At 73.8% G+C, this 112,671-nt stretch carries 98 protein-coding genes and 1 pseudogene (2 of these 99 cut by a window edge); 42 read left to right on the forward strand and 57 right to left on the reverse strand.

Features of this window, described 5'->3' with window-relative positions; translation table 11 throughout:
- The 7 genes from ACGF3H_RS23950 to ACGF3H_RS23980 form a co-directional block, all read right to left on the reverse strand.
- Positions 1-2,748, reverse strand: partial view of a DUF5682 family protein gene (locus tag ACGF3H_RS23950; protein ID WP_362487518.1) — the 5' portion only. It extends 831 nt beyond the left edge of the window; only the first 2,748 of its 3,579 coding nucleotides appear in the window; it begins with the start codon at positions 2,746-2,748; the stop codon falls past the left edge of the window.
- 5 nt (positions 2,749-2,753) lie between these two features.
- Positions 2,754-3,923, reverse strand: a complete 1,170-nt coding sequence (locus ACGF3H_RS23955) for an AAA family ATPase (RefSeq protein ID WP_362487516.1) — start codon at positions 3,921-3,923, stop codon at positions 2,754-2,756.
- Between the two features lie 32 nt (positions 3,924-3,955).
- Positions 3,956-9,133: a hypothetical protein gene (locus tag ACGF3H_RS23960; RefSeq protein ID WP_393816531.1), complete on the reverse strand. Its 5,178-nt coding sequence runs from the start codon at positions 9,131-9,133 to the stop codon at positions 3,956-3,958.
- Positions 9,130-9,984, reverse strand: coding sequence for a DUF4132 domain-containing protein (locus ACGF3H_RS23965; protein WP_362487510.1), 855 nt, complete (start codon positions 9,982-9,984; stop codon positions 9,130-9,132). Before ACGF3H_RS23965 ends, ACGF3H_RS23960 begins: the two co-directional genes overlap by 4 nt.
- A gap of 73 nt (positions 9,985-10,057) precedes the next feature.
- Entirely contained in the window at positions 10,058-11,152 is a 1,095-nt protein-coding gene (locus ACGF3H_RS23970) for a MerR family transcriptional regulator (protein WP_362487508.1), read from the reverse strand.
- A 454-nt stretch (positions 11,153-11,606) separates the two neighbouring features.
- The gene (locus tag ACGF3H_RS23975) at positions 11,607-12,263 is read right to left on the reverse strand and encodes a maleylpyruvate isomerase N-terminal domain-containing protein (protein WP_362487507.1); all 657 of its coding nucleotides are present in this window, start codon (positions 12,261-12,263) and stop codon (positions 11,607-11,609) included.
- A 52-nt stretch (positions 12,264-12,315) separates the two neighbouring features.
- Entirely contained in the window at positions 12,316-13,533 is a 1,218-nt protein-coding gene (locus tag ACGF3H_RS23980) for a phospholipase D-like domain-containing protein (protein WP_362487505.1), read from the reverse strand.
- A 182-nt stretch (positions 13,534-13,715) separates the two neighbouring features.
- On the opposite strand from ACGF3H_RS23980, the gene ACGF3H_RS23985 reads away from it, so the two are divergent.
- The gene (locus tag ACGF3H_RS23985) at positions 13,716-14,246 is read left to right on the forward strand and encodes an SRPBCC family protein (RefSeq protein ID WP_362487503.1); all 531 of its coding nucleotides are present in this window, start codon (positions 13,716-13,718) and stop codon (positions 14,244-14,246) included.
- A 35-nt stretch (positions 14,247-14,281) separates the two neighbouring features.
- Here ACGF3H_RS23985 and ACGF3H_RS23990 read toward each other — a convergent pair whose 3' ends face one another.
- Both ACGF3H_RS23990 and ACGF3H_RS23995 read right to left on the reverse strand, forming a co-directional pair.
- Positions 14,282-15,148, reverse strand: coding sequence for an LppX_LprAFG lipoprotein (locus ACGF3H_RS23990; protein WP_362487501.1), 867 nt, complete (start codon positions 15,146-15,148; stop codon positions 14,282-14,284).
- Positions 15,149-15,491: 343 nt separating this feature from the next.
- Complete coding sequence (locus tag ACGF3H_RS23995; RefSeq protein ID WP_362487875.1) at positions 15,492-15,929, reverse strand: MarR family transcriptional regulator; 438 nt, start codon at positions 15,927-15,929, stop codon at positions 15,492-15,494.
- A gap of 184 nt (positions 15,930-16,113) precedes the next feature.
- On the opposite strand from ACGF3H_RS23995, the gene ACGF3H_RS24000 reads away from it, so the two are divergent.
- The 4 genes from ACGF3H_RS24000 (at position 16,114) to ACGF3H_RS24015 (ending at position 19,168) form a co-directional block, all read left to right on the forward strand.
- The gene (locus ACGF3H_RS24000; RefSeq protein ID WP_362487499.1) at positions 16,114-17,286 is read left to right on the forward strand and encodes a PP2C family protein-serine/threonine phosphatase; all 1,173 of its coding nucleotides are present in this window, start codon (positions 16,114-16,116) and stop codon (positions 17,284-17,286) included.
- 129 nt (positions 17,287-17,415) lie between these two features.
- On the forward strand, positions 17,416-18,312 hold the full coding sequence (locus ACGF3H_RS24005) for an STAS domain-containing protein (RefSeq protein ID WP_362487497.1): 897 nt from the start codon (positions 17,416-17,418) through the stop codon (positions 18,310-18,312).
- Entirely contained in the window at positions 18,309-18,728 is a 420-nt protein-coding gene (locus ACGF3H_RS24010) for an STAS domain-containing protein (RefSeq protein WP_362487495.1), read from the forward strand. The genes ACGF3H_RS24005 and ACGF3H_RS24010 overlap by 4 nt, the downstream gene beginning before the upstream one ends.
- Complete coding sequence (locus tag ACGF3H_RS24015) at positions 18,728-19,168, forward strand: anti-sigma regulatory factor (RefSeq protein WP_362487873.1); 441 nt, start codon at positions 18,728-18,730, stop codon at positions 19,166-19,168. The genes ACGF3H_RS24010 and ACGF3H_RS24015 overlap by 1 nt, the downstream gene beginning before the upstream one ends.
- Before the next feature lie 58 nt (positions 19,169-19,226).
- Here the strand turns inward: ACGF3H_RS24015 and ACGF3H_RS24020 are convergent, their stop codons facing one another.
- The 3 genes from ACGF3H_RS24020 to ACGF3H_RS24030 form a co-directional block, all read right to left on the reverse strand.
- Positions 19,227-19,730: a MarR family transcriptional regulator gene (locus ACGF3H_RS24020; RefSeq protein WP_362487493.1), complete on the reverse strand. Its 504-nt coding sequence runs from the start codon at positions 19,728-19,730 to the stop codon at positions 19,227-19,229.
- Positions 19,731-19,864: 134 nt separating this feature from the next.
- Positions 19,865-20,485, reverse strand: coding sequence for a dihydrofolate reductase family protein (locus ACGF3H_RS24025; protein WP_362487491.1), 621 nt, complete (start codon positions 20,483-20,485; stop codon positions 19,865-19,867).
- Between the two features lie 52 nt (positions 20,486-20,537).
- The gene (locus ACGF3H_RS24030; RefSeq protein ID WP_362487489.1) at positions 20,538-21,014 is read right to left on the reverse strand and encodes a nuclear transport factor 2 family protein; all 477 of its coding nucleotides are present in this window, start codon (positions 21,012-21,014) and stop codon (positions 20,538-20,540) included.
- A gap of 378 nt (positions 21,015-21,392) precedes the next feature.
- Between ACGF3H_RS24030 and ACGF3H_RS24035 the strand changes: the two genes are divergently transcribed.
- Entirely contained in the window at positions 21,393-22,952 is a 1,560-nt protein-coding gene (locus ACGF3H_RS24035) for an APC family permease (protein WP_362487487.1), read from the forward strand.
- A gap of 18 nt (positions 22,953-22,970) precedes the next feature.
- Here the strand turns inward: ACGF3H_RS24035 and ACGF3H_RS24040 are convergent, their stop codons facing one another.
- The 4 genes from ACGF3H_RS24040 to ACGF3H_RS24055 form a co-directional block, all read right to left on the reverse strand.
- Positions 22,971-23,816, reverse strand: a complete 846-nt coding sequence (locus tag ACGF3H_RS24040; protein WP_362487485.1) for a CoA ester lyase — start codon at positions 23,814-23,816, stop codon at positions 22,971-22,973.
- Positions 23,813-24,685: a hypothetical protein gene (locus ACGF3H_RS24045; RefSeq protein WP_362487483.1), complete on the reverse strand. Its 873-nt coding sequence runs from the start codon at positions 24,683-24,685 to the stop codon at positions 23,813-23,815. Before ACGF3H_RS24045 ends, ACGF3H_RS24040 begins: the two co-directional genes overlap by 4 nt.
- A gap of 21 nt (positions 24,686-24,706) precedes the next feature.
- Positions 24,707-26,080: an MFS transporter gene (locus ACGF3H_RS24050; RefSeq protein ID WP_362487482.1), complete on the reverse strand. Its 1,374-nt coding sequence runs from the start codon at positions 26,078-26,080 to the stop codon at positions 24,707-24,709.
- A 119-nt stretch (positions 26,081-26,199) separates the two neighbouring features.
- Positions 26,200-27,153, reverse strand: a complete 954-nt coding sequence (locus tag ACGF3H_RS24055; protein WP_362487480.1) for a LysR substrate-binding domain-containing protein — start codon at positions 27,151-27,153, stop codon at positions 26,200-26,202.
- 132 nt (positions 27,154-27,285) lie between these two features.
- Here ACGF3H_RS24055 and ACGF3H_RS24060 point away from each other — a divergent pair, with 132 nt between their 5' ends.
- The gene (locus ACGF3H_RS24060) at positions 27,286-28,497 is read left to right on the forward strand and encodes a CaiB/BaiF CoA-transferase family protein (RefSeq protein WP_362487478.1); all 1,212 of its coding nucleotides are present in this window, start codon (positions 27,286-27,288) and stop codon (positions 28,495-28,497) included.
- A gap of 43 nt (positions 28,498-28,540) precedes the next feature.
- The gene (locus tag ACGF3H_RS24065; protein ID WP_362487476.1) at positions 28,541-29,707 is read left to right on the forward strand and encodes an acyl-CoA dehydrogenase family protein; all 1,167 of its coding nucleotides are present in this window, start codon (positions 28,541-28,543) and stop codon (positions 29,705-29,707) included.
- Between the two features lie 239 nt (positions 29,708-29,946).
- On the opposite strand, the gene adh is transcribed toward ACGF3H_RS24065, so the two are convergent.
- The 5 genes from adh to xylB all read right to left on the reverse strand — a co-directional run bounded on the left by adh (position 29,947) and on the right by xylB (position 37,259).
- Complete coding sequence (adh, locus tag ACGF3H_RS24070) at positions 29,947-31,470, reverse strand: aldehyde dehydrogenase (protein WP_362487474.1); 1,524 nt, start codon at positions 31,468-31,470, stop codon at positions 29,947-29,949.
- 131 nt (positions 31,471-31,601) lie between these two features.
- Positions 31,602-32,861: a GAF domain-containing protein gene (locus ACGF3H_RS24075; protein ID WP_362487472.1), complete on the reverse strand. Its 1,260-nt coding sequence runs from the start codon at positions 32,859-32,861 to the stop codon at positions 31,602-31,604.
- A gap of 108 nt (positions 32,862-32,969) precedes the next feature.
- Positions 32,970-33,578 (reverse strand): N-acetylmuramoyl-L-alanine amidase, encoded by a 609-nt coding sequence (locus ACGF3H_RS24080; protein ID WP_362487470.1) that lies wholly within the window; start codon positions 33,576-33,578, stop codon positions 32,970-32,972.
- 804 nt (positions 33,579-34,382) lie between these two features.
- Positions 34,383-35,594, reverse strand: a complete 1,212-nt coding sequence (locus tag ACGF3H_RS24085; RefSeq protein ID WP_362487467.1) for an ROK family transcriptional regulator — start codon at positions 35,592-35,594, stop codon at positions 34,383-34,385.
- Positions 35,595-35,813: 219 nt separating this feature from the next.
- Complete coding sequence (gene xylB, locus ACGF3H_RS24090; RefSeq protein ID WP_362487465.1) at positions 35,814-37,259, reverse strand: xylulokinase; 1,446 nt, start codon at positions 37,257-37,259, stop codon at positions 35,814-35,816.
- A 196-nt stretch (positions 37,260-37,455) separates the two neighbouring features.
- Here xylB and xylA point away from each other — a divergent pair, with 196 nt between their 5' ends.
- Complete coding sequence (xylA, locus tag ACGF3H_RS24095; protein ID WP_362487463.1) at positions 37,456-38,619, forward strand: xylose isomerase; 1,164 nt, start codon at positions 37,456-37,458, stop codon at positions 38,617-38,619.
- A 139-nt stretch (positions 38,620-38,758) separates the two neighbouring features.
- Here the strand turns inward: xylA and ACGF3H_RS24100 are convergent, their stop codons facing one another.
- Both ACGF3H_RS24100 and ACGF3H_RS24105 read right to left on the reverse strand, forming a co-directional pair.
- Positions 38,759-40,060: an SWF or SNF family helicase gene (locus tag ACGF3H_RS24100; protein ID WP_362487462.1), complete on the reverse strand. Its 1,302-nt coding sequence runs from the start codon at positions 40,058-40,060 to the stop codon at positions 38,759-38,761.
- The gene (locus tag ACGF3H_RS24105) at positions 40,057-42,981 is read right to left on the reverse strand and encodes a DEAD/DEAH box helicase (protein ID WP_362487871.1); all 2,925 of its coding nucleotides are present in this window, start codon (positions 42,979-42,981) and stop codon (positions 40,057-40,059) included. The genes ACGF3H_RS24100 and ACGF3H_RS24105 overlap by 4 nt, the downstream gene beginning before the upstream one ends.
- Positions 42,982-43,196: 215 nt before the next feature.
- Between ACGF3H_RS24105 and ACGF3H_RS24110 the strand changes: the two genes are divergently transcribed.
- Entirely contained in the window at positions 43,197-43,379 is a 183-nt protein-coding gene (locus ACGF3H_RS24110) for a hypothetical protein (protein WP_077799789.1), read from the forward strand.
- A 4-nt stretch (positions 43,380-43,383) separates the two neighbouring features.
- Here ACGF3H_RS24110 and ACGF3H_RS24115 read toward each other — a convergent pair whose 3' ends face one another.
- From ACGF3H_RS24115 to ACGF3H_RS24125, 3 genes are all read right to left on the reverse strand, one after another.
- Complete coding sequence (locus tag ACGF3H_RS24115) at positions 43,384-44,772, reverse strand: tannase/feruloyl esterase family alpha/beta hydrolase (protein WP_362487459.1); 1,389 nt, start codon at positions 44,770-44,772, stop codon at positions 43,384-43,386.
- A 145-nt stretch (positions 44,773-44,917) separates the two neighbouring features.
- A complete protein-coding gene (locus ACGF3H_RS24120; RefSeq protein ID WP_362487458.1) occupies positions 44,918-45,820 on the reverse strand; it encodes a hypothetical protein in 903 nt (300 codons plus the stop codon).
- Positions 45,821-45,959: 139 nt separating this feature from the next.
- On the reverse strand, positions 45,960-46,256 hold the full coding sequence (locus ACGF3H_RS24125) for a hypothetical protein (protein ID WP_362487457.1): 297 nt from the start codon (positions 46,254-46,256) through the stop codon (positions 45,960-45,962).
- A 99-nt stretch (positions 46,257-46,355) separates the two neighbouring features.
- On the opposite strand from ACGF3H_RS24125, the gene ACGF3H_RS24130 reads away from it, so the two are divergent.
- Entirely contained in the window at positions 46,356-47,252 is an 897-nt protein-coding gene (locus ACGF3H_RS24130) for an oxygenase MpaB family protein (RefSeq protein ID WP_362487455.1), read from the forward strand.
- On the opposite strand, the gene ACGF3H_RS24135 is transcribed toward ACGF3H_RS24130, so the two are convergent.
- A complete protein-coding gene (locus ACGF3H_RS24135) occupies positions 47,238-47,762 on the reverse strand; it encodes a PadR family transcriptional regulator (protein WP_362487453.1) in 525 nt (174 codons plus the stop codon). The genes ACGF3H_RS24130 and ACGF3H_RS24135 overlap by 15 nt on opposite strands.
- 143 nt (positions 47,763-47,905) lie before the next feature.
- Here ACGF3H_RS24135 and ACGF3H_RS24140 point away from each other — a divergent pair, with 143 nt between their 5' ends.
- On the forward strand, positions 47,906-48,661 hold the full coding sequence (locus ACGF3H_RS24140; RefSeq protein WP_362487451.1) for an alpha/beta hydrolase: 756 nt from the start codon (positions 47,906-47,908) through the stop codon (positions 48,659-48,661).
- 4 nt (positions 48,662-48,665) lie between these two features.
- Here ACGF3H_RS24140 and ACGF3H_RS24145 read toward each other — a convergent pair whose 3' ends face one another.
- Positions 48,666-49,265 (reverse strand): class I SAM-dependent methyltransferase, encoded by a 600-nt coding sequence (locus ACGF3H_RS24145; RefSeq protein WP_362487450.1) that lies wholly within the window; start codon positions 49,263-49,265, stop codon positions 48,666-48,668.
- Positions 49,266-49,417: 152 nt separating this feature from the next.
- Here ACGF3H_RS24145 and ACGF3H_RS24150 point away from each other — a divergent pair.
- From ACGF3H_RS24150 to ACGF3H_RS24180, 7 genes and pseudogenes are all read left to right on the forward strand, one after another.
- Positions 49,418-50,192 (forward strand): annotated as a pseudogene (locus ACGF3H_RS24150) (MHYT domain-containing protein).
- A gap of 67 nt (positions 50,193-50,259) precedes the next feature.
- On the forward strand, positions 50,260-52,893 hold the full coding sequence (locus tag ACGF3H_RS24155) for a nitrate- and nitrite sensing domain-containing protein (RefSeq protein WP_362487448.1): 2,634 nt from the start codon (positions 50,260-50,262) through the stop codon (positions 52,891-52,893).
- Positions 52,890-53,327: a roadblock/LC7 domain-containing protein gene (locus ACGF3H_RS24160; RefSeq protein ID WP_362487446.1), complete on the forward strand. Its 438-nt coding sequence runs from the start codon at positions 52,890-52,892 to the stop codon at positions 53,325-53,327. Before ACGF3H_RS24155 ends, ACGF3H_RS24160 begins: the two co-directional genes overlap by 4 nt.
- Positions 53,328-53,349: 22 nt before the next feature.
- Entirely contained in the window at positions 53,350-53,763 is a 414-nt protein-coding gene (locus ACGF3H_RS24165; RefSeq protein ID WP_362487444.1) for a DUF742 domain-containing protein, read from the forward strand.
- A 155-nt stretch (positions 53,764-53,918) separates the two neighbouring features.
- A complete protein-coding gene (locus ACGF3H_RS24170; protein ID WP_362487442.1) occupies positions 53,919-54,524 on the forward strand; it encodes an ATP/GTP-binding protein in 606 nt (201 codons plus the stop codon).
- Between the two features lie 195 nt (positions 54,525-54,719).
- Positions 54,720-55,133, forward strand: a complete 414-nt coding sequence (locus ACGF3H_RS24175; RefSeq protein ID WP_362487440.1) for a roadblock/LC7 domain-containing protein — start codon at positions 54,720-54,722, stop codon at positions 55,131-55,133.
- Positions 55,134-55,271: 138 nt separating this feature from the next.
- The gene (locus ACGF3H_RS24180; RefSeq protein WP_362487438.1) at positions 55,272-56,378 is read left to right on the forward strand and encodes a DUF6397 family protein; all 1,107 of its coding nucleotides are present in this window, start codon (positions 55,272-55,274) and stop codon (positions 56,376-56,378) included.
- A 1-nt stretch (position 56,379) separates the two neighbouring features.
- On the opposite strand, the gene ACGF3H_RS24185 is transcribed toward ACGF3H_RS24180, so the two are convergent.
- Both ACGF3H_RS24185 and ACGF3H_RS24190 read right to left on the reverse strand, forming a co-directional pair.
- Positions 56,380-57,246, reverse strand: a complete 867-nt coding sequence (locus ACGF3H_RS24185; protein WP_362487436.1) for an acyl-CoA thioesterase II — start codon at positions 57,244-57,246, stop codon at positions 56,380-56,382.
- A 19-nt stretch (positions 57,247-57,265) separates the two neighbouring features.
- Positions 57,266-59,779, reverse strand: a complete 2,514-nt coding sequence (locus tag ACGF3H_RS24190) for a DUF3516 domain-containing protein (protein ID WP_362487434.1) — start codon at positions 59,777-59,779, stop codon at positions 57,266-57,268.
- 157 nt (positions 59,780-59,936) lie between these two features.
- Here ACGF3H_RS24190 and ACGF3H_RS24195 point away from each other — a divergent pair, with 157 nt between their 5' ends.
- On the forward strand, positions 59,937-60,731 hold the full coding sequence (locus tag ACGF3H_RS24195; RefSeq protein WP_362487432.1) for a metal-dependent hydrolase: 795 nt from the start codon (positions 59,937-59,939) through the stop codon (positions 60,729-60,731).
- A gap of 71 nt (positions 60,732-60,802) precedes the next feature.
- Here the strand turns inward: ACGF3H_RS24195 and ACGF3H_RS24200 are convergent, their stop codons facing one another.
- From ACGF3H_RS24200 to ACGF3H_RS24215, 4 genes are all read right to left on the reverse strand, one after another.
- Positions 60,803-61,072, reverse strand: a complete 270-nt coding sequence (locus ACGF3H_RS24200) for a type B 50S ribosomal protein L31 (protein ID WP_362487430.1) — start codon at positions 61,070-61,072, stop codon at positions 60,803-60,805.
- A 63-nt stretch (positions 61,073-61,135) separates the two neighbouring features.
- Positions 61,136-61,606, reverse strand: coding sequence for a DUF5709 domain-containing protein (locus ACGF3H_RS24205; RefSeq protein ID WP_362487428.1), 471 nt, complete (start codon positions 61,604-61,606; stop codon positions 61,136-61,138).
- Positions 61,607-62,084: 478 nt separating this feature from the next.
- The gene (locus ACGF3H_RS24210) at positions 62,085-63,866 is read right to left on the reverse strand and encodes an ABC transporter ATP-binding protein (protein WP_362487426.1); all 1,782 of its coding nucleotides are present in this window, start codon (positions 63,864-63,866) and stop codon (positions 62,085-62,087) included.
- A complete protein-coding gene (locus tag ACGF3H_RS24215; RefSeq protein ID WP_362487424.1) occupies positions 63,863-65,719 on the reverse strand; it encodes an ABC transporter ATP-binding protein in 1,857 nt (618 codons plus the stop codon). Before ACGF3H_RS24215 ends, ACGF3H_RS24210 begins: the two co-directional genes overlap by 4 nt.
- Before the next feature lie 211 nt (positions 65,720-65,930).
- Between ACGF3H_RS24215 and ACGF3H_RS24220 the strand changes: the two genes are divergently transcribed.
- Positions 65,931-66,689: a hypothetical protein gene (locus ACGF3H_RS24220; RefSeq protein ID WP_362487422.1), complete on the forward strand. Its 759-nt coding sequence runs from the start codon at positions 65,931-65,933 to the stop codon at positions 66,687-66,689.
- Between the two features lie 23 nt (positions 66,690-66,712).
- Here ACGF3H_RS24220 and ACGF3H_RS24225 read toward each other — a convergent pair whose 3' ends face one another.
- The gene (locus ACGF3H_RS24225) at positions 66,713-67,174 is read right to left on the reverse strand and encodes a MarR family transcriptional regulator (RefSeq protein WP_362487420.1); all 462 of its coding nucleotides are present in this window, start codon (positions 67,172-67,174) and stop codon (positions 66,713-66,715) included.
- 125 nt (positions 67,175-67,299) lie between these two features.
- Between ACGF3H_RS24225 and ACGF3H_RS24230 the strand changes: the two genes are divergently transcribed.
- Together ACGF3H_RS24230 and mltG are read left to right on the forward strand one after the other, a co-directional pair.
- Positions 67,300-69,102 (forward strand): ABC transporter ATP-binding protein, encoded by a 1,803-nt coding sequence (locus ACGF3H_RS24230; RefSeq protein ID WP_362487418.1) that lies wholly within the window; start codon positions 67,300-67,302, stop codon positions 69,100-69,102.
- Positions 69,103-69,322: 220 nt separating this feature from the next.
- Entirely contained in the window at positions 69,323-70,081 is a 759-nt protein-coding gene (gene mltG / locus ACGF3H_RS24235) for an endolytic transglycosylase MltG (RefSeq protein WP_362487868.1), read from the forward strand.
- Between the two features lie 12 nt (positions 70,082-70,093).
- Here mltG and ACGF3H_RS24240 read toward each other — a convergent pair whose 3' ends face one another.
- Positions 70,094-71,173, reverse strand: a complete 1,080-nt coding sequence (locus ACGF3H_RS24240; protein ID WP_362487416.1) for an NAD(P)-binding domain-containing protein — start codon at positions 71,171-71,173, stop codon at positions 70,094-70,096.
- 99 nt (positions 71,174-71,272) lie between these two features.
- Between ACGF3H_RS24240 and ACGF3H_RS24245 the strand changes: the two genes are divergently transcribed.
- The gene (locus ACGF3H_RS24245; protein ID WP_362487414.1) at positions 71,273-71,695 is read left to right on the forward strand and encodes a secondary thiamine-phosphate synthase enzyme YjbQ; all 423 of its coding nucleotides are present in this window, start codon (positions 71,273-71,275) and stop codon (positions 71,693-71,695) included.
- Between the two features lie 90 nt (positions 71,696-71,785).
- Here the strand turns inward: ACGF3H_RS24245 and ACGF3H_RS24250 are convergent, their stop codons facing one another.
- From ACGF3H_RS24250 to ACGF3H_RS24270, 5 genes are all read right to left on the reverse strand, one after another.
- Positions 71,786-72,481, reverse strand: coding sequence for an alpha/beta hydrolase (locus ACGF3H_RS24250; RefSeq protein ID WP_362487411.1), 696 nt, complete (start codon positions 72,479-72,481; stop codon positions 71,786-71,788).
- Positions 72,482-72,627: 146 nt separating this feature from the next.
- Positions 72,628-74,535: an SMI1/KNR4 family protein gene (locus ACGF3H_RS24255; RefSeq protein ID WP_362487409.1), complete on the reverse strand. Its 1,908-nt coding sequence runs from the start codon at positions 74,533-74,535 to the stop codon at positions 72,628-72,630.
- A gap of 69 nt (positions 74,536-74,604) precedes the next feature.
- Positions 74,605-76,104 carry a tripartite tricarboxylate transporter permease gene (locus tag ACGF3H_RS24260; RefSeq protein WP_362487407.1) on the reverse strand — a complete coding sequence of 500 codons (1,500 nt, stop codon included), beginning with the start codon at positions 76,102-76,104 and terminating at the stop codon, positions 74,605-74,607.
- Between the two features lies 1 nt (position 76,105).
- Positions 76,106-76,642, reverse strand: coding sequence for a tripartite tricarboxylate transporter TctB family protein (locus tag ACGF3H_RS24265; RefSeq protein ID WP_362487406.1), 537 nt, complete (start codon positions 76,640-76,642; stop codon positions 76,106-76,108).
- A complete protein-coding gene (locus ACGF3H_RS24270; RefSeq protein WP_362487866.1) occupies positions 76,639-77,625 on the reverse strand; it encodes a tripartite tricarboxylate transporter substrate binding protein in 987 nt (328 codons plus the stop codon). Before ACGF3H_RS24270 ends, ACGF3H_RS24265 begins: the two co-directional genes overlap by 4 nt.
- A 387-nt stretch (positions 77,626-78,012) precedes the next feature.
- Here ACGF3H_RS24270 and ACGF3H_RS24275 point away from each other — a divergent pair, with 387 nt between their 5' ends.
- A complete protein-coding gene (locus tag ACGF3H_RS24275) occupies positions 78,013-79,710 on the forward strand; it encodes an ATP-binding protein (protein WP_362487404.1) in 1,698 nt (565 codons plus the stop codon).
- Complete coding sequence (locus ACGF3H_RS24280) at positions 79,707-80,486, forward strand: response regulator (protein ID WP_362487402.1); 780 nt, start codon at positions 79,707-79,709, stop codon at positions 80,484-80,486. The genes ACGF3H_RS24275 and ACGF3H_RS24280 overlap by 4 nt, the downstream gene beginning before the upstream one ends.
- On the opposite strand, the gene ACGF3H_RS24285 is transcribed toward ACGF3H_RS24280, so the two are convergent.
- The gene (locus ACGF3H_RS24285) at positions 80,449-81,039 is read right to left on the reverse strand and encodes a TetR/AcrR family transcriptional regulator (RefSeq protein ID WP_362487401.1); all 591 of its coding nucleotides are present in this window, start codon (positions 81,037-81,039) and stop codon (positions 80,449-80,451) included. The genes ACGF3H_RS24280 and ACGF3H_RS24285 overlap by 38 nt on opposite strands.
- A 207-nt stretch (positions 81,040-81,246) precedes the next feature.
- Here ACGF3H_RS24285 and ACGF3H_RS24290 point away from each other — a divergent pair, with 207 nt between their 5' ends.
- The 4 genes from ACGF3H_RS24290 to ACGF3H_RS24305 are packed head-to-tail and all read left to right on the forward strand — an operon-like array spanning position 81,247 to position 86,096.
- Positions 81,247-81,819, forward strand: coding sequence for a 2Fe-2S iron-sulfur cluster-binding protein (locus tag ACGF3H_RS24290; RefSeq protein ID WP_362487399.1), 573 nt, complete (start codon positions 81,247-81,249; stop codon positions 81,817-81,819).
- The gene (locus tag ACGF3H_RS24295) at positions 81,816-82,808 is read left to right on the forward strand and encodes a xanthine dehydrogenase family protein subunit M (protein WP_362487398.1); all 993 of its coding nucleotides are present in this window, start codon (positions 81,816-81,818) and stop codon (positions 82,806-82,808) included. The genes ACGF3H_RS24290 and ACGF3H_RS24295 overlap by 4 nt, the downstream gene beginning before the upstream one ends.
- A complete protein-coding gene (locus tag ACGF3H_RS24300; protein WP_362487395.1) occupies positions 82,805-84,973 on the forward strand; it encodes a xanthine dehydrogenase family protein molybdopterin-binding subunit in 2,169 nt (722 codons plus the stop codon). Before ACGF3H_RS24295 ends, ACGF3H_RS24300 begins: the two co-directional genes overlap by 4 nt.
- Complete coding sequence (locus tag ACGF3H_RS24305) at positions 84,966-86,096, forward strand: XdhC/CoxI family protein (RefSeq protein WP_362487393.1); 1,131 nt, start codon at positions 84,966-84,968, stop codon at positions 86,094-86,096. Before ACGF3H_RS24300 ends, ACGF3H_RS24305 begins: the two co-directional genes overlap by 8 nt.
- 28 nt (positions 86,097-86,124) lie before the next feature.
- Here ACGF3H_RS24305 and ACGF3H_RS24310 read toward each other — a convergent pair whose 3' ends face one another.
- The 4 genes from ACGF3H_RS24310 to ACGF3H_RS24325 all read right to left on the reverse strand — a co-directional run bounded on the left by ACGF3H_RS24310 (position 86,125) and on the right by ACGF3H_RS24325 (position 90,668).
- Positions 86,125-87,900 (reverse strand): glycoside hydrolase family 15 protein, encoded by a 1,776-nt coding sequence (locus ACGF3H_RS24310; protein ID WP_362487391.1) that lies wholly within the window; start codon positions 87,898-87,900, stop codon positions 86,125-86,127.
- A gap of 98 nt (positions 87,901-87,998) precedes the next feature.
- Positions 87,999-88,778: a polysaccharide deacetylase family protein gene (locus ACGF3H_RS24315; RefSeq protein WP_362487389.1), complete on the reverse strand. Its 780-nt coding sequence runs from the start codon at positions 88,776-88,778 to the stop codon at positions 87,999-88,001.
- A 98-nt stretch (positions 88,779-88,876) separates the two neighbouring features.
- Positions 88,877-89,800 carry a DMT family transporter gene (locus tag ACGF3H_RS24320; RefSeq protein ID WP_362487387.1) on the reverse strand — a complete coding sequence of 308 codons (924 nt, stop codon included), beginning with the start codon at positions 89,798-89,800 and terminating at the stop codon, positions 88,877-88,879.
- A gap of 16 nt (positions 89,801-89,816) precedes the next feature.
- Complete coding sequence (locus tag ACGF3H_RS24325; RefSeq protein WP_362487385.1) at positions 89,817-90,668, reverse strand: SDR family NAD(P)-dependent oxidoreductase; 852 nt, start codon at positions 90,666-90,668, stop codon at positions 89,817-89,819.
- Between the two features lie 256 nt (positions 90,669-90,924).
- Here ACGF3H_RS24325 and ACGF3H_RS24330 point away from each other — a divergent pair, with 256 nt between their 5' ends.
- The 3 genes from ACGF3H_RS24330 (at position 90,925) to ACGF3H_RS24340 (ending at position 93,105) form a co-directional block, all read left to right on the forward strand.
- Positions 90,925-91,995, forward strand: a complete 1,071-nt coding sequence (locus tag ACGF3H_RS24330) for a galactosyldiacylglycerol synthase (RefSeq protein ID WP_362487864.1) — start codon at positions 90,925-90,927, stop codon at positions 91,993-91,995.
- Positions 91,996-92,101: 106 nt separating this feature from the next.
- Positions 92,102-92,488, forward strand: a complete 387-nt coding sequence (locus tag ACGF3H_RS24335) for a DUF2267 domain-containing protein (RefSeq protein ID WP_362487383.1) — start codon at positions 92,102-92,104, stop codon at positions 92,486-92,488.
- Between the two features lie 125 nt (positions 92,489-92,613).
- Positions 92,614-93,105, forward strand: coding sequence for a DUF1360 domain-containing protein (locus ACGF3H_RS24340; protein WP_362487381.1), 492 nt, complete (start codon positions 92,614-92,616; stop codon positions 93,103-93,105).
- A 23-nt stretch (positions 93,106-93,128) separates the two neighbouring features.
- Here ACGF3H_RS24340 and ACGF3H_RS24345 read toward each other — a convergent pair whose 3' ends face one another.
- Positions 93,129-93,527: a DUF5997 family protein gene (locus ACGF3H_RS24345; RefSeq protein ID WP_362487379.1), complete on the reverse strand. Its 399-nt coding sequence runs from the start codon at positions 93,525-93,527 to the stop codon at positions 93,129-93,131.
- 58 nt (positions 93,528-93,585) lie between these two features.
- On the opposite strand from ACGF3H_RS24345, the gene ACGF3H_RS24350 reads away from it, so the two are divergent.
- Positions 93,586-94,356, forward strand: coding sequence for a LysR substrate-binding domain-containing protein (locus tag ACGF3H_RS24350; RefSeq protein WP_362487377.1), 771 nt, complete (start codon positions 93,586-93,588; stop codon positions 94,354-94,356).
- Between the two features lie 24 nt (positions 94,357-94,380).
- On the opposite strand, the gene ACGF3H_RS24355 is transcribed toward ACGF3H_RS24350, so the two are convergent.
- Together ACGF3H_RS24355 and ACGF3H_RS24360 are read right to left on the reverse strand one after the other, a co-directional pair.
- Positions 94,381-95,121 (reverse strand): DUF4142 domain-containing protein, encoded by a 741-nt coding sequence (locus ACGF3H_RS24355; RefSeq protein WP_362487375.1) that lies wholly within the window; start codon positions 95,119-95,121, stop codon positions 94,381-94,383.
- A 149-nt stretch (positions 95,122-95,270) separates the two neighbouring features.
- Entirely contained in the window at positions 95,271-95,747 is a 477-nt protein-coding gene (locus tag ACGF3H_RS24360) for an Lrp/AsnC family transcriptional regulator (protein ID WP_189231450.1), read from the reverse strand.
- Between the two features lie 206 nt (positions 95,748-95,953).
- Between ACGF3H_RS24360 and ACGF3H_RS24365 the strand changes: the two genes are divergently transcribed.
- On the forward strand, positions 95,954-97,444 hold the full coding sequence (locus ACGF3H_RS24365) for an FUSC family protein (protein WP_362487372.1): 1,491 nt from the start codon (positions 95,954-95,956) through the stop codon (positions 97,442-97,444).
- A 130-nt stretch (positions 97,445-97,574) separates the two neighbouring features.
- Positions 97,575-98,609, forward strand: coding sequence for a lactonase family protein (locus tag ACGF3H_RS24370; protein WP_362487370.1), 1,035 nt, complete (start codon positions 97,575-97,577; stop codon positions 98,607-98,609).
- Between the two features lie 93 nt (positions 98,610-98,702).
- Here ACGF3H_RS24370 and ACGF3H_RS24375 read toward each other — a convergent pair whose 3' ends face one another.
- A complete protein-coding gene (locus ACGF3H_RS24375; protein ID WP_362487369.1) occupies positions 98,703-99,626 on the reverse strand; it encodes a hypothetical protein in 924 nt (307 codons plus the stop codon).
- A 322-nt stretch (positions 99,627-99,948) separates the two neighbouring features.
- Here ACGF3H_RS24375 and ACGF3H_RS24380 point away from each other — a divergent pair, with 322 nt between their 5' ends.
- Positions 99,949-100,626, forward strand: coding sequence for a uracil-DNA glycosylase (locus ACGF3H_RS24380; RefSeq protein WP_362487367.1), 678 nt, complete (start codon positions 99,949-99,951; stop codon positions 100,624-100,626).
- A 75-nt stretch (positions 100,627-100,701) separates the two neighbouring features.
- Here ACGF3H_RS24380 and ACGF3H_RS24385 read toward each other — a convergent pair whose 3' ends face one another.
- Both ACGF3H_RS24385 and ACGF3H_RS24390 read right to left on the reverse strand, forming a co-directional pair.
- On the reverse strand, positions 100,702-101,853 hold the full coding sequence (locus ACGF3H_RS24385) for an exo-alpha-sialidase (RefSeq protein WP_362487365.1): 1,152 nt from the start codon (positions 101,851-101,853) through the stop codon (positions 100,702-100,704).
- Between the two features lie 81 nt (positions 101,854-101,934).
- On the reverse strand, positions 101,935-103,623 hold the full coding sequence (locus tag ACGF3H_RS24390) for an acyl-CoA dehydrogenase family protein (RefSeq protein ID WP_362487364.1): 1,689 nt from the start codon (positions 103,621-103,623) through the stop codon (positions 101,935-101,937).
- Positions 103,624-103,709: 86 nt separating this feature from the next.
- On the opposite strand from ACGF3H_RS24390, the gene ACGF3H_RS24395 reads away from it, so the two are divergent.
- Positions 103,710-104,441, forward strand: a complete 732-nt coding sequence (locus ACGF3H_RS24395; protein ID WP_362487862.1) for a PaaX family transcriptional regulator C-terminal domain-containing protein — start codon at positions 103,710-103,712, stop codon at positions 104,439-104,441.
- Between the two features lie 92 nt (positions 104,442-104,533).
- Here the strand turns inward: ACGF3H_RS24395 and ACGF3H_RS24400 are convergent, their stop codons facing one another.
- The gene (locus ACGF3H_RS24400; RefSeq protein ID WP_362487362.1) at positions 104,534-105,613 is read right to left on the reverse strand and encodes an NADH:flavin oxidoreductase/NADH oxidase; all 1,080 of its coding nucleotides are present in this window, start codon (positions 105,611-105,613) and stop codon (positions 104,534-104,536) included.
- A 157-nt stretch (positions 105,614-105,770) separates the two neighbouring features.
- On the opposite strand from ACGF3H_RS24400, the gene ACGF3H_RS24405 reads away from it, so the two are divergent.
- The gene (locus ACGF3H_RS24405) at positions 105,771-106,130 is read left to right on the forward strand and encodes a helix-turn-helix transcriptional regulator (protein WP_362487360.1); all 360 of its coding nucleotides are present in this window, start codon (positions 105,771-105,773) and stop codon (positions 106,128-106,130) included.
- 157 nt (positions 106,131-106,287) lie between these two features.
- Positions 106,288-106,740, forward strand: coding sequence for a DUF6214 family protein (locus ACGF3H_RS24410; protein ID WP_362487358.1), 453 nt, complete (start codon positions 106,288-106,290; stop codon positions 106,738-106,740).
- 36 nt (positions 106,741-106,776) lie between these two features.
- On the opposite strand, the gene ACGF3H_RS24415 is transcribed toward ACGF3H_RS24410, so the two are convergent.
- The gene (locus ACGF3H_RS24415; protein ID WP_362487356.1) at positions 106,777-107,433 is read right to left on the reverse strand and encodes a DUF305 domain-containing protein; all 657 of its coding nucleotides are present in this window, start codon (positions 107,431-107,433) and stop codon (positions 106,777-106,779) included.
- A gap of 212 nt (positions 107,434-107,645) precedes the next feature.
- Here ACGF3H_RS24415 and ACGF3H_RS24420 point away from each other — a divergent pair, with 212 nt between their 5' ends.
- Entirely contained in the window at positions 107,646-109,148 is a 1,503-nt protein-coding gene (locus ACGF3H_RS24420) for a hypothetical protein (protein WP_362487354.1), read from the forward strand.
- Here ACGF3H_RS24420 and ACGF3H_RS24425 read toward each other — a convergent pair.
- Both ACGF3H_RS24425 and ACGF3H_RS24430 read right to left on the reverse strand, forming a co-directional pair.
- Complete coding sequence (locus ACGF3H_RS24425) at positions 109,136-109,861, reverse strand: helix-turn-helix domain-containing protein (RefSeq protein WP_362487351.1); 726 nt, start codon at positions 109,859-109,861, stop codon at positions 109,136-109,138. The genes ACGF3H_RS24420 and ACGF3H_RS24425 overlap by 13 nt on opposite strands.
- A gap of 201 nt (positions 109,862-110,062) precedes the next feature.
- Positions 110,063-111,262, reverse strand: coding sequence for an erythromycin esterase family protein (locus tag ACGF3H_RS24430; RefSeq protein WP_362487349.1), 1,200 nt, complete (start codon positions 111,260-111,262; stop codon positions 110,063-110,065).
- A gap of 68 nt (positions 111,263-111,330) precedes the next feature.
- On the opposite strand from ACGF3H_RS24430, the gene ACGF3H_RS24435 reads away from it, so the two are divergent.
- Positions 111,331-112,062 carry a TioE family transcriptional regulator gene (locus ACGF3H_RS24435; RefSeq protein ID WP_362487347.1) on the forward strand — a complete coding sequence of 244 codons (732 nt, stop codon included), beginning with the start codon at positions 111,331-111,333 and terminating at the stop codon, positions 112,060-112,062.
- A gap of 13 nt (positions 112,063-112,075) precedes the next feature.
- Here the strand turns inward: ACGF3H_RS24435 and ACGF3H_RS24440 are convergent, their stop codons facing one another.
- A protein-coding gene (locus tag ACGF3H_RS24440; RefSeq protein ID WP_362487345.1) for an HAD-IA family hydrolase crosses the window boundary here: on the reverse strand, positions 112,076-112,671 show its 3' portion. The gene runs 94 nt beyond the window's last position; 596 of the gene's 690 nt are visible here — the last part of the coding sequence; the start codon falls outside the window, past its right edge; its stop codon occupies positions 112,076-112,078.

The following is a 112,671-nucleotide window of genomic DNA, read 5'->3' on the forward strand; positions in this document are numbered from 1 at the left end:
GTCCGGCCGGCCGGAGGCGGCCGCGGCCGCCAGGACCTCCTCGCGGATGCCCGGGCCGAACAGCGCCGCCAGGTCCTCCGACCACTCCCGCACCCCGGGGTACGGGGCCTCCCGGCCGCCGCCGTGACCGGGGCCGGTCAGGTCGCCCCGGCTGCCCTCGCCCCGGCCGCTGCCGTACAACTCGTCCAACGCCGTCGCCAGGGCGGCCGCCGACGGCGGCAGCCGGTCGGTCCGGCGGCCCAGCACGAGCCGCCAGCGGTCGGCGGGGGCCGGCCGGCGTTCCCCGGCGGCGGGCGGCGCGTCCCCGTCCGCCGCGGTCGGCCCGGGTGTGCCGGCCTCGCGGGCCGGTGGCGGGGGCAGCAGGCCGAGGGCGTCGAGGGTGGCGCGGGCCGCGAGGTCCGCGCCGGTCCACCGGGCGAGGGCGACGGGGTCCACGGTGCCCGTGTCGGCCAGGTGACGAACCGTCAGCCGCTCCTCGACGATGGACAGCAGCCGGTCCCGGGCGGCCGGGCTGAGGGCGTCGAAGCCGCCGCGCAGAGCGGGCAGACGGTCGAGGAATTCCCGGTCGGGCAGTTCGGAGACCCGGTTCAGAAGCGGTTCCAACGCCGGGGCGGCCGATTCCAGCAACGGGCCGGCGGCCGTCAGCAGCCCGGTCAGCCGTGCGGTGAGCGCGGCCCGGGACGCGGGGTCGTTCGCCGTGTCGACCCACGCGGCGACGCGCTCGCCGAGCTCCCGGGCGTCCTCGTGCCCGAGGAGCACCCGGACGGCTCCGGCGGCGCCACGCATCAGGGGCGAGCCGTCCTCGGCCAGCCGGGCCAGGGCGTCGGTCAGCCGGACGCCGCCGAGGAGGTCCGCCCGGTGGGCGAGCTCCAGCAGGGCGTGCGCGTCCGCCGGGTCCTCCGCGCCGCCCAGGCCGTCCACCTGACGCACCGCCGCGGCGGTGAGCAGCTCGGCCACCGCGGCGGCCCGGGCGGTGCGGTCCTCGTCGGGGCCGAGCCCGGCGAAGTGCCCCGCGCGCAACCGGTCCAGCAGGCCCAGACCGGTCAGCAGCTCGGACAGTGCCGCGGCGCCGGGCAGCACCTCGGCGGCCTCCGCCAGTCGCGCGTCCGTCAGCTCCGGCAGACCGCACTCCGCCGCCTGCCGCAGCCCTTCCAGCGTCTGTGCGGGCGTGGGCCCGCCCTCGTCCCGCTCCGCACGCCGGCGCTCCCGCAGCACCCCTTCGGCGGCCTGGGCGGGCGTGACACCGCGCACCCCGGCCGCGGACAGCATGGCCTCGGTCGCCGGTGTCCAGCGCACCTCCCACCGGGTGGTCAGTGCTTCGGCACCCCCCGCGCCGACGACCTCCCGCGGCTCCGCGTACGGCACCGCGCACACGGTGAGCCGGCGCAGCAGCAGGTCGCGCCGGCGGTCGAGGCCGGAACGCTGAGGGTCGAGGCGCAGATCCCGGGGCTTCGACCCGCCGGGTCCGTCGGCGGGACCCGGCAGTCCGAGTGCCGACAGCTCCGCCTCCACCGCCGGGACGAGGCCGCTGCGCGGGGCGCCCGGGGCGGGACGGCCGGCGCGCGTCCCGACGAGCACCTGTTCCATCGCCCGCGCGACGGCCCGCCCCCTGCCGTACGGCTCACCCTGGGCGAGCACCGTCTGCACCGCCTCGACCAGCTCCCCGCGGCCCGCCGCCGGCAAGCCGCGCAGTCGTGCGAGGTCCGAGGCGAACCGGGTGATCTCCCGCGCGTCGGCGGGCCCCGACGGATGCCCCAGGGCGCGCAGCCGCGCACACACCCGCACGGCGGTGGCGGTCAGTGCGTCCTCCAGCGCGCCCGGATCGCCGGCCGCGCCCAGGACCAGGTGCTGCCACTCCGGATCCCGGATGCCGGCGGGATAGCCCGACCGCTCGTCGAGGAGCGCGTAGGTGTAGGGGATGAGCGAGGTCGTCCACACCGGCCGCCCGGTCCCGGTCCCGCCTCCGGCGTCCACGGCGTCCACGGCGGCCCCGTCGTTTCCCTCCCCGGCGGGCAACGCCAGCGCCGGGGCGTGGAAGGCACCGACGACCACGGCGGCCCGCTCCCCGTGCGCGGTGGCGGCGGTCAGCCGGTCCCGCATCCACTGTTCACGGCGCAGATCCAGCTCGGGCACCCCGCCCGCGGCGGCGGCCTCCTCGCGCAGCGCCCACCCGGTCAGCAGCGCGGCCCGGCGCAGCGCCTCGGGCGCCGAGCCAGGAGCCGTCGCCTCGACCAGACGGTCCCAGAGGTCCTCGCCGGGACGGCCGGTCAGCCGGGCCCGCAGCGCATGGGTGAGACCGTGTCGGCCGGAGTCCGGCGAGGGGCTCCGGCCGTCGCTCCACGCCCGGTCGGCCAGCGGCAGGTCGCAGGCGACGACCGGGACTCCGTGCCGGACCGCCCAGCGCACGGCGGCGAGTTCGGGGGAGAAGTCGGCGAAGGGATAGAACGCCGGCCCTCCGCCCCCCTCGGCCGGCCCCCTGCCCCCCTCGGCCGGCGCCGCGGCCAGCGCGACCGGCGCCCGCGTCTCCTCGTGGCCGAGCCAGGGCAGCCACTCCTGCATCTCGGCGGGGAGCTCGACCAGCACGACCTCCGGAGCCGCACCGTCCAACAGCGCGGGCACGGCCGCGGCCAGGGACGGCGCGTGGTGCCGTACACCGATCAGATAGGGCGCCGCGGGGTCCGTCAGGGCGTCGGCCGCCTCGCCGGGGGACAGCAGCGGCGCCGGGGAGGAGAGCGGGAGGAGGGACATGGCTGTCAGGCCTCCAGGACCGTGCGCAGGTCCCACAGGGTGCGCCAGGTGGCCGAGCCCTGCTCCGCGCGGCGCCGCACCGGACCGTCCCAGTAGCCCCGCAGCCGGGCCGCGTCGGCCGGGTCGTCCTTGCGCACGACACCGAGGAGATGCCCGGGCAGCAGCCCCAGCACGTCGCGGTCGCCGGGGAAGTAGGCCGCGGCCAGTCCGAGCGCACCCGCGACCGACACCGCCTCCGCGGTGCTCATCACGGTGGACGGCCGCTCGACCTCCCAGCCCTCCGCCGACCGCCCCTCGCGCAGGTCACGGAACGCGGTGACCAGCGCCTCCAGTACGGCGTCGTCGACCCGGAAGGGCGCCCCGGCCCGCTCCACGGAGGCCCGCGCCTGGCTGCGGACCAGGGCCGTCTCCGCGTCGAGGTCGGGGATGGGGCCGACCGTCTCGAAGTTGAAGCGGCGCTTGAGCGCGGCGGACATCTCGGAGACGCCCTTGTCGCGCAGGTTGGCGGTGGCGATGAGGTTGAACCCCGGTGCCGCGTGCGCCAGGGCGTCGCCGGTGCCCGCCAGCTCGGGTACGGCGATGCGCCGCTCGGAGAGCAGGGAGACCAGGGAGTCCTGCACCTCCGGCAGACAGCGGGTGACCTCCTCCACCCGGGCGATCCCGCCGCGGCCCATCGCGGTCAGCACGGGCGAGGGCACGAGCGCCTGCCGGCTGGGTCCCTGGGCCAGCAGCAGCGAGTAGTTCCAGCCGTACTTCAGCTGGTCCTCGGTCGTGCCGGCCGTGCCCTGCACGACCAGGCCGCTGGTTCCGCACACGGCGGCGGACAGCAGCTCGGACAGCTTGGACTTGGCGGTGCCCGGCTCGCCCACGAGCAGCAGGCCGCGCTCCCCGGCGAGGGTGACGACACACCGCTCGACCAGCGCCCGGTCGCCGACGAACTTGCCCTCCACCTCCAGCCGGCGCGGCACGCCCTCGGGCACCTCGGCGTCGTCGGGCAGACGCAGGGCCCGGCCGTCGCTGCCCATGACGAAGGTGACGACGGCCCGGGGCGTGAGCCGCCAGGCGGGCGGGCGCGGTCCCGCGTCGTACGCGGCGAGGAAGGCCAGTTCGGTGGCGTACCGGTCCTCGGGCGGCACGATCTGACGGGTGGTGTCGGGGGACAGGGTGGTGGTCATCGACGGGTCTTCCGTTGGACTCGGGACGGTGGTCATCGGCGGCGGCCCTTCCGTGCGGGCCGGGTGACGAGTTCCTCGTAGGCGGGCGCGTCGCCGGTGCGGACGCGGTCCCAGGCGCGGGCGAACAGCTCCGGCACCGGCAGCGCCGGCACGGCTCGCTGTCCCGCGGGCACCGGGTACAGGCCCTCCTTCCACGTCTCCACCGGCAGGGCGGGGGACTTCAGGTCGCGCCAGCCGCAGGGCAGGAACAGCGAGCGCCCGGCACGCGGCCGCTTGGCCTCCACGACCAGGTCCGTCGCGGTGAGTTCGGCGCGGGCCTTCTTCAGCCGGGCCGGCCTCCAGCCGGTCCAGCGGGCCACGTTGCGGTCCGTCGGATCGGGCAGGGCGAGCAGCTGAAGGTAGAGCGCCGCCGCGTCCTCGCCCAGGCCGAGCGCCGCGGCGGCCTCGGCGACCAGCCCGGGCGCGCCGACCAGCGGGTCCTGGGCGTAGCCGACGGGTCCCTCGGGGTCCCGGCCGGCGGCGAGGACCCGGGCCGGCTCGTCGTCGAGGACGGTCCGCAGCGCCCCCAGGGCCGTCCCGCGCGCGGAACCGACGAGTCCTTCGAGCAGTCCGAAGACGGCGTCGTCCGGTCCGGTGAGCCCGGCCGGGCGGATCAGGACCGCCTCCGCGTCGCCGTGCCAGGGGCGCAGCGCGAGCGCCTCCCCGAGCCAGGTCGTGCCGTCCTCGTCCGCGCCGCCGGCGGGCACCCCGTACGCCTTGCGCAGCTCGCCCGCGGTGTATCCGCCCTTCTCGGTCCATCCGACGTTCAGGTCGAGCAGCAGCGCGGGGTCGGCCGTGCGGCGCCGCAGCGCGGCCAGGCCGTCCGGCAGGGCGGCACGCAGGGGATGGCCGTAGGGCAGGGCGTAGGCGAGGGAGAAGAGGGCCGAGACCGCGCCGGTCAGCTGGTGGCCGCCGGGCAGCGCGGCGGGGTCCTCCGCGACCAGCCGGCCCTCCTTGTCCGGCCGCTGCACGGTCGTGCGGCTGATCCACGCGGTGCGCGACGGGTTGAGCACCTCCTCGGCGTACCCGGTCGGCAGCCCGTCGAGGCAGGCGGCCATGTCCTCGGGCACGCGGACGAGGGAGCCGAGGCGCTCGGCCCACACCCGGCCCGCCGCCCGGACGTCGGGTCCGGACGTCCACAGCTCGGCCGGCTCCGCGGGCAGCAGGGCGCCGACGAGCGCCGCCCGGTCCTCCTGCGTGAGCGAGTTCAGCATGCCCCTGCCCGCGTCGAACTGACGCGGCTTCAGGCCGGTCACGGTCAGCGCGTCGGTGCCGACGTTCGCCGGGTGTCCCGCGAGCAGGACCGCGGCCTGCAGGGGGCCCACGGCCCCCCGGGTCGCCTCGGCGAGCGCGGCGGGTGCCTCGGGCTGCCACGGAGCGGCGTCCTTCTCCCGGACCAGCCGGGCGACGGCGGTGAGCCCGCCGGCCGTGAGAGCCGGGGTGTGCCGGGTCTCCCGCTCCAGGACGAAGTGGGCGACGGCCCCGAACCGGCCCGTCGGATCGTGGTCGACGGCGAGCCAGTGGACACGGTCGCGGGCGTAGTCGGTGCTCTGGCAGCCGAGGACGACGACGGTGCGGCCGTCGCGGCGCAGCACCTGCCCGACGCGCTGCCCGTCGTCGCGCGGCTCGCTCAGCACGACCTCGCGCAGGGTCCCACCGGGCGTGGTGAGGGGCCCCTCGGCGAGTGCGTCGAACAGCAGCAGCAGGGCTTCGCGCTCGGCGGCGGGCAGGGCCGGCGTGGCGGCACGGTAGGCGAGCGGGCTCAGCACGGCCAGCAGCGGCGGCCAGATCAGGCCCAAGCCGGGGACCGTGTGCTCCTCGCTGTGCCACCCGTCGCCGAGGGCGGCGAGGCGGGTGCGGTCGGGCAGCTTCACGCCGTCGGCGGGCTTCCCCGACAACACGTGGTTCACCGCGCGGATCTGACGGAGTGTGTGCCACTGGTCCCTGCCGCCGTAACCTCCCCACAGCCCGGTCAGGCCGGCGGTGACCTCACGCAGGATCTCGTCGGTGCCGTGCTCGGGCCGGTAGTCCGCGAACATGCCCTCGGACAGCCTGCGGTCCGGCTCGGGCCTCGCCACGGGCGGTGTCGCGAACGTGGTGGCCTGGTTGGCGACCTGGAGCGTCGTCCGCACCAGGCCCGCCACGCCGGTCAGCATCCGCTCGTCGGTGAGGTCGGGCAGCGACCGGGACACGGCCCGGCGCACGACGTCGTCGGCGCTCGGCACGGCGGGTGTGCCGTCGGCGTCCACCGCCGCACCCGAGCCTCCCGGGGCGCCGGGGCGCCGGGCGCCTGCCCTGCCACGTGCCGCGCCGCCCGCCGTCCCGGGGCCGTTCGCCGTCCCGGCGGCGCGGGCGGCCGCCACCTGGGCCTCGCGTTCGGCCAGCGCCTCCGCCGCCTCCCGCAGCACTTCGGCCGCACGCTCGTCGGTGAGGGAGCGCAGTACGGCCGACGCGGCCTCGTCCCGGGGACGCAGCGCGTGCCAGAACGCGACCGGCGGCACCAACTCCGTGCCCGCGGCGAACGTCCCGCCCCGCTCGTTCGCCGTGACATGGCCGAGCTCACCGCTCGCGGTGGGGTCGTCCTGCGCGAACAAGGAGATCCGCCGGTGCGTCCGAACCACCACCGGCTCGGCGCCCCCGGGCAGCCGCAGCGCGCCGAGCGGAACGAGGCGCGTCCCGCGCCGTGACGAGCGCAGCGTGACGGTGCGCCCGTCCGGCGTGCCGGTGGTCGTGCGCCATTCCCCGGCCTCGTCCTCGGCGCGCACCCAGCGGCCGACGACGGTCCCGTCGGTGCCGAACGGCGTCCCCTCCAGGCCGGGTTGGACGGGCAGGGTCTCGCACTCGTCCTGCAGCACCGTCGCCTCGTCCCGGATGCCGGAGCGCAGGAAGGCGGGCAGGGAGGCGCGTCCGTGGGTGCCCGTCTCCGGGTCGTATTCCAGCCACAGCCGTTGCCGTCCCTGCCTGCCCTGGCGCCAGAACAGGGTGCCGTCGCCGAGGACGGGGCGGCCGGCGGGCAGGACGGTGTCGCCGGCGTGCAGCGTACGGCCGCCCGTGACCCGGCCGCCGCCGGACAGCGGGATGGACGGAGCACCGGCGTCGTTGCCGTGCCAGCCGTGGACCACCTGCTCACCGGTGAGCGTGAGCACCTCGCCCGGCCGGGACGACCAGTAGCCACGCTGCTTGCCGTCGTGCCACCACACCACCAGCAGTTCACCGTCGGTGTAGCGGAACTGCGGGCGCTCCCAGCGCCTCAGCGCGACCGGCAGCCGCAGTTCGTGCTCGAGCACGATGCCGTCCGGGCCCACGACCAGTGCCTTGTTCCCGCGATTGAGGATCAGGCAGGGCCAGGCCTCGTTCACGGTGAGCGCGTTGTCGCGGTCGTTGCGTGTCTCCGCGTCGAGCAGCCGCAGCGCCTCGTCGAGCGCGGGCCAGCCCAGCTCGTCCAGGATGCCGGCCCTCAGGGTGCGCCCGAGCAGGGGAGCCGTCGCGTACGAGGCGACCCGGGCGACGGCCTCGGGGTTGACACGCGGGGCCACGGCACGGAAGGGGCTCAGCCGGTTCAGCGCGGCGCGGGCCCCGGGCAGGCCCGACGCGCCCGTGAGTTCACCGACCGCACCGTCCAGCCATTCGCGCAGCACGTCGCCGAGCACGGGGTGTCCGGCGAGGAGTTCCAGCGCCCGGGACCCGGTCCGGTCGCGGCCCACCGCGTCGACGGCGCGCAGCAGCAGGGGGCGCAGCCGCGGTTCCGCCGCGACGGCGGCCAGGTCGCGCCCACCGGGCCGGTCGGAGAGCACCCAGTCGTTCAGCCGCAGATGGACCTCGGTGCCGGGGTCCGGGAGGGCCAGGGGGATGTCCTCGGCGGCGCACAGGTCGAGCAGGTCGAGGTCGGCGCCTGCGTGCCGGCGGCCGGTGAACAGGTCGACGGGCCGTCCGTCGGCACGCAGTCGCGGCGCCATCCGGGCGACGAGGTCCAGGGTGGCCGGCGAGCGGCCGCCGACCGTGCCGCCGTGCTTGCGGTGGGCGGCCCACCGGCTCAGCCAGTCGGCCGCCTCCACCCTCTCGGCCGCGGTGACGCCGTCGGTCTCGTCACCGCCGCCGGTCTCCCCGGTGAGCAGCCGGTCGGCGCCGCACTCGGTCAGCAGCTCCAGCCAGAACTCGTCGGCTTCGGTCGTGCGGTCCAGCCCGGCCGGCATGATCTCCAGCAGGCGGGCCCGCACGCCCGGCCGCTGACCGGCGAGGACCTTCAGAGTGGTCCGGTAGGCGGTCCAGAAGGACGCGGGCGCCCGCACGGCGGCGGGCGAGGCGATCAGGTCGGCGACGAGGGCGCACTCGGCCTCGACCCGGGGCAGCCCCGCGGCCCTGATGAGGGTCCGCGCGTCCTGCGGCAGCGACGCGTACGGCGGCATGCCCGCCGCGCAGCGCTCCACGGTCAACTGCCGGAACTGGTCCCACGCGTGAGCGCCGTCGAGCCGCGCGGTGAGGTCCTTCACGTGCTGCTTCAGCGCCTTGACGGTCAGTGCGCCCGCGAAGGCGAACTCCAGGAAGACGGCCCGTTGCCGGTCCTCGTCGACGGCGAGCGCGTGCACCCGCTCGGCGTCGCGGGCCTTGCCGAAGAAGGCCGCGGCGTAGGTGGTGTTGTCGTGCTGCAGGAAGATGCGGGCGGCCTGCTCGTAGAAGGTGGGCAGGAAGTGCGGCACGGCACGGCCGAGGCGTTCGCCGAGCTCCTCGAAGCCCTCCTTGGCGGTCCCGGGGCGGGACTTGGCCTGCCGGGCGAGCCGCTCGACGTCCTTCACCAGGGCCAGCGCGTGATGCCCGTTCGCCGGGTCGTTGACCAGGGCCCAGGCCGGGAAACCGAGGGCCTCCCGCCGCACCTGCCCGACCTCGGGCGTCTCCGCCTCCCTGGTCAGTCCCAGGAAGTCCAGCGCGAGGTCCTCGGCGTCGCCGAGCGTGCCCGGCACGAGCCGGACGACACTGCGGCCGTCGAGAGCGGGGTGCGCGTAGGTGCGGACGGTGAGGGCGTCGGCGTCCTCACGGGCGGTGCTCCCCGCCGGCAGGACCGCGCCCGCCTCCAGCAGGGCGGCGGCCGTCGCGTCGTCGTACCCGGCCGCGCCGGAGCCCGGGGCGGCGGACAGGCGCCCGCCGTCGGTGTGCGTCCCGTGCGTGCCGTTCATGCCGCGCGCTCCTCGTCCTCGATGTCCCGCCCGGCGTACAGTGCCGCGGCCATGCGCATGCCCTCCGACCAGGCCACGGGCCCGATCCGGCCGAGCCTCAGCACCTGCCCGGCGGCGTCGGTCCACATCAGGGGACCGGTCTCCGTCTCCTCGTAGCCCTCGTAGTCGCCGACCCAGACCCGGGCCTCGGCACTGCGCTGCTCCTCGCGCACGGAACAGACGGCGTATCCGCCGCGCACGCGGTAGCCGAGCTGGGTGACCCGCCCGTGCAGGAAGCGCAGCTCCCTGAACGAGCCGCCCGCGTACTCCTCGACGGAGGTGGCCTCGGCGTCCAGTCCGGCAGGCCGGTGCCAGACCTCGCGGAAGAGCTGCTGCGCCCGCTGCTCGACGCCGAGTTCGACGGCGAACTCCCGCAACTCCTCCAGGTCCGCGAGGAGCACCGGGTGCGGGAGGCGGACGAGGGCGGGGGCGATGCGCACGGTGTCGCCGTCGAGGTCGACGAGGCCGAGCCCGCGCTCGGGGTCGGCGTCCCGCAGGAACCCGGCGACCTCGCCGTCCGCCCCGGTGACCACGAGGTCGCGCAGGGCGGACCGCCAGGCGGGGTCGGGCCACACCCGGGTGAGAACGTCCAGGGGCACGGGCAGCGACCGGACCATCCACCGCTCCACGTCGGTCAGGCACTGGCGTTCGTGCCGCTCCAGCCACTCGGCGAGCTGCCGCAGCCCGACCACGGCCGGTTCGTCCGCGAGCTTGGCGGGCACCGACTTCAGCCGCCGTCCGGCCGCGTTGCGGCACACCACCTTCCCGCCGTCCAGGGCGACCTCGTAGTCCCCGGCCGTCACCCACCCCATACGTGCCTCCCCGCACCGCAGTGATCAAGTGCTGGGAACTCTAGGACAGGGCACTGACAACGCCGTTCGCCGGTCAGTCCTCCAGGCGGACCGGCATCAGCAGCGAGAACGTGTCCTCGTCGTCGGTCCGGCGGATCGCGAGTGGCGCGGTGGGAGCACCGAACTCCAGGACCAGCCGGTCCCGGGCGCCGGCGGCGAGCGCGTGCAGCAGGAACGCGCGGTTCACGGCCACGCGGTCCGGGGCCTCGTCGCCGTCCCCGCAGACGGCCACCGTGCCGTCGTCCGTGACGCGCAGCACGCTGAGGCCGTGCGGAGCGCGGTGCCGCCCGTCGGCCTCGTCCGGGCGGACGGGGCCCGTCTCCACGGCCCGCCGGAAGGCCGCCACGTCGACGAGGGCCCGGCGCCCGGACGGCAGGCGGACCAGGCGCCGGTAGTCGGGGAAGTCGTCCGCGAGGCACTGGCCGGCCGCCTGCCGGCCCCCGCTGTCGAGCGTCACCCGGCCACCGTCCACCGTGAGCCGGACGGGTTCCCCGCCGGTCAGCAGCGCCCGCATCGCGTCGGCGAGCGGGACGGGCACGACGGCCTGCAGACGGGGCCCGTCGTACCCGGAGGCACCGGCGCGCGCCACGGCGAGCCGGTACCGGTCGGTGGCCACCACGCGCAGGGTGCCGTCCTCCAGCTCGAACAGGATGCCGCCGAGCACCGGCAGTCCGGGGTCGGTGCCGGCCGCGAAACGGACCGCGTCCAGCGCGGCGGCCAGCTCGGGCGCGGGGACGGAGAGGCGGACGGTGCCGGTGCGGAGCGTCGTCATGGGGTTCTCCCTGTGGTCGAGTAGGGCGCGGAGCGGGGAGAACTCGTCGCGGGCATCGGACAGCCCCTGTTCGAGGCGCCGCAGATGCGTGTCGAGGAGGGCCCGCACCAGGCCGGGGTCCGGGCCGGACCAGCCGGCCAGCACCAGCCGGATGTCGGCCAGCGGCATCCCGGTCCGCCGCAGCCGGGCCAGGACGCGGGCCTCCTCCACCTGTTCCGGCGCGTACCAGCGGTAGCCGCTGACCGGGTCCACCCGGGCGGGGACCAGCACACCGGCCCGGTCGTAGAACCGCAGGGCGCTCACGCCCAGGCCGCTGTCGCGGGCCGTCTCCCCGATGCTGCGCATCTCGCTCTCCACGCCGACGACTGTGGGCCCTCGACCAGGTCGAGGGTCAATTCCCCCTCCACACACAGAGCCCAGGCTCCCCTCTACGCGCCGAGCCCGCCTCCACGCGCCGTCCCGGTCTCCGCGCGCCGGCCCCGCCTCTGCGCGCCGAGTCCGTCTCTGCGCGCCGGCCCCGTCTCCGCGCGCCAGCCCTGTCTCCGCGCGCCGTCCCCGCCTCCGCGCGCCGTCCCCGCCTCTGCGCGCCGTCCCCGCCTCTGCGCGCCGGCCCCGTCTCTACGCGCCGGCCCCGTCTCTACGCGCCGTCCCCGCGTCTACGCGCCGTCCCCGTCTCCGCGCGCCGAGTCCGCCCCTACGCGCCGTCCCCGCGTCTACGTGCCGTCCCCGTCTCCGCGCGCCGCCCCCGTCTCCGCGTGCCGAGCCCGCTCCGCGCACCGGCCCCCCATCCGCGCGCCGCGCCCGGCCCGCGTCAGCCGAGTACGAACGGCAGCCGCGCCGCGAGGCCGCCGAGTGCGGACTCCTCCGCGCGGGTCGGCGTCCTGCGGCCGGTGCCCACGAGCAGCGCGTCCGTGTCGGTGAACGACGCCGGGAACGCGGCGCCGGTGATCTCCTCCAGCGCCGCACGGGAGTGGGCCAGGGCCCGGGCCGGCGGCCCCGCCGCGTCCGGGAGGTGCGCGACCAGGTCGAGGTGGTGCAGGGTCCACTCCAGGACGTACGCCGTGAGGTAGTCGCCGGCGGTGAGGACCTCGCCCTGGGTGCTCACCCGGGCGCCGGGGTCGGCGAGTCCGGCGGCGCGGCCCGCGGCGGAACCGACGTCGTCCAGGTGGAACGCGAGCAGCCGCGGGTCCTCGTAGGCGGCTGCCAGCCGGACGGTCAGCGCGTCGAGGGGGTCGTCACCGGCGGGAGGCCGGTCCCCGACCTTCCAGTAGGACACCGCGTCGACGGTCGGTTCCGTCCCGGCGGGGGTGGCGAGGGTGATCAGGACGTCCTGCGCGTCGATGACCAGATGGCACACGAGGTCCCGCACGAGCCAGCCGGCACAGCCCGACGGCCTCGCGAAGTCTTCGTCCGTGAGTGCGGCGACGGCGGCACGCAGCGCCGCCCAGGAGCCTGAGAAGAGATCCACGCCCGCAACGTAGTGCCGTGCCCGGAGCACGGACAAGCCGCGCCCGGAACGCCTACAGGAACCGCCGGACGGGCAGGACCGCGGCCTCCCTGACCCGCTGCAGCGCGGCGCGGCGCTTCCAGCGGCCCAGGTCGATCGCGACGCTGCGTTCGAGGTCGGCGTCGAAGTCCCGGTCCAGGCCGGCGGTGAACTCCTCGTCGAGCACGGCCAGCATGACCTCCTCGTCGTGCTCCATGGAGCGCCGGTTGAAATTGGTGGAGCCGATCAGCGAGGCCACACCGTCCACCGTGATGATCTTGGCGTGCATCATGGTCGGCTGATACTGGCGGATCGACACGCCCGCGTCGAGGAGCCGTGCGTAGTGGTACTGGCCGGCCAATTGGCAGGCCCGCTGGTCGGTGTGCGGGCCGGGCAGGAGGATCTCCACGGTCACCCCGCGCCGCGCGGTGGCGCACAGCAGGTCGATGAAGTACGTGTCGGGAGCGAAGTAGGCGGTGGCCAGGCGGAAGCGGTGCTCGGCGGAGGTGAGCATGACCCGGATCAGGGTCTGCATGTCCTGCCAGCCGAAGCTGGCCGAGCCGCGCACCACCTGGACCACGGAGGTGCCGGGCTGCTCGTGCTCGGTGAACCGGTCCCGGTCGTCGTAGAGGTCGTCGTGGCACTCGGCCCAGTTCTGGGCGAACGCCGCGGCGATGCCGTCCACGGCCGGGCCCCGCACCTTGACGTGCGTGTCGCGCCACTCGTCGGGATTGCGGGCGTCGCCGCACCACTCCTGGGCGATGCCGACACCGCCGGTGAACGCCGTGTGCTCGTCGATCACCAGAGCCTTGCGGTGGCAGCGGTGGTTCTGCTTGAACGGCGACAGCCACAGCGGTCTGCGGAACCAGGCCACCTGCACACCGGCCGTGTCCATGGTGTCGAGCAGTTCCGGCTCGATCTCCTTGGCGCCGAAGCCGTCCAGCAGCAGCCGCACCCGCACCCCGGCCCGGGCCCGTTCCGCGAGGGCGGCGGCGAAGTCGTGGGCGATACGGCCCCGCCAGTACACGAACGTCATCATGTCGACCGTGTGCCGCGCCGACCGTATCGCCGCCAGCATGGCCGGGAAGATCTCGTCGCCGTTGCGCAGTGCGGTGAGTTCGTTCCCCTCGGTGGCGGCCACGCCGATGAGCCGCTCCAGACGGCGCCGCAGACGCTGGACACCGGCCGCACCGGTGCTCTCCCGCCGCTGCGTCGTGGTCGTGCGCCCGGGCGCTGAAACCTGCTCTGGCATCGGTCCTCCACCTGCCTGTCCCGCGGCAGTCCTCGCGCTGCCGGGGCCCCGGAAGCTTAGTCCGCCTGTCCAACCTCTGGCCACGGACTCACCGAGAGTGGCCTCGGTTAGCCTGCGGGTCCAGGTTCGCCGCGGGCGCCCGTTCTCGCACGGCGGCCCCGGACGGAGACGGAGGGGACGACATGGGTGCTGCGGAGCTTCCACGGGTGCGGTGCGACGTGCGGGTCCGGGCAGCCGTGCCGCGCGTCTGGGACCTGGTGACCGACATCCACCTGCCGGCCCGGCTCAGCCCGGAGCTCCAGCGGGTGGCCTGGCTCGACGGTGCGTCGCGTCCCGCGGTCGGCGCGCGCTTCGAAGGACACAACAGCCACCGCCTGCTGGGTGAGTGGCGCACCGTCTCCCACGTGGTGCGACTGGACGAGCACCGCGTGTTCGCCTGGGCCGTACTGGACGAGGACGGCCGCTTCGGGGAGCCCGCACGCGACCCCGCGAAGGCGCTGGCCTCCTGGTGCTACGAACTCGCCGCCGACGGCGACGGCACCCGGCTGCGCCAGACGGTGGTCCTCGGACCGGGTCGCAGCGGCGTCACGCTCGCCGTCGAGCACCGGCCGGACCGCGAGGAGGAGATCATCGCCCTCCGCCTGAGGGAACTCCGTGCCGGTGTCGAGGGCACGCTGCGCGGCATCAGGGAACTCGCGGAGCGGGCCGGCTGAGAAGGGCTCCCGGCCGGCCCGGCGTACTCCGGCGGTCAGTTCCCCGTCCGGCCGCCCTGCGCGGCCTGGTCCGTCATGTCGGCCACCTGACCGGACGGCGGGGCCTCGGCGTCGACGTCCGTGCCGAAGTCGGAGAACTCCATCAGCGTGCTGACCTTCGCCTGCTGCGGCGCGCCACTGGCCCCGGGCCCGGCGGACGCGGGTGCCTCGAGCGACATGTCGATCTGCTGACGGCGGATGCGGCCCTCGTCGTCGAGCCAGATCTGCATGGGCAGCGTCGGGCCGAGCTGCTTGCCGAGCTGCGCGCCGCCGGGAAGCTTCGCGACGTCGATCGAGACCTTGTAGTGGGTGGTGTCGACGCCGTCGATCTTCTCGGTGCCGACCTCGGAGACGTCCTTGTCGGTGATCGCCTTGGCGTAGGCGGCGGACTGGGCCGGGTCGCCGATCTGCTGCGGGTCGGCGCCCTGCTGCCCCGCCACCCGCTTCAGATCGATCTTGACCCAGGGCTTGCCTCCGGCGGCCTTCGGGTCGGGGACCTTCTGGTAGAGGACCTGGTCGACCACGCGCTGCTCGACGCTCTGGCCCCCGGCGGTGATGGTCATGGTGCTGTCGCCCTCGGCCAGGTCGAGGGCGCCGCGGCCGTCGGCGGTCACCGACTTGCCGTTCGCGTCGGCCTTCACCTTGATCGTCAGCTTCGCAGTCTCGGCCTCGGCCGTCCTGTCGTAGGCGTTGCGCACGGCCTGGGTGTCCTGCTGCCGGGCTCCGGCGGAGCTGCTCGCGCTCGCCGAGGCGGTGGTCCCGCCGGCCTCCGATCCGCCGTCGTCACCGCAGCCCGTCAGGGCGACGCTCCCCATGACGATGGCCGTCGCGACCGCGCCCGCCTTCATCCCCCTGCTCCGCATGCGTGTTCCTCTCTCCTCACGGTGGCCGACCGTCCCGGTAGTGCCGTCGGCTGTCGCCGCGAGTGCCCGGCGCGGTCACGAACACGCCTGGGGGGTGGACGGTTGGCTCATTTTCGAGATCTCCGCACAACCGGTGCAGAAGATGCGCTTCAGGGGGTAGCCGGTTCACGGAAAGCTTGCCGAGCAGGATTGTTGCCGTTTGACAACAATGAGCGGGAAGCAACAGAGTGACTGTGTCGGACCGCGGGGAAGGACCTGGAATGCTCCGGTGGACGGAGACCGCTCCGTGTGCTGGTCACGAGCGCCCTCGGGCGGCGGTGACTCCGGCGCGGCGAACGGCGGTTCAGGCGGTCCGGCTGCCGGAGTCCGAGACGTCGTCCCCGTGCGTCTGCGTCGCCGCGGCGGCACAGAACGCCTCCAGGCCCTCCAGCAGGGCGACCCGCTTGGCGGCGGGCATGTCCGCCAGCACCTTCCGCAACTCCCTCTCCCTGCGGGCGCGCAGGTCGGCGAGGAACGCGTGGCCCCGGACGCTGAGGTGCAGCCGCACCTCACGCCGGTCCTCCGGACTCGTCACCCGCTCGACGAACCCCGCCGCGTGCAGCCGGTCGCACAGGCGGCTGGTGGACGGCGGAGTGGAGGCGAGGGACTCGGCGAGGGTGCGCAGGTTGATGCCGTCGTGGTGCTCGAGGATATGGAGCACGCGCAGCTGGGACGCTGACGTGGGCGCCGTGGAAGCCCGGCCCCACACGACCTCCAGCAGCTCAGCGGCCGTGGTGGTCACACGCGCGACCTCGTCGGGCTCCGGGCGGCGGCGGAAGGCAGTCACGTTCACACTCTCGCAGGCACTGGGGTGCCTGCCAGCGTACTAGGCACACGCCCTGGTCCCGGATGACTCGGGGCGACCGACGCGGCTCCGCGAGAAGAGCCCGTCCGTCGCTCGGCGAAAGATTGGTGCATCTACCGTCATGAACAGATTTGTGGCCGCTGAACGCGCTCTGCGCACAGCGGCTCCCCACGAGTTGCTCGACGCCATCCGTGCCGTACTGACCGAACAGTACGGCGCGGAGGACGTCGAGCTCTTCATGGCCGATTACGGCCTGACCGTGCTGCAGCCGGTCTCCGTGCTGCCGCACACCCTGGAGCCGGTGTCGGTGCACAACAGCCCGGCGGGCCGGGCCTTCGGCGCGCAGCAGCCGTTCTGTGAGGACACCCGGGACGGACGGGCCCGCCTGCACCTGCCGGTCAGCGTGCGCGGCGACCGGCTCGGCGTGCTGTCCGTCACCCTGCCCGACGCCGGCGCCGCTCGGCGGTGGGAGTCCGAACTCGCCGAGGTCGCCGACGTGCTGGGGCACGAGGTGGTGGTGGCCGAGCGCGACACGGACCTGTACCTGCAGGCGCGCCGCAAGGACCGGCTGACCCTGGCCGCCGAGATGCAGTGGCACCTGCTGCCCGGCCGCTCCTGCTCCCGCCCCGAGTACGACCTGGCGGCTCAACTGGAGCCCGCCTACGCCATCTTCGGTGACAACTTCGACTGGTCCGCCACCGCCGACCACCTGATGCTGTACGTGACCAACGGCATGGGCGAGGGCATAGAAGCGTCCCTGCTGACCAACCTGGCCATCAACGCCCTGCGCAACGCCCGGCGCGCCGGCATCTCCATCGCCGATCAGGCCGCTCTGGCCGACCAGGCCGTCTATGCCCACTACCAGGGTCGCTGCTACCTGTCCGTCCTCATGTTCGACTTCGACCTGGCGGCCGGCCGGGCGAGCGTCGTGGACGCGGGCTCCCCGCAGCTGCTGCGGCTGCGGGACGGCAGCGTGGAACGCGTCTCCTTCGACGCGCAGCTGCCGCTGGGGATGTTCGAGGAGACCGACTACGTGGCGCAGGAGTTCGACATCGAGCCCGGTGACCGCCTTGTCTTCGTCAGTGACGGCGTCCACGCCGTGGCGTCCCCCAAGGGAGAGGCGTACGGGGAAGCGGCGCTCGCCCGGGCCATCCACGCGACCCGGCTGCTGCCCGCCGCCGAGGTGCCGCGCTCGGTGCTGCGGGAGCTGACCGGACACCGCGGCGAGGCCGTACCGGACGACGACGCGCTGGTCGTGTGCCTGGACTGGCACGGGCGGCCGTCGGGCGGCTGACGGCCGTCGGTGCCCGGTCGTGACGATCGCGTGTAGGTCGCCATGCTCCGGAGCATTGACATTTGCCATGAGGCAATAATTGCCTCATGGCCCGGCGTCCGGCCGGCCAAGAGGCGCAGCAGGGAGACGATGCAAGTGGCGGAAGACGACAAGGTTCTCGACGTGGCGCGGGAGGTGGCCGGCTTTCTCGAACGGCGCCGGGAACAGATTGCCCAGCGGTGGGCGGACGCCGCGCTGTTCCGCACGGTTTTCACCGTCTCGAGGGACGAGGCGGTCGAGGCCTGCAAGGCCGTGGTGGACGCCCTGGCCGACGTGGCCCGTTCCGGACGGCTGGAGGATGCCGCGGCACCCGGCTTCGGTGCCGTGCGGGACCAGCTCGGCCGGATGTCCGCCTCCCGCAGCCGGGCCGGAGCCGGCCCGTCACAGATCGCCGACGAGGTCGCCGGCCTGCGCGAGCCCATCGGCGCGCTGCTGCGGGCCGAGTACGAGGACCCGTCGAGTGAGCGGGCGCACGCGGGCGTGCTGGCGCTGACGGTCCTGATGGGTACGCTCCGCATGGTGGTCGTGCAGACGACCGTGAGCGCCGGTGAGGAACTGATCGCGCGTCAGCGCGAGGAGCTGCTGGAGGTCGCCACCCCGGTCATCAAGCTGTGGGAGGGCGTCGTCGCCGTGCCGCTGATCGGCACGCTGGACAGCGCCCGCAGCCAGGTCGTCATGGAGAACCTGCTGGAAGCGATCGTCGCCGAGCGGTCCCAGTACGCCATACTCGACATCACCGGCGTCCCGACCGTCGACTCGCTCGTCGCCCAGCACTTGATGAAGACGGTCGCCGCGGCCGGTCTGATGGGAGCGGAGTGCATCGTCTCCGGGATCCGGCCCGCCATCGCCCAGACCATCGTCCACCTCGGCATCGACCTCGGCTCCGTCGTCACCCGGGCCACCCTGGCCGACGCCCTGGCCTACGCGCTCAACCGGCAGGGCATCGTCGTCCAGCCGCGTCCGGTCGCCGGAGCGAGCCCGCGGTGACCGGCCTCTTCGCCACCCCCGCCGCGCCCGTCCCGGTGCTCGCGCTGGGCGACGTCCTGCTGGTCACGCTCCAGGGGGAACTGCACGACGGGGAGGCCGAGCAACTGCAGCACGACGTCGCCCACCGCATCGCCTCCGGCCCCGCACCGGTGGGCGGCGTCGTGATCGACATCTCCGGCGTGGACATGGTCGACTCCTTCCTCGGCCGCGTCCTCGCCGAGATCGCGGCGAGCGCGCGCCTGCTGGCCACCCGTACCGTGCTGGCCGGCATGCGGCCCGCCGTCGCCATCACCCTGGTCGAGCTGGGCCTCACCCTGCCCGGCATGACGACGGCCCTCGACGTGGACAGGGCGCTGTCCCTGCTGGACCGAGCCCCTTCGCCGGCCCCACCCGCTCGCCCGGAAGAGGGTGCGTGATGCATGCCCCACTCGTCCCGACCACTCGCCTGCCCATCGGCTCGGACGTGGATCTGGGCTCGGTACGCCAGCAGGTGCGCCAGGCCGCCGCGGCCCTCGGCTTCGGCCTGGTGCAGCAGACGAAGCTGGTGACCGCGGCCAGCGAACTGGCACGGAACACCCTGGTGCACGGCGGCGGCGGGCACCTGGAGATGTCACCGCTCGAGGACGGCACCGCCCGCGGGCTGCGGCTGTCCTTCGTCGACGCCGGTCCCGGCATCCGCGACGTCGAGCAGGCCATGACCGACGGCTACACCTCCGGCGGCGGCCTGGGGCTGGGGCTGAGCGGGGCCAGGCGGCTCGTCCAGGAGTTCTCTCTCGAGAGCCGTCCCGGCCAGGGCACCACCGTCACCCTCACCGACTGGGTCACCGGGTTCCCCCCGGCCCGGACCGCGCCCTGAGGCCGCGTCCGGCGGGAACGCCCGGTCAGGACCTGCGCCCTTCGCGGCCGCCACCAGGTCAGTGCCCGGCGCTGTCCGCGCCCGGAGCGTCGCGGCCGCGTGCGGCCAGGAAACCCGGCAGGCCACGGTGCAGTGCCTCCCGGGCGGGCGAGTCCATGCCCGCGAGCACGGCGGCCAGCGCGTGCGCCCGGCGCAGCGCCACCTCGTCCAGCATCTGCCGGCCGTGGCCCGTGAGACGCAGTTGCACCTCACGCCGCTTCCGCGGATGCACCACCCGCTCCAGGAGACCGGCCGCCTCCAGCCGGTCGCACAGCCGGCTCGCGGTCGGCAGCCCCATCTCCATGCGTTCCGCCAGAGCGGTGAGGTTGAGCCCCGGCTCCGACTCCAGGACGCGCAGGGCCCGCAACTGGTGCGGGGACAAGCGCAGGCTCGCCCCCTGAGCGGCCACGGTCCACAGGTCCGTCAGTGACTCCACGGCATCGGCGATCTCCAGTGCGAGAGCCACGGGATCCGCACCCGGCCCGCTCGCCGAGTCGTCCCCGGAGCCACTGAGGCGAGTCACGAACGCACCACTCTCAACGATCACCTGCCGGTACCGGCACCTACCTCACCCCCACGCGGTACCCGAAGAGTCGACGGGCAAGCATGGAAAGCCTTGCCGAGTACATGACGCAAACGGGGAACGGCGCCCTCGCCTCAGTGCCGTACGCGGTAGGTCACATGGGTGACCAGGCTCGCCGGCCGCGACGTCAGCTGCTCCAGCTCCAGCGGCGGGACACCCTCGAACAGCCGCGTGCCGGCGCCGAGGACGAGCGGCACGACGTGCAGCCGCAACTCGTCGATCAGACCGGCGGCGAGGTACTGGTTGACCGTGGTCGCGCCGCCGTGTACCAGGACATCGCCGTCGCCGGCCGCCGCACGTGCCCGGGCCAGCGCCGACGCGATGCCGTCGGTGACGAAGTGGTACGTCGTCCCGCCGGCCATCGGCTGCGGCTCGCGCGGGTGGTGGGTGAGCACGAACACCGGCGCGTGGAACGGCGGATCGTCTCCCCACCAGCCGTTCCACCGCCGGTCCCAGCCACCGCGCACCGGGCCGAACATGTTGCGTCCCATGATGAACGCCCCGGCGGCGGCCAACCGGTCGAGTTCGGCGCGGTTCTCCTCGGGGGTGTCGAACATCCAGGCGTGCAGCGCGGCCCCCGAGCCGTCGCCGCCGTCCTCACCGAACGGGCGTTCCTCGGTCTGGTGGAGGCCGGCGGAGAACCCGTCGACCGAGATCGTGAGGTCGCTGATCACCCTGCCCGTGCGTGTGGTCATCGCTGTGTCCTTCGCGCTCGACTCCGGTCCGAGGGGTCGGCCCCCACCGGCATCATCGCCCTCGGCCGGGGCCTCGGCGAGCGTCGCCGGGCTCCGTCGCGTCGAAGGCGCGGGCGACGGCGAGGCTGTCCTCGTAGACGTGGTGCCGGGTGACGAGGCCGTCCTCGACGGTGAGGTGCAGGGCGAACCTGGCGCGGTAGGCCCGGCCGGTGGAGCGCGCGGTCTGCCGGATCTCGCCGAGCACGACCGCGTCGCGGCCGTCGACGAGAACGCGTTCGATCTCGGTCGCCGCCTGTCCGGGCACGTGGTGCTCGGCGAGCTCGCGGTAGTGGGCGGCGGCGTCGGCGCGGGTCGAGCGGTGCCGGATCCACGGGGTGTCGGTGCGTCCGTGCTCGTCCTGCGGCCAGTCCAGCTTCCAGTCGCACGGTTCGGCGTACAGGGCGGCGATGTTCTCGGGGTCGCCCTCGCCGATCCGGAGCAGCAGTTCCTCCACGACGGTGCGGGTGGTCGCGTGCGCGGCTGTGGACACGTCTCTCCTCCGATCCGGCATCCGCGTCCGGCCGACGCGGTCACGTCGGCATTCTCGCGGGCGCCGCCGGGCCGGGGCGATTACCTCCCGGGTAAGGGCACGGACCGCCGTCCGCCCTCGCGCGACGCGAGCCGTTCCGGGCAGTGTGACGCGGATCGCACGGAAGACTTCGAGCGTCGCAAATCGGACAGTGATGCGGTTACCGAATATCGGACACCTACCGCTCACGCTTTGGAACAAGTGATCATGGCGCGCGTATGGCATTAGAAAGCTAGGAGATGTCGTCGATCAGCTGCTTGAAATGCAGGCTGGTCGCGCGTCCCTTAGCTCACCGCGAGCGGCCGCACCACGGAAAACGCAGGATTTAACGTCTTGTTCATGACTCAGCTGGACACGCGTTCCCCGGACACCGCGAAAGAGGGCGGCGCCCCTGCCGACGGCATGCGCAGCAAGGGCCTGGGCGGCAACAGCGTGGGCCTGCTGGGCAGTGCGGTCATCGGTGTCTCCACCGTGGCCCCCGTGTACTGCCTCACCTCGACGCTCGGTTCCACCGCGGGCGAGGTCGGCGTGCAGATGCCCGCCGTGTTCCTCGCCGGCTTCCTGCCGATGCTGCTCGTCGCCTTCGCCTACCGCGAGCTGAACAAGGCCATGCCCGACTGCGGCACCTCGTTCACCTGGACGGTCAAGGCCTTCGGGCCGCGCGTGGGATGGATGTGCGGCTGGGGCCTGGTCATCGCCACGATCATCGTGCTGTCGAACCTGGCCGGGGTGGCGACCTCCTACTTCTGGCTGCTCGCCGGCGAGATCACCGGCAGCGGCTCGGTCGCGGCACTGGACGGGAACAAGGCCGTCCACATCGTGACCTGTCTGGCGCTCATCGCCGTCGCCACCGTGATCAGCTACCGCGGCATGACGGCGACCAAGGGACTGCAGTACACCCTGGTGGCGCTGCAACTGCTGGTCCTGGCCGTGTTCGTGATCATGGCCTTCACCAAGGCCGGAGGCGCCGACTTCCCGACCTCGGCCGACTTCTCCTGGTCCTGGCTGAACCCCTTCGCCGTGCAGTCGTTCGCCGCGTTCACGGCCGGCCTGTCGCTGTCCATCTTCATGTACTGGGGCTGGGACGCGTGCCTGACCGCCAATGAGGAGACCAGCGGCAGCAGCCGCACGCCGGGCCGTGCCGCGCTCGTCGCCATGGTCGTCCTCGTCGGCTCGTACCTGCTGACGGGTGTCGCGGCGCAGATGATCGTGGGCTCCGGCGACCAGGGCCTCGGACTCGCGAACCCCGACACCTCGGACAACGTCTTCGCCGCCCTCGCCGGCCCCGTCATGGGCCCGGTGCTGGGCGTCGCGCTGTTCGTCGCGGTCCTCGCGTCGGCCGCGGCCAGCCTCCAGACGACGTTCATCCCCGTGGCCCGCACGGTCCTCGCCATGGCGACGTACGAGGCGCTGCCCGCCTCGTACGCCCAGGTGCACCCGCGCTACCGCACCCCGGGCCGCGCCACGGTCACCGCGGGCGTCGCGACCGGCGTCTTCTACACGGTGATGACACTGGTCAGCGCGCACGTGCTGGTCGACACGATCTACGCGCTGGGCCTGATGATCTGCTTCTACTACGCGCTGACGGCCTTCGCCTGCGCCTGGTACTTCCGTGCCGATCTCCTGAAGTCCGGACGCGACCTCGTGTTCAAGGGGGTCTTCCCCGTCCTCGGCGGCACACTGCTCGCGGCGGTCTTCGCCAAGACGCTCGCCGACATGTGGGACCCGGCCTACGGGAGCGGCTCCTCCGTGTTCGGTGTCGGCTCGGTGTTCGTGATCGGTGTGGGCCTGCTCGCCCTCGGCGTGGTGATCATGTGTGTGATGCGCCGGCGCAGCCCCGCCTTCTTCCGGGGCGAGGTGCTCACCAAGTCGACGCCCGCCCTGGTCGCCGAGGACTGAGGGGACCGAGCCGGAGCCTCAGCCGCGGCTGTCCCGGTCCGCGAGGGCCAGGATGCCCCGGGCCCGCTCCAGCACGGGCCTGTCGACCATGTGGCCGTCGACGGCGGTGACGGACGCCCCGGCGTCGAGGACGGTCCGGGCCCAGCGGATCTCGTCGTCGGTGGGGGCGAAACCGTCCGCGACGGGGCCGATCTGCGAGGGGTGGACGCACAACTTGCCCGCGAAGCCCATGCGCCGGGCGTGGGCGGTGTCGGCGCGCAGGACCGCCGGGTCCCGCACGGCCGTGGTCACACCGTCCACCGGCGGGTCGATGCCCGCCGCAGCGGAGGCGAGGACGACACGGCTGCGGGCGTGGGCCAGCGCGAGGGTGTCGTCGTGGGCGACACCCAGCTGGGCGGCGAGGTCGACGTTGCCGAAGGCGACCCGTACGACGCCGGGGACGGAACACACCTCGAGGGCCCGCTCGACGCCGAGGGCCGTCTCGACGAGCGGGATCAGCGCGCAGCGCCCGTCGGTGCGCGCGGCGATGCCGCCGAGGACCGCGGGGTCCTCGGCCTTCGGCACCATGACCGGGCAGCCGTGGCCGGCAGCCGTCGCGAGGTCCGCCTCGAACCACGCGGTGCCGGGCGGGTTGACGCGCACCACGGTCCGGCCGCCGAGGCCCGGCCAGTCGGCGGCGGCCTGCCGGGCCTCCTCCTTGTCCTCGGGCGCCACGGCGTCCTCCAGGTCGACGACGACCAGGTCCGCACCGCTGCGGGCGGCCTTGTCGAAGCGGTCCGGGCGGTTGCCGGGCACGAAGAGCAGGGTGCGGGCGGTCGACACGGGCAGAGCCCGTTCCCGGGTCTCGCCGGTCCGCGTGCTCATGCGAAGGTCACCTCGGCCGTGGCGTGCCGGGCCTCGCGGGGGCCGGCCGTCCGCAGCCGGACGCCGGTGCCGGTGGGCTCCCCCTCGGCCAGCAGGTGCTCGCCCGCGAACGCCGGCCGGTGCAACCGGAAGGAGAGCGAGCGCACCCGGCGCCCGGGGGCGTTGCGCCGTACGACGTCGAGCATGAGCAGCGCGAGGAGCGGCCCGTGGACGACGAGGCCGGGGTAGCCCTCGGTCTCGCGGCAGTACGGGGCGTCGTAATGGATGCGGTGGGCGTTGGCGGTGAGGGCGCTGAGGCGGAACAGAAGCGTCGGGTCGGGTCGGAGGCGTACCTGCCAGGGGCTCTCGCCGTCGGGGGCGGCGCGGTCGTCGAGGGACGCCGGGTGCCGCCCGCCGCCGCTGCCGCCGGAGCGGTAGACGATGTCCTGCTCCTCCACCAGGCGGGTACGGCCCCCCTGGCGGAACTCCTGGCGCTCGGTGACGAAGAGCAGTTCGCCGTCGCGGCCCTGCTTGGGCGTCACCGCGGCCAGGCTGCTGACCCGTTCCGCGGGCTCGCCCAGGCGCAGCGGTTCGACGATCTCGCACCGCCCGCCGGCGAACATGCGGCGGCGGTCGGGGACGGGCGGCAGGAAGCGGGCGTCACGCGGGTGGCCGTCGGGGCCGAGCTCGTGCTGGGCGGGCCAGTGCAGGAAGTGGAACCACTGCCAGAGCGGCGGGAGCGGGTCACCGGTCACGGCGGCCGGTCCGGGCAGGTCCAGCAGGGCCGATACGGCCGCGGCGGGGCCCGGTTCCAGCGCGTCGCGCGCGACGACCGGTTCGGGGTGCCACGTCTGCACGTAGGAGGCGAGGGGGGCGGTGGCGGACTGCATGGGGTGATGTGACCTCGTGGTTCAGGTGAGGGGTGCGGTCTTCGACGGTCGCGGGGTTGCCGCGGGCGTCCCGGTGGCGTCCAGCCGGGAGGCCCGGGACGGCTCCCGTACGAACAGGGTGGCCAGGAACGTCAGTCCGACGCACCCGGTGACGTACCAGAAGAAGAGACCTTCGTGGCCGGCGTCCTTGAGGGCCAGGGCGACGGGCTCGGTGAGGCCGCCGAAGGTGGCGGTGACCAGGGCGTGCGGCAGACCCACGCCGAGGGCCCGGACCCTGGTGGGGAACATCTCGGCCTTGATGATGGCGGCCAGCGCGGAGTACCCGGTGACGAACGTCAGGGCCACCGTCATGAGGAGGAACGCGATCCACGGGCTGCCCGTGCGGCCGAGGAGGGTCATCAGCGGCACCGTGAGGAGCATGCAGCCGCCGGAGAAGGCGAACATGACCGGGCGGCGGCCGATCCGGTCGGACAGGGCGCCGACGGCCGGCTGCATCAGCATGTAGACGAACAGCGCGGCGAAGCCGATCACGGTGACCGTGGACTTCGGTATGCCGGCGGTGTTCACCAGGTACTTCTGCAGGTAGGTGGTGTACGTGTAGAAGGCGACGGTGCCGCCGATGGCCAGGCCGAAGACCGCGAGGAGCTCGCGGGGATACTCGGCGAACAGGGCGACGAGGCCCGTGCGTTCCCGGGCGGCGCCGGGGCCCCGTCGGGCCGTGCGCGCCCGCTCCTGCTCGTAGTGCCCGGACTCCTCCATCGTCCGGCGCAGGTACATCACGGCCAGGCCGGCCGCGGCGCCGATCACGAAGGGCACGCGCCAGCCCCAGCTGTGCAGCTCCTCCTCGGTGAGCAGGTGCTGCAGCGCGATGGCCACGGCCAGGGCGGCGAGCTGCCCGAGCACGATGGACACGTACTGGAAGCTGGAGTAGAAACCGCGCCGGCCCGGGGGAGCGACCTCGGAGAGGTAGGAGGCGCTGGAGCCGAACTCGCCGCCGACGGACAGGCCCTGGGCCAGCCGGGCGAGGACCAGCAGGGCGGGAGCCCAGAAGCCGATGGTGTCATGCCCCGGCGCCAGCGCGATGGTGAGGGAGCCGGCGCTCATCAGGGTGACGGAGAGGGTCAGCGCACGGCGCCGGCCGAAGCGGTCGGCGTAGGCGCCGAGCAGCCAGCCGCCGAGCGGGCGCATGAAGAAGCCGACGGCGAAGACGACGGCCGTCGACAGGAGTTGGGCCGTGCGGTCGCCCTCGGGGAAGAACACGGAGGCGAAGTAGATGCTGAACGTGGCGTAGGCGAACCAGTCGTACCACTCGATGAGGTTGCCCAGACATCCGCGCACGACGTTCCTGGTGACGCGCCGCCGGTCGTGGGTGGGGGGAGCGGGGGTGCGGCTCATCCGTGGCGACCTCCGTCTGCTCGGTGGCTGAAGTGCCACACATCATGAGCAGTGATGGAGTCCGCTGAACAATAGAAATGCGTGATGGGATCATGACCGGTCCGCATGGACGCGCCGGGTCAGGCGCCCACCTCGGGTTCCTCGGACGTCTGCAGCTGGGCGGACGGCCACCGCCCCTGTGAGACGGCCTCCGTGATCCGGCGGACCAGCTCGCGGGCCACGACCGCGACGGCCGGGGGCACGCGTCCGTACCGGGGGGTGCCCAGGACGATCGACCGCCGGACGTCGGGCTCGCACAGCGGCGCGGCGCTGAGCCTGCCCTCCGCCACGTCCTCGGCGATGCCGACGCCGGGCAGGACCGTCCAGCCGTGTCCCGCCAGCACCAGCTGTTTCTGCACCCGCATCGAGTTGGTCTGCACGGCGACCTCCATGGTGCCGCCCGACCGGGCCGCCGCCGCGTCGATCAGCGTGCGCAGTGCGTGTCCCGCGGCCGGCATGACCAGGGGGTGCGCCGCGACCCGGGAGAACGCCACCGGGCTGTCGGCGCGCAGCCCGGCCGAGGCGGGGGCGACCGCCCACAGGCGCTCGCGCACCAGGGGGCGGGCATGGAGCGACGGGCTGCTGTCCAGGTTGTACAGCAGTGTGAGGTCCAGGTCGCCCGTGTCGAGCCACTGCTGAAGATGGCCGGAGTACCCGGTCATCAGGCGCAGCTCCACCCCGGGGTGGGCTTCGCCGACCGCCGCCACCAGCTGCTCGGCGAGCAGGTCGCTCGTGCTCTCCAGCAGGCCGACCGTGACGATGCCGGTCACCTGCCCCGAGCGGGGCTGGACCTCGGCTCGGGCCCGCTCCAGTTCGTTCAGTGCCCTGCGCGCGCGGTCGACCATGATCTGGCCGGCGTCGGTGGGGCGCATGCCCTGCCGGGTGCGCTGGAAGAGAGGGACGCCGAGTTCCTCCTCCAGCGTGCGGATCTGCCGGGTGACGGCGGGCTGCACCAGGTGCAGCAGCTCGGCGGCACGCGTCACGCTGCCCACCTCGGCGACCGTGACCAGTGCCTTCAGCTGCTTGACGTCCATCCGGGCCAACCTTCCTCAACGCATCCACGGCACGCATGGGTTCATCAGGAATTGCTATTTCACTAAGTCAGGAATGAATGTTCATGATGGTACGCCAGTCCGGGTCACCGACACCTTTGCGGAGGTCGACACATGGCCGAGAACCCAGCGCCGCCGGCCGGCGGGCTGCCCCTGTCCGGCATCACCGTCGTGAGCATCGAGCAGGCGGTGGCCGCGCCCTTCGCCACCCGTCAGCTCGCCGACCTCGGAGCGCGGGTGATCAAGGTGGAGCGGCCCGGTGGCGGCGACTTCGCACGGCGCTACGACACGACGGTGCACGGCGAGTCCAGCTACTTCGTGTGGCTCAACCGCTCGAAGGAGTCGGTGACGCTCGACCTGAAGTCCGCAGAGGGGCGTGAGGTCCTGGACCGGCTCCTGGCGCGGGCGGACGTGTTCGTCCAGAACCTCGCCCCCGGCGCCGCGGCCCGCATGGGCCTGGGTGCCGACAGCCTGGCACGGCGGTTCCCCGCGCTGGTCCCGTGCTCGATCTCCGGGTACGGCACGAGCGGCCCGTGGGCCGACCGCAAGGCGTACGACCTGCTCGTGCAGTGTCAGACCGGCCTCGTCTCCCTCACCGGAACCGCCGAGGAAGCGGCCCGCGTGGGAGTGTCCGTCGCGGACATCGCCGCCGGCATGTACGCCTACAGCGGCATCCTCACCGCCCTGTTCACGCGAGCCGTACAGGGGACCGTCCGGGCCGTCGAGGTGTCCCTGTTCGAGGCGCTGGCGGAGTGGATGGGCCAGCCCGCCTACTACACGGCCCACAACGGCGCCCAGCCCCCACGGGTCGGCACCCAGCACGCCACGATCGCCCCCTACGGCACGTACACCGCCGCCGACGGCACGGACGTCCTGCTCTCCGTGCAGAACGAACGCGAGTGGGCCGCCCTGTGCGAGCACTTCCTGAAGACACCCGGCCTGATCGGTGATCCGCGTTTCGCCACCGGCTCGGCACGGGTCGCTCACCGCCGTGAGCTGAACGCCGTCCTGGCGGAGCGGATCGCCGCCTCGGACGGCGCCGAGGTGATGAGGCGCCTCGACGCGATCGGCATCGCCAACGCGCCGGTCAACGACGTCAAGCAGTTCCTCGACCATCCCGTACTGAGCGGACGGGACCGCTGGCGGCAGGTGCGGATACCGGGCGGTGAGACCGTCGCCGCCCTGCTGCCGCCGGTGGACCTGGCCGGTACCGCTCCCCGCATGGACGCGGTCCCCGCTCTCGGCGAGCACACCGAACAGATCCTCACCCAGCTCGGATACGACACCGCACGGATCGACGCGATGCGCACGGCCGGCGCCGTCTGACGCCCGGACCGGGCACCGGCCGGGACCACAGCAAGGAGACCCCATGAGCACCCTCGACACCCTGTCCGAGGACGAGCAGTTCATCGTCACCACGGTGCGCGACTTCGTCGACAAGGACATCAAGCCCGTCGCGCGCGAACTCGACCACACCGACACCTACCCCGAGGCGCTCATCGAGCAGATGAAGGAACTCGGCATCTTCGGCCTCGCGGTGCCCGAGGAGTACGGCGGCACTCCCGTCTCCACCCCCTGCTACGTGCTCGTCACCGAAGAACTGGCCCGTGGCTGGATGAGCCTGGCCGGAGCCATGGGCGGCCACACCGTCGTCGCCAAGCTGCTGCTGCACCACGGCACCGAGGAGCAGAAGCGCCGCTATCTGCCCAGGATGGCCACGGGCGAGGTGCGCGCCACCATGGCCCTCACCGAACCCGGCGGCGGCTCCGACCTCCAGGCCATGCGCACGGTCGCCCGCCGCGACGACGACGGCTATCTCGTGAACGGCACCAAGACCTGGATCACCAACTCCCGCCGGTCCCAGCTGATCGCCCTCCTGTGCAAGACCGACCCCGACGCCTCCCCGGCCCACCGGGGCATCTCCGTCCTCCTCGTCGAGCACGGTCCGGGGCTGACGGTCTCCCGCGACCTGCCGAAACTCGGTTACAAGGGCGTGGAGAGCTGTGAACTGTCCTTCGAGAACCACCGCGCCCCGGCGGACGCCGTACTGGGCGGCGTCGAGGGCCGGGGCTTCGCCCAGATGATGAAGGGGCTGGAGACCGGCCGCCTCCAGGTCGCCGCCCGCGCACTCGGTGTCGGCCGGGCGGCACTGGAGGACGCGCTGGCCTACGCCCAGGAACGCGAGTCGTTCGGCAAGCCCATCTGGAAGCACCAGTCCGTGGGCAACTACCTGGCGGACATGGCGACCTCCCTCACCGCCGCCCGCCAGCTCACCCTCCACGCGGCCCGCGAGGCGGACGCCGGCCGGCGCATCGACATGGAGGCGGGCATGGCCAAGCTGTTCGCGTCCGAGACGGCGATGCAGATCGCGCTCAACGCCGTGCGTATCCACGGCGGTTACGGCTACTCCACCGAGTTCGACGTGGAACGCTACTTCCGGGACGCGCCGCTGATGATCGTCGGCGAGGGCACCAACGAGATCCAGCGCAACGTCATCGCGAGCCAGCTGGTCAAGCGCGGCGGCCTCGACGCGTGAGGCACCGGCCGCACGGTGGCACCAGCCCGCGCCGGGGCGAGGGAGACAGCGCCCGTCGGGCGTGTGAAGGGACGGCGCGTGAGCCGGGCCCGCACGGAGAGAGCGCCGCGCGAACGGCGCCCGACGGGGGAACACCCGCGGCCGTCATGACGTGCGCGGCCACCGCGTCCGCGTCCTCGGGCAGCGTCCAGGGCGCCTGCCCGGGCGGGTTGCCCGGACAGGCGCCCTGGTGCCGGGTCCTAGAAGAAGCCCAGCTTCTTCGGGGAGTACGAGACGAGGAGGTTCTTCGTCTGCTGGTAGTGCTCCAGCATCATCCGGTGGTTCTCCCGGCCGATCCCCGACTGCTTGTAGCCGCCGAACGCGGCGTGCGCCGGGTAGGCGTGGTAGCAGTTCGTCCAGACGCGTCCCGCCTGGATCGCGCGGCCCGCGCGGTACGCGGTGTTCATGTCGCGGGTCCACACTCCGGCGCCCAGGCCGTACAGCGTGTCGTTGGCGGTCTTGATCGCGTCGTCGAAGCCGTCGAAGGAGGTGACCGCGACGACCGGGCCGAAGATCTCCTCCTGGAAGATCCGCATGCGGTTGTGACCCTCGAAGATCGTGGGCCGGACGTAGTAACCGCCCTTCAACTCACCCTCGTGGTCAAAGCGTTCACCGCCGGTGAGGACCTTGGCTCCTTCCTGCCGGCCGATGTCCAGGTAGGACAGGATCTTCTCCAACTGGTCGTTGGACGCCTGGGCGCCGATCATCGTGTCGGTGTCCAGCGGGTGACCCGGAGTGATCAGCTCCGTGCGGGCCACCGCCGCCTCCAGGAACTCGGCGTACGTGCCTCGCTGGATCAGCGCCCGGGACGGACAGGTGCACACCTCGCCCTGGTTGAGCGCGAACATCGTGAAGCCCTCGAGCGCCTTGTCGCGGAAGTCGTCGTCCTGCGCCCAGACGTCGTCGAAGAAGATGTTCGGCGACTTGCCGCCCAGCTCCAGCGTGACCGGCTTGATGTTCTCCGAGGCGTACTGCATGATCAGCCGCCCGGTGGTGGTCTCTCCCGTGAACGCCACCTTCGCCACCCGCGGGCTCGACGCGAGCGGCTTGCCCGCCTCCACCCCGAAGCCGTTGACGACGTTCACGACACCCGGCGGCAGCAGGTCCGATACCAGGCTCAGCCAGTAGTGGATCGAGGCCGGGGTCTGCTCGGCGGGCTTCAGGACGACCGCGTTGCCGGCGGCGAGAGCGGGGGCCAGCTTCCAGGTCGCCATCAGGATCGGGAAGTTCCACGGGATGATCTGCGCGACCACGCCCAGCGGCTCGTGGAAGTGGTACGCGACCGTGTCGTCGTCGATCTCGCCGATCGAGCCCTCCTGCGCGCGGAGCGCGCCCGCGAAATAGCGGAAGTGGTCGATGGCGAGAGGGATGTCGGCCGCCAGCGTCTCGCGCACCGGCTTGCCGTTCTCCCAGCTCTCGGCGACCGCCAGGCGTTCCAGGTTCGCCTCCATGCGGTCCGCGATCTTCAGCAGAATGCCGGAACGCTCGGTCACCGACGTGCGGCCCCAGCCCGGGGCGGCCCCGTGCGCCGCGTCGAGCGCCCGCTCCACGTCCTCCGCCGTACCGCGCGCGATCTCCGTGAACGGCTGCCCGTTCACCGGGGACGGGTTCTCGAAGTACTGCCCGCGCACCGGCGGCACGTACTCACCACCGATGAAGTGGTCGTAGCGCGACTCGTAGGAGACGATCGCACCCTCGGTACCGGGCGCCGCGTAACGGGTCATCCTGGTCTGCCTCCCTCATCGTGCGCCGCCCACGTCGGGCAGCTCTCCAGGAGGCTAGGGAGCGCCACGTTGCGCGGACGTTGCGTGAGCGGCGGCTCCGGACCCGCGCCCGGAGGTGCGCCGGCGGGCCGTCACCACGCGCGCGGTACCGTCAGCTCGGACTCCAGCGCGGCGAGCCGGGACAGCACCGCGGCGGTGGGCCGGACCGCGGCCAGCGCACGCCAGACGTCCAGGTCGTCCTCGCCCCACGGCGCGTGCGCCCAGTCGGCCAGGAGGTCGGGGTCACGGCAGGCGATCAGCGCGGTGCGCAGGCCGTCGGCCAGCCGGCGCCGGTGCCGTGCCACCGCCGGGGCCTGGGAACCGGGCAGCAGCGGTCCGGCGTACGCCGCCGCGGCCGCCGTTACGCCACCCGCCCGCAGCCGGCGCTCGACCACGGCGACGTCGGACTCGACGGGCATGGTGAGCCGGTACGGGCGGGACGCCAGTACTCCCGGCCCCAGCACCCCGCGCAGCCGCGCCAGTTCCGCGCGCAGGGTCACCGCGGGCACCGTCTCGTCCTCGTAGAGCGCGCACAGCAGCTCGTCCCCGGTCAGACCCTCCGGATGCTGCGCCAGCAACACGACGATCTCGCTGTGCCGGCGGCTGAGGCGGATCCTGCGGCCGCCGCGGCTCAGCAGCGCCTCGTCACGGCCCAGCGCGGACAGCTCGGCCGTGTCCACGGCAGGCTGCTCCGGTGACAGCAGGGCCAGCTGGGACTCCGCGGCACGGGCCACCGCCTGGACGAAGCCCAGGCTGTGCGGATGCGCCAGTCCGTCCCCGCCCGTGATGTCCACGGCGCCCAGCACCCGCCCGGTGCGCGGGTCGTGCACCGGAGCCGCCGCGCACGTCCACGGCTGGACCTGCCGGATGAAGTGCTCGGCCGCGAAGACCTGGACCGGGCGGCCGACGGCCACCGCCGTGCCCGGCGCGTTCGTCCCCACCGCGGACTCCGCCCACCGGGCACCCGGCACGAAGTTCATCCGCCCCGCGCGCCGCCGGGTGGCCGGATGCCCCTCGACCCACAGCAGCCTGCCGTGCGCGTCGCACACCGCCAGCAGGTGCTCCCCGTCGGCCGCGAACGCGCCCAGGAGTTCACGGAACAGCGGCATCACCCGGGCCAGCGGATGCTCGGCGCGGTAGGCGCCGAGGTCGCCGTCCATGAGTTCCACGCTCGCGGTGCCGTCCGGGCCGACACCCGCCCGGACGGACCGCCGCCACGACTCGGCCACCACGGCGCGCACGGGCCGCGACACCGTGCCCGCCTCGGTGAACGTCTCGTGCGCGCGGCGCAGCGTCCGCGCGCGCTCGACGGGATCGGCCCCAGGTTCCAGAGCCAGCCACGAATCGGTCAACTCGGCCTCCCTGGAGAGCGATACGACGGGGACATCGTCACTCCGCGGATGGGCTCCGACAACCTCTTCGACCGGCCCGATCACCCGAACGTGGCCGTCCGCCTGCCGTCAGGCGAAGTTGACCAGTCTGATGTACCGGGTCCAGTCCCACAGCGGTCCCGGATCCGTGTGGTCGCTGCCCGGCACCTCGTAGTGGCCGATGATGTGCGCACGGTCCTTCGGGATGCCGTACGTGGTGCAGATCGCCGCGGTGAGCCGCGCCGACTGCTCGTACAGGGCGTCGGTGAGGTACTCCGGCCGGTCCACCCAGGCCTCGTGCTCGATGCCGATGCTGCGGGTGTTGTAGTCCCAGTTCCCGGCGTGCCAGGCGATGTCGGACTCGCGGACGCACTGCGCGACGTGCCCGTCGGCGGACCGGACGACGTAGTGGGCGGACACCTGTCTGTCCGCGTTGCGGAAGATGGACAGCGTGTCCGCGTACGTCTCCTGCGTGACGTGGACGACGACGTAGTCGACCGGGTAGGTGAGGGGGCGGCTCGACCGGCTGTAGTTGGACGCGCTCGCCGGCTGCCAGTCGGCGGACGGGTAGTCGACGTCGGCCAGGGGCCGTGCGGCGGCTCGCGTGCCGGACAGGAGTGCGGAGGAGACGGTGGCGAGCGCGGCGCCTCGAAGGAGCCGCCGCCTGGTCGGGGAAGGTGTTGTCCTTTCCGATTCCACGGGGGACCGCCTTTCGTGTGGGGGGTGGTGCGCGGGTGTGGGTGCGCGGCTCCACGGCTCGGCGCCGTGTCGCACACGGTTGCCAACGGCGGGGCGACGGCTTGGTTGCGAGGGGTGGGGCCGAACGCCGAGGAGCGGGCCGGACGTCGCGGTGCCCCTGTGCCGCGGTCACGAAGGGCTTCGCGTGAACCACCGTACGAGGACGGCGGGTTGGGCAGAAGGGGGCGTCGCGGTTCGGTGGACGACCGCGGTGATGTGGAGACGGCGCTCACTCGGACGAGTGAGCGCCGCGGGACTCCGGGCGCTGCGCATGGGGGCCGCGCCGGTCCCTGGCCCGAGCGGTGTCCCGAGCCAGTGCCGTGTTCCGGGCCTGTGCCTTGCCCCGGGCCCGGGCCGTGCGCCGGCCCGCTCGGCCCTCCGGGCCCGAGCTCCGGCCAGTCAGACCGAGCCACCGCCCTCCGGGTGCGATCTCCGGCCCGCCCGGCCCTCCGGGTCCGAGTCGCTGCCCGCCTCGACCAAGCTCCAGTCCGCCCGGTCCGAGCTCCGGCTCGCCGAGCCCGAGCTTCATGCCCGCCAGGACTGGGCCCTGCCCGCCGAGCCCGAGCCCGCCGGACCGAGTCCTTGCCCGCCGGGACCGAGCCCCTGCCCGCCGAGCCCGAGCTTCCTGCCCGCCGGGACCGAGCCCCGGTCCCCCTGGGCTCAGCCCGGTCCCCCTGGGCCGGCCCCGGGGTCCCCCTGGGCTCGGCCCCGGGGGGACCCCGGGCCCGGCCCCGATCCCCGGGCTGAGCCCAGGTCCGCCCCGTCTCAGACCCGGCCGGCCACCGCGGCCGCCGGATCGTCCAGGACTCCCCGGATCACCGAGTGCGCCGCGCCGAGCAGGGGTCCCTGCGGACCCAGTTCCGACACGGACACGGGGCAGGCCGGGCCGGCGGTGCGCCGGGCCAGCTCGTCCCGCAGGGACGGCAGCAACCAGGGCGCGAGCCCGGCCAGGGCACCGCCCAGCACCACGCTCTCCGGGTCCAGCAGGTTGGCCGCCCCGGTCAGGGCGATGCCGAGCGCCGTCCCCGCTTCGCGCAGCGCGCGCCGTACGCCCTCGTCGCCGTCGGCGGCACGCCCCGCGAGCAGCCCGACCCGGTCCTGACCCGGTTCCACACCGGCCGCGCGCAGGACGGCCTTCTCACCGGCGTACTGCTCCAGGCAGCCACGCCCCCCGCAGGCGCACGCCGGCCCGTCGGGATGCACCGGCATGTGCCCCAGCTCGCCCGCGAAGCCCCGGGTCCCGCGCAGCAGCCGCCCGTCGACGACCACGGCGGCACCGATGCCGATCTCGGCCGAGACGTGCAGGAAGTCACGCGGGGTTCCGTCACCGAGCCACAGCTCGGCGAGCGCGCCGAAGTTGGCCTCGTTGTCCACGGTCAGCGGTACGCCGGAGGGCAGGAGAGCCCCGAGGTCGGCGTCGTGCCAGTCGAGGTTCGGGGCGCGTACGACGGTCCGTCCGTCCCGTGCCACCAGACCCGGCACGGCCACGGCCAGTCCGGCCGGCCACAGGCCCTCCGCCTCCGCCTCCGCGGTGACCGTCCGCACCAGGCCGGTGAGCTGCTCGACGACCGGCTCGAGCGAGCGGCCCCGGTTGCTGCCGTACCGCACGGCCCGCGCCCGTACCCGGCCGCGCAGGTCGACCGCGCAGACCGCCAGGTGGTCGACGCCGACCTCCGCGCCGATCCCGGCGGGGCCGTTCGCGCTGACGGCGAGCGCGGATCCGGGCCGGCCCACCCGTCCGGGACGTTCGGGCCCCAGCTCCTCCAGCAGGCCCGAGCGGATCAGCTCGTCCACCAGGGTCGACACGGCCGCGCGCGTCAGCCCGATCCGTGAGGCGACGGCTGCCCGGGAAAGCGGCCCCTCGGCGCGGACGGTGTGCATCACCCGGGAGAGGTTGCGGCGGCGCATGGCCTGCTGGGTGTCCGGCAGCCCACGGCCGGGGCGGGTCGGACGCGCTTCGTGCGGGGGTGCGGTCATGCCTCCGTCAGTCCTCGGTCGGTACGTGTGCGGTGCTCGGTCGGTGCTCGTCGGCCGTTCGGACGGTCCGAGCCGCCCTTGGCCGCAGGCTCGCCCGCGGACGGGCCCCGGGAGGAGCGCCCGCGGCGGAACGACCCCGCCGCGGGCGCCCGGAGGCGTGCCGCGGGGACGGCCCGTGAGCCTGTCCGTCCGAACGCCGCCGCCCGCGCGAGCACGTCGTCAGCGAGTGCCCCCGCCCCGCTCCAGGAGCGGCGCCGCGTCGGAGACTACCCCGGCGATCCTGGCCAGCGTCGCCTCGTCCCGCTCCACGGCGTCCAGCACCGGCCCGGCGGCCGTGTTCCAGCGCCGGGCGACCGCCGCCGGATCCTCGCCGGTGAGCAGGCCCGCCGCCTGCGCGGCGGCGCCGAGCGCCACCAGTTCCCTGGCCTCGGGGATCTGGACGGGACGCCCCGAGAGGCGTCGCACGGTCTGCTGCCACGCCGTCCCGCGCGCGCCGCCGCCGATCAGCAGCAGCGGCGCGGAGGGGTCCGCGTCCGCGTCGAGGACCAGGTCGAGGGCGCCGAGCAGCGAGTGGACGGCACCGTCGTACGCGGCCTGGAGCAGCTGGCCGGCGGTCGTGTCGTGGCGCAGCCCGTACAGGAGGCCGGAGGAGTGCGGCAGGTTCGGGGTGCGTTCGCCGTCCAGGTAGGGCAGGAGCGTGACGTCGGCGCCGGGTTCGACGGCCTCGCGGTCCAGGTGCAGCAGGGCCGCCACGCGGTCGACGGCGAGCGTGCAGTTCAGGGTGCAGGCCAGCGGCAGCCAGTCGCCGCGCGCGTCGGCGAAGCCCGCCACGGTGCCGGTCGGGTCGGCCGGCCGCCGCTGCGACACGGCGTACACCGTGCCGGAGGTGCCGAGGCTCATCACCGGCACGCCGGGGCGCACGCCGAGACCGAGCGCGGCGGCCGCGTTGTCACCGGTGCCGCCGGCGACCAGGGTGCCCTTGGTGAACGGCAGGTCGTGGCTGTCGCGCACGGTACCGGCCACCTCGCCGGGCCGGACCGTGCGGGGGAGCAGCGCCGGGTCGAGTCCCACGCGCGCGAGGGTCTCCTCGTCGTACGACTCCGTCCCGGACGCCCACCAGCCGGTGCCGGACGCGTCACCCCGGTCGGTGGTCCCCTCACCGGTGAGCCGCTCGGTGAGGTAGTCGTGGGGGAGGCGTACGGCCTTCACGGCCCGGACCGCCTCCGGCTCGTTCTCGGCCAGCCAGGCCCACTTGGTGACGGTGAAGGAGGCGCTGGGCACGCTGCCCGTGCGCTCCGCCCAGGCCTTGGCGCCGCCCAGCTCCTCGATCAGGCGGCGGGCCTGCGGTGCCGAGCGCACGTCGTTCCAGAGCAGGGCCGGGCGCACCGGGTCACCCGCGGCGTCCAGCGTGACGAGGCCGTGCTGCTGCCCGCCGATCGACACGGCGGCGGCCTCACGCGCCGCGTCACCGCACTGCTCCAGGGCCGTGCACAGGGCGTCCCACCACTGTCGCGGGTCGCTCTCGCGGCCGGCGCCGGAGGAGACCGTGTGGGGCGCCTGGCCGCTCGCGACGACCCGTCCGGTGGCCGCGTCGACGACCAGCGCCTTCGTGGACTGGGTGGACGTGTCCACGCCGACGACAAGCGGACCCTCGGCTGCTGACATCGGGCTACTCCCTCTTCCGGGGCTCTGCGGCTTCATGGCTCAGATCGGTCTGAGCTGGGGTTCTGCGGCGGAGCCGGGTCGCTGGGACCCGACACGATCCGTGGGGGGCACCGTGTTCCCTTCCCGGGACCGCGTGTGCATACTAATTTGTAAACCGCCATGACGAAATAGTCGCGAGCGAGCAAGGAGCCGTGGAATGAACTACCAGCCCACTCCCGAGGACAAGTTCACGTTCGGCCTGTGGACGGTCGGCTGGCAGGGCCGGGACCCGTTCGGTGATGCCACCCGTCCGGCGCTCGACCCCGTCGAGTCGGTGCACCGGCTGGCAGAGCTGGGCGCGTACGGGGTCACGTTCCACGACGACGACCTGATCCCGTTCGGCTCGGGCGACGCGGAGCGGCAGGCCACCGTCAAGAGGTTCCGGCAGGCCCTCGACGCGACCGGCATGAAGGTGCCGATGGCGACGACGAACCTGTTCACGCACCCGGTGTTCAAGGACGGCGCCTTCACCGCGAACGACCGGGACGTGCGCCGGTACGCGCTGCGCAAGACGATCCGCAACATCGACCTCGCGGTGGAGCTGGGCGCGTCGGTGTACGTGGCCTGGGGCGGCCGCGAGGGCGCCGAATCCGGGGCCGCCAAGGACGTCCGGGACGCGCTCGACCGTATGAAGGAGGCCTTCGACCTGCTGGGCGAGTACGTCACCGGTCAGGGCTACGACATCAAGTTCGCGATCGAGCCGAAGCCGAACGAGCCGCGTGGCGACATCCTCCTGCCCACCGTCGGACACGCGCTGGCGTTCATCGAGCGGCTGGAGCGCCCGGAGCTGTACGGCGTGAACCCCGAGGTCGGACACGAGCAGATGGCCGGGCTGAACTTCCCGCACGGCATCGCCCAGGCCCTGTGGGCGGGCAAGCTGTTCCACATCGACCTCAACGGCCAGTCCGGCATCAAGTACGACCAGGACCTCCGATTCGGCGCCGGCGACCTGCGCGCCGCGTTCTGGCTCGTCGACCTGCTGGAGCGGGCCGGGTACGCGGGACCGCGGCACTTCGACTTCAAGCCGCCGCGCACCGAGGACTTCGACGGGGTGTGGGCGTCGGCCGCGGGCTGCATGCGCAACTACCTCATCCTCAAGGACCGGGCCGCCGCCTTCCGCGCCGACCCGGCCGTGCAGGAGGCCCTGGCCGCGGCCCGCCTGGACGAACTCGCCCAGCCCACCGCCCCCGACGGACTCAAGGGCCTCCTCGAGGACGCCACGGCCTTCGACACGTTCGACGTCGACGCCGCCGCCGCCCGGGGCATGGCCTTCGAGCAGCTCGACCAGCTCGCCATGGACCACCTCCTCGGCGCTCGCTGAGCGTCCCGGTCGCGGCGGGCGCGGCCTCGCCGGGGTTGCACCCCCGGCGAGGCCGCGCCGGACACCGCCGGGCGCCCCGTCGGGCACGCGCACGCAGCGCGCGTGCACGGCGTCCGTACCGCCGGCGCCGGTCAGGGCGTCACGGCTCGTCCCCCACCGCGAGCGCGGCCGAGGCCAGGGCCGTCGACGGGTCCTGCTCCGGACCGGCCACGGGAACCCAGCGGCCCCCTTCCTCGCGGAACGGCCACCAGCGGCCGTCGCGGTCGAGGCGGAGCTGGTGCGGCGTACCGACAACCGTCCAGCGGTTGGCACGCGCCCGCAGGGAAGGCCTCTCGTCCCCGTCCCAGGCGGTCTCCAGCGCCGCACGCGCGCGTGCGAGAACCTCGCCCCGCACCGCCCATTCCTCCTCGAGCACCGACAGCGCGGCCGCGCCTCCCAGCCGCCATGCGCGCACGGCGGCGGCCAGCTCCTCGCCGTCGCGCCCGGAGCCGTCGCAGAGACGGTCCCGCACGGCCGGTTCGGGATCGCCCGCGGCCAGCCGGACGGCGTCCTCGGCGGCAGTCGGCTCCATGTCGAACGGCTGCCGGTCATGCCCGGGGCGCAGTGCCTCGACGAGCAGGCGGTGCGCCTGTGCCGCGGTACGGGAGGCGAGGAACGCCAGCGCCTCCGGGTCGACTCCGGGCGGTGGCGCCGTCTCGGTGTCCGGCGCGGACGGTTCACCCGGCCCGTCCGGAAGGAGGGGGAGCGGGGGTAGCGGCGGCAGGACGTGCCCCGCCGCGTACGCCTCGGCGGCATCCACCCCTTCCGGCCGGGAGGCCGTCACCTCGACGGGCGCGCCGTCGCGGGTCTGCAGGGCGGACAGCACGGCGCTCTCGCCGCGCCCGCGCATCAGCAGCAGCACGAGGGGATCCTGGTCCAGCAGCCGCGCCACCTGGTAGCAGAGCGCCGCGGTGTGCCCGCAGTGGTCCCAGGCGCCGCAGTCGCACTCCGGCTCCAGGTCGCCCAGGCCGGGCAGCAGGTCGATGCCCGCCGACGCCGCGTCCTCGACGAGATGCGGGGGCATCTCCCGGTCCAGCAGCGCCGCGACGTGACCGGACCGCTCGACCGCCATGTCGACAAAGCGATCCCACTGCTCGTCGGACAGCTCCTCCAGCAGGACGTCGGCCCGGTGCGCCGTACGGTCCCGGTCCTTGACCACCGCCGTGATGCGACCCGGTCGCACCGAGACCGCCCCGACCGCCCCGGCGCGCGCGAGGCGCCGTCCGGTCTTCACCTGCGCCCCGTCCAGGGCCGCGTCCTCCAGGGCCTTCAGCCAGGCCTGCCCCCACCAGGTCTGCGCGAATCCCCTGCCGTGCGCGGGCGGCAGCGGGGCGAACGTCCGCTCCTCACTGCTGTCGACGCCGGTGTCGCCGCCGTCGAAGTCGTCGTCGTACCGCGTCATCGCGCACCTCCGCGCAGGTCGACCAGATCGGCCAGTTCCGCGTCCGTCAGTTCCGTGAGCGCGGCCTCGCCCGCCCCCAGTACGGAGTCGGCCAGTGCGCTCTTGCGGCTCAGCAGGGCGGCGATGCGGTCCTCGACGGTCCCCTCGGCGATCAGCCGGTGCACCTGTACCGGTCGGGTCTGGCCGATGCGGTGGGCGCGGTCGGTGGCCTGGGCCTCGACGGCCGGATTCCACCAGCGGTCGTAGTGCACGACGTGCTCCGCGCGCGTGAGGTTCAGTCCGGTGCCGGCCGCCTTCAAGGACAGCAGGAACACGGGGACCTCACCCTCCTGGAACCGGCTCACCAGCGACTCCCGTTCGGCGACGGACGTCCCGCCGTGCAGGAGCAGCGACGGCACGCCGCGGGCGGTCAGATGCCGTTCGAGGAGCCGCGCCATCTGCACGTACTGGGTGAACACGAGCACGCTCGCGTCCTCGGCGAGGATCGTGCCGAGCAGCTCGTCCAGGAGCTCCAGCTTCCCGGAGCGTCCGGCGATCCCGGGACCGCGGGAAGGATCCTCCTTGAGGTACTGCGCCGGGTGGTTGCAGATCTGCTTCAGACTCGTCAGCAGCTTCACGATCAGACCCCGCCGCGCCATGCTGCCGGCCCCGGAGATCTCCGCGAGCGCCTCGCGCACCACCGCCTCGTACAGGCCCGTCTGCTCCGCGGTCAGCGACACGGGACGATCGGTCTCTGTCTTCGGCGGCAGCTCGGGCGCGATGCCCGGGTCCGACTTGCGGCGGCGGAGCAGGAACGGCCGTACGAGCCGGGCCAGCCGCTCGGCCGCGGCCGGGTCCTGGCCGGCCTCGACCGCCTGCGCGTAACGCCTGCGGAAGGTGCCCAGCCGGCCCAGCAGCCCCGGGGTGGCCCAGTCCAGGACGGCCCACAGCTCCGACAGGTTGTTCTCCACCGGGGTGCCGGTGAGCGCCACGCGCGCGCGTGCGCCGATGGAACGCAGCTGTCGCGCGGTCTCCGAGTAGGGGTTCTTCACGTGCTGGGCCTCGTCCGCCACGACCATGCCCCACCCCGCGGCGGCCAGCCTCCGCGCGTCCAGACGCATGGTGCCGTAGGTGGTGAGCACGAACTCGCCGCCGGCCAGGTCCGCCAGGTCGCGCCGGGGACCGTGGAAGCGCCGCACGGGCGTGCCGGGCGCGAACCGCTCGATCTCGCGCTGCCAGTTGCCCAACAGGGACGTCGGACAGACGACGAGGGTGGGTCCGGCGGCGGACGCGTCGGTCTGCCGGTGCAGGTGCAGGGCGATCAGTGTGATCGTCTTGCCGAGGCCCATGTCGTCGGCGAGGCAGCAGCCCAGGCCCAGCGACGTCATGTGCGCCAGCCAGCTCAGGCCCCGGCGCTGGTAGTCGCGCAGCGTCGCCGCGAGGGCGGCCGGCTGGTCGACGGCGTCCTGCCCCTCGGGGTCGGCGATCCGCTCCCGCAGGGCGGCCAGCCACCCGGTGGGCCGCACCTCGACGCGCTGTCCGTCGACCTCCGTGGAGCCCGTCAGGGCCGCGGCGAGCGCATCGACGGGCGTGACCTTGTGGTCCTGGCGCGCGCGGGCCCGGCGCACCTCCCCGGCGTCGACGAGCACCCACCGGTCACGCAGCCGCACCACGGGCCGGTCGGCCTCGGCGAGCCGGTCCAGTTCGTCGCGCGTCAGCCGCTCGTCCCCCAGGGCGAACCACCAGTCGAAGGCGAGCAGCGCGTCGGCGGACAGGAACGACGGCCCGCCGTCCCCGAAGGCGGTGTCCGGCCCCGGTCCGCCGTCGGTCGGCCCGACCTCAGCGCGGGTGGTCAGACCTCGGGACAGCTCCCGTGGCCAGTGCACGTCCACGCCGGCGCCGGCGAGCGCGCGGGTGCCCGCTCCGAGGAGCTCGGTGACCTCCTCGTCGGCGAGTTCGACGGCTTCCGGCACGGCGGCCGACAGCAACGGGGCCAGCGGCGGCCAGGCCCGTGCCGCACGGCGCAGCGCCAGCAGGGTGTCCATCCGCGCGCGCGTGCCGAACGCGTCGCCCACGGCGCCGGACCACACCTCGGCGGTGTCAGCGACGTACACGGGGTCGCTCACGCTGTGCACCTGCGGCACGGCCCGGAACGTCGGTGACGCGTCCCCGGAGTCGGCCGGCAGGCCGCTCACCTCGACGCGCAGCGACAGCCGTACGCCCGTGCCGTGTCCCGCGGCGACCTCGGCCGCCCAGGCGCGCAGCTCCGGCAGCTTCCGCGGCTCCGGTGCCGCGTAGGCGGGGCCGCCGGTCACCAGGGTGGCCGCGGGGGAGCGGGGGAGCGAGTCGGCGACGGCGTCCAGGAAGGCGCGCACCAGCCGTTCCGGGTCCGGCAGCCGCGGCGGTCCGGCGCCGTCCACCGGGACCGCGTGCGCCTCGGGAGGCATCGCGGCGGCGAGATGGCGGATCCGTTCGGTGTCCTGCGCGTCCAGCGGCCCCGCGCGCCAGGCGTCGTGGTCCGTCTCGGACAGGCCGGGCAGCAGCAGCCCCCGGGCCACGAGGTGCAGGGCCTCCACGGCGACGGCACCCCAGAACACGGCCGCCCGATGCCCCGACGCACCGGCACGCGCGCGCGTGAGGATTGGCAGTGCCGCACGTACCGGCAGGAGGACGGCGGGCACGCGGGCCGGTTCCACTGCGCCGCCGCCCGGCACCAGGACCGTCAGCTCCTCCAAGGACCCCGAGGGAACGGTGGGCGGGTCCTCGCCGTCGGGCCGCCAGAAGGCGACCGTGCCGGTACGGGCCGGATCGCCGGGCACGAACACGGCGCAGCATCGGGAGAGTTCTGAGATGGGGAAAGTGGTCGCCGGAAGAGCCGTCTGCGCAGCGATGACGTATTCCTCAAATTTGACTAGTGCGGGTCGCGGTCGCCGAGTGTACATGAGCGGCGACGCCACGGGTGTCGATCCACTGTGTTCCGGGTCACTCTTCGGTGAGGGTGGTGCGGGCGCCCCCGCGGCGGCTTCTCAGGGTCGGCTTCTCAGGGTCGGGTCGGGGTCCGGTCTCAGGGAGCTCTCAGGGGTGGGGTACGGAACTGCGGGGAGCGCGGGCCCGTTTCACAGACAGAGAGCGGCAGTGGCCGCGAAGGAGGCGCACCATGTCGAAGAACGCCAAGATCGCCGCGGGGGGTGTGGCGGCCGGACTCGTCCTGCTCATCTGGCTGCCCTGGTGGGCCGCCCTGCTGATAGTCCTCGGAGTCCCGGCCGCCGCGTACCTCACGCTGGACCCCTCGCAGCGGCGCAGGCTGCGCCGCGTCACGCGCAAGGAGCTCGGTCGCTGACGCGCTAACGCCGTGCCGAGGCGTTCCCGGTCAGGCCGCAGGAGTCGACCACGTCGCCGTCCGCCGGCCTGCCGATCGTGTGGTCGGCGGGCGGCGGGGTGCCCCGCTCCACCCATCCGGTCAGGGCGTCGAACGCCGACCGGAAGCAGGGCAGGATCGGACGCAGCCGCGTGGGATAGGTGTCGTAGAGCCCGTCGACGTGGGTGCCGCCCTGGACCGTGTAGTACCGGTGCAGCCGGCCTCGCCCGTTCGCGTCGATCATGCGCGCGTACACGTCGGAGTCGGCGGCCCGGGGCAGCAGGGCGTCGAGGTCGCCGTGCAGGGTGATCAGCGGCTTCCCGATCCGCCCCGTCAGGGCCACCCGGGCCACGGCACGGTGGACGGAGGCGGGACGTGAGGCGTAGTCGTACGTCGCGTCGGAGGGACACGGCGCCAGGATCTCCTCCAGCGAGGACCCGGCCGACGGACCGGGACAGGCGCGGTCCCGGTCCGGGTCGAACTCGGCGCGGTAGATCTTCTGGGTCAGGCCCCAGTACGCCTTCTCGTGGTACTCCCACAGGAACTCGGAGCCGCGTGCGAACCCTGCGGCGTACATGTCCTCGTCCCGTGCCGCCCCGAGGCTGCGGGCCACCGTCGTGGGCAGGGACGTGAGCAGGCTGGGGCCGTCCGCCGTCCACAGCGCGCCCTCCCAGTCCACGCCGCCGTCGTACAGCTCCGGGTGGTTCTCCAGCTGCCACCGGGTGAGGTAACCGCCGTTGGAGATGCCGGTCATGTACGTGCGGCGCGGCGCTTGTCCGTAGCGCTGCGCCACCACTCGCCGGGCGGCGCGGGTGAGCTGGGTGGTCCGCGTGTTCCACTCGGCGACCGCGTCCCCCGGCCGGGTGCCGTCCCGGTAGAAGTCCACCCCGCTGTTGCCCTTGTCGGTCGCGGCGTAGGCGTAACCCTGCGCCAGGGCCCGGTCGGAGATCGCCTTGTCCGTCGCGTACTGCTTGCGCGTGCCCGGTGCGCCCGTCACGACGAGGCCGCCGTTCCAGTGGTCCGGCAGCCGGATCACGAACTGGGCGTCGTGCTGCCAGCCGTGCGTGGTGTTGAAGCGGGAGGAGTCCGGGAAGTAGCCGTCGATCTGGATCCCCGGGACCCCGGAGGGCGTGCGGGTGCCCGCGGCCGTCAGGCCGGCCTGGTCGGCCGTGTCCGTGTAGTCGGTGCCCGCCAGCCCGGTGGTGGTCAGATCGGCGAGGCAGGCGCTGCGCTGGAGGGCGGCGCCCGGCACCCGGACACGTTCCTGGCGGTCACAGTGGTCACCGCCCTCCGCGGCGCCGGCGGGGGACGGTCCGGTGAGCGCCGCCGCCGTCATCGCGGCGGCGAGCAACGGGACAGCACGGGACAGACGCATGGAGGACCTCCAGGGGCGCGACGGGGGAGTGGAGCCGATGGCGGCCCCATCCTGCGGGCCCACTCCGCCCTCATCCATGGGTCGGCGCCACATGACAGGAGGGCTGCGCATGGAGGTTCAAGACAGCGGGACGTGCCTCCGCCGGTCAGCTGGGCCGGACGGCCATCTTGTCGAGGGCGTCCAGAAGGCCGGGCAGCTCCGGGCCCCGACCCACCGGCAGCACCTCACCGGGTTCGTCGTCGAGCAGGACGAAGGCGATGTCGTCGGTCCTGGCCACGAGGGACCAGCCGGGGCCGTCGGCGCGCAGGGTCCGCGCGTCGCCCGGCGCGAACGACGACCGGACCCGGCCGAGCGGCGGCGGTGTGTCGACGTAGGAGCGGGCTTCCGCGAGCACCCGTCGGACACCCCCGTGTCCCGCGGCGCCGGCCGCGGTGGCGGCGTCGGCGGCCCGGGCTCCGGCGTCCGCGGTGCCGGTGCCGTCCCCGGCGTCCGTCTCCGCCCCGCTCCGCCGTTCCGCACCGGAGCTCCCGGGGTGCTGGACCGTGAAGTCGGCGTCGTCGACCTGTTCCCGCCACTGCGCCCACTGGAGCGCGATCTCGTCGGCTCCCAGGCGCCGCTGAGCGGGCCCCCAGGCCGTGGTGTCCGGCGGTGCCAGCGGGGGCCCGTCGGCCACCTCGGGACCGGGATCGTGCGGCGCGGGCACGTCCGGGGCCGCGACGGCGACCGCCAGGGGCCAGCCGGGCAGGGCGGTGACGACTGTACGCTCGTCCGGCGACAGGTCGTACTCCATTCCGCAGTCCCAGGAGGCCACGGCAACGGCGACGAGCGAGACGTCGTCGATGACGACGGTCCACCGGGCACCGTCCCCGTCCTGGCCGAGCACCAGGCCGTAGCCGTCGGCCAGTGGCGGGAGACCGAGCGCGGCGCAGGCCTCCGGATAGTCGTCGCCCAGCACACTCGGGAACTTCGCCGGTGTCAGCAGCACCGCCGTGAGCACGTAGAGCGCATCGTCCGCGGCGGCGACGGTGTCCTCTTCCGTCCCTGCCATCCCAGCCTCCCCATCGGTTCGTCCAACGGCGCGCACCCTAGTGCGATCAGGAGGCCCTTGTCACGAGCCCCGCACCCGGCCGAGCTGCAGTTTTCCGGCTGGACGGGGGCGAATCGACCACCTCCGAGGGCTGTGCGCGTCACACCGCCGGAAGCCCGAGCAGCGCACGGGCCACGTCCCGCGGCGACTCGCCGCGTTCCCGGGCGAGGGCGACGACCGCCCGGCACGCCAGCTCGTTCACCCCGAAGGACAGGGCCTCCGGTGAAACCCAGCCCGCGGCCTCGTCCATGCCCTCCTGGTCGTCGTCCGCACACGCCGGGACGTACGCCGCGGCCGCCTCGAACAGGTTGTGCGCACGCGTGTCCCCCTCCGTCCTTTCCTCCGTGCGCCGGATGCCGGCCCGTCCGCTCCGAGCCCTGCGGGTCCTGCCGAACATGCTGACCGCCCTTCCCCTTGCCGGTGTGCCGGCAGATCGTCCGTCCTCCTGCTGCCCAACGTAGAGTTGAAGCTTCGACGGCAGAAGGGGACGGCCACCGTGAAGCGCTTCGAACGGCTCGGGGAGATCCGGCGGATGGACCCGTACCGGGACGCCTCGGAGATCTACCGGCTGTCCTCCGCCTACGAGTTCCCCTGGGACTTCGCCCGCGCGCTCGAACTCGCCCTCTACCGCACCTATGCCGTGCCGAGCATCGGCCGGCTGCTGGCCGAGACGGCGGAGCTCACCGACCGCCCCCAGAAGCGCTACGACGACACCGTGCTGCTCCTCGACGCCGTCGTCGAGCACGGTTTCGGCAGTGAGGAGGGGCGCACGGCGATCCGCCGCATCAATCGGATGCACCGCAGCTACGACATCACCGACGACGACATGCGGTACGTCCTGTGCACCTTCGTCGTGATGCCCAAACGCTGGATCGACGCCTACGGCTGGCGCAGGATGTCCGGCCACGAGACCGTCGCCTGTGCCGTCCACTACCGCACTCTCGGGCGGCACATGGGCATCAAGGACATCCCGGAGACCTACGAGGAGTTCGAGGCCTGCCTCGACGCCTACGAGCAGGCGCACTTCGCGTGGGACGAGGGCGCGCGCCGGGTCTCCGACGCCACGCTCGACCTCATGACCTCCTGGTACCCGCGCCCCCTCGCGCCCCTCCTGCGGACCGGTACGCTCGCGCTGCTCGACGAGCCCCTCCTGCGGGCCTTCCGCTACACCCCGCCGGCCGCCGCCACCCGGGCGATCGCGCGCCGTGCGGTACGGCTTCGGGGGCGCGCGGTCCGCCTCATGCCGCCGCGGCGCGCCCCGCACCACGCCCGGCAGAACAGGGAGATCAAGGGCTACCCGAACGGCTACCGGCTGACGGAGCTGGGCACCCGCCCGGTCCCCGGCGTCGCGGGCTGTCCCGTGCGCCACATCGACACCTCAGCCGCCGAGTGAGCCGATCGTCTCCCGCAGCCAGCTGAGTTCGGCACGCGAGGTCGCCCGCGCGATGGTCAGGACGCCGCGACGGAAGGGGTCGTCCAGTTCCTCCGCGCGCAGCGGGCGGTCACCGTCGTAGAAGAAGCTCGCGGGCTCCTCCAGGAAGGCCAGCCGGCGGCGCAGTACGGCGGCCTGCGCGGCGGCGTCGTCCAGGTGCCGCAGGAAGGCGAGCACCGTGAACCAGCGGTTCTCGTCGGAGATGTCGCGCGGCCCGGGCTCGGCGAGGCGGCGGCGCAGCTCGGCCCTGCCCTCCTCGGTGAGTGTCAGAACGTGACGCGGGGCGGCGACCGATCCGGGCTGCGTGGCGCGCGCGAGCAGCCCCGCCTTCTCCAGCCGCTTGATCGCGGGATAGAGCGTGCTCTCGGCGACGGGGCGCACGTGCCCGGTCAGCGCGCTGATGCGCTTGCGCAGTTCGTAGCCGTGCAGCGGGGCGTCGTAGAGGAAACCGAGGATGGCGAGCTCGAGCATGCCCGCATTCTCGCGCACGACCGGTGTACATCGATCAGAACTTACCCCGCCCCAGGTGTACTCCTGTTCCGTAATACTTCGTGACCGATGTATTCTCCCCGGTGTGCGGAGAACGCTGATCCGCCTGGCGAAGGGGAGACGGGATGAGAGAAGCCGAGTTCGACGGCAGGGGGAGCCGCATCCGCTGGACGGAGGCCCCCGGGGCGGAGCCGGCGCGGGTGTACGTGCACGGACTCGGGGCGATGTCGTCCGTCTACCACGCGCACATCGCGTCCCGCCCGGACCTCGCGGGCCGGCGGAGCCTCTTCGTCGACCTGCCCGGTCACGGCATCAGCGACCGGCCCCAGGACTTCGGCTACACCCTCGACGACCACGCCGGGGCCCTCGCCGCGGCGTTGGACGCGGCGGGTGTGAACGGCGCCGAGCTGATCGCGCACAGCATGGGCGGTTCCGTGGCCGTCGTCCTGGCCCACCGGCGGCCCGACCTGGTCGCCCGGCTCGTCCTCACCGAGGCCAATCTCGACGCCTGCCCGCCACCCACCGCCGGCAGCAGCGGCATCGCCGCCCACGAGGAGGAGGACTTCGTGAACGGTGCCCACGCGCGCGTCCTCGAGAGCGTCGGCCCCCAGTGGGCGGCGACGATGCGACTGGCCGACCCGCGCGCCCTGCACCGCTCCGCCGTCGGTCTGCGGCGCGGCTCGGAGCCCGTGATGCGTACCCTGCTCGAAGGGCTGAGCGCCGACCGCGTGTATCTGCAGGGCGAGTCCAGCGGTGAACTGGCCGGCCGCCAGGCCCTGGAGGCGGCGGGCGTACGCGTGGTGACCGTGCCCGGCGCCGGGCACAACGTCATGTTCGACAACCCGGACGCGTTCGCGGCGGCCGTGGCGGGACGGGCCTGAGCGGTCAGCCCTCGCGCACGGCCAGGGCGAGGAACAGGGCGTCCTCGTCGGTGTACGACGTCATGCGCCACCCGGAGCCGGCCAGCAGCGGCCGGAGGTTGGGTTCGGCACGCAGGTCGTCGGGGGTGATCCGCCGCCCCTGCCGGGCCGCGAGCGCCGCCCTGCCGATCGGGTGGAACAGCGCCAGCACACCGCCGGTGCGCACGACCCGCGCCAGCTCCCTCAGGCCGCCCGCCGGATCGGGCAGATGCGCGATCAGCCCCGCCGCGAACACGGCGTCGAGCGAGCGCGGCCGCAGCGGCAGCGCCGCCGCGTCGGCCAGCAGCAACCGCCCGGCCCGGTCCCGCCCGGCCCGCACGGCGGCCTCGAGCATGGCCGGGGTCAGATCGGCGCCGACCACCACTCCCGACGGGCCCACGGCCGCACGCAGCGGCGGCAAGGCCCGTCCGGTGCCGCAGCCCGCGTCGAGGACCCGGTCCCCCTCGCGCAGACCCAGTTCCGCCACGGCCGCCGCGTAGGCGGGACCGTCGTCGGGGAACCGGCTGTCCCAGTCGGCGGCCCGGACCGTGAAGAACTCCTGGACGTGTGTGTGGTCGTCGCTCATGTTCCGCATGATCCCCCAACCGGCACCGGAGATGCCGCAGCGCACACGTTCGAGCGTGACGCGATCGTTCCCGCACCTCTCTGTGTCATATCCCAACAGCTTTCGAACGCGCCCAGGTTGTGCGCCCCGGGCAGGGCTAGCGTCCCGGGGCCATGGGACACCTGGACCACGCAGCCCTGGGCTGGCTGACACCCGCGCTGTCGTACGCGATGGCCTGCACCGGCGCCGCCCTCGGGCTGCGCTGCACCGTGCGTGCCCTCGGCGCCACCGGGCGCTCGCGCCGCAACTGGCTCCTCACCGCGGCCACGGCCATCGGCACCGGCATCTGGACGATGCACTTCGTCGCCATGCTCGGCTTCCGGGTCGCCGGCACCGACATCCGCTACGACGTGCCGCTCACCCTCGCGAGCCTGCTCGTCGCCATGCTCGTCGTCTGCGCCGGTCGTCTTCGCGGTGGGGTACGGCCGCGACCGCGGACGCGCGCTCCTGCTCGGCGGCCTCACCACGGGGCTCGGCGTCGCGAGCATGCACTACCTCGGCATGGCGGCCGTACGCCTGCACGGCGACGTGAGCTACGACCCGACGCGGGTCGCCCTCTCCGTCGTGATCGCCGTCGTCGCGGCCACGGCGGCGCTGTGGGCCGCGCTCAACATAAGGTCACCCCTCGCGGTCACCCTCGCCTCCCTGCTCATGGGAGCGGCGGTGAGCAGCATGCACTACACCGGGATGTTCGCGGTGAGCGTGCGCGTCACACCGTCCGGCGAGGCCCTGCCCGGGGCCACGGCGATGCAGTTCATCTTCCCCCTCGCCGTCGGCCTCGGGTCCTACCTGTTCCTGACCTCGGCCTTCGTCGCCCTGTCACCGACCACGGGGGAGCGCCGGGCGTCCGCTTCGGCTCAGCAGCCCGTCCAGAGCACCGCACGGTAGCCGCGCTCCCGGGCGCCGGCGGCCCGGGGACAGAGCCCGCACCGAACCAGTCAGAAGCGAGGAGGCCATGCGCACACCCCGTACGACCCCCGCGACCGGCGCCGAGGCGCCGCCGTCGCCACCCGTGCGCGGCCGTCGCGCGCACGCCGGGCCACCGGCCGACGAGAGCCCGGCCGAGGGCGCGGCCGAGACACCGGACCCGGCCCCGCGAGCGGTGCGTCTGCGCATGCGCCCGCGCACCGTGCGGGCCAAGATCGTCTGCCTGCTGATGGTGCCCGTGGTCTCCCTCCTGGCCCTGTGGGCGTACGCCACCGTCACCACCGCTCAGGACGTCTCCCGGCTGCGCCAGGTCCAGCGGGTGGACACCCAGGTCCGGGCCCCGGTGAGCGCCGCGGTGGCCGCGTTGCAGGAGGAACGGACGGTGGCCGTGCGCCGCGCCACCGACCCGGACGCGGTACCGCCCGGCGACTACGAGGAGCTGTCCGCCCGCACCGACCGGGCCGTCGGCAAGCTGCGGCTCGGCGAGCACAGCACCGTCGCCGACAGCGGGGAACTGCCCACGGGAGTGGCGCGGCGGCTCGAGGCGTTCGTCACCGGTGCCGAGGAGCTGGGCCCGCTGCGCAGCGCCGTGCTCGACCGCCGCGCGGACTGGGCGGAGACCTATCAGCGGTACACGACGGCGATCTCGGCCGCCTTCCAGGTGGGCGGTGCGCTGAGCGGGGTCCAGGACGCGGATCTCGGGTCCGACGCGCGCGTCCTGGTCGAGTTCGCCCGCGCGGGCGAAGCGCTGGCCCAGGAGGACGCCGTACTCGCCGGCACCCGGCCCGCCGGCGGCCTGGACGGCGAACGGCTGCGGATGTTCGCCTCCGCCGTCGGCGCCCGCCGCGCCCTCACCGAGTCCGCCGTCGCCGACCTGCGCGGCGCGGACCGCGCCGCCTGGCTGGAACTCGCCGGCGGTGCCGCCTACACGACCGTGGGCGCCACCGAGGACCGGCTCCTGAACGGCGGCTCGGGCGACCGGCCGATCGAGGCCGCGGCGCCCCGCGGCTCCTGGGACCCGTCCCACGCGCGCGTGCGGGACGGCATGCGGACCATCGAAGGGAACGCCGGGCGCGGGGTCGCCGACCGGGCCGACCCGTTCACCCGGGGCGTGCTCACCCCGGCCGGGGCCGCCGTCCTCTTCGGGCTCCTCGCCGTCGCCGCGTCACTGGTCATTTCCGTCCGCATCGGCCGCGGCCTCGTGGTCGAGCTGGTGAGCCTGCGCAACAGCGCCCTGGAGATCGCCCGGCACAAACTTCCCGAGGCCATGCGCCGACTGCGCTCGGGCGAGGAGATCGACATCCGGTCCGAGGCCCCGCCGGGGGCACCCGCCGAGGACGAGGCCGGGCAGGTGGCCGAGGCCCTGGGCACCGTGCACCGCGCCGCACTGCGGGCCGCCGTCGAGCGCGCCGAGCTCGCCAGCGGCATCTCCGGGGTCTTCGTCAACCTCGCCCGCCGCAGCCAGATCCTCGTCCACCGCCAGCTCAGCCTCCTCGACAGCATGGAACGCCGCTCCGACGACCCGGACGAACTGAGCGACCTGTTCCGCCTCGACCACCTCACCACCCGGATGCGCCGCCACGCCGAGAGCCTCATCATCCTCTCCGGCGCCGCCCCCGGCCGCGCCTGGCGCATGCCCGTCCCGCTGACCGACGTCGTCCGTGCGGCGGTCTCCGAAGTCGAGGACTACGCGCGCGTGGAGGTGCGACAACTCCCCGAGGCGTCGGTCGGCGGCGCCGCCGTGGCCGACCTCACCCACCTCGTCGCCGAACTCATCGAGAACGCCGCACAGTTCTCGCCGCCGCACACACGGGTCAGCGTCACCGGCGAGCCCGTCGGCAACGGCTACGCGCTCGAAGTGGAGGACCGCGGGCTCGGCATGGGACGGGAAGCCCTGGCCGAGGCAAACCGCCGCATCGCCCAGTCGGAGGCGCTCGACCTGTTCGACAGTGACCGGCTCGGCCTGTTCGTGGTCAGCCGGCTCGCGTCCCGGCACGGCATCAAGGTCCACCTGAGGCCCTCGCCGTACGGCGGCACCACAGCCGTCGTCCTCCTGCCCACCGCTCTGCTGCACCACGCAGCGGCGGAACGTTCCCTCGAGGACGCCCGACCGCTCCAGGCGCAGTCACGGCCGTCGCCCGGAGCGGGACGCGGGGCAGCCGCCCCCATGGAGGCTGCACACGAGGAAGCCGCACAGACAGCGGGAGAGCCGGCGGAGCACAGGAACGGGCGCGTGCCCGCCGGCGTCCCGCGCCGGGGACCCGTCCCCGCACCCGCCGACCGGCCCGCGCTGGTGGCGCCCGCACCCGCCACGGCGGAGACCACGACCACAAGCCGGCCCCCAGGAGCCCCCGCCTTGCGTCTGCACCCGTCCCCCGGCCGGTCCACCGACCGGCCCTCCGACCCGGCCGCGGACTCCGACCACCTCCCCCGCCGCGTACGCCAGGCCAGCCTCGCCCCCCAACTGCGCGGCGGGCGACCGGAAGAACCCGCACCGCCCGTCTCCGCGCACGACCACGACGAGCGCACCCCCGAAAGCGTGCGCGACCGCATGGCGGCGTACCGCGACGGCTGGACCCGCGGCGGTGGCCGGCAACCGGGCCGCGGTGCCCCGCCCGGCGCGACGACCCCCCGCGACACCAGCGAAGGAGACCCCGCATGATCCACGACCCCCGCACGGCATCCGACCGGCGGACCGGCGAACTCGACTGGCTGCTGGACGACATGGTCGTGCGCGTGAGCGAGGTGCGGCACGCCGTCGTGCTGTCGAACGACGGGCTCGCCGTGGGCGCGTCGACCGGCCTCGGCCGCGAGGACGCCGAGCACCTGGCCGCGGTCTCCTCCGGTTTCCACAGCCTCGCCAAGGGCGCGGGCCGGCACTTCGGCGCTGGGAGCGTGCGCCAGACCACGGTGGAGATGGACGACGCCTTCCTGTTCGTGGCCGCCGCCGGGGACGGCTCCTGCCTCGCCGTCCTCACCGCCGTGACCGCGGACATCGGCCTGGTCGCCTACGAAATGGCACGGCTCGTCAGACGGGTCGGCGAGCACCTGTACACGGCGCCACGGGCAGCGGCTCGACCGCCCGCCGCAGGATGACCCGGGAGGGCGGTCCGCGCAGATGACCGACGACACCACGAGCGGCGTCCCCGACGGGCCGGGCGGCCGGTGGTACGACAACGAGGCCGGACCTCTGGTCCGCCCCTATGCGATGACGGGCGGCCGTACCCACCCGGGCCCCACCGGAATACGGTTCGACCTGATCGCCCTCGTCACCCTGCACCCGGACGCACCAGCGGCCGGCCACGCCGCGCTCGGACCGGAACACCGCGCCCTGATCGAACTGTGCCGCACGGAGACCCAGTCGGTCGCCGAGCTCGCGGCCGACGCGAATCTGCCCGTGGGCGTCGTCCGGGTGCTCCTCGGCGACCTGGTCGAACTGGGCTCCGTGACCGTCAGCCGTCCCGTACCGCCCGCGCAACTCCCCGACGAGCGCATCCTGCGCGAGGTGATCAACGGGCTGCGCGCCCTGTAGAGGCCGCCCGAACCGATGAGAAGAGGCCGCAGGCCATGACAGCGAAGAACGCCCACGACGACCCGCCCACCCGTGAAGGCCGCTCGCGCACACCGAGGCCGCCGCGCACACCCCCGGCCGTCTGCCGTCGTCCGCACTCCCGAGAGAAGTGATCGATGGTCTCCGAGCATCCCGACGCCACCGGCGGCGACACCACCGCGCTGGCGCTGAAGATCCTGGTCGCCGGAGGGTTCGGCGTGGGCAAGACGACCCTCGTGGGCGCGGTCAGCGAGATCAGACCGTTGCGCACGGAGGAACTGCTCAGCGAGGCCGGTCAAGGCGTGGACGACACCGCAGGCATCGACCAGAAGGTCACCACGACCGTCGCCATGGACTTCGGACGCATCACCATCCGCTCCGGGCTCTCCCTCTACCTCTTCGGCACCCCGGGCCAGGACCGCTTCTGGTTCCTGTGGGACGAACTCGCACAGGGCGCCCTCGGCGCGGTCGTCCTGGCGGACACCCGGCGCCTGGAGGACTGCTTCCCGGCGGTGGACTACTTCGAGCACCGGCACATCCCGTTCGTCGTGGCCGTCAACTGCTTCTCGGGCGCTCGCCGACACGGCACGGACGACGTCCTGCGCGCTCTCGACCTCGACGCCGGGACGCCCGTGGTGCTGTGCGACGCGCGGGAACGCGACTCGGGGAAGGAGGTGCTGATCCGGCTGGTGGAGTACGCCGGGAGGATGCACACCGCCCGGCTGCTCGACTCGGTGCGGTGACCGGCCGACCACCCCCGGCGGCCACCGCCCCGCGGTACGGGCGTCGCGGCGAACGTCCGCCACTCGTCATCGGTCATCTTCTGTGCCATGCACCAATCCTCCTTGCCCGCGGCACGGGTGTGGGGAAGGCTGGCGGGCAGATCCCCCGCGCAGGGGGAGACGACGCATACGGGGACAACACGGGGAGACCGGATCATGGTGCAGAAGCAGGGACTCGGCTGGCTGCTGGACGACCTGACCGAGCGGGTGGAACACGTACGGCACGCGCTGGTCCTGTCCAACGACGGCCTGGTGACAGGGGCGAGTACGGGGCTGCGGCGGGAGGACGCCGAGCACCTCGCCGCCGTCTCGTCCGGACTTCACAGCCTGGCCAAGGGCTCCGGCCGTCACTTCGGGGCCGGCGGAGTACGGCAGACGATGGTCGAGTTCGACGACGCGGTGCTGTTCGTCACGGCGGCGGGCTCCGGCAGCTGTCTGTGCGTGCTCAGCGCGGCGGAGTCGGACATCGGGCAGATCGCCTACGAGATGACGCTGCTCGTCAACCGGGTCGGTGAACACCTCGACGTCGACGCGCGGCAGCCGGACCGGAATCTGTCCACAGACTTCTGACCAGGTCTTTCCTACCCTGCCGGTGCGGGTGTGCGGAGTTTTCCACAGGCTCGGAACGGGTGTCGCGGCAGCGGCTACGGTTCTGTGTCAGGCGGCCGGGGACGACGTCGGCCGACGCACTCCACGGGGGAGACGAGCATGCCGGAAAAGACCATCGCGCACGACGACACGGTCACCGTCGAACGGATCACCGCTGTCCGGGAGGTATCGGTCGCGCCGAGCCGGGCGGCACGCGAACTCGGGCTGAGGCGGGCCGACTTCGACATCGCCGTACAGCTCGGACGCATCCGCACCGTCCCCGGCGACAGGGGAGGCGGAGGGCGCGTGGCCCGCGCCGAGATCCAGCGGGTCCGTTCGGAGGCGGGCTTTCCGGAGGCCCTGCGGGAGAGCGTCCGGACAGTGGGGACGACGGACGGCGCGGCTCTCCTGGAGGTGACGAAAGCGCGGTTCACCCGCCTCGCCCGGCTGGGACTGCTGGTGCCGACGACGTTCTCCCTGAACCGCTACCGGGCCGTCGTCTGGAGGTATCTCGTCGACGACCTGCGGGAGTTCGCGGCCGACGAGCGGAACAGGGCGCTGCTGACGGGGCGCGTCCCGGGAGGCCTGCGGGACCAGCTGGCGGAAGGGCTCGACCTGCGCCCCCGCAACTGGCGGGGCCGGCACCTCGAGTGTCTGCTGCGCCGGACGGACGACCCGTGGGCCCGGGCCGCCGCCGTGGCCTCACTGCTCGACCCGGTCGACGTCTCGGAGGTCGTCCGGGACCCCTACGAACGCTCCCACCTGAGCCTGCTCCGACCGGCCCGCCCGGTCCACGGCTCACCGGGTTCGCCGGCCGCGCAGCTCGCCGAAGAGCTCATGACGGCTGCCGAGCCGGACGAGACCGACCGGCTCCGGGCCGACCTGGCGCGCGCGGTGCGCCACGCGCGCATCCTCCGACCGGCCCCACGCCCGGCCCCACGAGCGCAGCGACACGGCCCGGCAGCGACGGCCCACGGTCACCGCCCGGCACCGGCGCCGCCCCGTCGTCGTCCGGCACTGGCGGCACCGACGGCAGCGACGGCACCCGGGCATCACCGGGCGGCGACGGCCCGCGGACGCCGGGACGCGCACCCTGCTCTCCGGCCCGTACCGAACCCGCCGCGGCCGGTGTCGAACGCACCCGGGCCGGCGCCGTCGCGGCACCGGGCCGCGGACTCCGGAAGGATCCGCGGCCTCCTCGGCCGGCTCCGGCGCCGAGGCTCATGACCTACAGGGACCGGAACAATCCCTCCTGGACGACGGAGACCAGCAGGCGTCCCTCCACGTCGTAGATCCGCCCACGGGCCAGTCCCCGCCCGCCGGTCGCGATCGGGGACTCCTGGTCGTACAGGAACCACTCGTCGGCGCGGAACGGCCGGTGGAACCACATGGCGTGGTCCAGCGAGGCCATGTCGAAGCCCCGCGGCCCCCACAGGGGTTCCACCGGGAGGCGCACGGCGTCCAGGAGCGTCATGTCGCTGGCGTAGGTCAGGGCGCAGGTGTGCACGAGCGGGTCGTCGCCGAGCGGTCCGACCGCGCGCATCCACACGGCGCTGCGCGGCTCGGCGTCCGCGACCTCGTCGGCGCTCCAGCGCAGCCGGTCGACATAGCGGATGTCGAACGGCTGACGGCGCGCCATCCGCTCCAACTGCTCCGGCAGCGCGCCCAGGTGGGCGCGGATCTCGTCGGTGAGCGTCGGCAGGGACTCGGGGTCCGGGACCTTGCGGGCCGGCGGCAGCTGGTGCTCGAAACTCCCCTGCTCAGGCTTGTGGAAGGAGGCGGTGAGCGTGAAGATCGTGCGGCCCTGCTGCACGGCGGTGACCCTGCGGGTCGTGAACGACCTTCCGTCCCGGTCCCGTTCGACCTGGTACACGATCGGCACGCCCGGGCGCCCGGGACGCAGGAAGTACGCGTGCAGCGAGTGCACCGGGCGGTCGCCCTCCGTGGTGCGCCCGGCGGCGACCAGCGCCTGGCCGGCCACCTGGCCGCCGAAGACCCGCTGCAGGGACTCCTCGGGACTGCGGCCGCGGAAGATGTTGACCTCGATCTGCTCCAGGTCGAGCAGGGCGACAAGGCTCTCTGCCGGGTTCGTCATCGGTGGGACTCTCCTGTGCTCACAACTGGCCGACATCGGTGACACGGACGACCGCCCGGCCCTCGGCGTCCGAGGCCGCGAGATCGACCTCGGCGCTGATGCCCCAGTCGTGGTCGTCGTTCGGGTCGTCGAAGATCTGCCGCACGCGCCACAGGCCGTCCTTCGGCTGCTCCTCGATCACCAGCAGCTTGGGGCCGCGGGCGTCGGGACCGGTGCCGAGGTCGTCGTACTCGTCCCAGTACTTGTCCATGGCCTCGCCCCACGCGTCGGCGTCCCAGCCGGCCTCGGCGTCCATCTCGCCCAGCTCCTCCACCTGGTCGAGAGCGGCGAGCTCGACCCGGCGGAACATGGCGTTGCGGACGAGGACGCGGAAGGCCCGCGCGTTGGCGGTGACCGGCCGTACCTGGTCGGCCTTCTCCTGGGCCTCCTCGGCCGTCATCACCTCGGGGTTGGCGAGCTGCTCCCACTCGTCCAGCAGGCTGGAGTCGACCTGGCGCACCATCTCACCGAGCCACTCGATCAGGTCCTGGAGGTCGTCGGACTTCAGGTCGTCGGGGACGGTGTGGTCCAGGGCCTTGTAGGCGCTCGCGAGGTAGCGCAGAACGATGCCCTCGGTGCGGGCCAGCTCGTAGTGCGAGACCAGCTCCGTGAAGGTCAGCGCCCGCTCGTACATGTCACGGATGACCGACTTCGGCGACAGCGGATGGTCACCGACCCACGGGTGGCTCCTGCGGTAGGTGTCGTACGCGTGGAAGAGCAGCTCCTCCAGCGGCTTCGGGTACGTGATGTCCTGGAGACGCTCCATGCGCTCCTCGTACTCGACGCCGTCCGCCTTCATCGCGGCCACGGCCTCGCCGCGCGCCTTGTTCTGCTGGGCGGCGAGGATCTGTCGCGGGTCGTCCAGCGTGGACTCCACGACGGACACCATGTCCAGGGCGTACGACGGCGACTCGGGGTCCAGCAGTTCGAACGCGGCCAGCGCGAACGTGGACAGCGGCTGGTTCAGCGCGAAGTCCTGCTGGAGGTCCACCGTCAGGCGGACGATGCGGCCCTCGGCGTCGGGCTGGTCGAGCTTCTCGACGATGCCGCCGTCCAGCAGCGAGCGGTAGATGGCGATCGCCCGCCGGATGTGCCGCAGTTGCTGCTTGCGCGGCTCGTGGTTGTCCTCCAGCAGGTGCCGCATCGCGGCGAAGGCGTTGCCGGGCCGGGCGATGACCGACAGCAGCATCGTGTGCGTGACCCGGAAGCGGGAGGTCAGCGGCTCCGGATCGGAGGCGATGAGCTTCTCGAAGGTGCTCTCCGACCACGCCACGAAGCCCTCGGGGGCCTTCTTGCGGACGACCTTGCGCCGCTTCTTCGGATCGTCACCCGCCTTGGCGAGCGCCTTCTCGTTCTCGATGACGTGCTCGGGGGCCTGGGCAACGACGAAGCCCTCGGTGTCGAAACCCGCGCGCCCGGCCCGGCCGGCGATCTGGTGGAACTCACGGGCCCGCAGCGTGCGCACCCGGCTACCGTCGTACTTGGTCAGGGCCGTGAACAGCACCGTGCGGATCGGGACGTTGACGCCCACGCCGAGCGTGTCGGTCCCGCAGATCACCTTCAGCAGACCGGCCTGCGCGAGTTTCTCCACCAGGCGCCGGTACTTGGGCAGCATGCCCGCGTGGTGCACGCCGATGCCGTGCCGGACGTAACGGGAGAGGTTGCGGCCGAACTTCGTGGTGAAGCGGAAGGCGCCGATCAGCTCGGCGATCTTCTCCTTCTCCTCACGTGTGCACATGTTGATGCTCATCAGCGCCTGCGCCCGCTCCACGGCCTGCGCCTGCGTGAAGTGCACGATGTAGACGGGCGCCTGCCGGGCCTCGAGCAGGTCGGTGAGCGTCTCGGTGAGCGGCGTGTAGCGGTACTCGTAGGAGAGCGGCACGGGCCGGGTGGCCGAGCGGACCACCGCCGTGGGGCGGCCGGTGCGGCGCGCGAGATCCTTCTCGAAGAACGAGACGTCACCGAGCGTGGCCGACATCAGGACGAACTGGGCCTGCGGCAGTTCCAGCAACGGGATCTGCCAGGCCCAGCCGCGGTCCGGCTCCGCGTAGAAGTGGAACTCGTCCATGACGACCTGGCCGATGTCCGCGTGCTTGCCGTCGCGCAGCGCGATCGAGGCGAGCACCTCGGCGGTGCAGCAGATGACGGGCGCGTCGGCGTTCACCGAGGCGTCGCCGGTCAGCATGCCGACGTTCTCGGTGCCGAACAGCTTGCACAGCTCGAAGAACTTCTCCGACACCAGCGCCTTGATCGGAGCCGTGTAGAAGGTGACCTCGTCCCGGGCCAGGGCGGCGAAGTGAGCACCCGCCGCGATCATGCTCTTGCCGGAGCCGGTGGGCGTCGACACGATCACGTTGGCGCCGGAGACCACCTCGATCAGCGCCTCCTCCTGATGGGGGTAGAGCGTGATCCCGCGTTCCTGGGCCCACGACTCGAAGGCTTCGTACAGGGCATCGGGATCGGCGGTCGGCGGGAGCTGGTCGATGAGGGTCACGCCCCCATCTTGCCTGGCCCGGGCCGCGATGGGGGAATCGGATGCCGGAACGAAGATCACGACCGCTACGCTGGGTCGCCGACGGCGCATCAGCGGATCCGGAAACGGGCCCGGACAACTGGACAGCGGCAGACGAGGAATGGGGCGGGCAACGGCGATGATGGGACCAGCACACTCACTGTCGGGCGCCGCGGCCTGGCTGGGCGTCGGGGCGGCGACCGCCGCGGCCGGACACCCGATGCCCTGGCCGGTGCTGCTCGTCGGGGCCCTGATCTGCGCCGGTGCCGCCCTCGCCCCGGACCTCGACCACAAGGCGGCCACCATCTCCCGGGCCTTCGGACCGGTCTCCCGGTGGCTGTGCGAGATCGTCGACAAGCTGTCGTACGCCGTCTACAAGGCCACGAAGAAGCGGGGCGACCCGCGCCGCTCCGGCGGACACCGCACCCTCACGCACACCTGGCTGTGGGCGGTCCTGATCGGCGCCGGCGCCTCGGCCCTTGCCATCGCGGGCGGACGCTGGGCGGTGCTCGCGATCCTCTTCGTGCACATGGTGCTGGCGATCGAGGGCCTGCTGTGGCGGGCGACCCGCGGCTCCAGCGCCGACGTGCTGGTCTGGCTGCTCGCCGCGACGAGCGCGTGGATCCTCGCCGGGACGCTGGACGAGCCGGCCGGCGGTTCGGACTGGCTGTTCACCGCACCCGGCCAGGAGTACCTGTGGCTGGGACTGCCGATCGTGCTGGGTGCGCTGGTCCACGACATCGGGGACGCGCTCACCGTCTCGGGCTGCCCGATACTGTGGCCGATACCCGTGGGCCGCAAGCGCTGGTATCCCATCGGTCCGCCGAAGGCCATGCGGTTCCGGGCGGGCAGCTGGGTGGAGCTGAAGGTGCTGATGCCGGCGTTCATGGTGCTCGGCGGAGTGGGCTGCGCGGCGGCGCTCAACTTCATCTGAGGCGCCCGGCGGCCTTTTCCGCGGGCATGCGTCCCCTGGAGACGCGCCCCCGGGGCGTGCGCCTCGCCGGCTCAGCCGGTGCCGCCGCCCTCCGCCTCGCCGCTGCCGTAGCGTCGCTCGAAGCGGGCGACGCGTCCCTCCGAGTCCACCGTCCGGGCCTTGCCCGTGTAGAAGGGGTGGCTCTCCGAGGAGATCTCGACGTCCACCACCGGGTAGGTCTCCCCGTCGTCCCAGGCGATGGTCTCCTCGCTGGTCGCGGTGGACCGGGTGAGGAAGGCGTATCCGGCGGCGCGGTCGCGGAAGACGACGGGCCGGTAGTCGGGGTGCTTGTCCTGCTGCATGGCTGCTCCTCGTGCGGCGCGGACCGCCGGGCCGGCGGCGCGGGGACCCGGTGGCGGGTGGTGTCAGCCGGGCAGGGAGTCCTCGTCGACGACGTGCATCGCGGCCTCCTCGGCGGACGCCGCCGCGCCGTCGATGCCCACGTCCCTGGCGACCAGCGCAGGCTCCTCGTCCTCGTGCGTTCCCTCGTCGGGGGCCACGAGCCGGCCGGAGCGGCCCGCGCCGACCTCGTCGTCCAGCAGTTCGCCGTCGGTTCCCTCGGAGTCGCCCAGACCGTCGCCGTCGGGGGCGGCGGGGTCCGGCCGCTCCTCGGCGAGCCGCTGCTCCAGCGTCTCGCCCCGGTGACGTTCGGCGGCCGTCACACCGGTGTGCTCGACCGCCCAGGGGCGCTCGGGCGGGGACCAGCCCCGGTCGAGGGGGTCGTCGACACCGTCGTACTCGAGGGTGTCCTCACCGTCGAGCAGTCCCGTGTCCTCCCTCTGCTCGGAATCGTCGGGCTGGTAGACGTCATCTCCCCATCCGTCGGCGCTGTTCACGGGTACCTCCAGGGGGTGGGGTCCGACCCCTTCTCTCCGTGGACCGCGGCGGGCCGCCGCTGCACGGGGCACAGGCGTCACCCGTCGTCGAACCACGCGGTTCCCGGGCCTTCCCCGAGCCGGTGCCTCCTCCCAGCCTTCCACCCCCGTTCGGGACCGCGCAACGGCACGGAGCCCGGCCGGGGCGGCTCCTGCGGTGCCTGCCCGGCGCCGGGCGGCGCAGCGCCCGCACGGGGCCTGGGGAACCGCGCGACGAACCGCGTACCACCCGCACCGCAACCACCTACGACCGAGCGTCCACGGCCGTCCGCCCCGCCCGCCCCGCGCCGCGGGACCGGCGTGCCCCCGTCCGTGTGGCCGAGCAGCGAGGGGTGCCGCCCCGCCCGCCCCGCGTGGGACCGGCGCGCCGCCTGCTCCGCCCCGCGTGGGACCGGCGTGGCCCCGCCCGCGTGGCCCGGCGGCGAGCGGTGCGCGCCGCTCAGCCGTGCCACGACCGCCAGAGCGCCGCGTAGGCACCGTCCGCCGCGACCAGTTCGTCGTGGCTCCCCAGCTCGCTGATCCGGCCGTCCTCGACGACGGCGATGACGTCCGCGTCGTGGGCGGTGTGCAGGCGGTGCGCGATGGCGATCACCGTGCGGCCGTCCAGGACACGGGCCAGGGACCGTTCGAGGTGGCGCGCGGCCCGCGGGTCGAGGAGGGACGTCGCCTCGTCCAGCACCAGGGTGTGCGGGTCGGCCAGCACCAGCCGGGCGAGCGCGATCTGCTGGGCCTGTGCCGGTGTGAGCGCGTACCCGCCGGAGCCGACCTCGGTGTCCAGGTCCTCGTCGAGCGCACGGGCCCAGTCGTCCGCGTCGACCGCGCCCAGCGCCGCCCACAGCTCGGCGTCGGTGGCTCCGGTGCGGGCGAGGCGGAGGTTGTCGCGCAGGGAGCCCACGAAGACGTGGTGCTCCTGGTTGACCAGCGCGACGTGCGAGCGGACCCGCTCGGCGGACATCCTGGACAGTTCCGCGCCGCCCAGGGTGATGCTGCCGTCACGGGGACCGTAGATGCCGGCGAGCAGCCTGCCCAGCGTCGACTTGCCCGCACCGGAGGGGCCCACCAGGGCCAGCCGCGTCCCCGGGGCGACCTCCAGCGACACCTTGCGCAGGACGTCCACGCCCTCCAGGTAGCCGAAGTGCACCCGGTCGGCGTGCACGTGCCGTCCGTCCGGCGCCAGCGAGGCGTCACCGGCGACCGGCTCGATGTCCCGCACGCCCACCAGACGGGCCAGCGACACCTGGGCCACCTGCAGCTCGTCGTACCAGCGCAGGATCAGCCCGACCGGGTCGACGAGCATCTGGGCGATCAGCGCGGCCGTGGTCAGCTGGCCGACCCCGATCCACCCCTGCAGGACGAACACACCGCCGATCAGCAGGACGGAGGCGAGCACGGTCACATGGGTGACGTTGATGACCGGGAAGAGCACCGACCGCAGCCAGAGCGTGTAGCGCTCCCAGGCCGTCCACTCCTTGATCCGGCGCTCCGACAGCTCGATGCGGCGGGCGCCGAGGCGGTGGGACTCGACGGTGCGGCCGGCGTCCACGGTCTCCGCGAGCGCGGCGGCCACGGCGGCGTACCCGGCCGCCTCCGAACGGTAGGCGGAGGGTGCGCGGCGGAAGTACCAGCGGCAGCCGATCACCAGGAGCGGCACGGCGAGGAGCACCACCGGCGCGAGCGGGGGAGCGGTGACCGCGAGGCCGCCGAGCAGCAGCACCACCCACACCACGCCGATGGACAGCTGGGGCACGGCCTCGCGCATGGCGTTGCCGAGCCGGTCGATGTCGGTCGTGATGCGGGACAGCAGGTCGCCGGTGCCCGCCCGCTCCAGGACGCCCGGCGGCAGGCCGACCGAGCGCACGAGGAAGTCCTCGCGCAGGTCGGCCAGCATCCGCTCGCCGAGCACGGCACCGCGCAGCCGCACCTCGCGGACGAACACGGCCTGGACGACGAGCGCCAGCAGGAACAGCGTGACGGTGAGCCCGAGATGCAGTTCGCGGGTGTCGTCCGAGACGCGTTCCACGAGCCCGCCCAGCAGCGAGGGGCCCGCCATGGAGGCGATCACGGCGACGGTGTTGACGGTGACGAGCAGCACGAACGCACGGCGGTGCCGGCGCAGGAGATCGCCCGCGTAGGCCCGGACGGTCGCGGGGACCCCGACGGGCAGGGTGCTCGCCGTCGTCGGGGCCGCCGGGTCGTACGACGGTGGCGCCACGCCGATCATGCCGTCTCCTCGATCTCTTCCAGTCGGTGCAGTACGTCGTCGTCCAGCCGCCCGCCGAGGGAGCCGCCGTCGGGGTCCGGCGTGTTCCCGGCCCCGTGCCCGGTGTGCCGGGCGGCGTTCTCGTCGTCGGTCTCGCGGGTGACGACGGCCCGGTACCGGGGCTCGCCGTGCAGCAGCTGCCGGTGGGCGCCCACCGCCGCCACCCGGTCGTCGTCCAGGAACACGACGCGCTCCGCGCGGTCCAGCAGCAGCGGCGACGAGGTGAACACCACCGTCGTGCGCCCCGCGCGCAGGTTCCGCACGCCCTCGGCGATCCGCGCCTCGGTGTGCGAGTCCACTGCGGAGGTCGGCTCGTCCAGGACGAGCACCTCCGGGTCCGTGATCAGGGACCGGGCCAGGGCGAGCCGCTGGCGCTGGCCGCCCGAGAGAGAGCGGCCCCGCTCGGTGATGCGGGCGTCCATCGGATCGTCGGCGCCGACAGACCCTTGCGAGAGCGCCGCCAGCACGTCGCCACACTGGGCCGCGGTCAGCGCGTCCCCGGCTGCGACGGCGCCGGACGCGGGCACGTCCAGCAGTTCGCGCAGCGTGCCGGAGAGCAGCACCGGGTCCTTGTCCTGGACCAGGACGGCCGTGCGGGCGGAGTCCAGCGGCAGCTCGTCGAGCGGCACCCCGCCCAGCAGGGCCGACGTCCCCTCCTGCGAAGGATGCCCGCCGAGACGCTCCGCGAGGCGGCCGGCCGCGTCGGGGTCGCCGCACACCACGGCGGTGAGCGTGCCCTTCGGAGCCAGCAGACCCGTGGACGGGTCGTACAGGTCTCCGGCCGGTACCTCGGCGGCGCGCGTCCCCGCGGTGTCCGTGGCCCGCTCCAGCGCCAGCACGCGTGCGGCCCGCTTGGCGGAGGGGCGGGAGAAGGAGTACGCCATGGCGATCTCCTCGAAGTGCCGCAGCGGATAGGTGAGGATCATGACGGAGCTGTAGACGGTGACGAGTTCGCCGACGCCGATGCGGCCCTCGCCGGCCAGGTGCACTCCGTGCCAGACCACCGCGATCAGCAGCAGTCCCGGCAGCAGCACCTGGATCGCGGAGATCAGGGACCACATCCGGGCGCTGCGGACGGCCGCGTGCCGCACCTCCTGGGAGGCGCCGCGGTAGCGGTCGAGGAAGAGCTCCTCGCCGCCGATGCCGCGCAGGACCCGCAGTCCCGCGACGGTGTCCGAGGCCAGTTCGGTGGCGCGTCCGGCCTTCTCGCGCTGGACGTCGGCTCGCCGGGTGGCGCGGGGGAGCAGGGGCAGCACCGCGAGGGCCAGCACGGGCAGACCCGCCGCGACGACGACCCCGAGCGACGGTTCGTAGACGACCAGGCCGACGCAGACCAGCACGATGGTCACCGCCGCAGCGGTGAACCGGGACACGGCCTCCACGAACCAGCCGATCTTCTCGACGTCGCTCGTGGAGACGGCGACGACCTCGCCGGCCGCGACGCGGCGGGTCAGTGCCGAGCCCAGCATCGCGGTCCTGCGGGCCAGCAGTTGCTGGACGCGGGCCGCGGCGGTGATCCAGTTGGTGACCGCGGAGCGGTGCAGGAAGGTGTCGCCGAGGGCGTTGCCTACGCAGCACAGCGCCATGAGGCCGCCGGCAGCCGCGAGCCGGGCGCCGGAGCGGTCGACGACGGCCTGGACGGCGAGGCCGACGCAGAAGGGCAGGGCCGAGACGGAGGCGAAGTGCAGCAGGCCCCAGGCCAGCGACTTGAGCTGGCCACCCAGTTGGTTCCGGAACAGCCACCACAGGAAACGGGGGCCCGAGCGCGCGTCGGGCACGCCCGGGTCGGGATACGGAAGGTCTTGGATCTGCATGGCGTCCCAGAGGCTCGTGTCAGGGGGTGCCGCGCAACACGGCATCAAGAGGCTGCAAACCGTGAAAGGTTCGCGTCGCGGCGTGCCCAAAATCAAGCGGTTTTCCGCGAGGGGATACGAATCCGGCTGCGGCGTCGGGGGCCCCGTGGCCGGACCGGCGACGCCCGGGGCGACCGGAAGCGTTCCGCGCGGTGAGTGCGACGATGGACGGATGCGAAGTGGTGGAGCACGGCGTACGGCGGTCGCGGTGGCGGCCCTCGGTTCCCTTCTGACAGCCCTGTCCGCCTGTGGCGGCGGACCGTCCGGGCACGGCACGCAGGCCGGTGCGAGCCGGCCCGCCGGCGGCGCGGCCGGCACGAGCGGCGCCCCGGCCGACACCACGCGGATCCCGGGGGTCGGCGACCGGTTGCGGCAGCGCATTCCCGCCGCGTCCCGCCAGGTCGTCGCGGTGTACGGCGAGGGCAGGGACTCCGCCGAGTCCACGGTCGTGCTGTACACGAAGCGGGGCTCCGTCTGGCACCGGACGCGCAGTTGGGCCGCGCACAACGGCCGCAAGGGGTGGACGACCGACCACCACGAGGACGACAAGCGCAGTCCCGTGGGTGTCTTCACGCTCAGCGACGCGGGCGGTGTGCTCCCCGACCCGGACCCGGCCCCCGGCGCGGGACTGCCCTACACCCGGTCCTCCGCCTTTGCGGCGCCGCGTTCGTGGGGCACGTCGTACTGGCACGACTTCGACTACGTCATCGCCATCGACTACAACCGGGTCAAGGGGACGTCACCGAACGACCCGACCCGTCCCGAGGGCGCGTCCAAGGGCGGTTCGATCTGGCTGCACATGGACCACGGCAGCGGCACGTCCGCCTGCGTCAGCCTCCCCAAGGCGGGGATGGAGTACCTGCTGCGCACGCTGGACCCGGACCGGCATCCGGTGCTGGTGATGGGGGACCGGGCGGACCTGGGCGCCTGACCGGCCCAGGGACGGCGCATCGCCTACGCCGCACCGTTCCCGGGTTCCGTGCCGGGCCCGTCGACCAGCGTGTCCAGGAGCTCGCCCAGTGCCGCGCGCTGCTCGTCCGTGAGCGGGGCGAGGATCTCCTCCGCGGCCAGGCGGCGTGCGCCGCGCACCTCCCGCAGGGCCGCGCGCCCGTCGTCCGTGAGCTCGATCCGGGTCACCCGGCGATTGGCCGGATCCGGGACGCGACGCACCTTCCCGGCCGTCTCGAGTCCGTCGACCAGCGTCGTGACCGCCCGCGGAACGACCTCCAGCCGCTCGGCCAGATCGGCCATCCGAGGCGGTGACCCGTAGTGCGCCAGGGTGCGCAGCAGCCGGGACTGGGCCGGTGTGATGCCGAGGTCGCGCCGTTCGAGATGGCGCTTCTGGATGCGGTGCACCCTGCGGGTGAGCCGCAGCAACTGCTCGGCGAGCAGGCCGTCGGGATCGGGGGCGGTCATGCGGGAACAATAACAGGACGACGTTCATTGTGAGTACAGGTAACAATGAGCTATGGTCCGTCGTCCGTCGGGTCGCCGTCCGCGCGGGCCGTCCGGACTTCCCCTCGCACTCCCCGTAGGAGCCCATGCATCCCGATCGTGAAACCCGCTGGACGCCACCCGCCGACGCCAAGGAACAGCCCCGGCAGGTGCGTCGCATCCTGAAGCTCTTCCGCCCGTACCGAGGCCGTCTGGCGATCGTCGGACTGCTCGTCGGCGCCGCGTCGCTGGTCTCCGTCGCCACGCCCTTCCTGCTCAGGGAGATCCTCGACGTCGCGATCCCCGAGGGGCGCACCGGCCTGCTGAGCCTGCTCGCCCTGGGCATGATCCTGGGCGCCGTCCTCACCAGCGTCTTCGGCGTGCTGCAGACGCTGATCTCCACGACGGTCGGCCAGCGGGTCATGCACGACCTGCGCACCGCCGTCTACGGCCGGCTCCAGCGCATGTCCCTCGCCTTCTTCACCCGCACCCGAACCGGCGAGGTCCAGTCCCGCATCGCCAACGACATCGGCGGCATGCAGGCCACCGTCACCTCGACGGCGACCTCCCTGGTCTCGAACCTCACCAGCGTGGTCGCCACGGTCGTGGCGATGGTCGTCCTCGACTGGCGTCTGACCGTCGTCTCGCTGCTGCTCCTGCCGGTCTTCGTGTGGATCAGCCGCCGGGTCGGCAGGGAGCGCAGGAAGATCACCACCAGGCGCCAGAAGCAGATGGCGGCGATGGCCGCCACGGTCACCGAGTCGCTCTCCGTCAGCGGCATCCTGCTGGGCCGCACCATGGGCCGCTCCGACTCGCTCACCCGCGCCTTCTCCGACGAGTCCGAGCGACTGGTCGACCTGGAGGTGCGGTCGAACATGGCGGGCCGCTGGCGCATGGCGGTGATCACCATCGTCATGGCAGCCATGCCGGCCGTCATCTACTGGACCGCCGGCATCGCCCTCCAGTTGGGCGGTCCGGACGTCTCCCTCGGCACCATCGTGGCCTTCGTCTCGCTCCAGCAGGGACTGTTCCGGCCGACGGTGAGCCTGCTGTCGACCGGTGTCCAGATCCAGACCTCCCTCGCCCTCTTCCAGCGCATCTTCGAGTACCTCGACCTGCCGATCGACATCACCGAACGGGACGAGCCCGTCCGTCTCGACCGGGTCAAGGGCGAGGTCCGTTTCGAGCACGTCGAGTTCGCCTACGACGGCAAGGGCGGCCCGGTCCTCGACGACATCGACGTCACCGTTCCCGCGGGCGCCAGCCTGGCCGTCGTCGGCCCCACGGGTGCGGGCAAGTCCACGCTCGGCCACCTGGTGCCGCGGCTGTACGACGTGACGGGCGGCCGGGTCACCCTCGACGGGGTCGACGTGCGTGACCTGGACTTCGACACCCTCGCCCGATCGGTCGGCGTCGTCTCGCAGGAGACGTACCTCTTCCACGCCTCGGTCGCGGAGAACCTGCGCTTCGCCAAGCCCGACGCCACCGACGAGGAACTGGAGGCGGCGGCGCGGGCGGCACAGATCCACGACCACATCGCCGCCCTGCCCGACGGCTACGACACGGTCGTCGGCGAGCGCGGCCACCGCTTCTCCGGTGGGGAGAAGCAGCGCCTGGCCATCGCCCGCACCATCCTGCGCGACCCGCCCGTCCTCGTTCTCGACGAGGCGACCAGCGCCCTGGACACCCGCACCGAGGCCGCCGTTCAGGACGCCATCGACGCCCTGTCCGCCAACCGCACCACCATCACCATCGCGCACCGCCTGTCCACCGTCCGGGGCGCCGACCGGATCGTGGTCCTCGACGCGGGCCGCCTGGCCGAGCAGGGCACGCACGAGGAGTTGCTGGCCCAGGACGGGCGGTACGCGGCCCTGGTGCGCAGGGACGCCCGACTGGAGCCGACAGGCTGACGATATGCCGGGATCGAGGTGATAAGAGGGTTACCGTGCCCGCATGCACAAGAACACTCCGCGACGGAACGCGAGGAGTCCGAGGAGTCCGAGACCCCCGCGCTTGTCGAACACCACGAGACCCCCGAGGCTGCCGAGAACGCCCAGGGGCACGATCACGTTGACGCTCCGGGGCCGCATCGCCCTGGTCGCGACCGGAGCCCTCGTGGCCGGAGCCGCCGTGGCGGTGCCGCTGCTGATGACGGACGACGAGGGCGAGTCCCGGCCCACGTCCCTGGTGATCCCGGAGGGCTGGCGCGCGACCCAGGTCTACGAAGCCGTCGACAAGACCCTCGGCCTGCCCGTCGGCACCACCAGGAAATCCCTGGCCAGGGCCGATCTGAAGCTGCCGAACGACGCCGAGGGCAATCCCGAGGGCTACCTCTTCCCGGCGACCTATCCGCTCGGTGAACAGCCGACCCCGGAGAAGCTGCTGGCGGCCATGGTGGACACGGCGAAGAGGAAGTTCCACGGCGCCCCGATCGCCGCGGGCGCCCAGCGCAACGCGCTGAACGTCTACCAGGCGGTCACCATCGCGAGCATCGTCCAGGCGGAGGCCGCGACCAAGGCGGACATGGGCAAGGTGGCCCGGGTCGTCTACAACCGCCTGGAGCGCGGCATGCCGCTGCAGATGGACTCCACCATCAACTACGCCCTGGGCCGTTCCACCCTCAGGACGACCACGCGGGACACCCGGATCAACAGCCCCTACAACTCGTACCAGCGGATGGGCCTGCCGCCCACGCCCATCGACAACCCGGGCGACGCGGCGATGCGCGCCGCGATCGACCCGACCCCGGGGGACTGGCTGTACTTCGTCACGGTCAGGCCCGGCGACACCCGCTTCACCGCCGACTACGCCGAGCACCGGCGCAACGTCGACGAGTTCGACGGCAATCGGCGGAGCGCCTCGCCGCCGGCCGGTGCCGGGGCCCGGTGAGCGGGCCGGGCGTCACGCGGCGACCGGTTCCTCCTCGGCCAGCAGCCGCCTGATGTCCCGTACGGCCGCGCGTCCGGCCCGGTTGGCGCCGACGGTGCTGGCCGACGGCCCGTAACCGACGAGGTGGACCCGCGGATCGGCGACCGCGCGCGTTCCCTCGACGCGGATGCCGCCGCCCGCCTCCCGCAGCCGCAGCGGCCTCAGGTGCTCGATCGCGGCCCGGAACCCGGTGGCCCACAGGATGACGTCCGCCTTCACCCGCCGGCCGTCGCTCCACTCCGCCCCGTCGGGCGTGATCCGGTCGAACATGGGCCGCCGGTCCAGCACGCCGGACGCGAGGCCCGCCCGGATCGCGTCGTTGAGGGGCAGCCCGGTCACCGAGACCACGCTCTTCGGCGGCAGCCCCTGCCGCACCCGCTCCTCCACGAGCGCCACCGCCGCCCGGCCCGCGTCCTCGTCGAAGGGGCCTTCGCGGAACACCGGGCGCCGCCTGGTCACCCACGTGGTGGCCGCGGCGTACGGGGCGATCTCCAGCAGGTGCTGCGTGCCCGACGCGCCCCCGCCCACCACGATCACCCGCTGCCCGGCGAACTCCGCGGGCCCGGCGTACTGACTGGTGTGCAACTGGCGGCCCCGGAAGGTCTCCTGGCCCGGGTAACGCGGCCAGAAAGGCCGGTCCCAGGTCCCGGTCGCGTTGATCAGCGCCCGGGTCGACCAGGCGCCCTCCGTGGTCTCCACGAGCAGCCGTCCGCCGCTCCCCTCGCGCACCGCGCGGACGTCGACGGGACGCCTCACCCGCAGGTCGAAGGCGCGCTCGTACGCCGCGAAGTACTCGGCGACGACCGCGGAGGACGGCCGTGCCGGGTCGGCGCCGGTCAGCTCCATGCCGGGCAGGGAGTGCATGCCGTGCACCTTGCCGTACGTCAGCGACGGCCAGCGGAACTGCCACGCGCCGCCCGGCCCGGGCGAGTGGTCGAGCACCACGAAGTCGCGCTCGGGCTCGAACCCGGTGCGCCGCAGGTGATAGGCCCCGGCCAGCCCCGCCTGACCGGCTCCGACGACGACGACCTCGACCTCGCGTGTGTTGTTCACGCTTCTACCAACGGTGTGCCCGCCCCCGGTCTTCCCGGAGACCGTGTCCACGGCTCGACGCTCCCGCCGGTCACCCGCCGCGTGCGTCAGGATGGGAGCATGTCAGACGCCTTCAGCACCCGAGTCATCAACCTCACCACCGGCTCCGCGGAACGGGTCGCCGACATCACCGGTGACTGCGAGTCCTTCCTCCGCGAGGTGGCGGCGGGCCGCGACGGCCTCCTCAACGTCTTCGTCCCCCACGCCACGGCCGGCATCGCGATCATCGAGACGGGCGCGGGCAGCGACGACGACCTGCTGGCCGCCCTGCACACCCTCCTCCCGGCCGACGACCGCTGGCAGCACCGTCACGGCAGCCCGGGCCACGGCCGCGACCACGTCCTGCCCGCCTTCGTCCCCCCGCACGCCACCCTCCCGGTGACCGACGGCCGCCTGGAACTCGGCACCTGGCAGTCGGTCTGCCTGGTGGACACGAACAAGGACAACGCCGACCGCAAGGTCCGGCTGAGCTTCCTGGGGTGAGCGGGGTGAGCGGGGTGAGCGGAATCCGTTTCCCGAGGCGGGGTTTCCGCCCTGCTCCCCACGGCTGAACGGAGAGCGACGGAAGGCGGGTCACGTCGCTGTGGTGAGTTCGACGAGGTGCCGGGCCATGCCGGCGGGGTCGACGATCTGGTGGAGGTGCGCGCCGGGCAGGTGCGCCACGCGCCAGCCGCGCTCGCGCGCCTCGTCGGCGAGGCTGTCGTAGGGAGGGCCGAACAGCACGTAGGAACAGGGGTGGTCGTCCCAGGAGTCCGGGACCGGGATCCGCTGCTCGTAGTAGGACAGCGGCAAGGTGGGCTGCTCGTCGACGACGGTCTGCCGTACCAGCGGATCGGGGAACATGGGTGCGACGTCCGCCTCGTCCCACCAGTCGGTCCAGCGTGGCAGCCTGCCGTTCACTGCCATCGGGCGGAGGAACTCCAGCAACTCGGGTGAGGCGACAGGGGTCGGCCCGCTCCGGGCCGGCAGCGCGGCATCGACGAAGACCGAGCCGGCCACCGGACGGTCGAGTCCCGAGCGGATCACCGGGAGGAAGAGGCCGGCGTTGCTGTGCACCACCAACGTGAGGGGGCTTCCGGCCGGGACCTGCCGCACGTCCTCGCGGACGGCGTCCACGACGCGGGGCCAGAAGGGTGGGCCACCGGCGCCGATGTGCAGCAGGGACGGCACCCGCACCTGGTGTCCCGCCGCCGTCAGGTGTTCGGCCACGGACTGCCAGGTCGCGGGACCCACGGACGGACTGTGCACGAGAACGAAGGTCGGCTTCATGCGGCGACCCTGTCACCCCTGCCATGGGAGGCGGGGCGGTATCGGCTGACAGCAGAGTGCTTCGTGGGTGGCGGACCTGCGCCCGGTCCGACGGCTTCGCCGGACGCGCCGGCCTCCTCGTGCCGCCCGGTGAGGAGGCCTCGCGTTCACCCGGTGGTGCGTGGTCCCACGCTGATCGTTGCGTACGCGTACGCCTCGCCCTGCCTCGGTGCGCGGTTCCAGGAACGGGTGGTCAGTTCGGGCAGGATGCCCTCGGCCAGGGCGAGCCGGGGGAGGGCCAGGCCGAACTCGGCCTCCACGGCGGCCAGCAGACGCTGTTCGTGCGCGTCCTCGCCGACGCCCTCGAGGAGCTGTTCGGGATCCAGCGCCCCGGGGACCGGTCCCGTCCGCTCGACGTCGGTGCCGCGCAGCGTGAAGGCGTACAGCTCCTCGCCGTGCCGGGCCACCGACAGGTGGAACACCGACAGACCGCCGGACCTGGCCCTGCGCACCCACAGCACCACCGCGCGCCCGTGGCGCGACGCGGTCGCGGCGGGCGAGACGAAGAAGTTCCCGACGGGCGAGCTGCGCGGAGCCGGGTCGAAGCCGAACGCCCATCCGGTACCCGTCCGGCCCACCGACACCAGGGCCCGGTCCTCCCACGGTGCCAGGCCGTCCCGTCGCTGAGCGCCGTGGTGCGGCCACGGGTCCCGGTGGCCGGGCGGAGCGGTCAGGCCCGCGCACCCGTCCTCCCCGATCAGGGACGGCAGCACCTCCGGCTCCACACCCTCCACCCACAGACACCGGTAGGAGTCGTAAGCCGCGTTCCGCCTGGGCGTGTCCGCGAGCCAGCGCAGTCCGGGCGGGTCGAGGTCCGCCACCGGGGCCGGTGCGGTGCCGGACCGGCCGGCGCGCGGCGTGGCCAGCAGTTCCCTGCCGCGCTCCGGTGTCACCACCGGCCCCAGCACGGGATCCGCGAGCAGTCCCAGTGGCGCCAGCAGGTCCGGTCCCGGCGGTGACCACGACGGCAGCGCGGCGCGGATCGTCCGCCATGCCCCGTCGGTGTCACCCCACCGGGCCGCCTCCCTTGCCTCGGCCACCGCCTGTCCGAACGCGCCGTCCGGCGCGTAGCGGTAGGAGCGGTCACGCACCCGCGCGAGGATCGCGTCGGCGGCCGCGCCGACGGCGTCGTCGGTCTCGGTACCGAGCACGAACCGGCCAGGGAAGGCGCTGTGCTGGTCGTGCCGCAGGTGGGCGGCGGCCATCGACGGCACCAGCTCGTCCGTGTACCGCGGATCGGCCACGAGTTCGTGGAAACCGTGCCCGCCACCTCTGTGCGCCAGGGTGTCGATCTGCCGCAGCATCCCCCAGGCGGACGGCCGCCCGTAGCGCCGGGCCTCGTCCAGCAGCTCGCGGGCGGTCTGCCACCGTCCGCCCAGGGCCTCCTGCCGCGCGCGCTCGACGCCGGCGTCCAGGGCGCGCGTGGTGTCGTTCACGAAGCCGGGCATGTTCGCGCGGTTCGCGTGGAAGTCGCGGTACGCCTCCTCCATGAAGGCCCGGAACGACGGGTACCGGTCCGGGAACTCGCCGCTCCACCCCTTGTACACGTACAGCGCCCACTCGCCGTCCTCGTCGGTGTCCCCCGGGTCCAGCAGGGCGTACGACATGTCCGAGTCGGTCTCCAGCCGCAGGGCCCGCTCCCACATGCCGGCCAGCAGTACCTCCTGTTCGGTCGAGCGCTCGCTCAGTTCCTGCCGGTAGGCCTCGGTCATGCCGAACGGATCCCCGAACCAGCCGATCTCGTGCACCGCGCCCAGCCGGTAGATCGACGCCGTGCCGTCGACGCGCCAGCCGTTGCTGGCTTCGAGAAAGCCCCGGTAGGACGGAGGGAACCGCGTGCCCAGGCGTTCCTCGGCCACGGCGATCTCCTCCCGCGTCGCGGGCGGGGCGGCGAGTGCCAGGTCGGCGAGGCTGACACCGCCCTCCTCCATGTCCTCCAGGTCGTCCTCGCCGGGTATCCACTCGTCCTGCCAACGGCTCAGGAAATCATGCCAGTTGAAGTGGCTCTCGTTCATGGGCCGAGTGTGGCACCCGCCTCTGACAACGGGCCCGGCCCGCCCCCGGCGACGGGCGGGCCGGCTGCGTCAGGCCGTCCGTCCCGCCCGCCTGCGCACCACCGCACGGCTCACCAGCGGCCAGGCGAGGAGCAGCACGATCACTCCGTACACCGTCACTGCGAACGGCGTGTTCACCAGGCCCGTGACGCTGCCGTCGCTGATCTGCAGGGCGCGGCGCAGCTGCTGCTCGGCGTTGGGGCCGAGGATGACGCCGATCACGGCCGGCAGGACGGGCAGGCCGTAGCGCCGCATGCCGAAGCCGACCAGGCCGATGACCAGCAGGATCACCAGGTCGATGACCTCGCCGCCGACGGCGTACGCGCCCACCGCCGCGAAGAACATGATCCCCGCGTACAGATAGGGCCGCGGGATGCGCAGCAGCTTGGCCCACACCGGTGCCAGCGGCAGGTTGAGTGCGAGCAGCAGCACCATGCCGACGAAGAGGGAGGCGATCAGGCCCCACACCAGCTCGGGTTCGCGCTCGAACAGGAGCGGACCCGGCTGGATGCCGTACTGCTGGAAGGCGGCCAGCATGACCGCGGCGACGGCGGTGGTCGGCAGGCCCAGGGTCAGCATGGACACCAGCGTGCCCGCCGCCGAGGCCGACGCCGCCGACTCCGGCCCGGCCACGCCCTCGATGGCTCCCTTGCCCCACTCGTCCTTGTGCTTGGACAGCCGCTTCTCCGTCACGTAGGAGAGGAAGGTGGGGATCTCCGCGCCGCCCGCCGGGATCGCGCCGAACGGGAACCCGATGAACGGGCCGCGCAGCCACGACTTCCACGTCCGCCGCACGTCGCCGCGGCCGAGCCAGGGCCGTCCCACCGGGATCGGCTCGGCCGCCCCGCGCCGCAGGTGCGCCGCGACCCACAGCGCCTCGCCGATCGCGAACAGACCGACCGCGACGATCACCACGTCGATGCCGTCGGCGAGTTGCAGCGAGCCGAAGGTCAGCCGCTGCTGGCCCGTCATCTGGTCCAGGCCCACCAGGCCGATCGTCAGGCCGATCAGCAGGGACGCCAGGCCCCGGATGCGCGAGGAGCCGAGCACCGAGGTCACCGCGATGAACGCCAGCACCATGATGGCGAAGTAGTCGGGCGCGCCGATGTCCACCGCCAGGTCGGCGACCGTCGGCGCCAGCGCCACCAGCAGGATCGTGCCGATCATGCCGCCCGCGAAGTGACCGATGGCGGCGGCCGCCAGCGCCTGGGCGCCCCGCCCCGCCTTGGCCATGGGGTTGCCCTCCATGGCCGCGACCACCGCGGCACTCTCGCCGGGGGTGTTGAGCAGGATGGAGGTGGTCGAACCACCGAACATGGCGCCGTAGTAGATGCCCGCGAACATGATGAACGCGGCCACCGGGTCCAGCCCGTACGTCACGGGCAGCAGCAGGGCCACCGCCATCGCGGGGCCGATTCCGGGCAGCACGCCGATGGCCGTGCCCAGCAGGACACCGAGGGCGGCCCACAGGAGATTGAGTGGGGTGAGGGCCGTGCCGAAGCCGTCCAGGAGGGAGTTCAGGGCGTTCATGTCAGAGCACTCCCATCAGCGGACCACCGGGCAGTGGCACTCCGAGCAGCTTGTCGAAGACGACGTACGTGATCAGGGACAGCACCGCGGCGATCAGCGGATCACGGTCGACGCGCCGGCTGCCGAGGGCGAAGGCGGCTCCCCAGAACAGCAGCGCGCCCGCGACGGGGAAACCGGCCGGCTCGATCAGCACGGCCGCGCCCAGGAAGATGCCGGCCAGCAGCAGCACCGTGCGCCAGTCGGCCGGTTCGGACAGGTCGACGTCCTCGCCGCCCTCGGCCTCGCCCCGGCCGCCGCGCAGCACGTCCACGGCGAGCAGGGCGGCGATCACCAGCAGGCCCACGCCGACGACGACAGGGACCGTCTTCGGGCCGACCGGACCCCGTTGCGTGATGTCGACGTCCATGGTCAGCGCGTCGGTCAGCACCAGTACACCGAGCGCCAGCAGCAGCACGCACACGCCCAGTTCGGAGTGGTCGCGCAGCCACGACCGCCGCGCGGCGGCCGGTTCGGTGGGCGTCTCGGTCCGCGTCGTCACAGTCCCAGCTCCTTCAGCACCGACACCACACGCTTGTCCTGGGCGTCCAGGAATGCGCCGAACTCCTCGCCCGTCAGGTAGGCGTCGTCCCAGCCGTTCTGCTCCAGCGACTTCTTCCACTCGGGAGAGTCGTGCAGCTCGTCCACCAGGCGGGTCAGCTTGGCCCGCTCCGCGTCGGTCAGGCCGGGCGGGGCCACGATGCCGCGCCAGTTGGTGAAGTCCACGTCGTAGCCGGACTCCTTGAGCGTCGGGGCGTCCGCGAGGTCGTCCACGCGCTCCGGGCCCGTCACCGCGAGCACTCTGAGCTCGCCCGCCTTGATCTGGTCCAGGTACTCGCCGACGCCGGAGACCCCGAAGCCGACCTTGTTGCCGAGGATCGACGCGAGCAGCTCGCCGCCCCCGTCGAAGGGGATGTAGTTGACCGACCTGGGGGAGATCCCGGCGGCCTGCGCCATCAGCATCGGCGCGAGGTGGTCGGGCCCGCCCGGGGACGAGCCACCACCGACGGGGATCTTCCCGGGGTCCTTCTTCCAGGCGGTGATCAGCTCGTCGATCGTTCGGTACGGGGAGTCCTTGGCGACCACGACGACGTCCTGCTCCTCGGTGAGCCGCGCGATCGGCGTGGTGTCGGCGAGCGTCTTGGGCGCGTGGTTGGACCGGGCGGCGCCCACGACGCCCAGGCCCATGGACATGGCGAGCTTGCCGTTGCCGTGTTCGCTCACCAGCCGGCTCAGGCCCACGGTGCCGCCCGCGCCGGGCAGGTTGAACACCTCGATGTTGTGCGTGAGTCCGGCGTCCTCGGCGTTCTTCGCGACCGTGCGGGCGGTGATGTCGTAGCCGCCGCCGGGGGTGTTGGGGACCATGAAGCGCAGGCCGGGAATCTGCGTGCCGGTCTCGGACTCGCTGCCCGTCGAGAGCAGCGGGGGACCGGCGAGGACGAGCACGGCGGCCCCGAGCAGAGCAAGGGGGGTGCGCAGGCGCACGAATGCCACCACCTGTCGGTTGGGTAGATCGGTACGGGGAGCCCTGTGGGGGAGGGTGATGTGGGCCACATGGTGCCCGCGACCCGTCGATGTGTCTTCCTTGCGGAACCAAGGGAGGTTGTGGTCTTTACGGTCGCCGGGTCGCCGGGTCGCCGGGTCGCCGGGTCGCCGGGTCGCCGGGTCGCCGGGGCGCCGGGGTGGCGGGGCGGCGGGGCGGCGGCGGGACTGTCGGATCGCCGGCCGTCCCGCGTCACCGGTGCATCGCCGGTTCATTGCGAAGACAGCACATCCCTTTCCTTCGCCGCAGGTGGGCGCCATGATGGCGCCCGACGTCCCCCACGCCGACACCCCCACCCCCGCCCCCCGTCCACCGAGATCGAGTACGCCGTGGCCCCCACCTTCCGCCGTCACACCCTCGCGGGCGAGATGCTGGTCCTCCAGCTCGCCATCGTCGTGGTGGTGCTGCTCGCGGTGGCCGCCGTCTCGCTCGCCCAGTCGAAGGCGACGTTCAACCGCGTCGAGGGCCGCCGCGTCGCGGCCATCGCCGAACAGCTCGCCGCCACTCCGCTCGTCCGCAGCCGGCTGCTGCGCCCCGTGCCGCAGGAGGCACTCGCCCCCCTGGTGAACTCCACGCAGACCCAGTCCGGGGTCACCTCGGTCACGGTGGCCGATGCCGGCGGCCGCATCGTCAGCTCCACCGACCCGACCGTGGTGGGCGCCCGGCTGCCGCTCGCCGGCGACGCCGCCGAGGGACGCGGCTGGACGGGGGCGCTGACGCTGGGCGGCAGCCGGGAACTCGTCGCGCAGGTCCCGGTGCTCGGGGACACGCCGGAAACCCTCGGCCGGCACCTCGGCACGGTGATGGTCGGTGAGGCCGACCCCACGGCGTGGCAGCGGCTCGGCGGCGCGTCCTCCTACCTCATGGCCTACCTCGGCATCGCGAGCGCCCTCGGTGTGGCCGGCTCCTGGCTGCTCGCCCGGCGCGTCAAACGGCAGACCCTCGGCCTGGAACCCCGCGAGATCGCCGGGCTCGCCGAACACCGGGAGGCGATGCTCTACGGCATCGCCGAGGGCGTGGTCGCCCTCGATCCGCAGCACCGGATCACCCTGGTCAACGAGATGGGCCGGCGCCTGCTCGACCTGCCCGAGGACTGTGTGGGCCAGAGCCTGGACGGCCTGGGCATCGACGGGCGCCTCCTGGACGTCCTCACCGGCGCCACGGCCGACGCGGCCGACCGGCACGACACGGGCGCGCTGCACGACGCGGCCGACCGGCACGACACGGCCGGGCGGCGCGACGAGGTCGTCGTCCGCCACGGCCGGGTCCTGGTGATGAACCGCATGACCGTCACCAAGGACGGCCGCCCGCTCGGCTCGGTCACCACCCTGCGCGACCGCACCGAACTGGCCCGCCTGGAAAGGGAGATCGGCGCCTTCCGCAGCACCTCCGAGCTGCTGCGGGCCCAGGCCCACGAGTTCGCCAACCAGCTGCACACCATCTCCGGGCTGATCCAGATCGGCGAGCAGGACGAGGTGGTGCGCTACATCCGGGCACTCAACCAGCGCCGCCAGTCCCTCGACGTCACCCTCAGCCGCCGGGTCCGCGACACCGCCGTCGCCGCGCTGCTGACGGCGAAGTCCTCGCTGGCGGCCGAGCGCAGGGTCGCCCTGCGCGTCTCCGAGCGCACCGCCCTGGGCCGGCTCACCCCCGAGGACGCCGCCGACGTGGCGACCGTGGTCGGCAACCTCGTCGACAACGCGGTGGACGCCGCCGCGACGCACGGAGACGGAGCCGCCTGGGTCGAGGTCGAGCTCAGACAGGACGCCACCGGCGTGGAGATCGTGGTCCGCGACTCGGGGCCCGGTGTGGCGCCCGCACTGGCCCGTGAGGTCTTCGCCCACGGATTCACCACCAAGGCCGCCCGGCAGGGCGAGCGCGGCATCGGCCTGGCGCTGACCCGGCTGGTCTGCGAACGCCACGGCGGCGAGATCTCGGTGACCAACACCTCCGAAGGGGCCGTGTTCACGGCACGCATGACGGTCAGCCACCTCACCGACGCGGTGGCGGAAGGAGCAGCACCATGACGGGGACGAGCGGCACCGGCGGTGCGAGGGCCGCGGCCGGCGCGAGGGCCGCCGCCGACGCGATCGGCGTGCTCGTCGTCGACGACGACTTCATGGTGGCCCGGGTCCACCGCGCCTACGTCGAACGCGTAGAACCCTTCCGGGTCGTCGGCGTCGCCGGTACCGGCGAGCAGACACTCACCGCCGTCGGCGAGCTCCGCCCCGACCTGGTCCTGCTCGATCTGTACCTGCCCGACCTCTTCGGCCTGGACGTCGTCACCCGGCTGCGCGCCGCCGGCCACGACTGCGACGTCATGGTCATCAGCGCGGCCCGGGAGGCGGACACGGTGCGCGGCGCCGTACGCCACGGCGTCGTCGACTACCTGCTCAAGCCGTTCGACTTCGAGGACCTGCGGGTCCGGCTGGAGCGTTACGCCGGGCGGCGGGGCCGGCTGCTCGGGACCGTCGTGCGCAGTCAGGCCGACGTCGACCGCGTACTGGCCGGCGCGACGGCACCGGCCGCCCCGGTCCCGGCGCTGCCCAAGGGGATGAGCGCGGAGACGGCCGAGCTGGTCGAACGGACCCTCCGCGATGCCGAGGGCACGCTGTCGGCCAGCGAGTGCGCGGCGCTGACCGGCGTCTCCCGGGTCAGCGCCCGCCGCTACCTGGAGCACTTCCACACCGTCGGCCGTGCGGAGGTGTCCCTGCGCTACGGAGCGGCGGGCCGCCCCGAACGCCGCTACCGCTTCCGGGGCGCGGTCACCGGCCCGGCGCTCCCGCCCGCAGCCCGTCCATGACGAAGTCCAGGAACCGGGTGGCCCGCGGCTGCCAGTCCTCGCCGGGGTCGATCAGCCACAGACCGCCGATGACGAGGAAGAAGTCGTCCGCGGTGATCCCGGGCCGGATGGTTCCGGCCTCCTCGTTGGCGCGCAGGAGGAGCCCGGCCGCGTCCATGACCGGGGTGGGGTGCGGCTTCCGCGGGCTTCCCGGCGCGCTGGTGACCAGCCGGATCGCGTCCGCCAGGCCGGCCTTGGTCATGGCGAACCCGGCGAGGCGGTCCATCCACTCCCGCAGGGCACGTTCGGGCGGGCGGGTGGCGAGCAGCTCGGGCGCGGCGTCGGCCACCTGCCGCATCTCGTAGCGGTAGACCTCCAGGACGAGCGCCTCGCGGTTGGGGAAGTTGCGGTAGAAGGTGCCCTGCCCGACGCCCGCCTTCTTGGCGATGGCGCTCAGCGGCGCGTCCGCGCAGCGCGTCAGTTCCTCCGTGGCCACGTGCAGGATCCGCTCGCGGTTGCGCTGGGCGTCCGAGCGCAGGGCAGCGTCCGGCTTGTCCTTCTTCGCCTGCGACACCCGTCCTCCTCCCGGGTCCGTGGCCGAATCCCGTTCTTGCTAAGCGGACAGCTGTCCGTTACGTTTCCAGTGAGCGGACAGCTGTCCGGTTTCCTGCCCACTGTAGCGGCGGATGCGGCCCGGCGGGACCGGCCGGTGCGCCCGCCCATCGATGAACCCACGCCTCCAGCCCGTTTCCCTGTCACCAGACACCAAAGAAGGCTGACCATGGCCCCAGCGCCCTCGTCGACGTCCAGCGCCATCACCCTGAACATCAACGGCGAGAAGCACCAGCTGACCGTCGACCACCGCACCACCCTGCTCGACGCCCTGCGCGAGCGCCTCGACCTGACCGGTACCAAGAAGGGCTGCGACCAGGGGCAGTGCGGTGCCTGCACCGTCCTGGTCGACGGGCGTCGCGCCGTCTCGTGCCTCAACCTCGCCGTCGCGGCCGAGGGGCGCGAGGTCACCACCATCGAAGGCATGGCCGAGGGCGACCGGCTGCACCCGGTGCAGCAGGCCTTCCTCGACCTCGACGGCTACCAGTGCGGATACTGCACGCCCGGCCAGATCTGCTCGGCCGTCGCCGTCATCGAGGAGCACGCCGCCGGGTGGCCGAGCGCCGTCACCGACGACGTCCGGCCCGAGGCCGGACCACCACCGCTGACGCCCGACGAGATCCGTGAGCGGATGAGCGGAAACCTGTGCCGCTGCGGCGCCTACGTCTCGATCGTCCAGGCCGTCGCCCGCGCCGCCGAGAGCCACGGCAAGAACGAGGACGCCGAGGAGGCCGTTGCATGAGGGAGTTCGGCTACCAGCGCGCCGACGACGTCCCCGGAGCCGTGGCGCTGCTCGCCGCCGACCCGGACGCCCGCTTCCTCGGCGGCGGCACCAACCTCGTCGACCTGATGAAGACCGGCGTCGAACGCCCCGCCCTGCTCGTCGACGTCCGCGAGCTCCCCCTGGACGGCATCGAGCCGACCGGTGACGGCGGCCTGCGCATCGGCGCGACCGTCACCAACAGCGACCTCGCCGCGCACCCCGAAGTCCGCCGACGCTACCCGGCGTTGACCCAGGCCGTCCTGGCCGGCGCCTCCGGGCAGCTGCGCAACATGGCCACCGTCGGCGGGAACCTGCTCCAGCGCACCCGCTGCGGCTACTTCACCGACGTGAGCAAGCCGTGCAACAAGCGCGTCCCCGGCAGCGGTTGCCCCGCGGTCACCGGCGAGCACCACAACCACGCCGTGCTGGGCGCCTCCGACCACTGCGTGGCCGTGCACCCCTCGGACATGGGCGTCGCCCTCACCGCCTTCGACGCGGTCGTCACCTTCGAGACGGCCGAAGGACCGGGGGAGCTGCCGCTCACCGACTTCTACCTCCCCGTCGGTGACACCCCGCACCGGGAGACCGCCCTGCCGCCCGGCGCGCTGATCACCGGAGTCACCCTGCCGCCCGCCCCCGCCGCCGCCCGCTCGCGCTACCGCAAGGTCCGCGAACGCGCCTCGTACGCCTTCGCGATCGGGTCGGTCGCCGCCGCGCTCGACATCGAGGACGGCGTGGTCCGCGAGGCACGGCTGGCCCTCGGTGCCGTCGCCTCCCGCCCCTGGCGGGCCCGCGCGGCCGAGGCCGTGCTGACCGGCGCACCGGCCGGCGACGACACCTTCGCCGCGGCCGCGGACGCCGAACTGGCAGCGGCGAGGCCCCTGACCGACAACGCGTACAAGGTGACCCTCATGCGCAACCTCGTGATCGCCGTGCTGACCGAACTCGCCGAGGAGACCACCCGATGACCACCGCCACGACCGGCCGCACGCCGGTGCAGGGCGCCGTCGGCACCGCGCACACCCGCGTGGAGGGCCGGGACAAGGTCACCGGGGCGGCCCGCTACGCCGGTGAGATCCCCTTCGCCGACCTCGCCCACGGCTGGCTGGTGCTGTCCACCGTCACGCGTGGCCGCATCCGCTCCCTCGACACGGACGCCGTCCTCGGCATGCCGGGCGTGCTGGCCGTCCTGCACCACGGCAACGCCCCGCGCCTGGACACCGGGTACGTCGGCATGCTGGGCGTCCCGGACCCGACCGCAGCCGTCTTCCAGCACGACCGGGTGCCGCACGCCGGATGGCCCGTCGCCCTCGTCGTCGCCGAGACGCCCGAGCAGGCCAGGGAGGCCGCCGAGGCCCTCGCCGTGACCTACGACGAGGAGCCGCACGACACCGTCCTGCGCGCCGACCACCCCGACGCCCACCCCGTGGGCGGGCACATGCCGGCGGAGACGGAGAAGGGCGACCTGGACGCCGCCCTCGCCGCGTCCGCCGTCGTCCTGGACGCCGAGTACACCACCCCCGAAGAGCACCACAGCATGATGGAGCCGCACGCGGCGACCGCGCTGTGGGACGGCGGGCGGCTGGAGGTCGTCGACTCCAACCAGGGCACCACCTGGGTGCAGGGCGAACTCGCGAAGATGTTCTCCCTCGACGAGTCCGCGGTGCGGGTGCGGTCCGAGCACATCGGCGGCGGCTTCGGCAGCAAGGGCCTGCGCGCCCACCAGGTGTCCGCCGTGATGGCCGCGACCGTCCTCCACCGCCCGGTGCGTGTCGTGATGACCCGGCGTCAGATGTTCTCGCTGGCCGGGTACCGCAGCCCCACCGCCCAGCGCGTCAGGCTCGGCGCCGACCCCGACGGCCGGCTCCGCGCGCTGGAGCACCGGTCGCTCAACCAGACGTCCACGGTGTACGAGTTCGTCGAGCCCGGCGCCGGCGTGGCCCGGGTGATGTACGACGCCGAGGCCCACCGCACCGCCAACCACGTCGCACGGCTCGACGTGCCGTCCCCCACCTACATGCGGGCGCCGGGCGAGGCACCGGGGTCGTTCGCGATCGAGTCGGCGCTCGACGAACTCGCCGAGCGCTGCGGCGTCGACCCGATCGAGCTGCGCCTGCGCAACGAGCCCGAAGTGGGCCCGGTCTCCGGCAACCCGTTCAGCAGCCGCAACCTCGCCGCCTGCTTCCGCGAGGGCGCCCGCCGCTTCGGCTGGGCGGACCGCGACCCGCGCCCCGGCGTACGCCGCGACGGGCGCTGGCTGCTGGGCACCGGCACGGCCGCCGCATCCTTCCCCTCGGGCGCCGGGCCCTCCACGGCCCTGGTGACCGCGGAGGCCGACGGCACCTTCACCGTGCGGATCGCCGCCGCCGACATCGGCACCGGCGCCCGCACCGCCCTCACCCTGGTCGCCGCCGACGCGCTGGAGGTCACGCCGGACAGGGTCCGCGTCCGCATCGGGGACAGCGACTTCGGCCCGGCGATGATCGCGGGCGGCTCCATGGGCACCCGCTCCTGGGCCTGGGCGGTCACGGCCGCCGCCGCGGAACTGCGCGAACGGCTCGCCCTCGGCACCGACCTCCCGCCCGAGGGCATCACCGTGCGCTCCGACACCACCGCCGCCATCGGCGCCCTCGCCCAGAAGGAACGGCACTCCTTCGGGGCGCAGTTCGCCGAGGTCGCCGTGGACACCACCACCGGCGAGGTGCGGGTGCGCCGGATGCTCGGCATCTTCGCCGCGGGCCGGATCGTCAACCCGCTCACCGCCCGCAACCAGCTCGTCGGCGGAATGATCTGGGGCATCTCCATGGCCCTGCACGAGGAAGCCGTCCGGGACCGGATCAGCGGCGGCCTCTACGGCCCCGACCTCGCCGGCTACCACGTCGCCACGCACGCCGACGTGCCGGACGTCGAGGCGGACTGGGTGGACGACCCCGACCCCGACGACCCCGTCGGCATCAAGGGCATCGGCGAGATCGGCATCGTGGGCGCCGCCGCGGCCGTCGCCAACGCCGTCCGGCACGCGACGGGCGTCCGCCACCGCCACCTGCCGATCCGGCCCGACCGCGTACTGACGACAGCGGCGCCCGGCGGCGGGGGAGCGGCGCCCGCAGACGGGGGACCGGCGGATGCTTGACATCGCCGGCGAGTTGCACCGCTGGATCGAGGAGGGCCGGGAGTTCGCGGTCGCCACCGTCGTCTCCGTCGGCGGCAGCGCACCGCGCGGACCCGGCGCGGCCCTCGCCGTCGACAGCGAGGGCACGGCGCTCGGCTCGGTCTCCGGCGGCTGCGTGGAGGGCGCGGTGTACGACCTGTGCACCGCGGCCCTGCGCGACGGCGAGACGGTGCGCGAACGGTTCGGCTACAGCGACGAGGACGCCTTCGCCGTCGGGCTCACCTGCGGCGGGGTCATCGACGTGCTGGTCACTCCGGTCGGGGCCGGCTCGCCGGCGCGGGCGGTTCTCCGGGCGGCCCTGTCGGCCGCCGCCCGGGACGAGCCCGCCGCCCTCGCCCGGGTCGTCCGGGGCCCGGCCGGGCTCCTCGGGCGGGCGCTGCTCGTCCGCGCCGACGGCTCGTCCGAGGGCGGACTCGGCGGTCACCCCGAGCTGGACCGCACCGCGGTGACCGAGACGCGGGCGCTGCTGGACGCGGGGCGCACCGGCACGGTCGGCCTGTCGGAGGACGGCTCGCACTGCCCGGGCGGACTCACCCTGCTCGTCGAGTCCCGGGTGCCCGCACCCCGCATGATCGTCTTCGGTGCGGTCGACTTCGCCGCGGCGCTGGTGCGCGCCGGCAAGTTCCTCGGCCACCACGTGACCGTGTGCGACGCCCGGCCCGTCTTCGCGACGCGGGCCCGCTTCCCCGAGGCCGACGAGGTCGTCGTCGACTGGCCGCACCGCTACCTGCGCGGCACCCCGACCGACGCGCGGACGGTGCTGTGCGTCCTCACCCACGACGCCAAGTTCGACGTACCGCTGCTGACCGAGGCCCTGCGGTTGCCGGTCGCGTACGTCGGCGCGATGGGCTCGCGGCGCACCCACGAGGACCGGGAGCGACGGCTGCGTGAAGCAGGCCTGGGCGAGCCCGAGCTGGCCCGGCTGCGGTCGCCCATCGGCCTGGACCTCGGCGCCCGCACCCCCGAGGAGACGGCCCTGTCCATCGCGGCGGAGATCGTCGCCGTCCGGCGCGGCGGCACCGGCGCGCCGCTGACCGGCGGCGCGGCGCCGATCCACCGCGACCTGTCCCGGGCCGCCGCCTGACGGCCCGGGGCAGGAGCGCGCGGACTACTCAGGGCAGCGCCGACACGCCGGCCAGGCGGACGGCGGACTCCAGCAGCGTGGCGTGCACGAAGGCCTGGGGGAGGTTGCCGCGCAGCTGACGCTGACGCACGTCGTACTCCTCGGCGAACAGCCCGGGCGGCCCGCAGGCCGCCCGGGTGCGCTCGAACCAGCGGAACGCACCCACCCGGTCACCGAGCCGGTGGGTGGCGAGCGCCATGGTGAATCCGCACAGCAGGAAGGCCCCCTCCGCTTCCCCGAGCGGCTCGCCCGGGTGCTCGAAGCGGTACAGGTACCCGTCCTCGGCGAGCCGGGACTCGATGTACGCGCGCGTGGCGGCCCCGCCGTCGTCGCCGAACGCGCAGCCGCGGGCCATCGGCACCAGCAGGGCGGCCTCGGGACCGTCGTCGTCGGCGGCCCGGCGCCAGCGTCCGTCGGGGCGCAGGCAGCGCCGCCGGGTCTCCCGCAGCACGGCCTCCGCGAGGTCGTCGAGGCGCTGTCCCGCGCCGCGGGGCAGCACCTGCGCCATCCGGCGCAGACCGCACACCACGCTCAGTCGTGAGTGGGTCCACCACCGGTCCTCCAGCTCCCACAGTCCGGCGTCCGGCCGCAGCCACTGCCGCTCCACGACGTCCACGGCGACGGACGCGGCGCGTTCCGCGTCCCCGGTCAGCCGGTCGTGCGCGGCCGCCGCGGCGAAGAGCTGGAGCGCCTCCCCGAAGGTGTCCAGCTGGAACTGGTCGCCCGCGTCGTTGCCGATGTGGTCGGTGCCGCCGGGATAGCCCGGCAGCCGCAGGGAACGGCCCCCACCGACCGGCCTGCCGTCGACCGTGTAGGCGGGGCGGGCCTTGTCACCGTCCTCGAGGATGCGTTCGGCGACGAACCGCACGGCGTCGTCGACCAGCGGGTGGGGGCCGTGCGCGGCGACGGCGAGACCGGCGTAGCACTGGTCGCGCAGCCACGCGAAGCGGTAGTCGTAGTTGCGCCCGCTGTTGGCCCGCTCGGGCAGGGACGTGGTGGCGGCGGCGACCATGCCGCCGGAGACGCTGGTCAGCCCGCGCAGCACGGCGTACGCGTGCCGGGCGTCGCGGGGCGCGACCAGCGGCGAGCAGTCCGGGACGGCCCGCTGCCACTCCCGTTCCGTGGCCCGCCACAGCGCGTCCGCGTCCAGCGGCTCCGTCCCGGGTCCCTCGGACAGCTCCAGCACGAGGTCGTGCGACGCGCCCTCGCGCAGCGGGAACTCGCCTACCAGCCCCTCGCCGGGCCGCCACACCGCGTCCGGCGCGCCGGTCAGGCGCATCCGCATCCCCGGGGCCCCCGCCGTCCACACCCCGTCCACGCGGCGGGGGTCCGCCATCCGGCCGGTACCGAAGCCCGGACGGGCGTCCAGCACCAGGCGCAGCCGCGGCGCGCCCCGCACCGCCCGCATCCGGCGCAGCAGCACGAGCCGGTCCGTGCGGGCGGGCATGGCCAGCGCCTCGCGGCACTCGATCACGCAGTCGGAGGTCAGCCAGCGGCTCACCCGGATGAGCGTGCCCTCCTCGTAGTAGCCGCCCCAGACGTGCCGCGGGTCCACCGGTCCGACCGTGAAGTGCCCGGGGCCGCCGATGAGCGCGGAGAAGACCGCGTCGTCGTGCCAGCGCGGGGCGCACAGCCACACGATCCGGCCCCGGGGGTCCAGCACCGCGCCGCGCTCCCCGTCGGCGATCAGGGCGTAGTCCCGCAGCACCCAGGGGGGAGAGGACGAGTCGGGCTCCTGCGCGGGCTGGTCGGCACGGTGGTCCATGACGCTACGGCTATCCCTGTGCCGATGGCCGAAACGGTGCCGTCGGCCGGTGTCACCGCGGCGCGCGGCGTCGCCGGGCGCGCCCCGGACGTCCGCCCTCAGACGGCTGTGGCGCGCCACCCCACCCCGTGCGCGGCCAGCGGCCCTACCGTGAGGCCCGCCGCGCGGCAGTCGGCGACGAGGTCCGGGAGGGCGCCGAGGGCCGCCCGCCAGCTGCCCGGGGCGGAGGCGTGGTCGGTGTCGTGCAGGAGGACCGTGCCGCCCGGACGCAGGTCCGCCGCGACGGCCGCCCGCACGGAGACAGGCGTGGCGTCGTGCCGCCAGTCCTCGCCCCACGCCGTCCACAGCACCGGCCGCAGTCCGGCACGCCGGGCCGCGGCCCAGCGGCCGGAGGTGAGGATGCCGTACGGCGGCCGGTACCAGCGCGGGGCGCGGCCGGTGACCTCGGCGACCGTGCGGGCGGCCCGCAGCAGCTCCCGCGCGTCCCGTGCCGGCGACGGCAGCCAGGGCCGGTCGTGCGACCAGCCGTGGACGGCGAGTTCGTGCCCCCGCCGGACCAGCTCACGCGCGGTTCCGGGGTGCCGTACGACGTTCTCGCCCAGGACGAAGAACGTGGCCCGCACGCCGAGCAGGTCGAGGGCGTCGAGGAAGCGGGGTGTGGACGCCGGGTCGGGGCCGTCGTCGAAGGTGAGGGCGACGTGGTCGGGCCGGCCCTGTCCGGCCAGCGCGGGGAACCAGCGGCGGCGCAGGCCGGGCAGCCAGGTCGCGGCCGGACCGATGTGGGCCAGCGCGGCGACCGCCGGCACGACGACCGCGGGTACGACGACCGCGGGTACGGCCGCGTACGCCGCCCGTCCGGTCCCTGTCCTGTCCCGCATCCGCCGCGCTCCTGTCGTTGCGCCCTCTCCCGGGGGTGCCCGGGCGGGGCCGTGCCCTGCCGGACGTCAAGGCCATGGTGTGCCGGAAGTCCCGGCGGTCACGACTTCTGCTGCTCCTGACGCGGCCTCCCGCCCGGCCCGTCGCGCGCCGCGGGCGGGGTGTCCCAGGTGCCGTGCACCGACGGCGCCCGGGCCAGTCCCACGCTGCCGAGGCCGATCAGCGCCACCCCGATCAGCTCGGGCAGCACCCGCACCCCGAGGGCGATCTCCTCACCGAACAGTGCCCAGCCGAGGCCGACGCTGGTCAGCGCGTCCCCGAGGGTGAGCGCGGGCTGCGACGCGGCGAGGGTCCCCGCGCGCAGGGCGCTCTGCAGGAGCAGGAAACTGATCACGCCGACGGCCCCGGTGGCGTACAGCGGCCACTGCGTCAGCACGGCCCCCACCCCCTGCGGGAACCGCCCGGTGACCTCCTTCAGCAGTGCCGCCGTGCCGCCGAACGCCACCGCGGACGCCGACCCGAACAGGGCGGCACGGGGCGCTCCGTGCACCACGCGGCCGACGACGGCGAAGCCGGTCACCACGGCGAACAGTGCCAGGAGCGCCCAGGGCCAGCGGCCGGGGGTCGCCGTGTCGTGCCCGGCCGACGGGGACGCGGCGCCCAGGAACAGCGCCAGTCCCACCGCCAGCGCCACGAACGCCAGCCAGGTCCGCACATCGGGCCGCCGGTGGAAGATCACGCTGCCGACGACCAGGGTGAACAGCAGCTCGGTCGCCATCAGCGGCTGGACGACGGCCAGGCTGCCCACCGCCAGCGCGGCCGCCTGCAGCACCGTCGTCAGGGCGAGCAGCGCCGCGCCGCCCACCCAGTACGGGTCGCGGACCAGCCGCAGCAGTGAGCGCACCACCGTGTGGACGGCACCCGCCCGGTCCTCGTCCTGCGCGGCGGCCCGGCGCTGCAGCACCGACGCCGCAGCGTTGGACAGCGCCGCGAACAGGGCGAGGACGACGGTGAGGACACTCACCGCGGGGGGCTCCCGCTCATCCGAACCGGGAGGCCATCCGTCGGTACAGTCCGGGCGCCGCGCCCCGCACCCGGCACGGCAACCGCAGCCAGCCGGGCACGTACACCTCGTCCCGGCCACGGGCCACCGCGCGGCACACCGCCTCGGCGACCCGCTCCGGCGACACCGGCCGCGGCCTGGACCGCCGGTAGGGCGCACCGCGGCGTTCGAAGAAGGGCGTGTCGACGACACCGGGCACCACATGGGTCACCCCGACCCCCGTGCCCCGCACCTCGTACCGCAGGGCGTCGGCGAAGGCGCCCAGCGCGGCCTTGGCGGCGGAGTACACGGCCTCGTCGCGCACGCCGACGCAGCCGGCCAGCGATCCGACGAGCACCACCCGCCCCGAGCCCGCCTCGATCATGCCCGGCAGCAGCAGCCGCACCAGTCGCAGCGTGGCCAGGACGTCGATGTCGAAGACCTCGTCGATGGCGTGCGGCGGCATGTCGCGGAATTCGCCGGCCCAGCCGATCCCGGCCCCGGCCACCAGGAGGTCCACACGACCCGTCGTGGCCAGGGCGAAGTCGGTGAGCTGCCGGTCGGTGCCCGGCAGGGTGAGGTCGGCGGCGAAGGCGGTGGCCGATGCGGCGTCCGCCACCTCGCGGAGCCGGGCCGGGTCGCGCCCGCTGAGCACCAGCCGCCAGCCGCCCTCGTCGGCCAGCCGCCGGGCGACGGCCGCGCCGATGCCGGAGGAGGCCCCGGTCACGAGCGCCGTGCGCGTCCGCGTGCCCCGCTCGCCGGCCGGCGGCCGGGGCTTCGCGTGGCCCGCGTCGGGTGCGGCGAGCCGCGCTCCGGGGGCGGACCGGGTGCGGGAGAACGCGTCGACCATGGGGACCACCTTGGCTCGGGGCGGACTCCGGTGGGCGAACCGACCGGCTGGTCGGGCCCCCGGGTGTCCGGCCGGACGGGCGGTCTCGGAGTATCCCTGGCGGAAGGTCCGAAACGCCCGCGTGTGTCGCGGTTTAGGGCCCATCGGGCGGGCAACTTGAACCGCCGTGCATCCTCCCAGCTCATTCGCGTCCCGCCGGACCGCGTCCCCGGCCGCTCCCCAGGACACCAGACGTCTGCTGGTGATCAGCGCGAGCATGGGCGCCGGGCACGACACGGTCGCCGCCGAACTGGCCCGCCGGACCCGTGAACGCGGTGGCGAGGCCCTGGTCGTCGACGTCCTCGCGCTCCTGCCGTACGGCCTGGGCAGCGCCCTGCGGGTCTTCTACCGCGGGTCGGTGCGGCACTTCCCCTGGGCGTACGCCGCCCTGTACCGCCTCTTCCTGCGCCCCGGCGGCGGCCGCCGGCCCAGTGGGACGCCCCTGGCCCGGCTCGCCGGCGCCCGGCTGCGGGAGCTGGTCGACCGCACGGGAGTGGACGTGGTGGTCCCCGTCTTCCACCTCGGTGCCCAGCTGACCGGCCACCTGCGCGCCCGTGGCCTGCTGCCCGTGCCCAGTGTCGTGCTGGTGATCGACTTCGTCGTCCACCGGCAGTGGCTCCATCCCGGCAACGACCACTGTCTGTGCCTCACGGAGGACGCGGCGCGGGAGGCGCGGAGGAGCACCGGCGCGCCCGCCGGGACCTGCGGCCCCGTGGTGGCGCCCGAGTTCTTCCCCGACGGGCCCGGAGCGGACGAGTGGCGCCGGCGGTTCGGCCGGCACGGCCCCGGGCGGCCGGCCGTCGTGCTGTCCGCCGGTGCCTGGGGGGTCGGCTCACGCCTGGGTGCCACCGTCCGGCTGCTGGCCGAACACGGCTTCCTCCCCGTCGTGCTCTGCGGGGACAACGCGCGACTGCGCCGTGAGCTGTCCGGCGTGCCGGGCGTGGTCGCCCTCGGCTGGGTGACGGACATGCCCGGCCTGCTGCACGCCGCCCACGCGCTGGTCGACAACGCCGCCGGCCAGACCGCCGTCCAGGCGCTCGCCGCCGGACTGCCGGTCGTGGCGCACCGGCCGATCCCCGGCCACGGGGCGGACGGCGTCCGCCGGATGGCCGCGCTGGGCGTGTCCGAGGTGGCCGAGGACGACGCCGCGCTGCTTCGGGCGCTGCGCCGGCTCACCGCCCCGGGCCCGGCGCGCCGGGAGCGGATCGCCGCCGGACGCGCGCTGTTCCGGGGCGACGCCGTGACCCGCGTGACCGACGTCGCCGACGCGGTGCGCGCACGCCGGTGAGCCGGGACCGGGCAGCGGCGGCCGTCCGGTGGGCCGGCGCCCGTTTCCCCCGCCCCGGCCGGGGGCACCCGGGCCCGGCCGGAAACCGGCGGAAGGAGGCGACGCCGTGCGGCTCGACGAGTTCCTGACCCGGGTCCGTGACCGCGGGGAGTACCACAGCGAGGAGGAGGCCCAGCAGGTCACCACGGCCGTGCTGTGGGTGATCGCCTCCCGGATCGCGCCGGAGGAGGCCGTGGCCCTGGCCGCGCACCTGCCGGCGCCCCTCGACGACGCGCTGCGCCTGGAACGGGGACGCCCCGAGTCCTTCGGCCGCGCGGAGTTCCTGCGGCGCGTGGCCCAGCAGACCGGCGCCCGGCCGCGCACCGCGGAGTGGGACGCGGGCGCGGTGCTCTCCACCCTCGCCGAGGCCGTACCCGGCGAACGCGCCGACGGCCTCCGCGGCGCGCTGCCGGCCGACTGCGCCGATCTCTTCGGAAGGCCCGCCACGGGCTGACGGGGAGCCACCGGCCAGGCCGTGAGCGACGCGACGAGCCCTCGCGTTGCCCGCGGCCGGAACAGGGCACTCGACCCCCGGTCGACGAGGCGGCCCCCGGTGCGTCGCCCGAGAGGAAGGCATTCATGACGGACGGTGAGCAGCGCTACGGCGCCGAGGACGACACCCCCCTCGCGGGTTACGCGGCGCTCGCGACGACCTTCGCGGCCGCTGTCGGAACGCTGGCCGCCGTGGCGTGGCGCCGTGGGGTCCGACTGCCCGACACCGTCCCGCCCTGGGACGTGGCCCTGCTGGGGACGGCGACGTTCAAGGCGTCCCGGCTGCTGACCAAGGACAAGGTCACGAGCTTCGTGCGGGCGCCGTTCACCCGCCGCGAGCGCGAGGGCGAGGCCGCCGAGGTGATGGACGCTCCGCGCGGCGGGGGGCTGCGCCGCGCCGTCGGCGACCTGGTGTCCTGCCCGTTCTGCACTTCGGCCTGGGTGGCCGGCGGGCTGGTCGGCACCTACGCGGTGGCACCCCGGACCGGCCGCATGCTGAGCGCGGGGCTGAGCGCCGTCGCGCTGTCGGACTGGCTGCAGTACGCGTGGAGCCTGACGGAGCAGAAGGCCGAGGGCTGAGCCGGGGCCCGCGCGCCGAGACGTCAGCCGCGCTCGGCGCGCTCGGCCCGTTCGGCGTGGAGCTGCTTCACGCGGGCGGCCTCCTTGCGGACGTCGGCCTGGACGGCCTGCTCCCGCTCCAGCCACTCGGGACGCTCCTGCTTCAGCGCGTCGATCTGCGCCGTGGTCAGCGGTTCGTCCACCCCGCCGCGGCGCAGGCCCGCGATGGACACGCCCAGCTTGGCCGCCACCACCGGCCGCGGGTGCGGCCCCTCGCGCCGCAGGTCGCGCAGCCACGCCGGCGGATCGGCCTGCAGCGCGTTCAGCTCGGCGCGCGTGACGACGCCCTCCCGGAACTCGGCGGGTGTGGCCTCGAGGTACACACCCAGCTTCTTGGCCGCGGTCGCGGGCTTCATGGTCTGGGTGTTCTGGTGCGACGTCATGATGTCAAGGGTATCGAGCGTGTGAGCGGCTCCCGACCACGCCCGGTAACCTGGCCGCGTGACAGGCTCGGAAGAACCCCCCTCGTTCCGGCTCGCGTACGTTCCGGGGGTGACGCCCGACAAATGGGTGCGCATCTGGAACGAGCGGCTGCCGGACGTCCCCCTCGCCCTGACCCAGGTCTCCGCCGCCGAGGCGGGCGGGGTGCTGCTGGGCGCCGGCGCGGACGCCGGACTGGTGCGGCTGCCCGTCGACCGGAGCGTCCTCAGCGCGATCCCCCTCTACACCGAGACCACGGTCGTGGTGATCCCCAAGGACCACCTGGTGACCGCGGCCGACGAGGTGACCGTCGAGGACCTCGCCGACGAGATCGTCCTGCACCCCCTCGACGACGTGCTCGGCTGGGAGCGGCCGCCCGGCCGGCCCGCGCTCGAGCGCCCGGCCACCACCGCGGACGCCGTCGAACTGGTGGCCGCCGGCATCGGCGTCCTCGTCGTCCCCCTGTCGCTGGCCCGCCTGCACCACCGCAAGGACCTCACGTACCGGACGGTCACCGACGCCCCCGGATCGGGCGTGGCGCTGTCGTGGCCCGAGGACGCGCACACCGACCTGGTGGAGGAGTTCATCGGGATCGTCAGGGGCAGGACCGTCAACAGCACCCGGGGCAGGCGTCCCGCCCCGGCACAGCCGAAGGACGAGCGCACCGGTACGGCGCCGGCGCGGCGCACACCGGCGGCCAGGAAGCAGGCCGGCGGGAAGCAGGCCGGTGCGCGGCGCGGCTCCGGCGGCAGCACCAAGGGCGGGCGACGGGGCAGGCCCCGCGGGCGGTGAGCCGCGCCGCGGCGCCCGTCCGCCTCAGCGGACCGTCGGAGCGGGCGTCGGAGCCGTCGTGTCGACGTCCAGCCCGGGCGGCTCGGTGAGGGACAGCACGGGCTCGCCCGGCTGCGGAGCCGGCGGGGTGAGCTGGACCTTGGGCAGGCCCGGCGGCGCCGACTGCTGGAAGTTGACCTGGTCGAAGTTGACCAGACCGGTCCTCTCCAGCACGGTGATGTGATCCAGGACGGTGTCGTTGGCCTGGTCGGCGAGCTGCCGCACCAGGGAGTTCTTGGTGTTGGCGCGGATCTTCGCGATCACCGGGAAGATCTGGCCGTGCGTGATGCGCATGATGTTGACCGCGGTGGTGTCGAACTGCTTGCCCGTGGTCCCGTTCACGGTCGACACGAACTGCTGCTGCTGGGGCGACGCCAGGTTGGGCAGCGTGATGCCCAGTTCGGGAGCGATCCGGCGGCAGGTCGCGTCGAGCCGCGAGTGGCCGGCGACCAGGTGCTCGCCGGCCTCCCGCATCTCCGGTGTCGTCCCTCGTTCCATGGCCAGCAGCCCGAGCGGGTGCTCCCACAGGCCGGCGGCACGGACCTTCACCACGAAGTCCCGGTCGGCCTCGGTGAGCGGCCCGTACCGCGTCTCGGTGACGACGCGGGCCTGGTCGCTGCCCGCGTTCTGCACACCGAGCATGGCCGGGTAGGCGAGCGCGGTGAGGGTGAGGACCAGGGAACCGGCCACGAAGGCCGTCCCTGCCGTGGTGCGCGTGATGCGCATCGTGCCTCCTGGGGCGACGACAGGCTCGGACACCAGGAGATACGGACGCGGACCCGCGTCTGATCACCGTTCGGGCGGAAATCCGCACGCGCGCCGCGCAGGCCGGCGCCCCGGAGTCCGCCACCGCCGGGCTGCTGCCGTGCCAAGGCTCATTTCCGCGCCGTGCGCCCGATCGACTCCACCAGCGGCAGCAGCCGGTGCGGGACGCGTTCGCGCAGGGCGACCTCGCTGCGGGTGCGGACCACGCCGGGCAGGCTGATCAGCTTCTGGACCACGTCCTCCAGGTGCGCGTTGTCCCGGGCCACCACCCGGGTCAGCAGGTCGCCGCCGCCCGTGATGGAGAAGGCCTCGACGATCTCCGGAACGGCGGCCAGCGCCTCGCCCACGTCGTCCAGGTGGCCCTGGGTGACCTCGATGTGCACGAACGCGAGCACGGGATGGCCCAGCGCGGCGGGGGAGAGGGACGGTGCGGTGCCGGTGATCACACCGTCGCGCTCCAGGCGGTCCAGCCGGGCCTGGAGCGTCCCGCGGGCGACCCCGAGGAGGCGTGCGTACTCGCGCACGCTGGTGCGCGGCTGCTCCAGCAGCAGCCGCAGGATGCGGGTGTCGAGTTCGTCGACGGCCATGAGGTCCTGTTCCTCCCGTCGGCCAATGGCTCTTCGATGGCCGGATGAATGCCCTGTCGACTGTACCAATGGCCCAGTGTCCGGAGTGGCAGTTGAGCCACTGGTGGGAGGGATGCTGATATGGAGGGGTCGATGGCGCTGCGGATCCCGCGGCGCCTTTTTCATGCCGATGGTGTCCGGGCCAGTGTGCGAGGGGGCGGTAGTCAGTGCTGAAGAGGGTGTTCGTGAGCCCGGACCCGGGGCGGGCGCGGCTGCGCTTCGCCGCGCGGGCCGTCGTCGGCATCGGTCTGGCCGTCGCCGTCTGCGGCCTGGCCGGCATCTCCCTCGTGGGCGCCGTCATCGGCGGGCTCGCCGCGCTGCTCGCGCTGTTCACGGTCGCCGACGCCACCGTGCGCGGCCAGGCGGCCACCACCGCGCTGCTCCCGGTGGCGGGACTGCCCGTGCTGACCGCCGCGGCCGGACTGCACGGCCATCCCGTGGCCCGCGACCTCGCCTTCCTCGCCGTGGTCGGCGCGGGCGTGTACGCCCGGCGCTGGGGTCCGCGCGGGCACAGCCTCGGCGTGTTCGCGTTCATGACCTTCTTCATCGCGCAGTTCCTGCACGCGACCACGGACCGGCTGCCCGAGATGTACGCCGCCGTCCTGCTGTCGGTGGCCACCGCCGCTGCGGTCCGCTTCGGCCTGTGGTGCTACGAGCGTCGCCGGCCCCCGGCCGCCGTGCCCGCTCCGCCCGCCGGTACCGGACTCGCCCGCATCACCACCCGCCAGGCCGTCCAGGCCACCGTCGGCGCGGGCTTCGCGCTGGTCGTCGGCCAGCTGGTGTCCGGCGACCGCTGGTACTGGGCCGTCGGCGCCACCTGGTGGGTCTTCGTCAACACCACCTCGCGCGGCGAGACCCTCGTCCGCGGCTTCCGGCGGGTGCTCGGCACGGTCGTCGGCATCGGCCTCGGCTTCCTGATCGCCGTTCCCGTCGCCGGGTCCGCGGTGCCCACGGCCGTGCTGGCCGGCGTCTGCGTCTTCGGCATCTTCTACACCGCCGCGGTGTCCTACACCTGGATGATGCTCTGCGTGACGGTGCTCGCCGAGCTGCTCTACGGCCTTCTCGGCGTCCTCAGCCCCGGGCTGCTCGCCCTGCGGATCACCGAGACCGGCGTCGGCGCGCTCGGTGCCGTGCTCGCCGTGCTCTTCGTCCTGCCGGTCACCACCCACGCCGTCACCGACGCCTGGATCCAGCGCGCCCTGCGCTGCGTCCACGCCTGCACCGCCGAGGCCGCCGCACGTCTCGCCGGCACGCAGGGTGCCGATCCGGCGCCGCGCGTGGCCGAACTGGAGCAGCTGCTCGGCCGGGTCCGGCTCTCGCTCGCCCCGCTCGTGCATCCGCTCAACCCCATGCGCGGCCGCAAGCGCCGTGCCCGGCGCGTGCTCGCCCTGCTCGACGACTGCGCCCGGGAGATCCGCGGCCTGGTCGCCGTCGCCGCCGACCCGGAGGCCTCGCACGACGCCCGCCTGGCCGCCGCCTGCTGGCGCGTCGAGACCGCGGTCGAGGCGCTCACCGGCGGCGGAGCCGTCCCCGCCCACCAGGAACGGCCGCTCGCCGCCGAGCCGGCGCTGGCCCACCTCCACGGCCTGGAACGGGCCCTGGCCGAACTCGCCGCGCCCCTGCGCAGCCCGTCCGGCTCACCGCTGGTCGGCGCCTGACCCCGCGAGACCCCACCTCGTCCGTTTGGTCTAGACCGCACGTGATCGACTGCTACCGTCGCTCCGGGGCGGACGATCGGTCGGCACCCGACGCGGTGCCCGACGGGGCACGGGACGAGAGGGGTCAGCGGTGGCGGACGGCGGCAGGCGGCAGCGGCGGGCGTTCATCGGATCGTTCACGGCGGCCGGCGGCCCCGGGATCGTGACGGCGGCCGTCACCCCCGGCGAGGGCACGCTGACGCTCCTGAACAGCGTGAACGGCGTTCCCGACCCCTCCTACCTGGCCCTCGCCCCGGGCGGTGGCACCCTCTACGCCGTCAGCGAGACCGCCGAGGGGGCCGTGGCCGCGTACCGCGTCACCGGGGACAAGCCCGAGCCGGCCGGGCGGCCGGTTCCGGTCGGGGGCGACGGACCCACCCACCTCAGCCTCTTCGCCGGCCACGTCCTGACCGCCAACTACGGCTCCGGCAGCGTCACCGCCGTACCGGTGCGCTCCGACGGCACCCTCGCCCGGTCCGCGTCCGGCGTGCTCCGGCACACCGGCTCGGGCCCGCACACCCAGCGCCAGCAGGGCCCGCACGCGCACCAGGTGCAGCCCGACCCCAGCGGACGGTGGGCCGTCAGCGTGGACCTCGGCACCGACTCGGTGCGGGTCTGCACCCTGACGGACGGCGCCCTCGCCGTGCACCGGGAGATCGCGCTGCGCCCCGGCTCGGGGCCCCGGCACCTGGCCTTCCACCCGGACGGCACCCACGCCTACGTGGCCAACGAACTCGCCCCGACCGTCACCGTCTGCCGCTGGGACGCCGCCGAGGGCACGCTGCGGCCGCTCGCCGAGGTGCCGGCACTGTCCGGCACCCCGGCGGGTGACGCCTATCCGTCGGGCCTTGTCGTCTCGCCCGACGGCCGCTTCGTGTGGACCGCGACCCGCGGGGAGGACGTGCTGTCCGTCTTCGCCGTCGAACCCGACGCGCTCCGGCTGACCGGCACCGTCCCCTGCGGCGGCCACTGGCCGCGGGAGATCACGGTCTCGGACGGCTTCCTCTACGCGGCCAACGAGCGCTCCGGCGACGTCACCTGGTTCGCGCTCGACCCGGCGACGGGAACGCCCCGCCGCGCCGGCGCGCTCGCGGTGCCGGCGGCGTCCTGCGTCGTCTTCGGCTGACGTTCCGCCGCCGGGCACGGCGAAGGGCCCGCTCCCGTACCGGAGCGGGCCCTTTCGGCCGTACGTGCCGTGGTCCTGCGGGCGCCGGGCGCCTCAGCGGACCGGCGTGCCCTGCGGCTGCTGCGGCGAGATGCCCAGCGCCGTGGTGTACTTCGCGAGCGTCAGCTTGCCGATCGCCGGGTAGGGGCCGAGCGGCTCGGCGGTGGGGCAGTCCGCCTCCCTGGCCGCCTCCTCCAGCAGGGCCGCGTCGATCTCCGGGCCGATCAGGTACGGCGCCAGCGCGAGCTGCTGCGAGCCCGAGGAACGCAGCTGCTCGGCCACGGACGCGATCGAGCCCTCCTGGTCCAGCGCCGCCGCCATCACCGGCACGGCGAGGCGCGCGGCCAGCAGCATGCCCGTGATGCCGGCCGCCTGCACGGCCTCGTCACCGCCGACGGACGCCAGGATGATGCCGTCCGCGGCGGTCGCGACGGTGAACAGGCGGGCCCGGTCGGCGCGGGCGAGACCGGCCTCGGAGAGCCGCACGTGCAGCGCCTCGGCCAGCAGCGGGTGCGGGCCGAGCACGTCGGTCAGCTCGGCCGCGATCCGGCTGTCCATGACGGCCTGCCGGATCCGGCGCAGCAGCGCGCCGTCCGGGCCGGCGAGCAGCGGCACGACGACGGCGACGGGACCCTCGGGCTCCCGCACCTCGAGGCCGGCCGCGCGTGCCTGCTCGTAGCGGGCCGTGCGCTCCTCGGCGGCCCGTACCAGCACGGTCGACAGCGACAGGTACTCCTCGTCGTCACCGTCGAGGTGTCCGATGCGGGCGTCGATGCCGGGGAGCTCGGAGCGGGCGATGCTCACGATCTCCTCGGCGAGGCCCCGGGTGGCGCTACTGGGCGTGCCCGGCACCGCGAGGACGAGCGCGGGCGCGCCCTCGGGAGCGACCAGGGGCTCGGGTCGGCGGTGCCGCCCGGGCTGGCGGGGGCGCGGCATTCGTACTGGCAGGCCGGACGCGGGCCCAGTGGGGGAGCTCATGGCGCCGCATGTTACTGGTTTCCTGGGTTTCCCTGTTCGGGGAGGGTGCAGGTGAGCGGTATCCGTCCGGTTTTGTCTGATGAGTGATGTACGGATCGGACGACATCGGTACGATTCCCCTCGCCGAGGGGCGGTTGTCAGCCGCCCGGCACCGTCGTCACGAACAGCGTGTCCTTCTCACCCCAAAGGGTGAGGAAACCGGCCGCCGCCCCGGTCGCGGGACGCACGTCGGGGAGGGAAAGCGGCGCCCGGTGAAGCGGCGGGCACCGGAGGCCGGTCCGCCGGTACGGACTGTCGGTGTCGGCCAGTAGAGTGACGCAGCGTGGCACCACGACCGTTGCATGAACTTGTCGAAGCCGGCTGGGCGAAGGCCCTGGACCCGGTCGCCGGACGTATCGCGGGCATGGGCGACTTCCTGCGCGCGGAGGTCGCCGCCGGCCGGACGTATCTCCCCTCGGGGGCGAACGTCCTGCGGGCCTTCCAGCAGCCCTTCGACGACGTACGGGTCCTGATCGTCGGTCAGGACCCCTACCCCACACCGGGAATGGCGATCGGGCTGAGCTTCGCGGTCTCGCCCGACGTGCGGTCACTGCCGGGCAGCCTGGAGAACATCTACCGGGAGATGCACACGGACCTGGGCCTGCCCCGGCCCTCCAACGGCGATCTGACCCCGTGGACCCGCCAGGGAGTGCTGCTGCTGAACCGGGCGCTGACCACGGCCCCGCGCAAGCCGGGAGCCCACCGCGGCAAGGGCTGGGAAGAGGTCACGGAGCAGGCCATCCGGGCCCTCGCCGCGCGCGGCAAGCCGCTGGTGTCCGTCCTGTGGGGACGCGACGCGCGCAACCTGCGCCCCCTGCTCGACGGGTATCCGGCGATCGAGTCGGCACATCCCTCGCCGATGTCCGCGGACCGGGGGTTCTTCGGCTCGCGTCCCTTCAGCCGGGCCAACGAGCTCCTGGCGCGGCAGGGAGCCGAGCCGGTGGACTGGCGACTGCCGTAGGAAGCGGCGGGACGTACCGGCGCCGTTCCGCCACCGCGGGACGACGCCGGTACGCAGGCCGGCCGGGCCGGCCGGTCACCCGACCACCGCGGCCCGGACGCACAGCACGTCCGGCAGGTGGGAGGCCAGCTGCCGCCAGCTGTCACCGTCGTCGGCCGAGGCGAACACCTCGCCGTTGCGGTTGCCGAAGTACACACCGGCCTGCTCCGCGTCGTCGGTGCTCATCGCGTCGCGCAGCACCGTGCCGTAGTGGTCCTCCTGCGGCAGACCCGCCGTCAGCGGCTCCCAGCTCTTGCCCGCGTCGGCCGTGCGGAACACCCGGCAGCGCCGGTCGGCCGGGACCCGGTCCGCGTCGGCGTTGATCGGGAACACGTACGCCGTGTCACCGCGGTGCGGGTGGGCGGCCACCGCGAAACCGAACGTGGACGGCAGCCCCTCGCCGATGTCCGTCCAGTGGGCGCCCGCGTCGTCGCTCCGGTACACCCCCCAGTGGTTCTGCAGGTAGAGCCGGTCCGGGGTGGCGGCGTCCCGCGCGACCTTGTGCACGCACTGGCCGAACTCCGGGTCCGGGTCCGGCAGGAACACCGCGGAGACGCCCGAGTTGGACGGCGCCCAGCTCGCGCCGCCGTCGGTGGTGCGGAAGACGCCCGCGGTCGAGACGGCGACCGTCACCGCCCGCGCGTCCCGCCGGTCGGTGAGCACGGTGTGCAGTCCCTCACCGCCGCCGCCCGGCACCCACCGCGACCGCGTGGGATGCTCCCACAGGGGGCGGACCAGCTCGAAACTCTCCCCGCGGTCCTCCGAGCGGTACAGCGCCGCCGGTTCCGTGCCCGCGTAGACCACGTCCGGTTCCGCGGCTGCCGGGTGCAGCTGCCACACCCGCTCCAGCGAAGCGCCCGTGTCCTGCGGGAACTTGACGGCAGGCCGCGCCGGTTCCGTCCAGGTCCGGCCCAGGTCGTCGGAGTGGAACACCGACGGTCCCCAGTGCGCGCTGTCGCCGCCGGCCAGCAGCCGCGGGGTGTCGCCGCGGGTGTCGACGGCGACCGAGTAGACGGCCTGTGCGTTGAAGTAGGGACTCTCGTCGAACTCCCAGGTGCCACCTCGCCGGCGCCCGATGAACAGGCCCTTGCGGGTGCCCACGGCGAGCAGTACCTCGGTCATGCCGATCACCTCCGCGACGTCGTCGACGCCTTTGTCTCGGACACCGGCCAGTCTGCACCCCACCACTGACAGTCACCTCTCCAAAGGTCTCCGTCGCAGGTCACAGCGGGGGTGTCGGATCCGGCGGGAGGCGGGGCCGCCCGTCGCTCAGTCCGCGCCCGGCAGCGCCCGTGCCAGGATGCCGCCGAGGTCGGCCCCGTCCGGCAGCGTGCCGAACGCGTGTCCCCAGTCGCCGCCCAGCCGGCTCGCGCAGAAGGCGTCGGCGACGGCCGGCGGGGCGTGCCGGACCAGGAGGGACGCCTGGAGGGTGAGGGCCATCAGCTCCACCAGGCGGCGTGCTCCGGTCTCGGACGCCGTGGTCAGCCCCGTCTCCAGCCGGGCCACGGCCGCGTCCAGCCGGGCGTCCGCGCCGCGCGCGAGGGCCAGCTCCCCGAAGAGGGCGTGCGCGGTCCGGGGCGAGCGGCCGAGCGCCCGCAGGACGTCGAGGGCGTTCACGTTCCCCGAGCCCTCCCAGATCGACAGCAGCGGCGCCTCCCGGTAGTGGCGGGGCATGCCGGACTCCTCCACGTAGCCGTTGCCGCCCAGGCACTCCAGGGCCTCCGCGGTGAACGCCGGCCCCCGCTTGGTCACCCAGTACTTGCCGACGGCGGTGGCGATCCGCCGGAAGGCCGCCTCCCCGGCGTCCCCGCGCGCCGCCCGGTCCGCGGCGCCGGCCAGCCGCAGGGTGAGCGTCGTCGCGGCCTCCGACTCCAGCGCCAGGTCGGCCAGGACGTTGCGCATCAGCGGCTGGTCGATCAGCCGGGCGCCGAACGCGCTGCGGTGCCGCACGTGGTGACCGGCCTCGACGAGCGTCTTGCGCATGAGCGTCGCCGACGCCATCACACAGTCGAGCCGGGTGCAGTTGACCATCTCGATGATCGTCTTGACGCCCTGTCCCTCGGGCCCCACCAGCCAGGCGACCGTCCCGTCGAACTCGGGCTCCGAGGAGGCGTTGGACCGGTTGCCGAGCTTGTCCTTCAGCCGCTGGATGCGGAAGGTGTTGCGGGTGCCGTCGGGCAGGACCCGCGGCACCAGGAAGCAGGAGAGCCCGCCCGGCGCCTGGGCCAGCACCAGGAACACGTCGCACATCGGAGCCGACGTGAACCACTTGTGCCCGCGCAGCGCGTAGACGCCTGGTTCGGCGGTCGGGGTGGCCGCGGTGGTGTTGGTCCGGACGTCCGAACCGCCCTGCTTCTCGGTCATCCCCATGCCGGCCAGCAGCCCCCGCTTCTCCGTGGGCGTGCGCAGTCCCGGGTCGTACTCCCGGCTGGTCAGCAGCGGCTCGTAGACCTTCGCGAGCTCCGGCTGCCGGCGCAGCGCCGGGACGGCCGCGTACGTCATCGACGTCGGACAACCGTGCCCCGCCTCCGTGTGCCCCCAGACGAGTCCGCCCGCGGTCCGCGCGACATGGGCGCCCGGCCGGTCGTCCGCCCAGGGCGAGGCGGCCAGACCCTCGCCGACCGCCACGCTCATCAGGTGGTGCCAGCTCGGGTGGTACTCGACCTCGTCGATCCTCTTCCCGTACCGGTCGTGGGTGCGCAGCACGGGCTCGTGGCGGTTGGCCAGCTCGCCCCACTCCTGCGCCTGGGCACTGCCTGCCCGCAGGCCGAGCCGCCGCAGCCCCTCCTCGGCCCACCCCGCGCCCTCCCGCCGCAGCCCCTCCAGCAGGGACGCGTCGTCGGCGGCGTCGTACGGGGCCGGGGGAGGGGGCTGGTTGGTGACGTCGTGCGTGGCGTACCCCCCGGGCCGGTCCACGGTCGCCTCGTCCTCGTCCCGCTCCTGCGCGCGTGTCGTCATACGGCGAGTGTTGCACCGTCCCTACAACCGCAGCAATAGTGCAACACCCTGGACGCGCACGTACAGTACGTGCCGTGTCCCTGCGCATGAACGACTCCGCGGCCCCGGGCGAGCTCGCGCTGCGCCCGCTGTCCGCGCGGTCGGTCGTGCTGAGCCTGCTGCTCGGTACCCATCCGGCAGAGCTGCCGGTGAGGGACCTGGTGCGGCTCGTGGAGCGCTTCGACGTGGGCGGGTCCACCGTGCGGGCGGCGCTCAGCCGGATGGTGAACGCCGGCGACCTGCGGCGCACGGACACCGGGTACCGCCTCAGCGACCGGCTGCTGGAGCGGCAGCGACGCCAGGACGAGGCCGTGCGCCCGCACGCGCGCGCGTGGAACGGCGACTGGGAGATGGTCGTGATCACCACGACCGGGCGGGGCCCCGCCGAACGCGCCGGACTGCGCACCCGGCTGGCCGGCCTGCGCCTCGCCGAACTCCGCGAGGGTGTGTGGCTGCGCCCCGCCAACCTGAGCCGCCCGCTCCCCGGCGATCTCGACACGGTGGCCGAGCGCTGCACCGCCCGCCCCGAGCGGCCGGCCGGCGAGCTGGCCGCGGACCTGTGGCCGCTGGACGACTGGTCCGCGACGGCCCGGGCGCTGCTCGTCCACGTCGGCGGGGCGCGGCGGCCGGCCGGCCGGCTCACCGCCTTCGCGGCCGTCGTGCGCCACCTGCTCGCCGACCCGGTCCTGCCTTCGGAACTCCTCCCGCCCGACTGGCCGGGCGCGGCCCTGCGCGAGGCGTACGCGGACTACCGACGGGAGCAGGCCGACCGGGCCTGATCAGCCGGTCGGCCCGGGCCCCGGCCGGCCCTGAACGGCGGTGGATCGCGGTGCCGGGAAGGCCGCCGTCCCTCAGACGCGGCGCCGCCGGCTCACACGGCCCAGCCGTACTGGTCCGGCACCCGGGCCTCGCCGCCCAGTTCCCGCGCCGCCCGCTGCGCCCACGACGGGTCGCGCAGCAGCTCGCGGCCCAGCAGCACCGCGTCGGCCTCGCCGTTGGCCAGGATCTTCTCCGCCTGCTCGGCGTCGGTGATCAGGCCGACGGCGGCGACGGGCAGCGAGGTCTCCGCCTTCACGCGCGCGGCGAACGGAACCTGGTAGCCGGGCCCGGTCGGGATGCTCACCCGGGCGGCGTTGCCGCCCGTGGACACGTCGAGGAGGTCGACGCCGTGGGCCTGGAGGTCGCGGGCGAAGCGGACGGTGTCGTCCGGCGTCCAGCCGCCCTCGTCCAGCCAGTCGGTCGCGGAGACGCGGAAGAACAGCGGCTTCTCCTCGGGCCACACCTCGCGGACGGCGTCGACGACCTCGAGGGCGAACCGGGTGCGGTTCTCGTAGGAGCCGCCGTAGCCGTCGGTACGGCGGTTGGAGTGCGGGGAGAGGAACTCGTGGATCAGGTACCCGTGGGCGCCGTGGATCTCGACGATCTCGAAGCCGGCCGCCAGGGCGCGGCGGGCGGCGTCCGCGAACCGGTCCACGATCTCCCGGATCTGCCCCACCGTCAGCTCGGCCGGCACCGGGTGCCGCTCGTCGAAGGGCAGCGCGCTGGGCGCCACCGGCTGCCAGCCGTGCGCGTCCGCGGCCACCGGCGCCCCGCCCTTCCAGGGCCGGTCGGTCGACGCCTTGCGGCCGGCGTGCGCCAACTGGACGGCAGGGACCGTGCCGTGCTCGCGGAGGAAGCCCGTGATCCGGCGGAACGCCTCGGCCTGGGTGTCGTTCCAGAGGCCGAGGTCCTGCGGGGAGATGCGCCCCTCCGGCGAGACGGCCGTGGCCTCGACGACGATCAGGGCGGTGCCGCCCGTGGCGCGGGCGCCGTAGTGGGCGAGGTGCCAGTCGCCCGGAACGCCCGCCGACGGACCCGCCGGTGCGGCCGAGTACTGGCACATCGGGGGCATCCACACCCGGTGGGGAATGGTGACGTCGCGCAGCTTCAAGGGCTGGAAGAGGGCGCTCATGGGGGCTGCTCCATCTGTCGCGGTGCGGGAACGACTCGTACGGTAACCCTCGTAGTACGGCGGATGTCAAACTACGGCAGTCCTCGTACAATGGGGGATCCCTCCCCTCCCGCATCGCTCCCGAGCGGTGGGACCTCCCGGACGAACTGGAGCCGCCGTGACCCCCGCCACCGCCGTCAGCAGCCGCGACCTGCCGCATCCGGCGCGTGCGGAGATCCGGCTCGAGGGCGTGCTGCACGCCCTGTCGGACCCGATGCGGCTGCGGATCGTGCGGGACCTCGCCGCCGGCAGTGACGAGCTCTTCTCCTGCTCCTACTTCGACCTGCCCGTCACCAAGTCGACCACCACCCACCACTTCCGGGTGCTGCGCGAGAGCGGGGTGATCCGGCAGACCTACCGGGGCACCGCCAAGATGAACGGGCTGCGCAGGGACGACCTGGACGCCCTCTTCCCGGGGCTCCTCGACGCCCTGCTGGCCGCGGCCGACCGTCAGACCGCCCGCCTCGGCACCGGCTGACCCTTCGCGGATGCGCTGACGGGGTGCCGCCCGAGGGGGTGGGCGCGTGTGTCGTCCGTAGGGAATCTGATCGTGCGGTTACGTTGCGGATGTGCTCGAAGCATCCTTTGTTGATCGTTCTCTTCAGCTTTCCGATCGCTGCCCGGACGACAGTGAGGTGTCCGTACGGCACACGTGGGCGGTACGGGAGGGGGACACGACGACGTCGTGGTTCGACGTCCGGTGGACGTTCCCCGACGGCGCGCGCATGGACGCGCTCGCCGTGCTCTGCGGGGACGGCGTCCGGGTCGAGGACGTGCGGGCCGAGCCGGCCCTGTCCCTCGAGGACCTGTCCGTGCTCGCCGAGTGGCTGGAGGATCCGCTCTTCGAGGCCTGCGTGCGGCCTTCCGCCGACCGTGCCGTGGCCTCGCGGCGGGCCCGTCCCGCCGGGCCGTACGGCAGTGACGAGCGCCGGCTCGTCGCGCAGGAGTACCGGGCGGCCCGGGAGGAGGGCGCCGACCCGGTGCTCGCGGTGATGCGCGCGACCGGGTACGGGCGGCGCAGGTCGCTCAGGCTGATCGGCCAGGCGCGCGACGACGGCCTCCTGAGCCCCCGCCGCGCACGGCGCTGAGCGCCCGGCCCGCCGGTACGCGGGGCGACGACCCCGTCAGAGCATCCCGCGCATCCGCGAGATCTCGCTCGTCTGCTGGGCGACCACGTCGTCGGCCATCTCCTCGATCTGCACGTTGTTGCCGTCGGCCTTCACGTCCGTGGCCATGGTGATCGCGCCCTCGTGATGAGTGATCATCAGCGTGAGGAAGAGCCGGTCGAAGGCCTTGCCGTGCGCCGCGCGCAACTCGCCGAGCTGTGCCTCGGTCGCCATCCCCGGCATCGCGGCATGGTCGTGCCCGCCGTCCGTCTCCTGCTGCCCGTGGGACGTGAGCCAGCCCTTCATCGCCGTGATCTCCGGACCCTGTGCGGCGGATATCCGTTCGGCGAGTTTCTTCACCTGGCCCGACTCGGCGTGCTCCGGCGCGAGTTCGGTCATCCGCAGCGCCTGGGCGTGGTGCTGGATCATCATCCTTGCGTAGGCGACGTCCGCCGAGTTGGGGGAGTCGTCGTCGGCGCGCTGCCGTTCGGCCTCCTCGGCCGAGATCGTCCGGTTGGCCTCGCCGGGACCGCCCGGCACGATCACCGAAGGCCCGGCCGCCGCCGCCGACTTGGTGTCCGGGCCGGAGTCGCAGGCCCCGAGCCCGAGCACGGCCAGTGCGGTCAGTGAAGCCGTGACGAGCGACGCGCGGATCGACGCGGGACGGAAGGGCACGACAACCTCCTGTGGCCGGGGTGCCCCTCGTGGGGGGGGGAGGGACACGGAACACCTCGTGAGTGCGATGACCGTCCTAGCACGCTTCCGCGCCCTACTGATCAGGAAACTTCATTACGTGTTTGTTGCACCCTGTTGATCTGTGCATGGCGAAGACGATACTGCGGGGGTGCGTGAACCGTTCCAACGGGAACGGACGTAGGGAGGAAACAGTGATCCTGTTGAGCGACCCGCGAACACGGCGCAGACACTTCGGAGTCGCGGCGGCCGCCGCCGGACTGGTGGCGGCGCTGCTCACGGCCGTCCCGGCCGCGGCGACCCCCGACCCGGGGGACGGCCCGGCCACGTCGAAGGAGGTGTCCTCCGGTGTCCGCGCCGAGGCGCGCGACGCCATCGCGAGCGGCGAGATACCCGGGCAGGACGAGATCGTCCACTCGGACAACATCCAGCACCTGACCAACATCCCGAAGGACGCGCTGCCCGGCACCAACTCCGACCTGGCCTTCCAGGGCAAGTACGCCTTCGCCGGCAACTACGACGGCTTCCGTGTCTTCGACATCAGCAACCCGAAGAAGCCGAAGACCGTCGCCCAGGTCCTCTGCCCGGGCTCGCAGAACGACGTGTCGGTCTCCGGTGACCTGCTGTTCCTGTCGACCGACTCCTCGCGCAGCGACAGCAGTTGCAACAGCACCACCCAGCCCGCGACCGAGAAGTCCTCCTGGGAGGGCATGAAGGTCTTCGACATCAGCGACAAGCGCAACCCGAAGTACGTCGCCGCCGTCGAGACCGCCTGCGGCTCGCACACCCACACGCTGGTGCCCGAGCGCAGGAACGTCTACGTGTACGTCTCCTCGTACTCGCCCAACGCCGCCTACCCCGACTGCAGGCCGCCGCACGACGGCATCTCGGTCATCAAGGTGCCGCGCAACGCGCCCGAGCGGGCGGCGGTCGTGAACTTCCCGGTCCTGTTCCCCGGTGAGGGCCCCGACGGCGGCGGAAACCCGGGCGGCCCCACCAACCCGGGCGTCTCCAAGACCACCGGCTGCCACGACCTGACGGTCCTGCCCTCGAAGGACCTGGCCGCGGGCGCCTGCATGGGCGACGGCATCCTGTTCTCCATCAAGGACCCCGAGCGCCCGAAGGTCATCGACCGGGTCCAGGACAACGTCAACTTCGCCTTCTGGCACTCGGCGACCTTCAACCAGAAGGCGAACAAGGTCGTCTTCACCGACGAGCTGGGCGGCGGCGGCGCGCCCACCTGCAACGCGGAGATCGGTCCGAACCGCGGTGCCGACGGCATCTACGACATCGTCGGCAAGGGTGACCACCGCAAGCTGGTCTTCCGCAGCTACTTCAAGATCCCCCGGCACCAGGCGGACACCGAGAACTGCGTGGCCCACAACGGCTCGCTGATTCCGGTCAAGGGCAAGGACCTCATGGTCCAGGCCTGGTACCAGGGCGGCGTCTCCGTGTGGGACTTCACCGACTCCTCCCGACCGAAGGAGATCGCCTACTTCGAGCGCGGCCCGCTGAGCACCGAGTCGCTCGTGACGGGCGGTGCCTGGTCGGCGTACTACTACAACGGCTACATCTACTCGAACGACATCGCCAAGGGCTTCGACGTCCTGAAGCTCAGCGACCGGCGCACCGACCCGGCCAAGCGGGTCCACCTGCGCGAGCTCAACGTGCAGACGCAGCCGGACTACTTCGGCTGATCCGCCCGGTCCGGCGGGTCCGTCTGTTCCGTCGGGCCGGCCGGCGGCGGGCACCCGGGTGCCGCGCCGGTCGCGAAGAACCGCGACAGGTCCGTGTCGCACGTCCCGTCGGGCGCCTCGGCGTCCGGCGGGACACCCAGGTCCCAGTCCAGCCGGTAGCGCTCGAACAGCTCGGCGCGCAGGGCCGGCACGGGCATCGGCACGCCGGGCACCAGGGCGGCGAAGACGGCGCCCATCAGCAGCGCCCGCAGCATCGGGTAGTCGTTGTCGACGTCCCGGGAGCCGTGCCGGGCCACGGTGTCCCGCAGCAGTTCGGCCAGCCGCCGCTGCTCGGGGCACGGCAGGAAGCCCTCGGCCTGGAGCAGGCCCGCCATGTGCTGGCGCATCAGCACCGGCCGGTCCCGGGCGAGGCCCAGGATCGCGTCGATGGCCCGCGCCATCCGCTCCGGGCCCTCGGCGGTGCGCGGCTCGCGCTCCAGTGCCTCCTCCAGCGTCCGGTGCATCAGCCGGTGCACCGCGGACTGCACCAACTGGCGCTTGCCGGGGAAGTAGTACGAGACCAGGCCGCGTGCCGATCCCGCACGGTCGGCTATGGCACCGAGCGTGGTCGCGTCGTACCCGTACTCACCGACCAGCTCCACCGCGGCCTGCAGGAGCCGCTCCTTCGAACGTCTCCGCAACTCTTCATTGACCGAGGCGCTGCGCGGGGACATGCTGTACTCCTGCGTTGACTGGCTGCCAGCCAACTATACTCAGCGCAGACGGACCGGACCCCAGCGGGGTCCCGTTCGGCTACCGTCTGTCCCGGGCGACACGGGGGATCGCCCGGGACGGGCGCTCGCCTCGATGGTTGCTTCGGGCTACGGCCCGCGCGGTCTCCGGGGCCGCAGTGTCACCGCGGTGTCACGGCGGCATCAGCGCTGCGGGACGTCCTTGACGAACAGGATGCCGTCGCTCCCCGCCAGGTGGGCCGGGTCGAGCGGGGCGTAGCCGAACCAGGGGGACACACGGGGCTCGGGGCGGGCGTCGGCGAGCGCCGCGGCCAGCCGCGGGGCGTCCACGACGCAGCGGTCCTCCGGGCGCGCGTACAGCATGCCTTCGAGGGTGTCCGGCGGAGGCGTGTCCACGCCCCGGTGCCGGATCGTACCCAGGGCCGTGGCCACGAAGGCGTACTCGGCACCGAGCCGGGCGCTCACCAGTGCGCCGGCGCTCCACCAGTGCGCCGGTCCCTCCCACAGCTGCATCGTGCTCTTCTCCCGCTGGAGGTGGGAGTTGTGGGCGTGGGCGAGCACCGGGCCCCGTTCGGCGAGCGCGAGGAGGTTGTGGGCCATCATCTGGGCCCGCACGGTCAGCAGCCGGGCCATGCGCTCCGGTGAGGTGTCGGCCATCCAGTGGTGGTAGCGCAGCAGGCCGGTCGCCGTGCGGGCGTACAGGCACGCCCGGTCCCAGTCGTCCCGTGGTCCCGCGGTGCCGAGCTGTGGCGCCTGCGAGTCGAGTAGCGCCGCCAGGTCGTCGGCGAGCAGCCGCAGCCGGCCGGCCTCGGCCGACCGTCCCACGGACCGGGCCGGGTCCATCATGGCGGCGGGGTCGGTCCAGCGCTCGTCGGCGCCGAGCAGGCGGTCGAGCGTCTCCCCGGAGCAGGGGAGCAGGTCCGCGTCCACGCGCGCCGCGAGGTAGCCGTGGAGTGCGGTGAGGGCCTGCCGTGGACTGGCGGCGGCCTCGAACTCCAGAGGGCCTTCGACGCCGGCGAAGCGGACCCGGTCGGCCGCGGGACGGCCGTCGTTGTGGGCGCGCATCCAGCGCACCAGCTCACGGTTGCCCGCGAAGGCGCCCCAGCCGTGGCTGATGCCGCGCTCCACGGCGTCGTCCAGGGAGCCCGCGCCCGAGGCGACGTAGTCGTCCACGATCAGGCCCGCCATGCAGTCGCTCTCGATCGCGATCGTCCTGTAGCCCTCCTCCACCAGTTGCCGGACGAGCTCGTTGCGCACGTCGAGCAGGGAGTCCTCGCCGTGGGTGGGCTCGCCCAGGGCGAGCAGCCGGGGCCGGGCCGGCAGGAGCCTCATGAGTGCGGAGGCCTCGACGGCATGGACGGTGTCCTGGATGTCAGTAGCCATGGATTCAACCGTATCGTTGAACCCTCGGTGGAGACTTTTTCGTACTCCAGCGCGCTATTGTCGGCTCTGTGGAGCGAAACCTTCAAAGCGGCGAGCGGCTGAGGCCGATCGATCTCGCGCGCGGGCACGGACTGTCCACCCAGGCGGTCAGGAACTACGAGGAGGCGGGCATCCTCCCGGCCGCCGCACGCACGCCGCACGGCTACCGCACCTACACGTCGCTGCACGCGGGAGCCCTGCGTGCGTTCCTTGCCCTGGTGCCCGGCCACGGCCACCCGGCGGCGACGTCGATCATGCGGGCCGTCAACCGGGGCGCGGAGGACGAGGCGTACCGCCTCATCGACGAGAGCCACGCCCAGCTCCTCGACGACCGGCGGACACTGCGGGCCGTGGAGGGCGCCCTCCGCGACCTGGAGCCCACCGCGGAGCCCGGGCCCGCCCCGGCCCCGGGGTCCGGCGCCACGTTCATCGGGCCACTGGCGGGCGGGCTCGGGCTCCGGCCCGCGACGCTGCGCAAGTGGGAGCGGGCCGGGCTGCTCCGCCCGCGCCGCGACCCGCACACCGGTTACCGCGTCTACGACGAGGCCGACGTGCGGGACGCCCGGCTGGCCCACCAGCTCCGGCGGGGCGGCTACCCGCTGGAGCGGATCGCCCCGCTGATCGCCCAGGTCCGGGCGGCGGGCGGCCTGGAACCGCTGGAGGGCGCTCTGGAGGACTGGCGCGCCCGGCTGTCCGCCCGCGGGCGGGCGATGCTGACCGGGGCCGCCGAGCTGGACGCGTATCTGCGCGGGCGAGGATGAGACCCCGGGCCGCTCAGCGCACCAGTTCCAGCACCGGCCGCAGCGCACCGGGCCGCTCGGCCACCGGCAGGTGGTCCACGAAGTGCACCCGGCACCCCAGGGCCGCCGCGCCGCCGTCCGCCCGCCGGTCGTCGCCAACCATCAGCGTCCGCCCCGGCTCGACGCCGAGCGCCTCGCAGGCGGTGGCGAACAGCCGGGGGTCAGGTTTGCGGATGCCGTGCTCGTACGACAGGACGTAGGTGTCGACGTACCGGTCGAGGCCGTGCTCGCGGAAGACCGGGCGCAGGTCCCAGCCGATGTTGCTGACCACCCCCACGGCGATCCCGCGTTCGCGCAGTGCGCTCAGCACCTCGACGGCGTCGGGATAGGGACTCCACGCACTGGGCGTCATGTGCCGGTCGTACAGCGCGTCGTGCAGCCCGGGGTCGGGCAGCGGCACCTGCCGGGACAGCCCGGTGTACGCGGCCCGGTGCAGCTCGGAGCTCTCGTCCCGGACCTCCCACACACCGGCGAGCTCCTCGGGCACCCGCAGCGGAGGGGCACCGCCCGGCAGGGCACCGGCCGCCCTGAGCGCCCGGGCGGCCTCGGCCGACTCCGGCCCGGACAGCG

The organism is Streptomyces sp. NPDC048185 (genome assembly GCF_043202495.1).
Taxonomy (GTDB): Bacteria; Actinomycetota; Actinomycetes; order Streptomycetales; family Streptomycetaceae; genus Streptomyces.

What these genes read in the sequence shown, in the direction of transcription:
- ACGF3H_RS24170 (WP_362487442.1), top strand. Translation starts at nt 53,919, where the DNA reads ATGGTCTCCGAGCATCCCGACGCCACCGGCGGCGACACCACCGCGCTG.
- ACGF3H_RS24000 (WP_362487499.1), top strand. Translation starts at nt 16,114, where the DNA reads ATGAACAGATTTGTGGCCGCTGAACGCGCTCTGCGCACAGCGGCTCCC.
- ACGF3H_RS24050 (WP_362487482.1), bottom strand. Translation starts at nt 26,080, where the DNA reads ATGAGCCGCACCCCCGCTCCCCCCACCCACGACCGGCGGCGCGTCACC.
- ACGF3H_RS24430 (WP_362487349.1), bottom strand. Translation starts at nt 111,262, where the DNA reads ATGGCTACTGACATCCAGGACACCGTCCATGCCGTCGAGGCCTCCGCA.
- ACGF3H_RS24360 (WP_189231450.1), bottom strand. Translation starts at nt 95,747, where the DNA reads ATGGCCGTCGACGAACTCGACACCCGCATCCTGCGGCTGCTGCTGGAG.
- ACGF3H_RS24295 (WP_362487398.1), top strand. Translation starts at nt 81,816, where the DNA reads ATGAGGGAGTTCGGCTACCAGCGCGCCGACGACGTCCCCGGAGCCGTG.
- ACGF3H_RS24025 (WP_362487491.1), bottom strand. Translation starts at nt 20,485, where the DNA reads ATGACCACACGCACGGGCAGGGTGATCAGCGACCTCACGATCTCGGTC.
- ACGF3H_RS24220 (WP_362487422.1), top strand. Translation starts at nt 65,931, where the DNA reads ATGCGAAGTGGTGGAGCACGGCGTACGGCGGTCGCGGTGGCGGCCCTC.
- ACGF3H_RS23990 (WP_362487501.1), bottom strand. Translation starts at nt 15,148, where the DNA reads ATGCGGAGCAGGGGGATGAAGGCGGGCGCGGTCGCGACGGCCATCGTC.
- ACGF3H_RS24390 (WP_362487364.1), bottom strand. Translation starts at nt 103,623, where the DNA reads ATGACGACACGCGCGCAGGAGCGGGACGAGGACGAGGCGACCGTGGAC.
- ACGF3H_RS24035 (WP_362487487.1), top strand. Translation starts at nt 21,393, where the DNA reads ATGACTCAGCTGGACACGCGTTCCCCGGACACCGCGAAAGAGGGCGGC.
- ACGF3H_RS24280 (WP_362487402.1), top strand. Translation starts at nt 79,707, where the DNA reads ATGACGGGGACGAGCGGCACCGGCGGTGCGAGGGCCGCGGCCGGCGCG.
- ACGF3H_RS23965 (WP_362487510.1), bottom strand. Translation starts at nt 9,984, where the DNA reads ATGGGGTGGGTGACGGCCGGGGACTACGAGGTCGCCCTGGACGGCGGG.
- ACGF3H_RS24310 (WP_362487391.1), bottom strand. Translation starts at nt 87,900, where the DNA reads ATGGACCACCGTGCCGACCAGCCCGCGCAGGAGCCCGACTCGTCCTCT.
- ACGF3H_RS24140 (WP_362487451.1), top strand. Translation starts at nt 47,906, where the DNA reads ATGAGAGAAGCCGAGTTCGACGGCAGGGGGAGCCGCATCCGCTGGACG.
- ACGF3H_RS24185 (WP_362487436.1), bottom strand. Translation starts at nt 57,246, where the DNA reads ATGACGAACCCGGCAGAGAGCCTTGTCGCCCTGCTCGACCTGGAGCAG.
- ACGF3H_RS24305 (WP_362487393.1), top strand. Translation starts at nt 84,966, where the DNA reads ATGCTTGACATCGCCGGCGAGTTGCACCGCTGGATCGAGGAGGGCCGG.
- ACGF3H_RS24115 (WP_362487459.1), bottom strand. Translation starts at nt 44,772, where the DNA reads ATGCGTCTGTCCCGTGCTGTCCCGTTGCTCGCCGCCGCGATGACGGCG.
- ACGF3H_RS23985 (WP_362487503.1), top strand. Translation starts at nt 13,716, where the DNA reads ATGGGTGCTGCGGAGCTTCCACGGGTGCGGTGCGACGTGCGGGTCCGG.
- ACGF3H_RS24100 (WP_362487462.1), bottom strand. Translation starts at nt 40,060, where the DNA reads ATGACGCGGTACGACGACGACTTCGACGGCGGCGACACCGGCGTCGAC.
- ACGF3H_RS23980 (WP_362487505.1), bottom strand. Translation starts at nt 13,533, where the DNA reads ATGCCAGAGCAGGTTTCAGCGCCCGGGCGCACGACCACGACGCAGCGG.
- ACGF3H_RS24145 (WP_362487450.1), bottom strand. Translation starts at nt 49,265, where the DNA reads ATGAGCGACGACCACACACACGTCCAGGAGTTCTTCACGGTCCGGGCC.
- ACGF3H_RS24300 (WP_362487395.1), top strand. Translation starts at nt 82,805, where the DNA reads ATGACCACCGCCACGACCGGCCGCACGCCGGTGCAGGGCGCCGTCGGC.
- ACGF3H_RS24060 (WP_362487478.1), top strand. Translation starts at nt 27,286, where the DNA reads ATGGCCGAGAACCCAGCGCCGCCGGCCGGCGGGCTGCCCCTGTCCGGC.
- ACGF3H_RS24210 (WP_362487426.1), bottom strand. Translation starts at nt 63,866, where the DNA reads ATGATCGGCGTGGCGCCACCGTCGTACGACCCGGCGGCCCCGACGACG.
- ACGF3H_RS24040 (WP_362487485.1), bottom strand. Translation starts at nt 23,816, where the DNA reads ATGAGCACGCGGACCGGCGAGACCCGGGAACGGGCTCTGCCCGTGTCG.
- ACGF3H_RS24175 (WP_362487440.1), top strand. Translation starts at nt 54,720, where the DNA reads ATGGTGCAGAAGCAGGGACTCGGCTGGCTGCTGGACGACCTGACCGAG.
- ACGF3H_RS24315 (WP_362487389.1), bottom strand. Translation starts at nt 88,778, where the DNA reads ATGCGGGACAGGACAGGGACCGGACGGGCGGCGTACGCGGCCGTACCC.
- ACGF3H_RS24200 (WP_362487430.1), bottom strand. Translation starts at nt 61,072, where the DNA reads ATGCAGCAGGACAAGCACCCCGACTACCGGCCCGTCGTCTTCCGCGAC.
- ACGF3H_RS24225 (WP_362487420.1), bottom strand. Translation starts at nt 67,174, where the DNA reads ATGACCGCCCCCGATCCCGACGGCCTGCTCGCCGAGCAGTTGCTGCGG.
- ACGF3H_RS24250 (WP_362487411.1), bottom strand. Translation starts at nt 72,481, where the DNA reads ATGAAGCCGACCTTCGTTCTCGTGCACAGTCCGTCCGTGGGTCCCGCG.
- ACGF3H_RS24085 (WP_362487467.1), bottom strand. Translation starts at nt 35,594, where the DNA reads ATGACCGCACCCCCGCACGAAGCGCGTCCGACCCGCCCCGGCCGTGGG.
- ACGF3H_RS24375 (WP_362487369.1), bottom strand. Translation starts at nt 99,626, where the DNA reads ATGAGCTCCCCCACTGGGCCCGCGTCCGGCCTGCCAGTACGAATGCCG.
- ACGF3H_RS24120 (WP_362487458.1), bottom strand. Translation starts at nt 45,820, where the DNA reads ATGGCAGGGACGGAAGAGGACACCGTCGCCGCCGCGGACGATGCGCTC.
- ACGF3H_RS24245 (WP_362487414.1), top strand. Translation starts at nt 71,273, where the DNA reads ATGTCAGACGCCTTCAGCACCCGAGTCATCAACCTCACCACCGGCTCC.
- ACGF3H_RS24345 (WP_362487379.1), bottom strand. Translation starts at nt 93,527, where the DNA reads ATGACGTCGCACCAGAACACCCAGACCATGAAGCCCGCGACCGCGGCC.
- ACGF3H_RS24160 (WP_362487446.1), top strand. Translation starts at nt 52,890, where the DNA reads ATGATCCACGACCCCCGCACGGCATCCGACCGGCGGACCGGCGAACTC.
- ACGF3H_RS24165 (WP_362487444.1), top strand. Translation starts at nt 53,350, where the DNA reads ATGACCGACGACACCACGAGCGGCGTCCCCGACGGGCCGGGCGGCCGG.
- ACGF3H_RS24400 (WP_362487362.1), bottom strand. Translation starts at nt 105,613, where the DNA reads ATGAGCGCCCTCTTCCAGCCCTTGAAGCTGCGCGACGTCACCATTCCC.
- xylB (WP_362487465.1), bottom strand. Translation starts at nt 37,259, where the DNA reads ATGTCAGCAGCCGAGGGTCCGCTTGTCGTCGGCGTGGACACGTCCACC.
- ACGF3H_RS24105 (WP_362487871.1), bottom strand. Translation starts at nt 42,981, where the DNA reads ATGTACACTCGGCGACCGCGACCCGCACTAGTCAAATTTGAGGAATAC.
- ACGF3H_RS24155 (WP_362487448.1), top strand. Translation starts at nt 50,260, where the DNA reads ATGCGCACACCCCGTACGACCCCCGCGACCGGCGCCGAGGCGCCGCCG.
- ACGF3H_RS24065 (WP_362487476.1), top strand. Translation starts at nt 28,541, where the DNA reads ATGAGCACCCTCGACACCCTGTCCGAGGACGAGCAGTTCATCGTCACC.
- ACGF3H_RS24195 (WP_362487432.1), top strand. Translation starts at nt 59,937, where the DNA reads ATGATGGGACCAGCACACTCACTGTCGGGCGCCGCGGCCTGGCTGGGC.
- ACGF3H_RS24215 (WP_362487424.1), bottom strand. Translation starts at nt 65,719, where the DNA reads ATGCAGATCCAAGACCTTCCGTATCCCGACCCGGGCGTGCCCGACGCG.
- ACGF3H_RS24230 (WP_362487418.1), top strand. Translation starts at nt 67,300, where the DNA reads ATGCATCCCGATCGTGAAACCCGCTGGACGCCACCCGCCGACGCCAAG.
- ACGF3H_RS23955 (WP_362487516.1), bottom strand. Translation starts at nt 3,923, where the DNA reads ATGACCACCACCCTGTCCCCCGACACCACCCGTCAGATCGTGCCGCCC.
- ACGF3H_RS24125 (WP_362487457.1), bottom strand. Translation starts at nt 46,256, where the DNA reads ATGTTCGGCAGGACCCGCAGGGCTCGGAGCGGACGGGCCGGCATCCGG.
- ACGF3H_RS24045 (WP_362487483.1), bottom strand. Translation starts at nt 24,685, where the DNA reads ATGCAGTCCGCCACCGCCCCCCTCGCCTCCTACGTGCAGACGTGGCAC.
- ACGF3H_RS24330 (WP_362487864.1), top strand. Translation starts at nt 90,925, where the DNA reads ATGGGCGCCGGGCACGACACGGTCGCCGCCGAACTGGCCCGCCGGACC.
- ACGF3H_RS24355 (WP_362487375.1), bottom strand. Translation starts at nt 95,121, where the DNA reads ATGCGCATCACGCGCACCACGGCAGGGACGGCCTTCGTGGCCGGTTCC.
- ACGF3H_RS24395 (WP_362487862.1), top strand. Translation starts at nt 103,710, where the DNA reads ATGAACGACTCCGCGGCCCCGGGCGAGCTCGCGCTGCGCCCGCTGTCC.
- ACGF3H_RS24290 (WP_362487399.1), top strand. Translation starts at nt 81,247, where the DNA reads ATGGCCCCAGCGCCCTCGTCGACGTCCAGCGCCATCACCCTGAACATC.
- ACGF3H_RS24340 (WP_362487381.1), top strand. Translation starts at nt 92,614, where the DNA reads ATGACGGACGGTGAGCAGCGCTACGGCGCCGAGGACGACACCCCCCTC.
- adh (WP_362487474.1), bottom strand. Translation starts at nt 31,470, where the DNA reads ATGACCCGTTACGCGGCGCCCGGTACCGAGGGTGCGATCGTCTCCTAC.
- ACGF3H_RS24255 (WP_362487409.1), bottom strand. Translation starts at nt 74,535, where the DNA reads ATGAACGAGAGCCACTTCAACTGGCATGATTTCCTGAGCCGTTGGCAG.
- ACGF3H_RS24325 (WP_362487385.1), bottom strand. Translation starts at nt 90,668, where the DNA reads ATGGTCGACGCGTTCTCCCGCACCCGGTCCGCCCCCGGAGCGCGGCTC.
- ACGF3H_RS24110 (WP_077799789.1), top strand. Translation starts at nt 43,197, where the DNA reads ATGTCGAAGAACGCCAAGATCGCCGCGGGGGGTGTGGCGGCCGGACTC.
- ACGF3H_RS24015 (WP_362487873.1), top strand. Translation starts at nt 18,728, where the DNA reads ATGCATGCCCCACTCGTCCCGACCACTCGCCTGCCCATCGGCTCGGAC.
- ACGF3H_RS24260 (WP_362487407.1), bottom strand. Translation starts at nt 76,104, where the DNA reads ATGAACGCCCTGAACTCCCTCCTGGACGGCTTCGGCACGGCCCTCACC.
- xylA (WP_362487463.1), top strand. Translation starts at nt 37,456, where the DNA reads ATGAACTACCAGCCCACTCCCGAGGACAAGTTCACGTTCGGCCTGTGG.
- ACGF3H_RS24135 (WP_362487453.1), bottom strand. Translation starts at nt 47,762, where the DNA reads ATGCTCGAGCTCGCCATCCTCGGTTTCCTCTACGACGCCCCGCTGCAC.
- ACGF3H_RS24005 (WP_362487497.1), top strand. Translation starts at nt 17,416, where the DNA reads ATGCAAGTGGCGGAAGACGACAAGGTTCTCGACGTGGCGCGGGAGGTG.
- ACGF3H_RS24425 (WP_362487351.1), bottom strand. Translation starts at nt 109,861, where the DNA reads ATGTCCCCGCGCAGCGCCTCGGTCAATGAAGAGTTGCGGAGACGTTCG.
- ACGF3H_RS23960 (WP_393816531.1), bottom strand. Translation starts at nt 9,133, where the DNA reads ATGAACGGCACGCACGGGACGCACACCGACGGCGGGCGCCTGTCCGCC.
- ACGF3H_RS24180 (WP_362487438.1), top strand. Translation starts at nt 55,272, where the DNA reads ATGCCGGAAAAGACCATCGCGCACGACGACACGGTCACCGTCGAACGG.
- ACGF3H_RS24055 (WP_362487480.1), bottom strand. Translation starts at nt 27,153, where the DNA reads ATGGACGTCAAGCAGCTGAAGGCACTGGTCACGGTCGCCGAGGTGGGC.